Here is a 115,343-nt window from a genome sequence, read left to right as displayed (position 1 = left end):
AAAAAAGGTACATCTAATTGTTGAGCAAAAAACTCTAGTAACTGTCGCTCACTAATATGACCTAATTCAATTAAGGTATCACCGAGCTTTCTTCCTGTTGTTTTTTGGCTATTTAAAGCCTGCATTAGATGTTCATTGGTAATAATGTGTTCATGAACAAGTAAATCGCCCAAACGCATTTTTAATTTAGGTGCCGCCATATTATTCTCCTAACTCTATCAAGCGCTGTTGAGCAAATTGCATTGCACTCGTTGATAAATTATTCTGTGTTATAGATTGTTTATAAGCATCTATTGCAGGTACAAACTCCCCTAAGCTATCTAAAGATACGGCTAAACCTAACCACCAACGACCTACTTCTGGCTCTTGTGTTATCAACTTACGATACGAAAATATAGCACTTTCATGTTCGTTTAGCTCGGCTGACACATTGGCTAATAACGTTTGTATTTCGACACTATTACTTAGCTTAATCGGCTTCAATATATTGTAAGCTTGTCTTGTTCGTTCCTGCTCATAATAGATCCTAGCACTCATCAAACGCATTTCTTCTGCCTTTGGGGCTATGGCAATACCTTGCGATAATAAGTTAATGGCATCTTGATAATATTTTTTTCCATACCATAATGCAGCGAGCTGTTTACGTGCTGTTTCGTGTGCAGGAGTCAACATCAGTATCTCTTCAAATAATGACTCGGCGCTTGCAAGATCGTTACGTTCCATTGCTTTTTCAGCTTGAGTTATTTTATTTGCAGCTAAAGCTTTTGGAGACAATTGAGAACGCGAAATTGTTAGGCTTGGTTTAACTTCACTGGCTATGGGTTCAGGTTTTTCAGCTACTGCAACCTCTACAACAGGCTTAATCGGCGCAACAATAACCACAGTGTCATTTTTTTCTCCCACCGAAACAGTTAACTTGTCTACCCTAGCGATACTTTCTACTTCACTAGGCTCTGCTACAATATCTTGCTCCGTCTGAGTAACCGACGGCGCAGAATTAGCAGTCGCTTTTAAAGTATTAACATCTTCTCGGTCGATCACAACGACTTTAGTTTCTTGAGTAGGTTTATATTCAGATGCAGGTTTAGTGTTTACATCTGTGTTATTACTTGATGATTCAATTGACGGATAAGTCATCAGGTTAACGGGACTTTTTTCCTGCTGCGCTTGAAGTTTTAATTGTTGATTCTCACTGTATAATTCCCAGCCAAACCAACCAATAATATTAAAAATAACGATAACGGCGACAATAATAAGCATAATTTTTGTCGATGATCTTTTTTCGGTTAAAGGCATAGCAACATTAGCGCTACCTTGCTGATCGCTCTGCCGCTTGTCTAAGTCTTTTAACATTTGGTTTATTACACTCATGCTAGCAACCCAAAAATATCCCGTGAAATGTACAAACCAATACAAGTAACAGCTAGTAATATACTGATTATGTAAAATTTTCTTGATGACTGAACCTGCAAGCCTTCGGTGTCTTGTATTGCAGAGTTTAAATGTTTTTTAGTCAATTTATAGCTGCCTTGTCCATAGCCTAGCATTAACATTTTATGACAAATAATATTTACAAGCCTAGGTATACCACCACTCACTTTGGCAACTTGGCTCGCCAATGAATGACTAAATAAATTTTCCCCTTTATGACCCGCTATTTGTAACCTGTGTTGAATATAATAATCAACTTCACGCGCATTCATTGCACGTAACTTGTAAGAAAAGGTAATGCGTTGTTTTAACTGTCTAAACGCTTTTTCTGCTAACCTTTCATCTAACTCGGGCTGAGCAAACAACACAACCTGTAATAACTTGCGTGTTTCTGTTTCAAGGTTGGTAAAGAGCCTCAAGGCTTCTAAGCTTTCAGAAGGTAAAGCTTGTGCTTCATCGAGAATTAATACCACAGAATGCCCTCGAATATGCAGCTCCAATAACCTTTGCTGAATACGCTGAGTTAACAGCTGTAACGACATACTTTGAGCTTGCTTTACACCAAGTTCAACCGCTACTGCTCGTCGTAATTCATCCGGTTTTAAGTACGGGTTTGGAATATAGGCAGTAACGAAGTGGTCTGGAATTTCGTTCAATAACTTTCTGCACATTAAGGTTTTACCGGTGCCGACTTCACCGACAACTTTGATAAAACCCTCGCCAGTTTTTAGCGCTGTAAGTAATACCGCCAGCGCTTCATTATGTGACTCTAAGCCCAAATAAAAACTGGTATTTGGGGTCAGGGTAAAAGGTAACTCCCTTAGACCAAAATGGTACAAGTACATAAGTTATAACTTAATTGTTATTAGTGTTTGCGTCTGGATCTTCTGGAAACCATTGCTTTAACAAAGCACGTGCGTCTTGAAGTTGGTTTTTCCAAGTATCATGACCAATTACAACCGGCTTAAGTAAAATAACTAACTCTTTCTTTTGTACTGATTCGCTTTTACTTTTAAATAATGAGCCCATCACCGGAATGTCACCAAAGAAAGGTGTTTTAGACTCAATATCAACTTTACGTGTTTCTATTAAGCCACCTATAACCACTATTTCCCCAGATCTTGCACGAATAATAGTATCTGACTCTCTTACACTACTTTGCGCAAGTGGTAAGATTATGTCTTGGTCGCTTAACTTAATTGTTTTAGTTTGCTCATCAGTAATAGTTACTGATGGGTGAATATGTAAAATAACTTCACCATTGGCATCAATTTGTGGCGTTACATCAAGCGCTATACCTGAGAAAAAAGGTGTTAAATCAATTTCTGGTGTAGTCGTGGTTGAAGTACCTGTAGTGGTTGTGCTCGAAACATCCGTGACGAAATATTCATCTTCACCAACTTTAATAATCGCTTTTTGGTTATTTGTTGCAGTAATTCTAGGGCTTGAAAGTACTTGTACATTACCTTGAGTTGATAATAAATCAATCACGCCGCTGAAGTCTTTATTCAAGAAACTTAAGCTAGTTACACCACCTACTGCCGAAGAAATTGTATTGCCAACAATATTCCCCGTAGTAGAAAAACCGATATCGGTACTTTCAATGTGTCCTAATACTTGGTCCCATTTAACACCTTGTTGGTAATCATCATTTAAGGTGACTTCCATAATCTTCGCTTCAATAATAACTTGGCGACGCAAATGCTCCTCGGTACTTTCTATGAAGCGTTTAACAGCCGCTATTTCTGCGGGTAGTGCCTTAATGGTGACTAAACCGGCTTGCGGAGATACAATAACAGATCGATTTTCTTCATCACCCACTAAAGCTGTTAATGTCTCTTTTAACTCCAACCAAAAATCAGATTCATTTTCGGTATAAATATTTACACCGCTATTACTGTTTTGATTACTATTGCCGCTTTGTCCGTTATTGCTTCCACCATTATTGTTATTATTGTTATTGCTGTTATTACCGTTCGAGTTACTACTATCAGGATCGTTTTCAGAAACACCGCCAGAATTAATACTGGTACTAGAAATACCACGGCGTTTAACATATAAGTAATCTAAAGGGATAGTTTCAGTACGAATGCCTGCAGGATAAACTTGAATAACCCGCCCTTCTCGGCGAATATCATAACCATATAGTGATTCAACGACGTCTAACGTTTCATCAAGCGTTACGTTTTTCAAATTCAGTGTAATATTGCCACTAACGTCTGGATGAACAGCAATGCTGTAAGATGAGTCATCTACTATCGCAGCAAAAAATTGATCAGCGGCAACACCACTCGCAGCAATTTCTAAGCGTTTTTCAGCCAATAGTCCATGGCGAGCTTGCTGAATTTCTTGCTGCATAAGTTCTTGTCGAACAGAATTTGGTAAAGCTTGTAGTGGTTTAGGAGCTTTAGGCTGTTTTGATTGATCAATCGCTTTATCTAACGCTTGAGTAATATCAGTTGGTGGTTTTGGCGCTGATTGACAACCCACAAGTACGATAAACGCCGAGCAGCATAATAATTTCATTTGGTGTTTTTTATTCATAATTATTTTATTCATTTTGAGTTCGCTATTACACCGGAAAATAATGATAATTCCATTCTACCCTGTGGTGAATCTAACACCACCCCATTTTTACTAATTGCAATCAAGTTAAACCCATTGTATTTGTCACCAACACTAAGCGCTTGACCGTTAATAATTGCCTTTCTTTTATTATTGCTTTCGATAATTGATTGCAAGACTAAAGTAGCACCTTTCTCACTGCTATTCGAAGTCGCTATTTCGCCAAAAGGTCTCGTTGGATCTATTTGCTGACTTTTTACATAGCTAGATATAAACAAGAAGCATAAAACAAGTATGATTTTATACACCAATAAACTCCTGTGACGTGCTTAAGCTGTAAATTTCAATTTCGAGTTCGCTCACTGGATAGGCTTTTAGTTGGTAATCAAACTCTTGCCAGAAAAACTTCCAAGATAAACTTTCCAATTGAGTTAAGTAATCTTTTAATTCGAAATATTGACCTTGCAGTTTAATTTTTATGCCATGCCTATATAAACGTAATTGTGCTGGTTGCGACTGAACATCACTCGTTTTAACTGTTGAAGTATTATTTTTTTCAATAGTTTGTTCGGTTTCATTTTCAGCTAAGACCTTATCCTCCGTTACTGGGCTTGCTGGTAACACTTCAAATGAGAGTAATTTCACGCCTTTTTGTAGCTTAAGTAATTTAATTAAGGCAAAGCGCATTTGAATGGGGTCGATTAAGTCAGAAGTTAATTCAAGGAGTTTTTTATCAACATCTCCGAGCTTAGCCTGATATTGAGAAAGCTCTCTTTTCAACGCAACATTGGGGTCTTCATCTAATGCTTGCTTTAACACTTGAATTGAATCTTTTTTACTTTCAATATCTTGTTGAGCTTTAATTATTTGCTCTTTGTAACTGCCAATATTTTGAATAGGCTCATCTAAAAATAAACTATACAAAACAAAAATCACAGCGACTAAGCCCGAGGCGATAATTAAATACTGCTCTCGAGGTGTCGTATCATTAAATTTTTCACTATAAGTTAACCACTGCGACATAGCACTACTCTCCTTTAGATGGTGCAGAGCTAACAACGAACTCAGTTAATTTTTGTTCATTTTCAGTTAAAGAAAAATTAATAAATCGTTTACCTGAAAGAAATGTTGATGATTCAAAACCAGACAGCCAATTAGGCACGGCATCAGGTGTTCGAGCTAACCCCGCAAAAGTCATATTTCCATGACCAATATTAACTCTTTGTAGACTAATATTTTTATCATGCAGCGCAGATAACTCAACCATAGCACTAGAAAAACCGGCGCTATAAGTTTTCGATGGGTCGGTTAATTGTTGGTGTAAGTGTTCTTTATTAGCAATAACAAGTTTAATTGTATTTAACTGAGTAAGTAACTTAGTATCTTGGCGGTTTTTACTAATAGCTAATTCTAAGCTTTTTAGTTCTGTCGTTTGAGCCGTATTAATTGCATTGACGGTATCAAATTCAGCCTTAACACTATTAACTTGCCATTGAGTAATGAATATTAAACCGAGCATTATTACTAAGGCTATTCCCCATAGTGTAACAACACGAGTCAGTGTCCATAGCGCTTTTATAGGTAATAGATCAGCTTGCAATAAGTTGATTGAATGTTTAGCCATTTTAATTTGGCTCCATAAAATTTAACTGCGTTGCTCCAATAGCAACCGCACTGCTTCTATAGTTTTCTAATGAACTTGCCATAGCAAATAGTTTTACTTCTACATTGGTATTTTCAGCCAATTTACGTGCTAGAAAAGCTTCTTGCTCTAAGGGCAGTAAAATTTCAATAGCTTTGATAGGCGCTTGCTTTAACTGTCGTTCAAAATAGTCAGTGGAACGTTGAATTTCTAAACTTAACGTATCGATCACCCCCATACTTAATTCATCTTCAGTTTTATTAGCAATTTTTGCAAAGCCACGTAAACGTCTACTAAAGAAGAGCTGGCCATTTTTAATAATTAACAGGTTAATTTCTTCATTCGGCTGTTGGCAAACTAATAAAATGGCATCTTGTTGTATGGGTAACAAGCTTGCAAAGGCAAATTCTTCAGTAGTAATACTACTAATATTTAAATCGTCATCAGTAAAGGTTGCAACCAACTCAATTAAGTCACTTTTAGGAACACACACAACATTAATTTTTTCATGGCCGCCGGCAAGAGTTGGACCATCAAAATAATCTAGAACCATATTTTCAGGTGAAATACTGACCAAGTCTTTGATTTGCCATTTCAAGGCTGCATTCATTTCAGTATCAGGTACTTTAGGTTTGTCTACCTGCACTATTTGAGAGTGGGCATGCGCTAATACCAATTGGCACTGGCCTGAAAACTTATGACGGTTAACTAAGTCTTTTAAAGCGACGGCAACCGAATTACCTTTATTTTCAACAACTTCACCTTTGTCTTTATTACCGTTTTTAGAAAAATAGCTAATCGATTGCTGTCGCAATGCGACACCAACTATCTCAGTTGATTTTGCTGTTGAGAAAATATTTTTGATCCGTGTAATAATTGACATTAAGCGATATTATTATTCTAGTTTTATTTGACCATAAAGCCATTATCGCTGATTCTGTTTTCGGTGCAAGTGTTTTAATTACTTCATTATTTTGAGTTACAAACTTATGTCCAATTTCTCAGCTTTACATGCAATAACGCATCCGCTATTTATCCAACATAAATTAACTGTTCACGTTAAACGTGACGATCATATTCATCATATTATTTCAGGTAACAAGTGGCGTAAACTTAAATACAATTTAGAGCATGCAAAATCTACAGGTGCTAAAGGTATTATTACTTTTGGTGGTTGCTTTTCTAATCATATTCATGCCTGTGCCTTTGCTTGTTTGCAACATAAACTGCCAGTTATTGGCATTATTCGTGGCGAAGAAAATAATCAAAATAATTATACGTTAGCCTGGGCAAAACATTGGAATATGCAATTAACATTTGTTGATCGTAAAACCTATCGTATGCGAGATAACGAAGATTATTTAAAGCAATTACAGCAAGAATACCCTGATCACTTTATTATTCCGGAAGGTGGAAGTAATTCATTAGCGCTTCAAGGCGTTGGTGAGGTTATTGATGAACTTAACCAGCAATGTGAGTTTGATACGCTGATGACACCGGTTGGCAGTGGTGGTACGCTTGCTGGCTTAGTTTTAGCCAACAATGCTAAACATAACTTATTAGGTATCGCAGTACTAAAACAGCAAAATTATTTAGAGCAGGAAGTGCAGTCCTTATTAGGAGAGCAAAATAAGACCAGGAAAAATTGGCGTATTGCCCATGAATTTCACCGAGGAGGGTATGCAAAATTCAGCCTCAACGATGCTGACAATATACGTAGCTTTAGTAATATAGTGGGTATCGATTTTGAGCCTGTTTATTCAGGTAAAATGGTTTTAGCACTGCTTGATCTTATAGAGTCAGGTTACTTTCCAGAGCATCATCGGATTGTATTGCTGCACACGGGCGGCTTACAAGGTTTAGCCGGCATGTTTGAGCGTGGTATACTTAATCAAGATGAATGGCCTTTGCTACCTGTGCCACCGGTTCAGTAAAAAAGTGCCCTTGACCACCTTTCACATCAAGCTGTAAAAGTGTTCGCCACTCCGCTTTTCTTTCAACACCCAACGCATATACAGCAATACTTTTAGCAGCAGCTAACGTTTTCAAACTCTGAATAAACACTTGATTTTCAGTTTTTTTATCTATATCGAGTACAATGCTTCGGTGTAATTTCATCGCATAAATGGGGTAAATATTTATATAGTTAGCACTTACTACGTATTGACCAACTTTATCAGCAATAATTTTCATGCCGGCGTTATTTAACTGCTCTAACGCTGGTGCTAATTCTATTATATTACTGACAAGTTGATACTCACTGATTTCAATCAGTAATTTTCCTTTTACTGCAGGAAATCGCTGCGATATGGCAATAAATTTATCTGTAAATCCAACCGATAAAAGCGAGTCTAATGAAATATTAATACTACAACTATATTGCTGGTCAGGTTCATGAGATAAAACACGGCAAACTTGTTCGAGAATAAGCAAGTCTATTTGCATCGTTAAACCACATTTCTTTGCCATAGGAATGAAAACGCGTGCATTAATCAAGGCGCCATTTTTATCTCTTACCTTAGACAATACCTCATGGTGTAATATTTCTGCACTGTCACTGGCAATAACAGGCTGAAAGAAAATAACAAAACCATTTCTCTTGATCGCTGCACTAAGAAAAGTTCGCCATTTAAGTGAACCCTTTGCTTTTACTACTTCTAACTCACCCGCTTCGAACATAAACCATTGCGAAGGCCCTTGTAGTTGAGCAGAACGAAGTGCCATATCGGCTTCAGACATTATTTGATACGGCAGTTGAGCATTATTAAAATAGCTAATACCTATATGCACAAATTCTTCTTGGTTAATCCCTATTGGCTTAACAACCGCTTGAAAATTTTTCAGTAATCTATCAGCAAGTTGCTCAACTTCTTGCACGAAAAAATTAGGCAGTAATAGAGATAATTCATAGTCACTATGGCGCGCAAGAAAGTAACTGGGTTGACCTTGTAACCTTTGTTTTGTAACTTGAATTAACGTTAATAGAAGCGATAAAGCTTGCTGATATCCATGAAGGTTATGAACTAACTCCATTTCTTTAAATTGAATTAAAAGTACTGCTCCTTGTACATCTTCTTCTTTCAAGAATGCTTGCAATCTATTGTCAAAATACGCTCGGTTTCCAATGCGAGTGTCTTGATCTAATAAAGCGCTTGAACGAATGTTTTGATCCCATTCCGTTTCGCTAGTTATGCTGTCATTTATTTGTTGTTGCAACTGATGAATGGCAGAAGTAATTGCATAAGTTTCCTTTAATGAATGATCAATATCAATACGATTAGAAAAGCCTTGAATAATCGATAAATTAGCCCAGTTTTCTAATTTTTTGATTGGTCGAATACTAATGGCTATTTGCTGTTTAAACCTGTTATATAAAATTAAACCACTTATTAACGTTACTAAAGTAAACAACCAGAATAACGGTGAATAAAATACGATGGTAAAAGGTGATGAGAAGCTTAAGTACCAACGGCTATTCGTTATAGGTAATAAGCGGGAGTTTACTTGTTTCTTCATAACTAACTTCCCTATAATGCTGCTATACATCACAGGGGCACTTGCAAGATTATGCAATTGCTGATCATTTAACTTTAAGGCTTCAAGGGTATTATGTTGGTTATTTTGTGTTTGATAAACAGCGATAAGAGAAAACAAACATACGAAGATGTATAAGGTTATTATTGACAAAAATAACGCTTTAAGTGTAATTTTTTCTTGTTGATTAGTTTTTGATAACATTAACACTCCATAGCCTAGTCTTTGTTTTAACTCTTCTTAACGTCCATCATGTTAAGTGACTTTCTTTATCTCTATATTTACTCAAGTGTAGTATAAATACTTGAAGATGTTCATCTAATAAATTTTTAATTAAAATACCATTAGAGTGCTACAAGGAACTTTCATTAAAAGCCAAATTTTCAGAGTACTATATAAGTCACTTCATAAGTAACTTCCTGGTTTGTGGCTGAGTTTATTTTTCGCATAAAAAAACCTGAATTCATGACGAATTCAGGTTTTTATCAGACGATTACTTTTGGCTATTAAGCCTGAGCAATAACAACAACTTTAATTGTTGTGTCTACATCGTTATGCACGTGAATTACGATATCGAATTCACCTGTTTCACGAATGCTACCTAAAGGTAAACGAACTTCAGCTTTAACAACTTCAACGCCAGCTTCAGTAATTGCATCAGCAATATCACGAGTACCAATTGAACCGAATAATTTACCTTCATCACCTGCTTTAGAAGCGATAGTGATTTCAGCTAATTCAGCTAATTTAGCAGCACGTGCTTGAGCAGCAGTTAGTTGCTCAGCAAGTTTTTTCTCTAAATCAGCGCGACGAGCTTCAAAGTGCTCAACGTTTGCTTTAGAGGCAAAAACAGCTTTGCCTTTTGGTAATAAAAAGTTACGAGCGTAACCAGATTTAACTGTTACCTTGTCGCCAAGGCCGCCTAATTTGGCGATTTTATCAAGAAGTATTACTTCCATTTTCAAAACCCCTTATTAGGTTACTTATGTAAATCAGTATATGGTAATAATGCTAAGTAACGAGCACGCTTGATCGCACGACCAAGTTGACGTTGATATTTAGCGCTTGTACCAGTGATACGGCTAGGAACAATTTTACCACTTTCAGTGATGTAGTTTTTTAGTACAGCTGTATCTTTATAATCGATTGCAGCAGCACCTTCCGCTGAAAAGCGGCAGAACTTGCGACGTCTAAAAAAACGAGACATGGATTTCTCCTAAAATGGCTTACTTTTTAAAATGAAAATCACTTTAATCAGTGAGAGCCTAAATTAAATCATTTCAATTTGTTGGGCATGTAAGACTAAAAGCGGATTACCGTTTCTAGATTCATGACGGTTAATAAAACCTGTCACTCTAATATTACAGCCTTCAATTAAATCACGAGTTAAGTGTTGTGACACTTTGCCGGTTGCAACAACTTGTATTCGAACAAACGCTTGTCTGTTCATGCCTGCTTCATTTTGTATAGACTTATGGTCCATTGAAAACTGGCAGTGCTGAATACCCGCTGGGCTAGTTGACGTTTTAGGTGGTTTTACCACATATCCGGTCAATACTAGGCTATTCTCAACGCTATTATTCATAGACTGAGAAACGGTCACAGGTTACTTATTCTTCGCTCGCAGCTTCTTCTGCTTTTGGTGCTTCGGCAGCTGTTGCTTCAGTAGCTGGTGCTTCAGTAACCTCTTTCTTCACTTCGCGACGCTCATCACGACGGTCTTCTTTAGCAACAGCCATAGCTGAAGCTTCAGTAACCGCGTCTTTAGTGCGCATAATCATGTTACGAATAACAACATCGTTATAACGGAAAGAAGTTTCTAATTCATCAATAGCTGCTTGTGGCGCTTCAATGTTCATTAGAACATAGTGTGCTTTGTGCAATTTATTGATTGGGTAAGCTAATTGGCGACGACCCCAGTCTTCTAGACGGTGGATTTTGCCTTCAACATTAGTGACGATGTCACTGTAACGCTGAATCATAGCTGGTACTTGTTCACTCTGATCAGGGTGAACCATAAATACGATTTCGTAATGACGCATTACGAGCTCCTTACGGTTGTAGCCTCATTATCTGGCTCAGCCAACACCAGTTGAGGCAAGGAACAAAAGTTCAGGCTGAATTAAGGACGCGTATTGTAGGGAAAATGAGCAACAAAGGCAAGCACTAGTTTGTATTTCACCATTAATCGCATCATAAAAAAAGAGCCACCTAAGTGACTCTTTTTTAACTAATTAAAATAATGAAATTTTACATCGTGATAACGTTGCCATTAATCGTTAATTGCCCTTGCATAAATTGAGCAGCAAACGAAAGTTGATCAGCTTCTTTTATAATGAAGCCTTGTTCAACATACATATCAATCATGCCCGCTAAGCCAAGCTTTTGAAAAAATGGCAATGGCGCAACACCTTTAGCATCTGCATTTATTGCGGCAATAATGCTCATCGGGTTTGCTTGGTCATATAAAGTATGATCAATAACCAATTTTAGTTCAGACTTGATAACACCATCGGCCGTAACAACACTCAAATCATTAATATTAATTTCAGGGTCTTTCGCTAATAGCTTTGTCGCTGCCATAGTTAATTGCTGACTAAACTGCTCGATTTTTGCAGGATCTTGCTGCATTTTCACGCCCAATTCATTCAGTTCAATCAATACTTGTGGATCTAACTTGTTCAGTGCAAGATCAAAGTTCAATTTCTCAAGTTCTTGGCCTGCGCCTTTTATACTATCTGCAGCATATTTGAGATGTAAATTCATTAAGTCTTGTTCAATTGCAGTTTCTACAAAAAAGGTTAAGTGCTCAATGTTCAGTAATTCATTACCATTATTATCTTTGGCGATGATGTTGCTCAATTGCATTGAGAGATCGCCTGCTGCGATTGCATTACCAGCATAATAATCACCGCTAATAACTTCTTGAGTAAATGTTGTTGTAAGTGGAGACACTTGCACATTCATATCAGGCCCTTTGAAGTCAAGACCTGCCCAGTTTATATAGCCTTCAAGGTATTTCTCGTCGCTAAGTGTAAACTCGCTCTCTAGTACACCGATATTAACTTGACTACCGTCTTGTTCAAATTCAATAGCATCTAGGACTATATGTGTGGTGTAATTAAAACGATAATTTATCACTGAAGTTATTGAGAGTTTTTCATTTAATTGCTGAATAAGTGCTGCAATTTCTTTTTTATCGGTTTCATCTATGTTGGTAACTTCAACGTCAATATCTGCAACTGATTTAGCTAGTGCAAGGGTAAACTCATTATCAGCAAAAATAAATGGACCAAAGTTCAGTTGTTCGGTAACAATAATATCGACATCATCTAATTCAACATCTTTGAATTTCATTGTGCTAACCGCTTGACCCGAAAACCAATCGCGAGTGAAATTATGTTCAGTTATTACAATTGACGGATTTTCGTTAAGACGGTTAGTAATATCTTGGTACTTTTCTTCAACAATACCACCAACCAGTTTAGGTCCAATTAAACCAATACAAACAAGTACAACAAGTGCAAATACAGCTTTTTTCATTTTATTTCCTTATATCCTTTTGAATATGACATCCATTAAAATCTAAAAATTTTATTATTAACGTTTGAGCTAACTAAATTTAGCTCTGAAGACGCTGACGTACTATTTCAAACAAGCAAATACCTGTTGCCACAGATACATTTAAGCTTGAAACACTACCAGCCATCGGTAATTTCACCAATTGATCACAATTTTCACGAGTTAAACGACGCATGCCTTTACCTTCTGCGCCCATAACTAATGCCATTGGGCCAGCTAGCTTTATGTCGTAAAGACAAGTATCGGTTTCTCCCGCAGTTCCGATGATCCAAACGCCCATTTGTTGTAAGGCTTTCATGGTTCTAGACAAGTTAGTTACTTGCACTAATGGCACACTTTCCGCAGCACCAACAGCTACTTTTCGAACGGTTGCTGTTATACGAGCAGCATTATCTTTTGGTACGATAATCGCTTGCACACCAGCAGCATCAGCATTACGCAAGCAAGCACCTAAGTTATGTGGATCTGTAACGCCATCGAGTATCAACAAAAATGGCGCTTGATCTTTGCGCTCCGCCTCAGCAAGAATATCTTCTATATCAGCTTCGGTAAATACTTTACCAGGTTTCACTCGAGCCACTACGCCTTGATGTTGTTCGCCTTCACTTTTATCATCAAGCACTTTACGATTAGCCATTTGTGCTGAGATACCGTATTGTTGCGCTAGATTAATAATCGGCATTAAACGGTCATCTTCACGACCTTTGAGTAACCATAATTCGATAAACCTTTCTGGTGCATGTTCCATTAAGGCTTTTACGGCATGAATGCCAAATACTAATTCTTCTTGCTTCGCCATAAACTTAATTCTTTCTCTATTAATTACTTTATTCTCGTTTGACTCAATCGTGAGCTAAACGGGTAAGATATTTCGCTGTAGCTAAACGCATGACAATATAAACAAGTTTAACGGCTAAGCTTATAACAGAATTACCGTTCTAGCCGTTATCATTCATTACTACAATTTATTCAGCAGCTTTACGTGCATTTTTACCTGGACGTTTTTTTCTTGCCTTGCGCTTTTTAGCTTTCGCTGTAGTTTTGTCGCCTGTTTTAGCTGATTTTTTAGCTGGCTTGGCTTTTTCATTAAAATTAGCTTTCGCTTCTTTTGACGCTGATTTATCTGCCGAACGTTTACCGCGCTTATGCTTATCCGAGCTTTTGCTTTTCGCTGCTGGCTTAGCACGCTTAATAACAGCGTTAGCACCAGCTAGCGCTAAATCAATTTTTTTCTCATCTAGGTTAACCGCAGCAACTTGCACTTCTACTGTATCGCCAATACGATACTTAGCGCCGCTATTTTCACCTGTTAAGCACATACGCACATCATCAAAATGATAATAGTCATGACCTAGTGAGGTAATATGGACTAAACCTTCAATATGTAAATCGGCTAATCGCACAAATAAGCCAAAGTTAGTCACGGTAGATATTACGCCGGTAAAGGTATCGCCAACGTGATCTTGCATATATTCACATTTAAGCCAATCTGAAACATCGCGAGTAGCATCATCTGCTCGGCGTTCAGTCATCGAACAATGTTCACCCAACTCGATTACAGCTTCTGGCGTATAATTATGTGCGCCAGCATTTGCTTCATCTTTAGCTTGTTCATCTAAAATAGCTTTAATGACACGATGCACAACTAAATCAGGGTAGCGACGTATTGGTGAAGTAAAATGACTATATGATGGCAATGCTAAACCAAAATGACCAATATTATCGCTTTGATAAACCGCTTGGCGCATGGAACGCAATAGCATAGTTTGAATAAGCTCTTGATCAGGACGGTCGGCTATTTTTTCTAAGATATGGCAATAATCTTTTGGCTCAGGTTGCTCTTTTCGTTCACCCATAGATGACAGGTCAAGCCCAAGCTCGTTAACGTAACTTAAAAAGTTATTATATTTATCTTCACTCGGCTTATCGTGAACTCGAAATAAGCCTGGTTTTTTATGTTTTTCAATAAACTCTGCTGTAGCAACGTTAGCTAAAATCATACATTCTTCGATGATTTTGTGAGCGTCATTACGCACCATTGCCACAATAGATGCTATTTTTCGGTCACTATTAAAGAGGAACTGAGACTCTGTGGTTTCAAAAGCAATAGCACCACGCTTTGTTCTTGCTTTACTTAGCACATGATACATAGCATTTAAGTTATCTAAATCAGGGATCAATGCTTGGTATTGGCTGCGTAACTCGGCGCGATAATCTTCGTCTTTTTGCTCAGGGTTCACACCTAAAATTGTCGCGACTTTACTGTAAGTAAAACGCGCTTTAGATCGCATAACCGCAGGGTAGAATTTTGAACTGGATAAATCACCCGCCGCACTAATACTCATTTCACAAACCATACACAAACGATCTACGTCTGGGTTGAGTGAACACAGGCCGTTAGAAAGTTTTTCCGGCAACATAGGAATAACTTGGCTAGGAAAATAAACCGAATTACCACGAGAAATAGCTTCTTCGTCTAATGCGGTTTTATCTCGAACATAATAACTAACATCTGCAATTGCAACCCATAAAGTCCAACCACCATTAGGGTTAGGTTTACAATATACAGCGTCATCAAAATCTCGCGCATCTTCGCCATCTATGGTGACTAAGGGTAAGTCACGTAGATCTACTCTCGGTGCTTTTGCTGACTCCTCAACTTCATCAGCAATACCACTCACTTCAGCTATAACTTCAGGCGAAAATTGATTTGGTAAGTCGTGCTCACGCAAGGCAATTTCAATTTCCATCCCCGGAGCCATATGCTCACCGAGGACTTCAATCACTTCACCCACGGCATTCGAACGTTTTGTCGGTCTTTGAGTAACATTAACCACAACAACTTCACCGTGACGTGCACCCATTTTTTTATCTGGTTGGATCAAAATATCTTGTTGAATACGTGCATCGTCGGGCACAACACAAGCAATATGATGGTCAACATAAAATCGCCCAACTACGCCGGCAGTTCGAGGTTTAATAACATCGAGTATTTTAACTTCTTTGCGACCTTTTCGATCGGTGCGATCGATTAATATTGCTTCAACAATATCACCGTGAATAACACGCTTCATTTCATAAGAAGAAATGTAGAAATCTTTGTCACCATTATCAGGTGTAAAAAAACCAAAACCATCACGATGACCAATAACCTTGCCTGTTAGCACATCGCTGCGTTTGGCTATGGTGTATTGTTTAAATTTATTAAAAACAATTTGACCACTATTTTCCATGGCCCGTAAGCGATGCTTTACCCCAACTTGCATATCTTCATCGGTATACTTTAATTGCTTAATAATGGCTTTAAAGGTAGGGGGAATATTTGATTTTTCGATCAGCGACAATAACAATTCGCGACTTGCTACAGGCTTATCATATTTGTCAGCTTCACGCTGTTTGTGTGGGTCTTTTTCGGTCACATTTATTCGATAATGGTTTTTTTTGTAGTATATCGTAGATTAACGCTATACCCAAGCAAGATAAATGTTTGAGACCATAACAAGTCAGTGCATTATTTTGCCGACCCAAGCGGTTAATACTTTCCGTTACTGGCCGCGTTAACGACTCGTTCAGGCATTTTTTTCGCTAATTTAGCCAAATGCTGTGCGATAGCTTTGTGCTGTTTTTTATCGTCAGTGACTGATTGATGCAATTGGCTATATAGCTGTGGAAAATCTAACGGGCTGCCATGCCCTGCTAGATACAAGTCAGCTAACCTAAGCTGAGCCTTTAAATTATTTAATGCTGCAGACTCCTTTAAAAAAGTAACAGCCTGATTAATATCGATCTGTACAAACTTACCAATATGATAATAACGGCCTAATTGTTCTAAGGCTTCAGCTAACCCTTGATCAGCCGATACTTGCATATAGTGCAAGCCCAGCGGTACATCTTTTTTTACACAAACGCCATAAGCTAGCATATCACCCCAAAGAAATTGGTACGACGGCATTTGAGACTTTACCGCACGTGCTTCAATATCTTGTACTAATTGACAATCATCAATAACAACTTGGCTTAGGTGTTTGTTTTCTTTGATTAAATCAAGTAGTACATTATCACTATATATCTGCACAGCCGTTAACTCAGCAGCCGAAACACTTAGAAACTGTGTAAAAGATAGTAAAGTTGCTATCAGTAGTTTTTGTGTCGCTCGCATATTACCTCTTTGTACTATGGTGTTTTTTATCTCTTTCATTATGTATCGACCAGTTACCTAATTAACTTAAAAAATAATTATTAAGTTCATTCAGCGGTATCGCTTTTAATAAAAAGTTTAACAACAAACAGAAAAACTCGCTGATCGCATGAGTCAAAATTTAGCTTAACTAATGAGTCTAACAAGCAAATATAATACCATTAAATACTGTCAAATTTTGTACACGACCGCTTTGCTGTTGAATGTTTGTTGCTAAAACGCTCTCCTACAACTTGGAATATACTTGCACTCTTAAAGATAAAATATAACAATGGTGAAGATCTGAGCAATCTGGGCGCGTTTAATGTCGCAAATTCATCAACTAATTGAAAATTCGAAAGTCAACGAAAGTATTGCCCGTAAGCTATTCGAAATAGAAACAGAAGTACTTGCTTGTCAATCTAGCGAGGAGCTTTTAGAACGTTTACTTGGTTTAATTCAAACTAAATTTCAATTGTCTGGTATTTCATTGCTGCTTGCAGATCCTACGCCTATTAGTTATCTGATCAATGGTAATTTGCAATCTAATTGGCATCAAAAAAACACTTCTCAAATATCTGCCAAAAAATTAACTTTACTGCACATAGACAAGAAGCCAATGTTGACTAATCAACTAGCGCAATTAGACGCCATAGTGCCAAAATCATTGTTAGTTGGTGCAAAATCGGCAGCGTTAACACCATTATCTTTAGAAGGTAAATTATTCGGCAGTTTATTATTTACTGATAAGTCATCTGAACGGTTTCATCAAGATTTAGGGACTTTTCATCTAGAGCAACTCGCGGTCAAAGTCAGTCTTTGTTTGTCGAATGTATTAATTCGAGAGCAGCTTCAATATATGGCGCATTATGACCGGTTAACAGGTGTCGCTAACCGCCGTTTAATGGAAGTTTGTATCGCTGAAGAAGTGATTCGACAACGTCGATATGGCGTGCCTTTTTCATTGTTATTTATTGATTGTAATAAATTTAAAATAATAAATGATACTTACGGCCATGATTGTGGAGACAAAGTTTTGACTTATGTGGCAACACAATTACAGGAACTCGTGCGTGAAAATGATAAATGCTTTCGCTATGCCGGTGATGAATTTGTTGTTGTGCTTGCGAGTCAAACACTTTTAGAAGCCGAACAAGCTAGTGATCGTTTATGTCAGTTTTTTGATAATAACCCTATGCCTTACCAAAATGGCCGACTGCCGGTGAGTATTAGTTGTGGTGCTGCTGCAAGCAGTGGTGCTGAAACCATGGACGAACTATTAAAAACCGCTGATAAGAACCTCTACATCAATAAAAAAGCCAACAATGGCATGGTGTTTAAGTTATAAATTAAACTTTTCTGCAAAAATGAATTTCCTTTTATTAACCAAGGACTATTATTAAGGTATCTGTTCTAAATAATTGTATTATGATAATAAAAGTTAGTATCAATGATTTAAAAAAAGGCCACTTTGTTGTCGATATTGTTGAACAGCAAGGTACATATAACCTAGCCCGCGCAGGACATATTAAAAGCAATGATATTATTCTGGGTTTACAAGCTAAGGGGGTTAACTCGGTATTAATTGATACGACAAAAACCATAGATGAAGCTCTCAAGACAAACCTTCCAGAACAATTAGAAAAGTCAGGTCCTTTAATCCTCGAAGTTGCCAAAGCTAAAAATATTTTTAAACAATCGAAACAAATTCAGCAACAAATATTGCTTGATGCTCAACAAAACCGACCGATTGATCTTGCACCTATTATTGAGGTGACAAATCACATTATTACCGCAATATTTAAAAACCCTGATGCTTTAGTTTGCGTAATAAACATCCGCGACAAGAGCCAGTATTTATTAGAACACTCTGTCTCAGTTTCTGTACTTATGACAGTTTTTGCACGTTTTTTAAAAATAGATCGTGATGTTACTCAACAGCTTGCTATTGGCGCATTTCTGCATGACGTAGGAAAAATTAAAGTCCCAGATAAATTGCTCAATAAAGTAGATAAATTAACCGAACTAGAATTTGAAGTGATTAAAGAACATGTCAACCATTCCATTGATATTATTAAAGCTATTCCGGATATTTCTGAGCTAAGCTTAGAGGTTGCGGCACTCCACCATGAACGCCTAGACGGTTCAGGTTATCCACAAAAATTACATCAAGATAATATCTCAAACTACGGTGCCATGATCGCCATATGTGACATTTTTGACGCACTAACAGCAGAGAGCTGCTATAAAAAAAATTATAGTCCAATTAAAGCATTCGGTATTTTAAGAGGCTTAGCGCTTGACGGTAAGCTGATGCCAAGACTCGTTGATTTATTTATTAAGTGCTTGGGCGTATACCCTGTTGGCAGTATTGTAGAGCTTAATTCCCAACGCCTAGCCATCGTTGAAGGGAGAAATCAAGACGACCCTATTAACCCTAAAGTGCGTTGCTTCTATAATATAAAATATCACCGATACATTATGGCTAAGAATATTGATTTAGCGAAAGAAGCCGACTTTATTATTCGAGGCGTAAACCCTGTAGATTATGATATCGATCACAATCGTATAATCGAATTTTTATTACAAGAAGGGTAATCACTGTAATAGATTTATAACAGTGTAATGGTAAGCTTTAATCACTAAAGCTTACCTTGAAAAGGGCTAGTATTAGATATATTAACCCTTAAAACTAACGGTTTATTTTCTAAAGTCCACCATTGCTTGAGCAGCAAAGTATGCATACATAGTATAAATAGCGGTATTAACTTTTAACGCTGCTGGATCAACTTTGTCTAAAGTATCATTTTCAGTATGGTGGTAGTCAAAATAGTTAGAACCATCGGGAGCGAAATCAATGCTTGGCATGCCCGCATCACTTAATGCGCTCATATCAGATTGTCCTTTTGCGTTGTTCTCAGGCGATAACGCAACACCTAAAGGTGCTAAATACTGTGCTAATTCTCGTATCGCATTAAGTGACTGTGCACCAACACCTGGGGTCATTTTATAGATACGGCCTATACCAAAATCCCATTCAGCACCAATAACATGTGAGTTCATATTATTTTTATGCACTTTGACATATTCTTTTGCACCCAATAAGCCTACTTCTTCAGCGGCAAATAAGATAACGCGGATAGTGCGTTTAGGGCGTTCAGGTAATTGGCCAATATGATGTGCTGCTGCCATAACCATACCTATGCCTAAGCCATCATCTAACGCGCCTGTGCCTACATCCCAGCTATCTAAATGCGCACCTAAAGAAACAATTTCTTCTGGAAACTCACTACCGGTAAACTCACCAATAACATTTGCAGATGTTGCAACAACTTCTGCATCAGTTTTAGCGGTCATATGCAGATATAAACTTACTGCTTTACCACGTTTAAGTTGGTTGACTAATAAGTCAGCATCAGGGTTAGATAATGCCGCTGCCGGAATTTTTTTCACTTGATCTTTGTAACGCATAACGCCGGTATGAGCCGTACGATTATTGTCAGTTCCAACTGAGCGCATAACAAGTGCTGACGCACCTTTTTGTGCCGCCACTACAGCACCGCTAACGCGTGTACCAACTGCCGGGCCATATCCTTCGCCGTCAATATCGCGATCCATTTGATAAGAAACAAACGCAATTTTACCATTAAGGCTATTATCTGGCGCGGCTTTTAAATCAGCAAACGTTTCAAAATGGGCAACATCAGCGGTCAAACCTTCTTTTTTCGTAGCAATACTGCCACCAAGTGCTAAAACCACTAAGTCGTGTGGATAAGGAGCTACTATGCGCGCTTTTGCTTCACCACGTAACCAGTAGCTACCCGTAACGTCTTCAGACCAAACCTTATCAAACCCTAAGGTTTTCATTTTATTTATTGCCCAAACAATTGATTTTTTGTCACCTTCAGAGCCCATTAATCGATGCCCCACTTCTGTGGTTAGAGATTCGATTAATTGGTAGGATAAATCAGACTGCAGTGCCGTTTCTTTAAGCGAATTCATTTGCGCTTGTTGTTCAGTACTTAATTGTTGCGCTGATGCAAATAAGCTAGTCGCGCTTATTAACAAAGCTAAATAGGTACTGGTAATTAATTTTATTTTTGAGCTCATGTTTTTCCTTAAATCAATTGTTTTTTCAGTTTGCCATTAATGGTAAGTATCTATAAAAGCCGATGAACTTACAATGAATTCACTTGAATCAGCTGATAATACTGAATAAAAATATGCAGTAATTGTAAAGATTTACTGCCCTTAAATACATAAATAATGACCTTTGTAGATTTTATTTATAAGTCTGTAGTTTGTTTGATGACTAACTCGAATGTCAGCTTATTTAAAGATCAAAAAAGCCGACATCGTGTCGGCTTTTGCAAAAAATTATTGTTCATTAAATAGAGAATGAAGAACCACAACCACATGTGGTTGTTGCGTTGGGGTTGTTTACTAAGAAACGACTACCTTCTAAGCCTTCAATATAATCAACTTCGCCGTCAACTAAATACTGTAAACTCATTGGATCGATCACCATAGTAACACCTTGTTTTTCTATGGTCATATCACCATCATTTACTTTTTCATCAAAAGTAAAACCATAAGAAAAACCAGAACAACCGCCACCTGTAACGTAAACACGTAATTTCAAGTTTGGGTTTTCTTCTTCGGTGATCAACGTCAATACTTTAGTCGCCGCAGCGTCGGAAAATTTAATCGGTAATTCAGGATTTGACATAAAACTCAACTTAATACAGGTTAACTAGGGCAATTATCTTAAACTTGACTGTTTTAGTCAAGTATTATGGCTGACTCTGGGTAATATTATCTAGACTTTTGGACCATGGATAACTTTGATCGATACGGTTGTATTGCTGCCATTTACTTTTAGTTAATATCGCAGCAACATGAATAGTCTCAGGTACAAAATTTTCTGGCAAAGTAAGCTCCCCAGAGATAATTTGAAAGTACTGGAAGCTAAATGATAAGTCTTTTTTCTCTAATGTAGACAACTGAGATAAAGCAATACTGCTTGGCTTATTATCTAAACTACCAGTAATTGACAGTTCAATGTGACCTTTAGCATAACGTTTACGCAATAGTTGCTGTACAAGCACCACTTGAAAACGATAATGATTTGGGCTCTCTGATTTTGTCAAACTTACACCATCAATAACTAAACCATTAGCTTGTTTTTCCGGCGCCATAACTTTTTCATAAAAAGCCAGCTCCTTTTTTACTTGGTAATGCGCTTGCTCAATTGACTTTAACGTTTCCTGGCTGCGACTGTTCGCCATACGTTCAACTTCTAGCTCAACTTCTAAAGTATTAATACGCTGAGTTTTCTCCACTAATTGTTGATAAATAAAATCTAACCTAGTTTGTTGTTGTGCCAATGTTTGCGTTTGATAACCATGATAAAAATTACCAAGGCGATATCCACAAAATAGTAATATAGAGACTATAACTAAAAGTAAAATCGCTGATCTAAATGCTCCTAAGCGTTTTACTATCGTGTTGAAATTTATTTTTGCTAACCAATTCATTTGAAAAGTATTATGATATCCAGAATGTCTGTAAATATGCCCAATAAAAATAATACAATATGAAGACAATCATTCAGCTTAAAAAGCGTCTTGCTCTCCCCCAAACATCTTGGCAGCTATGCTTACTAGCGGCTATTGGTGGTTTTGCATCGGCAATGCTGGTGGTGCTTTTCATATTCGCCATTGAAGGCGTTCAATCACTTTTTATGAACGAAAAAGATGACTATAACAGTTTAACTGCTTTAAGTCGTTTCCTATTACCCATAATTGGTGCAGCCGTTATTCTCTTCTTTGCTTGGCTTACGGGTTATAAATATATTCGAAGTGGTATTCCCTTTGTGTTGCATCGCTTAAAAATTGCAAATGGTGTTATTCCTTTTCGTAACACCATTAATCAATTCATTGGCAGTGCTGTCGCACTTATTTCAGGTTTTTCGGTTGGTCGAGAAGGCCCTGCTGTGCATTTAGGAGCAGCATGTAGCAGCTATATCGGCAATAAATTAAATTTACCTTATAACGCAATTCGAAGTTTAAGTGCTTGTGGTATTGCAGCGGGCATTGCTGCTTGTTTCAATACGCCTGTGGCGGCTGTTTTGTTTGTTATGGAGGTTATTTTAAGGGAATATAAAGTACATATTTTTATTCCTGTTATGATTGCTGCAATTGTTGGATCTTTGACAACCAGTAGTATCTTTGGTCCCTCACATGAGTTTGGCCACTTTATTGCTATAACGTTAACTACTGACCATTATTTTTCTTTAGCTGTACTAGGCATGGTATTGGGTGTTATTGCATTTGTATTTAATCGCCACTTAATTCTAATCATAAAGCATAGCGCGCGTTTTCATATTGTTCCTCGTATATTGACCGCAGCCTTAATTACTGGAGCACTGGGATATACTGTACCTCATGCAATGGGCACTGACTTAAGTGCTATTAATTTTTCTTTGCAAAATAATTTTGAGCTACAGTTATTACTAGGCTTATTAGTAGCTAAAGTGCTCATGACGGTTTTTGCTTTGGGTTTAGGTATACCAGGTGGCATTATTGGTCCTATCTTAGGTATTGGTGCAATTGCTGGTATTTGTGGTTCTGTTATCGCCACGTATTTTGTGACCAGTGATATTTCCGCCAGCGACTTTGCCTTAATGGGCATGGCTGGTTTTATGGCCGCGACACTTAATGCCCCTTTAGCAGCTTTACTGTGTGTAGTAGAAATGTCGAACCAAATTGAAATTATTGTTCCTGCTATGGTTGTAATCACCAGTGCTTGTGTGTTCTCAGGACAATTTTTTGGAAATCGCTCGATTTTTATTATGCAACTAGAAGTACAAGGTCTTCCTTATCGAAGACCTCCGCTTGAAAAGTCATTACAGCGTATTGGGGTGATCGGGGTTATGGATGAAAACTTTACCTTGTTAAATGACCCAAATGAGAAAGCCATTACCTTAGCATTAGAGCATCAAGCAGATGCACAAAAAGATCAGCTTATTTGTAAAGTCACTGGTAAAGGTGAAAAAAATGGTTTTATTTTTTATCAGCAAACTACCAATAATATTGATGATACACCCACAATAGAAAAACATTGGCTTATACCTCTTTCTAGTCAATCAACATTGGCAGAAGCTTACTTATTATTAGTAAAGCAAAGAAAAGGGGGAGTTTATATATATCAAGATAATCCTGAGCAAATTATGGGTATAATTACCTTTGACTATATTCGTTCTTATCTCTTAAAAGGAAAAACCAATAAATGACAACCATTCTTTGGCTCAAAGCTTTTCATGTTTTTTTTATGGTTGCTTGGTTTGCAGGTATATTCTACTTGCCGCGTATTTTTGTAAATCATGCAGAATCAAACGAACCATTAGTGCAGCAACATTTTAAAGGTATGGAGCGTCGCTTACTTTATTTCATCACACCTTTCGCTATTTTCACCGTATTACTTGGTATCGCAATTATTATTCAATATGGCTATGCTTGGTTTGTTGCCGCTAAATGGTTACACATTAAAATTAGTTTAGTTGTGCTATTACTGATCTACCATGGCTATTGTTTTAAACTAGTTAACACTTTTGCGGCAGACAAAAACACACGTTCTGGAAAGTTTTATCGATTTTTTAATGAAATCCCTGTGATTTTAATGCTCGCCATCATTATTTTAGTTTATATAAAACCTTTTTGAGTATTGGCTAAATAGCAAACAGAAACATAGGACAAATTAGATAATACATATTTTGCTTTTGACTTTTGTGCTATATTTCGCAGCGAATTTTCGCTGTCGTTTAAAAACAACAGCCCACTATTTAATATGAATAAAACCACATCCCAATTTAGCGAATATTCGCATTGGTAGTTCTGTTTATAATTTAGGTATTATCTATGATGAAATTTGAAGGAAACCATATCTTATCTGTATCACAGTTCGATAGAGAAAGCATTTCCCGTATTCTAGAGATTTCAACGCTCATGGCACCATATGCCATGCGAAAAAAACGCTGTCATGTGCTTGATGGTGCCATTTTAAGTAATTTATTCTTTGAACCCAGTACTCGAACACGCGTTAGTTTCGGCACTGCATTTAATTTATTAGGCGGCTTTGTTAGAGAAACCGTAGGCCAGGAAAACTCGTCCTTATCCAAAGGTGAATCTTTATTTGATACTGCACGTGTGATAAGTGGTTATTCTGACGTAATAGCCATGCGCCACCCTGCAATGCACTCGGTCGCAGAATTTGCTAAAGGGAGCAGTGTACCAGTTATTAATGGGGGCGATGGTGCAAACGAGCATCCGACTCAAGCTTTATTAGATTTATTTACCATTCAGTCAGAAATGGCACGCTACGATATGGGGCTTGATGGCCTGAATATTGTACTAATGGGTGACCTTAAGCACGGTAGAACTGTACATTCATTATCTAAATTAATCAGCTTATACAATAATATTAAAGTCACCATGATTGCACCCAAAGCATTACAAATGCCAGATAGTGTTGTAGATGCACTCATTAATGCTGGCCATGAAGTTGTGATGACGGATAAAATTGAAGGTAACTTAGCGTGTGATGTTATCTATCAAACTCGCATTCAGCAAGAACGGTTTGCTAGTAAAGATGAAGCTGATTTGTACCGCGGTCATTTCAGTTTAAACCGACAAATTTATCAACAATACTGCCATCAACACACGGTTATAATGCACCCGTTACCACGCGACTCTCGTGCTGAAGCAAACGAACTCGATATCGATTTAAATGATCTTGATAATTTAGCTATATTTCGCCAAGCGCAAAATGGGGTATTAGTACGTATGGCTTTATTTGCCTTGAGCTTAGGTGTTGAAAACAGACTTAGCCATTATGAAAAGCCGGTTACCTGGCACACAAATAAATACTAATTTTAGCCTCGCTGTAGGTTACATTAACAATGAGTAGAACATTATGACAAAAAATTCTCAGCAATTATTTACTGAAGCCCAAGGCGTAATTCCTGGTGGCGTAAACTCTCCCGTTCGAGCATTTAATAGCGTTGGTGGTATTCCGTTATTTATTAAAAAGGCCCAAGGTGCATATATTTTCGATGCTGAAGATAAGAAGTATGTCGATTATGTAGGTTCTTGGGGCCCAATGATATTAGGCCATAACCATCCTACTATTTTAGAAGCTGTCATTGAAACAGCACAAAGTGGTCTGAGCTTCGGCGCACCTACCGAGTTAGAAATAACGATGGCTGAAAAAGTACGTGAAATTGTTCCTTCAATGGAGAAATTACGTATGGTAAGTTCTGGTACTGAAGCCACCATGAGTGCCATTCGGTTAGCACGTGGCTTTACCGGCCGTGATAAAATATTAAAATTTGAAGGCTGCTATCATGGTCATGCTGACTCTCTATTAGTTAAAGCGGGCTCGGGCATGCTAACGATGGGTGTACCTAGCTCCCCAGGCATACCTGAAGATGTAGCAAAACACACATTAACAGTTAGCTATAACAACATTGAAGAAGTTAAAGAGATTTTTCAAAAATTTGGTGATGAAATTGCCTGTATTATTGTCGAGCCTGTCGCAGGTAATATGAACTGTATACCACCAGTTGCTGGTTTTTTAGAAGGCTTACGTACTATTTGTGATCAATACAGCAGCGTTTTAATTTTCGATGAAGTGATGACTGGCTTTCGTGTTGCTTTAGGTGGTGCCCAAGCCCATTACAATATAGTGCCAGATTTAACTACACTTGGAAAAGTTATCGGTGGTGGCATGCCTGTTGGCGCATTTGGTGGCAAAAAAGAAATCATGGACTATATTGCGCCTGTTGGGCCTGTATATCAAGCAGGTACACTATCAGGTAACCCTATCGCTATGGCTGCAGGTTTAGCATCGCTAAACGAACTCTGTAAGGGTAATAAGCATCAATTACTTAGTGATACAACCGAAAAGCTAGCAATGGGCTTGAAGGCTGCCGCAGAAAGAAACGGGGTATCTTTAGCCATTAACTATGTCGGTGCAATGTTTGGCTTCTTTTTTACCACTGAAACAGACATCACATGTTTTGCGCAAGCCACGGCTTGTGACGGTGAGAAGTTTAATCGATTCTTTCATTTGATGTTAGAGGAAGGCGTGTATTTAGCACCATCTTCATTTGAAGCAGGTTTTGTTTCAACAGCCCACGGTGAGGCTGAAATTGAATTTACTTTGGCAGCCGCTGATCGTTGTTTCGCTAAGCTATAGCTTGAATTAAATAGCTTAATTACAAATTTTGTAGTTGCTAGAAAACAAAAAAGGTAAGCATTATGCTTACCTTTTTTAACTTCTAATGCTTGAATAACTGTACTAGTTAATCTGGCTTTCTCGATTTAATAGCTCGTTAAATTAGACACTTAAAGTATCAAATCGCAACCGAACTAATCTTGCTTGTTTTTTACAACTGACAAGCTTGGCTTTTTCGCTTTAGAGTTTTGACCCGTACTATCTGTACCTGATGTTTTGGCATCGACTTTGCTGTCTACCGCTTTCACCGAAGATATTTTTGCTTCTGGCTTTGCAGGTGCTTCAACTATATCGTCTTCAACAGGGTGCTCAATTTCTAGCGAAGTACCGGCACCATTTTCTTTGGCATAAATGGCAGCTATCGCGCCATAAGGCACGCTCATATGTTCTAGTTTGCCACCAAAGCGAGCACTAAGTTCTATAGTATCTCCAACCATAGAAATACTACCAACTGCAGAAAGAGATACATTCAACACAATTTGACCGTCATTAACATAAGACATTGGCACCATAACGCCATAAACATTAACGTCTACTACGATGTAAGGTGTTAAGCCATTATCTGAGATCCAGTCATAAAAAGCCCTAACAATATAAGGCTTAGTTGATGTCATCGTGTTTGTCATGCTTTCGTACTTAAACCGGTGCGCCAAAGCGTAATTCACGCTCAGACTCAGTTAAAGATGCTTGAAATGACTCACGTTCAAATACTTTCAACATATAAGATTTTAGTTCTTTAGAACCTTCACCTTCAAGCTCAATACCCATTACTGGTAAACGCCATAATAACGGTGCCAAGTAACAATCTACTAAGCTAAACTCTTCACTCATAAAGTAAGGAGCTTCGTTTAAAATAGGTGCAACACTTAATAAGCTTTCTTTAAGTTCTTGACGAGCTTTAGCCGCTGCATCGGCAGGACCATTGTAGATTGTTTTAGCAAGGCTATACCAATCTTGCTCAATGCGATGCATCATTAAACGACTACGACCACGTGATACTGGATATACCGGCATTAATGGTGGATGAGGAAAACGCTCATCTAAGTATTCAATAATAATTGATGCTTCGTAAAGTGCTAATTCGCGGTCAATTAACGTCGGCACAGTTCCGTAAGGGTTTAAATCAAGTAAATCCTCAGGTAAATCGGCTAAGTCAACCAAATGGATGTCAACACCGACACCCTTCTCTGCCAACACAATGCGGGTTTGATGACTGTACATATCATCTGCATGCGAATATAAAGTCATAACAGAGCGTTTGTTTGCAGCTATGGCCATAATGCCTCCAAAAATCTTTAATTAAAAAAACTAACAAAGGGGGCCAAAGCCCCCAATAATATCTAACCTTTACACTATATTAAAAATATTAATAATTAGTGTACATCTCTCCAGTATTCTTTCTTCAATAAGTAAGCAAAGAATAACAAGATAAATAAGAAACCAATAACCCAATAACCCATGCTTTCGCGTTCAAGTTTATTTGGCTCACCGGTGTATTCTAAGAAGTTGGTCAAGTCACGAGCAAATTGATCATATTCTTCTGCTGTCATTGAGCCGCCGGTTGCCTCAGAAAGGTTACCGTGTTCATCTATAGTTTGAACACCTTGAAGGTTTTGTAATACATGTGGCATACCCACATCTTTAAATACCTTGTTGTTCACACCAAATGGACGACTCTCATCAACATAGAAAGAACGTAGATAAGTGTAAATCCAATCAGGACTTCTAAAGCGTGCTTCAAGCGTTAAGTCAGGTGGTGTGCTACCAAACCATTTAGCCGCCTCTTTACCAGGCATAGTATTAGTAATATGGTCGCCGACTTTTTCACCGGTATACATATAATTAGCCATGCCATCAGCATCAGAAATACCTAGATCAGCAAACGTACGATTATAACGTTGATATTTTAATTCGTGACATGCTAAACAATTGTTAATGTAAGCTTCAAAGCCACGTTTTAAAGATTCTTTATCACGTAAATCATTATTAGCTTTATCTAAATCCATACTAGGTCCAGCGGCTATCGCTAGCATAGGTAGCACAGCTAAAACTGCTAAAATAAATTTTTTCATTATCCTGTCACCCTCTCTGGAACTGGCTTAGTTTTTTCATTTTTACTGTAGATCCAAATAGCAACGAAAAATCCAAAGTAACCGAAACTAGCAATTGCACCAATCAAGTTGTTTAACGGGTTTGCAGGTAATGTACCTAAAACGCCTAAAACGATAAAACAGATAGCAAATTGAATAAGGTTTACAGTGTGAGCAGTACAACGGTAACGTAAAGACTTAACTGTACCACGGTCAAACCAAGGTAACATAAATAAAGCGATAATCGCGCCGAACATACCTATAGCTCCTAATAACTTATCAGGAATAACACGTAAAATAGTATAAAACGGACCGAAGTACCAAACTGGAGCGATATGCTCAGGTGTTTTCAAGCCATTTGCAGGTTCAAAGTTTGGCGCCTCAATGAAGTAGCCACCACCTTCTGGTGCAAAAAACATGACCCAACAAAAAACAATGAGGAAAATAACAACTGCAACTAAATCTTTCACTGTGTAATAAGGATGGAAAGGGATAGCGTCGACAATATCGTATTTTTTCGTATATTGTTCATGGAAAGTAAATTTACTTTGCTCTTCAGGAGGTACACTGCCTTTTGGTTTTTTAATGTTTGTGCCATCAGGGTTGTTTGAACCAACTTCATGTAAAGCTAAAATATGAAGGAACACTAACACAACTAATACTAATGGTAGTGCAATAACATGCAAAGCAAAGAAGCGGTTTAACGTTGCACCTGAGATAACATAATCACCACGGATCCATAACGTTAGATCGTCACCAATTACAGGTATCGCGCCAAAGATAGAAATAATTACCTGTGCGCCCCAGTATGACATATTACCCCAAGGTAATAAGTAACCCATAAAGGCTTCAGCCATTAATACTAAAAATATTAACATACCGAACAACCACAGTAATTCACGCGGTTTTTGATACGAACCGTACATCATGCCACGGAACATATGCATGTATACAACAACGAAAAACGCAGAAGCACCTGTTGAGTGCATATAACGCAACAACCAACCGTAATCTACATCACGCATAATATATTCAACTGACGCGAATGCACCGTCACCTGAAGGTTCATAGTTCATTGTCAACCAAACACCTGTTAGTAATTGGTTAACTAAAACAACACTCGCTAAAATACCAAATACATACCAAAAGTTAAAATTCTTTGGTGCAGGATATTGAGCGGCATGTTTGTTCATTGCATCCATTAGAGGCAGACGCTGTTCGATCCAAGCCATTAAATTAGCAAACATTATGCTTCTCCTTCAGATACGCCGATTAGCAAAGTACTATCGTTAGGAAATGAGTGTTCAGGAACCATTAAGTTAGTTGGTGCTGGAACACTTTGGAATACACGACCTGCCATATCAAATTTTGAACCATGACAAGGGCAGAAGAAACCGTCTTTAACGCCTGCAACTTCTTGTTCGAAGTCGCCTTTGCGATATGTCGGAGCACAACCTAAGTGAGTACAAACACCTAAGGCTACTAGAAATTCCGGCTTAATTGAACGGAATGCATTGGTAGCATAAACAGGCTGTTGAGGCACTTCTGACTGAGGATCTTTTAATTGACCATCATGTGCACTAAGACTCGATAGAATTTCTTCTGTTCTACGAACTACATAGACAGGTTTACCGCGCCATTCAGCACGTATTAATTGACCTGGCTCTATCTTACTAACATTGACCTCAACCGGCGCACCTGCGGCTTTCGCACGCGCGCTAGGGTTCCAAGACCCAATGAAAGGCACAGCCACACCGACAACACCAACACCACCAACTACCGAAGTAGCAGCAGTTAGAAAGCGTCGACGGCCGTTGTTAACAGGCGCATTGCTCATTCAAACTCTCCAATAATTATCTAGCTAATACAACAACACAAGACGAAGTAAACTACTTAGTTACTGTGAAGATTGTTGTTCGACTAAATCAACGAAAAAAAAATTGTTCTGATAATAAAGAAAACCCTTGTTTTTTACAAGGTAATTAACCGTTTCCATGCAGGTTTATGGCAGTAAAAGTTAATTCTTAATGGTCACCCGCGCTAAATAAAAACTATTCGCATTAGTAGGTTTTCTTATCTATCAATTATCAATATATCTTGGTAAAAACTTTAAAGCGAGTAACTCGTTATTAATTTTCTAACAACCTTATAAAATATTCAAATAATTTCATAATATTAATGCACAAATGGCTGTACAAATATTTTAATATCAATTGAAAGCAACCACCTACCTATTAAATTAATAGAGCAGACAGTTGAAAGCTGCATATTAGATTATTAGATGGATTAATTTTCTGTAAAATAGCGATGATTAAGTTGTCACAATTAACAGAAGACATTTTTCATACACTGCGTATACAATAGAAAAAAGGAGCCATTTGGGTTTTAGATTACGGTAAAATTGTATCTAAAAATTATACCAACATGTTCATTAAATTAGTTTGATCATTATTATAAAGAATGAGTTCACTAGTATAAAATGTGTTAAATAGTTAGAATTCAGTTAAATCTCAACTTTAGGTTAATCTTAATGAAAGCTACGGTAAAATGGATAGGTGATGAATTATTCATCGGTACTTCTGAAAGTGGTCATACAATAGTATTAGATGCAAACGCTGGCGCTATAGCCCCAAGTCCTTTAGAGAGTGTTTTGATCTCCTTGGGTGGCTGTTCATCAGTTGATGTTGTTAGCATTTTAGAAAAAGCACGTCAGAAGATTACTGGCTGCAGTGTTGAAATATCTGCCACACGTGTTGATAGCGTTCCTAAGTTATTTTCAGATATTCATTTAACATTCCTTATTGAAGGAAGTGATGTAAATGAAAAACATGTAGAACGTGCTGTAAATTTGTCTGCAGATAAATACTGCTCAGTTGCATTAATGCTTAATAAATCAGTTAATATTACCCACGAATATCAAATAAACAATGTAACATAAGTTTATATTTTGGTTGTTAGCAAGCATTAAAAGTTTTTGCTAACAGCTAAGGCTTATAAATCACTCATCCAATCTAGTTGTTTGTTAGCTTCAGTTTTCTTCAACATTAAGTCTTTGATTAATGGCGTAAGTAATAATTCCATTGCTAAGCCCATTTTACCGCCCGGAACAACCAAAGTATTCATACGAGACATAAATGAGCCATCGATCATACTCAAATAATAAGGAAAGTCGAGCTGACTGGCATCTCGACAACGAATAACAACAAAACTTTCGTCTAAGGTAGGAATTGCTTTAGCGCTAAATGGATTCGAAGTATCAACCGTTGGAACTCGTTGAAAGTTAATATGTGTTCTTGAAAACTGTGGGGTTATGAAAGAAATATAATCTTCCATACTCCTAACAATACTTTGAGTTACCGCTTCTCGACTATGACCACGTTTATTTGTATCTCGAATTATTTTTTGGATCCACTCTAGATTTACAATCGGTACCATACCAATAAGTAAATCTACATGCTTTGCTACATCGTTTTTCTCTGTAACAACGCCTCCGTGCAGTCCTTCATAAAATAATAAGTCAGTACCTTCACCCAACTCTTCCCAAGGTGTAAATGTACCAGGCATTTGGTTATATGGCACAGCTTCGTCAAAAGTATGTAAATAACGTCTCATTTTACCTTTACCGGTTTCAGAGTAGTCTTTAAATAACTTTTCTAGGGCATCAAAATCATTCGCTGCATCACCAAAATAACTAATTTTAAGTTGTTGTTCTTTGGCCTTGCGTTTTTCCATGTCCATTTCTTGGCGTGAATATCGATGGAAGCTATCTCCTTCGACTGTCGCAGATGTAATGCCTAAAGATCTGAAAATATGTTCAAACGATTCAGTTGTCGTAGAAGTACCAGCTCCAGATGAACCGGTAACTGCAATAATAGGATTACGTGACGACATAGTAGTTCAACCTTAAAATATATGGACAATTGTTATACGAGGTATTTATAGAAGGGTCAAGCTTTAACCTGATGTTATAGTTTTAACAATTTTATTACAGTAACAAAAAAGCGGAGCCTAAGCTCCGCTTTTAATTCTTTCAGAAAAAACTTAGTACGAATACTAAATTATGCTTCTGCGCTAACTTCTTCAACTACTTCAGCGGCTTCTTCAGCTGCTGGGCGGTCAACTAACTCAACGTAAGCCATAGGCGCTTTATCACCAGTACGGAAACCGCATTTTAAAATGCGAGTGTATCCACCTGGGCGTTCTTGGTAACGAGCACCAAGTTCGTTAAATAAAATACCTACTACTTCTTTATCTTGTGTACGAGCAAATGCTAAACGGCGATTTGCAACGCTGTCGGTTTTAGCCAATGTGATCAGTGGCTCGACAACCATACGTAGTTCTTTAGCTTTAGCAACAGTAGTTTTGATCAAACCGTGCTTTACTAAAGAGCTTGCCATATTGCGGAACATCGCTTTACGATGACTGCTATTACGGTTTAACTGGCGACCGCTTTTACGATGGCGCATAAGTTAATCCTTCTCTCAACTATTAAAAAAACGATGATCGACTTAGTCGTTATCAGCTATGCTTTCAGGTGGCCAGTTTTCTAGGCGCATACCTAGAGACAAACCACGAGACGCCAAAACGTCTTTGATTTCAGTTAAAGACTTCTTACCTAAATTAGGTGTTTTAAGAAGCTCAACTTCAGCACGCTGTACTAAATCGCCAATATATTGAATTGCTTCTGCTTTTAGGCAGTTTGCTGAACGAACAGTAAGTTCAAGGTCATCAACAGGACGAAGCAAAATAGGATCAAACAGTGGTTTTTCCTCTTTTGGTTCAACTTCAGTTACATCTCGAAGTTCTACAAACGCATCTAACTGTTCAGCTAAAATTGTTGAAGCACGACGAATTGCTTCTTCAGGATCTAACGTACCGTTAGTTTCCATGTCTAAAACCAGTTTGTCCAAATCTGTACGCTGTTCAACACGTGCAGAATCAACATCATAGGCAATTCTTACAACGGGACTGAATGAAGCATCAACTAACAAACGTCCTATTGCACGATCTTCTTCCTCGGCATCACGTCTGGCAGAAGCAGGAACATAACCACGTCCCATTTCAACCTTTATACGCATACTGATAGAGCCATCACCTGTCAAATGACAAATTACATGAGCTGGATTTGCAATTTCTACATCACCATCATGTTGGATATCGGCAGCCGTTACAGGGCCTTCACCGGACTTAGTTAAGGTAAGAACAGCTTCATTTTTGCCTTCTAAACTTATCGCTAGTCCCTTAAGGTTTAACAGTATTTCGATGATGTCTTCTTGCACACCTTCTTTACTGCTGTACTCATGAAGTACACCGTCAATTTCAACTTCAGTTACAGCACAACCCGGCATTGAAGATAAAAGAATGCGGCGTAACGCATTACCTAAAGTGTGACCAAAACCACGCTCTAATGGCTCTAAAGTTACTTTAGCACGAGTAGCACTAACAGTTTCGATATCAACCAATCGTGGTCTAAGGAATTCGGTTACAGAACCCTGCATTATGTCCTCTCTTAAAGTGCAACTTTACTTAGAGTAAAGTTCAACAATCAACTGTTCATTAATTTCGGCAGACAAGTCAGAACGATCAGGAACGCGTTTAAATACGCCTTCAAGTTTCTTGTTATCTACTTCAACCCAAACTGGCTTCTCACGTTGCTCAGCTAATTCTAAAGCAGCGATAATACGCGCTTGAGTTTTAGACTTCTCACGTACAGAAACTACATCTTCGGCTTTAACAGTGAAAGATGGAATATTAACAACAACACCGTTAACTACGATAGCTTTGTGGCTAACTAGTTGACGAGCTTCAGCACGAGTGCTTGCATAGCCCATACGGTATACTACGTTATCAAGACGTTTCTCTAAAAGTTGCAACAAGTTTTCACCTGTATTGCCTTTTAGACGAGCCGCTTCTTTATAGTAGTTGCGGAATTGTTTTTCTAGTACGCCATATATACGACGAACTTTTTGTTTTTCACGAAGTTGAATACCGTAGTCAGACAAACGACCGCGACGGGCGCCATGTTGACCTGGTATTGTTTCGATTTTACATTTAGTGTCAATTGCTCTAACACCGCTTTTAAGGAACAAATCTGTACCTTCGCGGCGACTAAGCTTTAACTTAGGACCTAAATATCTAGCCATTTTCTTTCTCCAACTATCCTAAAAAAAGTACGATTAAACGCGACGTTTCTTAGGAGGACGACAACCATTATGAGGAATAGGTGTAACGTCAGTAATGTTGGTGATTTTAAAACCAGCAGCATTTAAAGCACGGATAGCAGATTCACGACCTGGACCCGGACCTTTAACGAACACTTCAATATTCTTCAAGCCAAACTCTTGTGCAGCTTTACCAGCACGATCTGCAGCTACTTGCGCAGCAAATGGAGTAGATTTACGTGAACCACGGAAACCTGAACCACCAGCAGTCGCCCATGATAAGGCGTTACCTTGACGATCTGTAAGAGTTACGATTGTGTTGTTGAAAGATGCATGGATATGAGCCATGCCGTCAGCAACTTGTTTTTTTACGCGTTTACGCGTACGTACAGGTGTTTTAGCCATTGTCTAGTTCCTCTTACTTCTTAATTGGCTTACGAGGACCTTTACGGGTGCGCGCATTAGTTTTAGTGCGTTGACCACGTAGAGGAAGACTGCGACGGTGGCGAATGCCACGGAAACAACCTAAATCCATAAGACGTTTAATGTTCATTGAAACTTCACGGCGTAAATCACCTTCTACGGTGTATTTATCCACTTCTGCACGAAGCAAATCAATTTGAGCTTCGTCCAATTCACTGATCTTAGTTGACTCTGCAATACCAGTTGCAACACAAATTGCTTTCGCACGTGTTGCTCCGATACCGAAGATCGCAGTAATGGCGATTACTGCATGCTTACGATCAGGGATGTTAATGCCAGCGATACGGGCCACTAAACACATCTCCTATTTTTAATTTAAAATTTACCAGTTGAAAAGCCCGTTAGGATACTCAACCAGCCGCATTTCTTTGCAAATCGAAGCGGCATTATACAGACTTATCTGCATAATGCTACTGCTTAAAGATTTAGCCTTGACGTTGCTTGTGCTTTGGCTCTTCGCAAATTACACGAATTACACCAGCGCGCTTAACAACTTTACAATTACGACAAATCTTTTTTACGGATGCACGTACTTTCATTTTATATACTCCGTTACCTAAGGGCCCAGTCTAACGACCGTAGCCTTTAAGGTTTGCTTTTTTAAGTACATTATCATATTGATGAGACATCAAATGAGTCTGTACTTGTGCCATAAAGTCCATTATTACAACTACTATAATTAATAGTGATGTTCCGCCAAAGTAAAAATTAACGTCCCATGCCATAATAATAAACTGAGGTACCAAACAGATAAAGGTAATATACATCGCACCAGCTAAGGTTAAACGAGTCATCACTTTATCTATATATTTTGACGTTTGCTCACCAGGACGAATCCCAGGAATAAACGCACCGGATTTTTTCAGGTTATCTGCTGTTTCACGCGGGTTGAATACAAGAGCCGTGTAAAAGAAACAGAAAAATATTATCGCTGCTGCAAGTAACATTACATATAGCGGCTGTCCTGGAGAAATAGCAATTGATACTTCTTGTAGGAAATCAGCAACCATACCTTCACCTTGACCAAACCAGCTCGCAAGCGTGCCTGGAAACAAGATAATACTTGATGCAAAGATTGGTGGAATAACACCTGCCATATTAACTTTTAACGGTAAATGTGTGCTTTGAGCAGCGAAAACCTTACGGCCTTGCTGACGCTTAGCATAGTTAACAACAATACGTCGTTGACCACGTTCCACAAATACAACAAAGAAAGTTGTAGCAAATATAATTACGCCAATTAGCAATAATACTAATAAGTGCAATTCACCTTGACGCGCCGCTTCTGCTGTTTGACCAACAGCTGACGGCATACCAGCTACTATACCTGCAAAGATCAAGATTGAAATACCGTTACCAATACCACGCTCAGTAATTTGCTCACCTAACCACATTAAAAACATGGTACCAGTAACCAAACTTACTACCGCAGCAAAGTAGAATCCGAAACCTGCGTCCATTACTAGACCTGGCATCATTCCCGGTAAACTTCTTGCTATTGCAATTGATTGTACAGTCGCTAGAACTAAAGTGCCGTAGCGGGTGTATTGGCTGATCTTACGTCGTCCAGCTTCACCTTCTTTTTTCAACTCTGCCATTGCCGGGTGCATAACCGTAAGCAATTGCATAATGATTGAAGCTGAGATGTACGGCATAATACCAAGTGCCAATACAGAGGCTCGCTCAAGTGCACCACCAGAGAACATGTTAAACATTTCTACAATGGTGCCCTTTTGTTGTTCAAACAACTGAGCTAATACAGCGGCGTCAATACCAGGGATTGGCACAAATGTTCCCAAACGAAGCACAATAAGTGCACCGAATACAAACCACAATCTTTGTTTAAGCTCAGACAATCCGCCTTTTGCTTTATTATCAATTCCTGGTGTAGCCATAACCTGTACTATTCCTCGATTTTTCCGCCTGCAGCTTCAATAGCTGCGCGAGCGCCTTTAGTAACACCTAAACCACGTACAGTAATTGGACGAGTGATTTCACCAGAAAGCATGATTTTCACTGACACAATATTACGTGTGATTAAGTTAGCATCTTTCAGGGCAAAGATATCGACAACATCACCTGTGATGTTGTTTAGTTCATGTAAACGTACTTCAGCGCGAACTAAAGATTTACGTGACGTGAAACCAAACTTAGGTAAACGTTGTTTCAATGGCATTTGACCACCTTCGAAGCCAGGACGAACACTACCGCCAGAACGAGATTTCTGACCTTTGTGACCACGACCACCTGTTTTACCTATGCCAGAACCAATACCACGACCACAGCGTTTCTTGGCTTTCTTAGCACCTGGTGCAGGAGATAAAGTATTTAAATGCATTATTAATCCTCCACCTTAATCATATAAGATACTTGATTAATCATACCGCGTACAGATGGAGTATCTTCTAACTCTACTGTTTGACGAATACGACGTAAACCAAGACCCTTTAATGTAGCTCTATGCTTCGGTAAACGACCGATAGAACTTTTTAACTGAGTTATTCTAACTGTTTTAGCCATGCTCAATTACCCCAGAATATCTGAAACGCTTTTACCACGCTTTGCTGCAACAGCTTCAGGCGAATGCATATTCGCAAGAGCAGCAACAGTAGCGCGAACTACGTTTATTGGGTTAGTAGAACCGTATGCCTTAGACAATACGTTCTGAACGCCTGCAACTTCAAGTACTGCACGCATCGCGCCACCGGCGATAATACCTGTACCTTCAGAAGCTGGTTGCATGTAAACTTTTGAACCAGAGTGCTTGCCGATAACGACATGCTGAAGAGTAGTACCCTTCAAATCTACGGTTACTAAGTTACGACGTGCTTTTTCCATTGCTTTTTGGATTGCAGCAGGCACTTCACGTGCTTTACCGTAACCAAAACCAACGCGACCAGCGCCATCACCAACTACGGTTAGTGCTGTGAAACTGAAAATACGACCACCTTTAACCACTTTTGATACACGGTTAACTGCGATTAGCTTTTCAGCCATATCACTTTGTTGTGAGTTTTCTTGATTATGATTAGCCATTATCAACCCCTAAAACTGAAGACCAGCTTCGCGAGCTGCATCTGCTAACGCTTTCACGCGACCATGGTAACGGAAACCTGAACGGTCAAAAGCAACACTAGTGATGCCTTTAGCTACTGCACGTTCTGCAATTGCTTTACCTACAGCCGTAGCTGCTTCAACGTTACCTGTTTTTTCTAACTGAGCACTAACTTCTTTGTCTAAAGTAGACGCTGACGCGATTACTTCAGAACCTGTTGGTGCAATCAATTGCGCGTAAATATGACGAGGAGTACGGAATACAACTAAACGATTCGCACCCAACTCGCTGATTTTTGCACGAGCGCGTTTAGCGCGGCGCAAACGAGATGTTTTCTTATCCATAGTATTACCCTACTTCTTCTTAGCTTCTTTACGACGTACATTCTCATCGCTATAACGAATACCTTTACCTTTATAAGGCTCAGGTTTACGGTATGCACGAATGTTCGCTGCAGTTTGACCGACCAACTGTTTATCAGCACCTTTCAGTATGATTTCAGTTTGGCTAGGAGTTTCAACAGTAATTCCTTCAGGAATTGCGTGGTCAACCGGATGTGAAAAGCCTAAAGATAAGTTTAAAGACTTACCTGCAGCTTTAGCACGGTAACCAACACCGTTTAACAATAATTTCTTTTCAAAACCTTTACTTACACCTTCAACCATATTATTGATTAAAGAGCGTACAGTACCGGCTTGAGCCCAAGCGCCTTTAACATCAGCAACGATATTAGTGATAAGGTTGTCTTCTTCTTGAGAAACAACAACATCGCTATGGATCGTGTGAGATAATTCACCCATTGGACCTTTAATTTTAATGTCTTGACCTGATAACGTAATAGTAACGCCTGCAGGGATTGCGACATGTGCTTTTGCGACACGAGACATATTCTGCTCCTTTACTCTACGAAACCAAGAACTTCACCGCCAAGACCCGCATTGCGAGCGGCGCGATCAGTCATTAGACCTTTAGAAGTAGAAATAATAGCGATACCCATACCTGCTAATACTTTAGGAAGCTCTTGAGCACCTTTGTATACGCGAAGACCTGGACGTGAAACACGTTTGATCACTTCAATTACTTCTTTACCTTCAAAATATTTCAATTCAACAGTTAGTTCAGGTTTTACATCACCTGAAACTGAAAAATCTGAAATGTAACCTTCTTCTTTAAGCAAGTTGGCAAGTGCAACTTTTACCTTAGAAGATGGCATTGTAACTGCAGACTTTGCTGCAGATTGACCGTTGCGGATGCGTGTAAACATGTCCGCGATAGGATCAGTCATCATAACCATTTACTCCCGTGAATTACCAACTAGCTTTCTTAAGACCTGGAACTTCACCGCGCATCATAGTTTCACGTAATTTAATACGGCTTAAGCCGAATTTACGTAAGTAACCATGTGGACGGCCAGTAATGTTACAACGGTTACGTTGACGACTACTGCTCGAATCACGAGGTAATGCTTGAAGTTTCAGTACTGCATCCCAGCGTTCTTCTTCAGAAGAATTAACACCAGAGATGATAGCTTTTAGTGCACTACGCTTTTCAGCATATTGAGCAACTAACTTGGTTCTTTTTGCTTCACGAGCTTTCATTGACGATTTAGCCATAACTCTACACCTTCTTCTTAAATGGGAAGTTGAAGGCAGTCAATAAAGCATGACCTTCTTCGTTATTCTTCGCACTTGTAGTGATAGTGATATCCATTCCGCGAATCTTATCGATTTTATCGTATTCGATTTCAGGGAAAATGATTTGCTCACGTACGCCCATGCTGTAGTTACCACGACCATCGAATGACTTTGGATTTAAGCCACGGAAATCACGGATACGAGGAATAGAAATAGAGATTAAACGCTCTAAGAATTCCCACATACGTTCGCCACGTAGAGTTACTTTTGTGCCAATAGGGTAGCCTTCACGAATTTTAAAGCCCGCAACTGATTTGCGTGCTACTGTCGTGACAGGTTTTTGACCTGAGATTGCAGTAAGATCATTTGTGGCGTGCTCTAATACTTTTTTATCAGCAATTGCTTCACCAACACCCATGTTTAGGGTGATCTTTTCAATCCGAGGGACTTGCATGACACTTTTGTATTCAAACTTCTTTTGAAGTTCGCTTACAATTGTATCTTTGTAAAAATCATGCAGTTTCGCCATCGTTTACTCCAATTAAATTAATTCGTTATTAGATTTGAAGAAACGAACTTTTTTGCCGTCTTCATCTCTAAAACCAACACGATCTGCTTTGCCAGTAGCTGGGTTAACAATCGCAACGTTGGATACATTTAAAGGTGCTTCTTTTTCAACAATTCCACCAGGCTGCTGTAACTGAGGTACAGGCTTAGTGTGCTTCTTGATTAAGTTGATACCTTCAACAAATACTTTGCTTTCTTCAACAAGAACTTTGGTCACTTTACCAGTTTTGCCCTTGTCTTTGCCTGCAAGTACGATTACTTCATCATCACGACGAATCTTAGATGCCATTATCGTGACTCCTTATAGTACTTCTGGTGCAAGTGAAACAATTTTCATGAACTTTTCATTACGAAGTTCACGAGTCACAGGACCGAAAATACGAGTACCAATTGGTTGTAAGTTAGCATTTAACATTACAGCCGCATTTTCGTCAAAACGGATGGTAGAACCATCTGAACGACGAACACCTTTCTTAGTGCGCACCACTACTGCAGTAAGAACATCACCTTTTTTAACCTTGCCGCGAGGATTTGATTCCTTCACTGCAATTTTAATGATGTCACCAATGCGTGCGTAGCGACGGTGCGAACCACCAAGAACCTTTATACATTGTACACGTCGAGCGCCGCTGTTATCAGCTACGTTCAATTGTGATTGCATTTGGATCATTTAATATGTCTCCGCTAAATTATCTTATAAAAGATTAAATTCAAGGCCAGAAATTTGACCCGTCACTGCCTTCTAAATCCCACTCACAACGAGCGGGCGCGAGATTATAACACCGGTTATTAAAAAGTGATACTTTATTTAGCTAAAAAATAACCACTTTTATTATCAACCTTGATGTACACAAGATAAACACTGACGTTGTGAGCTTAATTTAATCTCATCAATTGCTATTTATTTAAAAAACTAAATAAGAATACTGGTTATTTGAGTTCTTTATATAACTTTACATTTTGACCAATAAAAAAGGCCCTGCCGAAGCAGAGCCTTTTTGAAAGTTCTTATTGTGAATTAGATAAAGCGATTAAGCTTTTTCTAAAACGCTTACCAATGTCCAAGATTTAGACTTAGAAATTGGAGCACATTCACGAATAGATACTAAATCACCTACTACACATTGGTTAGTTTCATCATGCGCTTTCAACTTAGTTGAACGGGTCATGAACTTACCGTATATAGGGTGCTTAACACGACGTTCGATCAGGACAGTGATAGACTTTTCCATTTTGTCACTGACGACACGACCTTGTATTGTACGAATTTTTGCTTCGCTCATTACTTAGCTGCCTTTTCAGTTATGATAGTCTTAACACGCGCGATATTACGGCGTACAGTTCTTAGCAAATGAGTTTGTGCTAATTGGCCAGTGCTTGCTTGCATGCGATAGTTAAACTGTTCGCGTAGCAATTCAAGCAATTCAGCGTTTAGCTCTTCAATGCTTTTTTCTTTCAATTCGCTTGCTTTCATTACATCACCGTTCTAGTTACGAAAGTTGTTTTGAAAGGAAGTTTAGCTGCGGCTAAAGCAAATGCTTCACGCGCTAACTCTTCCGACACACCTTCCATTTCATAAAGAACACGACCAGGTAGAATTTGGCATACCCAATATTCTACTGAACCTTTACCCTTACCCATACGAACCTCAAGAGGTTTTTTAGTAATTGGCTTATCAGGGAATACACGGATCCAGATTTTACCTTGACGCTTCACGTGACGAGTCATTGCTCGACGAGCCGCTTCAATTTGACGCGCAGTCATACGACCACGTTCCATTGATTTTAACCCGAAAGTACCGAAGCTAACTGAGCTACCAGTGTGTGCAAGACCACGGTTACGCAGTTTAAATTGCTTACGGAATTTAGTACGTTTTGGTTGTAACATTACTTATTCCTCTACTTACTGGTCTTACGGTTAGGTTTTCTTTTAGGCTTAGCTGCTGGTTGCTCAGCTTGTAATGGCATGTTGCCAATTACTTCACCTTTAAAGATCCAAACTTTGATACCGATAACACCATAAGTGGTATCAGCGCGGGCAATTGAGTAATCAATGTCAGCACGTAAAGTGTGTAATGGAACACGACCTTCACGATACCACTCAGCACGTGCAATATCTGCACCACCTAAACGACCACTTACTTGTACTTTAATACCTTTAGCGCCTAAACGCATAGCATTTTGTACAGCACGTTTCATCGCACGACGGAACATTACGCGACGTTCTAATTGACTAGCAATACTGTCTGCAACTAGCTGCGAATCCATTTCTGGCTTACGTACTTCAGCTATGTTGATTTGAGCAGGAACACCAGCAATTTTAGAAACTGCTAATCGTAATTTCTCAACATCTTCGCCTTTCTTACCGATTACAACACCCGGACGAGCCGTGTGAATTGTAACGCGGATAGATTTAGCAGGACGTTCAATTACAATTTTTGATAATGAAGCACGCTTAAGCTTTTCAGTTAAATATTCACGAACCAAATGGTCACCGTGTAAATTACCTGCGAAATCTTTGTTACTTGCAAACCAAGTAGACGCGAAAGGTTTCGTGATACCTAAGCGAATACCATTTGGATGGACTTTTTGACCCATTCTAATATCTCCTAGTTATCAGATACAATCACAGTGATGTGACTTGTACGCTTAAGGATTCTATCCGCGCGACCTTTCGCACGAGGCTTAATACGTTTCATTGTTGGGCCATCGTCAACCATAATAGTTTTAACGATAAGCTCATCAATGTCTGCACCTTCATTGTGTTCTGCGTTAGCAATTGCTGAATCAAGTACTTTTTTAACCAAAACAGCAGCAGATTTGTTGCTAAATGTTAAGATTTCAAGTGCTTTTTCAACGTGCAAGCCGCGGATTTGATCCACAACTAAACGTGCTTTTTGCGCTGAACCACGGGCAAATTTATGTGTAGCAATAGCTTCCATCTTATTTCCCCTATCTCTTCGCTTTCTTATCCGCGACATGGCCACGGTAAGTACGAGTTGGTGCAAATTCACCTAATTTGTGTCCGATCATTTCATCAGTTACAAATACAGGTACGTGTTGACGGCCATTATGGACGGCAATGGTCAATCCGATCATCGTAGGGATGATCATTGAACGACGGGACCAAGTTTTAATTGGCTTTTTATTCCCGCTTTCCACCGCTGTCTCTACCTTCGTCAACAAGTGTAGGTCTATAAATGGACCTTTCTTGAGAGAACGTGGCATGGTGATTCCTCTTTAATTATAAGTACTATTATTTAGTACGACGACGTACGATAAATTTATCGGTACGCTTGTTAGAACGAGTCTTGTAACCCTTAGTTGGTACACCCCAAGGTGATACCGGATGACGACCGCCTGATGTTTTACCTTCACCACCACCGTGTGGGTGATCAACTGGGTTCATGGCAACACCACGAACAGTTGGGCGAACACCGCGCCAGCGTGAAGCACCAGCTTTACCCAAAGAGCGAAGCATGTGTTCAGCGTTGCCGATTTCACCTAAAGTAGCACGACAATCTGACTCAATTTTACGCATTTCGCCAGAACGAAGACGTAAAGTGACATAAGCACCGTCTTTCGCTACTAACTGAGCATAAGTACCAGCAGCACGTGCAATTTGTGCACCTTTACCTGGTTTAAGTTCGATTGCGTGTACAACACTACCTAATGGTGTGTTGCGTAGTGGTAAAGTGTTACCCGCTTTAATAGGAGCATCTACACCAGACTGGATTGCATCACCAGCTTTTAAGCCTTTAGGGGCTAGGATGTAACGACGCTCGCCATCTGCGTAAAGTACTAGTGCAATGTTTGCACTACGGTTTGGATCATATTCCAAACGTTCTACTTTTGCAGGGATACCATCTTTATTACGCTTAAAGTCGACAATACGGTAATGTTGCTTATGCCCACCACCAATGTGACGAACAGTAATACGACCATTATTGTTACGACCACCAGATTTAGACTTAGTGTCTAATAATGGTGCGTAAGGCTTACCTTTATGCAACTCCGTGTTAACCACTTTAACAACGTGGCGACGACCCGGAGAAGTAGGTTTACATTTAACTATAGCCATTTTCGTAAACTCCTATGATTCCGCGCCGACGAAGTCGATGTCGCTGCCTTCAGCAAGTGTAACGTATGCTTTTTTCCAATCGCTTCTGCGACCAGTACGAGCACCAGTACGTTTTGTCTTACCTTTAACATTTAATGTGCGAACACCATCAACTGAAACTTCGAAAAGTTTCTCAACAGCAGCTTTGATTTCAGCTTTAGTAGCAGTAGTAACAACTTTGAAAACAACCGTGTTGTTTGCTTCAGCGGCCATCGTGCTTTTCTCAGAAATGTTTGGTGCTAAAAGCACTTTCAGTAAACGTTCTTCGTTTATCATCCTAACATCTCCTCAAGTTGCTTAACTGCAGATGCAGTCATCAAAACTTTTTCGAAACCAACTAAACTAACTGGGTCAATACCGTCTACATCGCGTACGTCAACTTTATATAAGTTACGTGCAGATAAGAACAAGTTCTCATCAACTTCTGGAGTAACGATTAATACGTCTTTTAACTCCAAACCGTTTAGTTTAGCTACTAATTCTTTAGTTTTTGGTGTTTCAACTGCAAAATTTTCTACCACGACTAAGCGTTCTTGACGAACTAACTCAGAAAGGATGCTTTTAATCGCACCACGGTACATTTTACGGTTAACTTTTTGGCTGTGATCCTGTGGCTTAGCAGCGAATGTTACGCCACCTGTACGCCAGATTGGACCACGACTAGTACCAGCACGTGCACGGCCAGTACCTTTTTGACGCCATGGTTTTGCGCCACCGCCACTAACTTCTGAACGAGTCTTTTGAGCACGAGTACCAGCACGAGCACCAGCTGCATATGCAACTACTACTTGGTGTACAAGAGCTTCATTAAACTCAAGTCCAAAAGTTGTTTCAGAAACTTCAAGAGCGCCTGAAGCGTCTTTTAATGCTAATTCCATCACAAATCTCCTGGACTAGGCTTTAACAGCTGGTTTGATGATTACGCTACCGTTGATTGCACCCGGAACCGCACCTTTAATAAGGAGCAAGTTACGTTCAGCATCAACACGAACCAATTCAAGGTTTTGCGTAGTTACTTTCGCAGCACCCATGTGACCAGACATTTTTTTGCCTTTGAAAACACGACCTGGTGTTTGACACATACCTATCGAACCGTTTGAACGGTGAGATAGTGAGTTACCATGCGTAGCATCTTGCATTGAGAAATTCCAACGCTTAATACCACCTTGGAAACCTTTACCTTTAGAGGTGCCAGTAACATCTACTAATTTCGTGTCATTGAATAACTCAACAGTGATTTCACTGCCAGTTACCAAATCTTCGCCTTCATTTGCATTTAAGCGGAATTCCCACAGGCCGCGACCTGCTTCGATACCAGCTTTTGCAAAGTGACCGGCTGTTGGCTTGTTAACACGGTTAGCTTTTTTGCTTCCCGTAGTAACTTGAAGCGCTGAATAACCATCGTTGTCAACAGTTTTAACCTGAGCAACACGGTTCGCTTCAACTTCTAGGACGGTTACAGGAGTAGATACGCCATCTTCAGAGAAGATGCGAGTCATACCCACTTTACGTCCAACTAGACCTATAGTCATGTTAAAACTCCTATTAACCCAAGCTGATTTGAACGTCAACACCAGCTGCAAGATCTAAACGCATTAAAGCATCTACAGTCTTTTCAGTTGGTTCTACGATATCAATCATGCGTTTGTGAGTACGAATTTCGTACTGATCACGAGCATCTTTGTTAACGTGTGGTGAAGTCAAGATAGTGAAACGTTCTTTGCGTGTAGGAAGTGGAATTGGACCACGAACCTGTGCGCCAGTACGTTTAGCAGTATCAACGATTTCAGCTGTTGATTGATCAATCAAACGATGATCGAACGCTTTCAAACGAATGCGAATTCTTTGATTTGACATTAAGACAAATCCCCATTTTAAAGAACAACAAAATACTGCCCATCACCTTTTTATATAAAAGGGGGGAGTATCGCTATATTTACCATTCAACTCCCTATCGGAGTTGCTGTATGTTAATTATTTACCTAAAAATAAACTTTAGAAGAAAATACATTAACTAAAAAACACACTGAGACGAGCTCAACGTGGAGGCGAATTATACAGGGCTTGATGATAATTTCAACTTTTATTTAACAGTTTTTAGTAGCGTTATTTAATATTATTTATTCATAGGATATAAAGCTATCTTTACCCAATTTCTCAATACAGTGTTCATCATTGGGATAAGCTATGGTGTAAGGGGCTATTTTATATTTAACTACTGGAGCCAATAAATTAATCACTCCTTTTATTGGTAAATATATGTGCTAAGCATGCACAATATATTTTTCATTGCTTTTTATTAAAGGCCTCAGCTTTTACTGTCAACGTAGTTTATGTCATAAAGACTGCATTAACGGTCTCTTAACTACACTTGGTTAATTACAATTCACCGTTATATTTTAGCTTTAAGTTTTCCCTATACTTTTACGTATGTTTTTACCTCTATTTTTACCTATATATAAGCAGAACTATTTAACCTTAACTTTTGTTTTTAAAAAGTAGCTATAAATAGGTATAAAACTGGTGTTTTTATATGGTCTTAGTGAAAATTATTAAACTTCAAAAATTTTTTATGTCGATTTTAGTTAAGTAATGTTATACTCGCGCGCAAATTTTCAACAATTCATTTTCATAAATAGAGTAACGTAATGGCAGATTTATCTAAATACAGAAACATTGGTATCTTCGCTCACGTTGATGCGGGTAAAACCACAACAACTGAACGTATCCTTAAATTAACCGGTATGATCCATAAAACAGGTGAAGTTCATGACGGTGAGTCAACCACTGACTTCATGGAACAAGAAGCTGAGCGCGGTATTACTATACAGTCTGCTGCAGTTAGTTGTTTTTGGAAAGATCACCGTTTCAACGTTATCGATACTCCTGGTCACGTTGATTTCACGGTTGAAGTTTATCGCTCATTAAAAGTACTTGATGGCGGTGTTGGCGTGTTCTGTGGTTCTGGCGGTGTTGAACCACAATCAGAAACTAACTGGCGTTATGCGAACGACTCGAAAGTATCTCGTTTAATCTTCGTAAACAAATTAGACCGTTTAGGTGCTAACTTTTACCGTGTAACAGATCAAGTTAAAAACGTATTAGGTGCTCACCCACTTATTATGACTTTACCAATTGGTGAAGAAGATGACTTCGTTGGTGTTGTAGACGTTTTAACTCAAAAAGCATACATCTGGGATGACACAGGTCTTCCTGAAAACTACACTATTGAAGATATTCCAGCTGATATGGTTGATGATGCAGCTATGTATCGTGAGCAATTAATCGAAACTGCATTAGAAGCAGATGAAGATTTATTAATGGAATACTTAGAAGGTGAACTTACACCGACTGAAGAACAAATTAAAGCGTGTATCCGTAAAGGTACTCGTGAAATCATGTTCTTCCCTACATACTGTGGTTCTGCATTCAAAAACAAAGGTATGCAGTTATTGCTTGATGCCGTTGTTGATTACTTACCATCTCCTACAGATGTTGATCCTCAACCTCTTACTGATGAAGAAGGTAACCCAACTGGTGAGCATGCGATCGTTTCTGCAGATGAAACATTCAAAGCGTTAGCATTCAAAATCACTGATGACCGTTTTGGTACCTTAACTTTCGTACGTATCTACTCAGGTACATTGAAGAAAGGTGACACCATACTTAATGCTGCAACAGGTAAAACTGAACGTGTTGGTCGTATGTGTGAAATGCAAGCCGATGACCGTAACGAACTAACGTCTGCTCAAGCTGGTGATATCATCGCGATTGTAGGTATGAAGAGTAACGTTCAAACAGGTCATACATTATGTGATCCAAAACACCCAATCATTCTTGAAGCGATGGTATTCCCTAAGCCAGTAATCTCTATCTCTGTAACACCTAAAGATAAAGGTTCAACGGAAAAAATGGGTATTGCTATCGGTAAAATGGTTGCAGAAGATCCAACATTCCAAGTTGAAACTGACTTAGATTCAGGTGAAACGATTTTATCTGGTATGGGTGAACTTCACTTAGATATCAAAGTAGATATTTTAAAACGTACTTACGGTGTTGATCTAGTTGTTGGTAAACCTCAAGTTGCTTACCGTGAAACAATCACTCAAGAAATTGATGATTCATACACGCATAAGAAACAATCTGGTGGTTCTGGTCAATTTGGTAAAATTGATTACATCATCCGTCCAGGTGAGCCAAACTCAGGCTTTACATTCTCATCTAAAGTTGTTGGTGGTAATGTACCAAAAGAATTTTTCCCAGCTATTGAGAAAGGTTTCAAAGGCATGATGGATACTGGTGTTCTTGCTGGCTTCCCTGTACTTGACGTTGAAGTTGAATTATACGATGGTGGCTTCCATGCTGTCGATTCATCTGCTGTAGCATTTGAGCTTGCTGCTCGTGGTGCTTTCCGTCAGTCAATTCCAAAAGCTGGTGCTCAGTTAATTGAACCTATCATGAAAGTTGATGTGTTTACGCCTGATGATCACGTTGGTGACGTTATTGGTGACTTAAACCGTCGTCGCGGCATGATTGGTGGTCAAGACGCTGGTGTTTCTGGTGTTCGTATTAAAGCTGACGTACCACTTTCAGAAATGTTTGGTTACATCGGATCTTTACGTACAATGACATCAGGTCGTGGTCAATTCTCTATGGAATTCTCTCACTACTCACCTTGTCCGAATAACGTATCTGAAGCAGTAATTGCTGAAGTTAAAGAGCGTGAAGCGGCAGCTAAAAAGAAATAGTTATTTATAACCAATCTATTAAAGGATGCTTCGGCATCCTTTTTTTTATTTCAAATTTACTCAACAGCACTTTGCAACATATAGCCATAAAGTAAAACACATGATATTGTTTTCTTTAAGTGCTTATGTTTTCTGAAATCTTACCGATAACGTATAAGAATCAGTAAAGTACTGAACGATTTACACCCTTAATAATAAAAATAAACTCATTAGGTATTACTTAGTATGTTCAACTTTCTTAGTCGCTCAATTATGCGTCAATTAGTGATTACTATATCAGGCGCAGTTACTGTATTACTTGTCGTTACTTCATTTTTTTTGTTATCAAACGTAAGCGATAATACAAGAAAACAACTCATTTCTGATATTGAAAATATTGTAAGTCTACAGTCTACAAAAGTGAAAGAATTCTTTATTGCTAAAGGACAAATCAACCATAGCATATTTGCTAATCCGCTCGTTATCGATTGGTTTACAACATACGACACACGACTTTCCAATATTGATGATAATAAACAGTACCAAGATGTTACACGTTACTTTAAGTACTTTTCAGAACAAGACAGCGCAATAAAAAGTGTTTTCTTTGGTAGTGAAAATACCCATGAATATTTCGATCTTAATGGTCGTTACGACGATGCTGAGTACTTTACAAATCGCCGACCTTGGTGGCAAGACGGACTAACAAAAGCAAAAATGCATGTTACTGACCCGGCAGTAGACAACAACGATGGCTCAGTTTCAGCAACAATAACTTCTCCCTACTATTTACCTAATGGCAAACTTTTAGGTATTGGTGGTATGGACATCTTAATTACCACCATAGGTCAAAACCTACTCGCCCCTATTAAATATAAAAACCAAGGTGAAGCTTTTCTCATCACAGATACAGGCAAATTAGTGTTTTTCCCAGGCTTTAATGATGAGTTTAAAGCTGGTGATTCCATGTCAGTAATTGATAGTCACTTTACCAATAGCGCAGGCTTTGCAACGTTACAATCTACATTGGCTAATAATGCCAACGGTTTAGCACAAGTAACATGGCGCGGAGTCGATTATGAAGTTATTTTTAATCAAGTAAAAAGCGAATACCCAGCCATGAATTGGAAGCTTGGGTTTTTAGTCCCTGAGCAATTAATAACTCAACCTGTAGAAGATGCGTTTTGGTCATCTTTCGGTATTGTTGTAGCCATAATTATGATGATTGCCATCGTAGTATGGTTAACTGTTTTACCTTTTGTTAAACGCATAACTCGGCTTAAAAATGCCATGAAAGATATTGCAGAAGGTGATGGTGATTTAACACAAAGAATTCCTCCTTTAAAACAAGACGAGATAGGACAATTAGTTGATGAATTTAATATCTTTGTTGATTCTATTCAGCAGTTAGTTAGACAAACCATTACTATTACGAATGATGTAACTTCATCAAGTGAATCTGCCGAAAAAATAGGTAAAGATACCATTGGTATTGTCGAGGGACAAAAACGTGAAATTGACCTGGTTGCGACTGCTGCTACCGAATTAGCTCAAACGAGTATTAATATTGCCGAAAATACTAATTATTCAAAAAATTTAGTTATTGGTGCCGAGGAAAAAGTAGCATTAGGCTCCGATGTTGTTAATCAAGCAACTGTTGGTATGCAAAAGCTATCTAACAACGTCGATAATGCTTCACAAGTAGTACAACAACTTAAGTCGGGTACCCAAACGATTGGCGACTTTGTTACCGTTATCCGCAGTATTGCTGAACAAACTAATTTATTAGCCCTCAATGCGGCAATAGAAGCGGCAAGAGCAGGAGAACAAGGACGAGGTTTTGCTGTTGTTGCTGATGAAGTTAGAACATTAGCTTCCAGAACACAAGACTCTACCACCAACATTGAACGCATTATTGATGAACTTCAGGCAACAGCGGTTAATGCTGTTAGTGTTATGGAGTCTAGCTGTTTAGAGGCAGAGAGTAGCGTTCAGCTTACTCATCAAGTACAGCAAGTATTAGCTGATATTGCTGAAGTTATTGGTCAATTCCAAAGCCAAACTTTTGAAATAGCCCAAGCCGTTGAACAGCAAGCTAATGTCGCTGAAGAAGTATCTAAAAACATTGAAAACGTTAGAGGACTAACTGATGAGACTGTGGATGTATCTGCCACAATGCAAACAAGTTTAGTTAATCTATCAGAAAAATCTAACTCACTATCAAAAGTAGTTAATCAATTTAAAGTCTAAAAAATTAGTCCTTCCCTGCCCAATTAGCAAGTTATACCTCACTAATTGGGCATAAATAATATCCCATTCAGGTAGGCCTAACTTTATAAGCTAATTGAGGCTTATAATAAATTTGTAATTAATTGAACGAGACAAAAGATGGCTTTATAGATTTAACAATCAAAAATTTGTTGTAAAAACTAAATCTAACTTCAACGCTATACAACTTCCCCCCCCTCAGCCTATAAACAGCTAGCCCTCTCTTAAACTATGATGTATGAATAATTGCATATTCTTTGGTGTAAAGAATCATTTCAATCTGATTAAGATTGGGGTTTAGATTTTAATCTAAAAGGTGGATTTAAGCTCAGACCGCGGAATTGATCTATAGCAATATTTTTTGATACAGCACAGCAAGGCAATTTACATGGTTAATTATTCAGAAGTGAGCAATAAGTATGTTCGCTCGTTAATGACTGGCATAAAACATAATAGTTAAAAATACAGGTGGTATAAAGTTAGCTATTTATTAAAATTTGAACATAAAAAAACCGGCAAAAGCCGGTTTTTGAAATACATAACGTAAATATTAACGTTTTGAAAATTGTGGCTTTTTACGAGCCTTGTGTAAACCAACTTTCTTACGTTCAACTTTACGAGCATCACGAGTAACGAAACCAGCATTACGTAAACCGCTACGTAAAGTTTCATCGAACTCCATTAATGCACGAGTAATGCCGTGACGAATTGCGCCAGCTTGACCAGAAATACCACCACCAGTTACAGTGATGTTAAAGTCAAACTTTTCTAACATTTCAACTAATTCTAATGGTTGACGAACAACCATACGAGCCGTTTCACGACCAAAGTATACAGAAATGTCACGCTTGTTAATTGTGATTGCACCGTTACCAGCTTTCATGAACACACGAGCCGTTGAGCTCTTGCGACGACCAGTACCGTAATATTGATTATCAGCCATTGCTTAAAGCTCCAAAAGTTGTGGTTGTTGTGCTGTATGTTTATGTTCAGTACCCGCGTAAACTTTAAGCTTACGGAACATTTCACGACCTAAAGGACCTTTAGGTAACATACCCTTAACTGCGAATTCAATAACGCGCTCTGGAGCTTTTTCGATTAGCTTTTCAAAACTAATTTGCTTAAGACCACCAACAAATTCTGTATGCGAGTAGTAAATTTTACCTTTCGCTTTGTTACCTGTTACTTTTACTTTCTCAGCATTGATAACAACGATGTAATCGCCAGTATCTACATGAGGAGTATATTCTGCTTTATGCTTACCACGTAAACGGCTTGCAATTTCAGTAGCGATACGACCTAAAGTTTTATCTTCGGCGTCCACTAAGAACCATTCGCGTTGTACGCTTTCTGGTTTAGCTACAAAAGTTTTCATTAAAAAACCCAATTATATAAATGTTACTTAAATAATAACTTAAGAAAACCTCAAGTTATCCGTTAAAAGACTACGCTATTGCCCCTTCGAGCATCGAGTCCGTTGCCAGTCCTCTGGAAAAAGAACAAGCTTTGTAACGTAGGGAGGCAGGATTATACAGAACAACGTTGAAAAGATCACGCCTATTTTTTAATCTTTTCACTCTTATTTGTAAAAATATGAATAATTAGTTAATGATTATTGAATGCTGCGTTTAACCGGTTTTTATCTTGCGCTAATGCACTTAGCTGTAATTTAATATAATCGGTCATATGAGCCTCAATTTTGGGGAATATTTCAGGGTAAAGCTCTTTAATTTGCATGAGGGCAGAAAACGTTCCAAGTCTATAAGCTTGAGTGGCGACCATACTTGCCGTTTGAGCATATATTGGCTGATAATTTTTATCCGTTAAGTTTTTACCCGTTCTTTTTTGATAAGCTTTATTGATATTATTCATTAATAAAGCGGAGTATTGGTGACTATAACTAATGTCAGATAGTGCTAATGTTGCTTTTTTATCTTCTGTAATTATGGCGTATAACTCAGCATCAATAATTTCAGCAAATGATTTTTGTCGGTCATAAAAAGCCTTAATAAAATGCTTGTAAACTACACGCATTGAAAATAAATCGGCTCGCCAAGTATTTTTTTCTGCCTTTTCCGTTGATTGCCAAGGTAATATTGGTTGATCATCAGTAGGATATTTTTCAGCTAATGTCAGTGCGTGTAGACATAGTTCCTCACTGATATCTGGGTAATATTGTTTAATTATTTGTAAACGCTTTTTATATGCCGAAGTATAAATTTGACTAAAGAGTAGATAATATAATTTATTACTATCTTGTAATATTAGCTGTTCATCATCGTTTGCGAGTTCTTTGTTCATTATTGCTTGATCAATAATATATTGATTGAATAATCCAAAGCTAGCGTTAATGACACTGGACACGCCTAACGCTTGTTCATTACAGGCAGAGTTAAACAACTGTGCCCGCCAAACTAAATGTTCGCTCTGCCACATAGATTTAAGTGCTTTTGGCAAATACTTTTGTGTGATCTCAAGTGAGTGTCTAAACGGGTTATCATTAACCTGCGCCGAGACGCTTATCGCAACACTAGCAACTAATGCGGTGCCAAGTTGAATCAATTTATTCTTAATCATTTTTTTGAATTCCATTTCATTCTAGATTGATTTTTATATGTTACTGAATTAACGAGTGAAAGCTAATGAGTATTATTCTTGAAAATTAAACTATTAAGGTAAGTGCTCACTTGCTAAATAGCTGTATGATTGCATTTCTTGTAAACGGCTTAAACATCGTTTGAACTCAAAAGTTAAACGACCATCTACATACAATTCCTCTAACGCAACTTCTGCCGATATAATTAATTTAACATGGCGCTCATAAAACTCATCAACTAAAGCAATAAACCGGCGTGTACTGTCATCATTGTCTACACCCATTTGTGTTACATTAGCTAATAATACCGTGTGGTATAAGCGACTTAGTTCCATATAATCACCTTGACTACGTGCTGACTCACACAAAGTCGAAAATTCAAAATGAACAACTCCGTCTGACTCTTGTACCGTAGCCAAAGACCGGTTATTAATGGTAATAACTTTACCCATTTGACCAGTCTCTGTAGCTAGTTGCTGGAAGTAATGGTTTAAGTTTTCATCCGCTTTTTTATCTAATGGGAAATGAAATAATTCAGCTTGCTCTAACGTACGAAGTCGGTAGTCAACGCCGCTATCAACGTTAATCACATCACAACATTCATTTATCAACTTTATTGCAGGCAGGAAACGTTCGCGCTGCAAACCATTACGATACAATTCATCAGGGATAATATTCGACGTGGCAACTAACGTAACGTTATGAGCAAACAATTCTTCAAATAACGTTCCTAATATCATCGCGTCGGTAATGTCTGATACAAAAAACTCATCAAAACATATAATGCATGTTTCATCAGCAAAACGTTTAGCAATAACTTTTAATGGATCCGACTGCCCATGTAATGTTTTTAACTCTTCATGAACTCGGTGCATAAAACGATGAAAATGTACCCTCATTTTATTATTAAAAGGTAGGCAATCATAAAATGTATCAACGAGATAAGTTTTTCCACGACCAACCCCACCCCAAAAATAAATACCTTTTACAATTTTAATTTCCGGCTTTGCTACTACACGCTTCCAACTATTCAAAACTTTTTTAAAGCCCGTAACCGGTAAAGGCTGACTGATTAAATCGTCATAAAGGCGTTGCAAGTTTTTAACTGCATTTTCTTGAGCCGCGTCAAAATGAAAGTCATCGCGCGTCAAATCTTGAGTATATTTTGCAATAGGAGATAATTTAATCATTTAACTGCCATCTAATAAGGTCTAACTTTATTTTTATAATCTTTGGACAAACTACTCTTGAAAAATATTTGTTAGTAAATATATTCATTAGGAAAGTAGCGTGAAGCACGTTATATTACATTGGATTAAAGGTTATTTTCTCTAATTTTTTCCATGAATACAATGAAGGTATAAAAATATGAATGTTCTTTTAGGTCTTGGACTATTTATCGTTGGCGCACTTGTCGGTTTTTTTGTTAACAGAACGCTTTTTTCATCAGCACAGGAAACACAAAAACTTGCTGCAAAAGCCAGTCAAAGTGAATCAGAATTAGCACAATATAAATTAGATGTTGCAGAGCATCTTGAAAATTCAACAAGTTTACTTGAGCAAATGAATAGCACTTGCCAAGTCGCTATGGCTCAAATGGCACAAAGTACGCAGTTGTTGCAACAAGCTACCCCTGAAAACATTGAAAACATGCCTTTTTTCTCTAAAGAAACACAAGAGCAATTAGCGCAAACGGTTAATTTACGCCATGACAAAAATTCGCGTAAAAATGACGAAACTGCCTCTGAAGCCCCACTAGATTATTCTGGTGCACCAAGCGGTTTATTCGATGACAAGAAACAAAGTGTTACAAATAGCTAGGAACCATTTTTTTTATTTTATGTCTTCTATTGGGTGAAAGTAACAGGATTAGTGTTAACGCTGTAAGCCTTAATCCTGTTACTTATATATTATTTAATTAGGAGTTTTCTGTTATATGAAAAATTTATCAGTTTTAATTAATACTGTTTTACTTTCCACTACTATCGCCATGGCAAGCTTACCCGTTCAAGCTGCAATGCCACAATCTTTAAATGGTCAAACAATGCCAAGCCTCGCTCCTATGTTGGAACAGGTAACACCTGGCGTTGTGCTGATATCTGTTCGTGGTACTCATGAAGTAGAGCAACGCGTGCCTGATGCCTTCAAATTTTTCTTCGGCAACCCGCGACAAAACCAAGGTCAGCAAAAAGAGCGACAATTTCGAGGCTTAGGCTCAGGTGTTATTCTTGATGCTGATAAAGGCTATATTGTTACTAATAGTCATGTAATAAACGATGCTGACGAGATTCAAATAACACTGAAAGATGGCCGTCAACTTGAAGCTAAGAAAATAGGTGGCGATGAAGCGAGTGACATTGCTTTACTTCAAATAGATGCTGATGACTTAATTGCCGTTAAAGTAGCTGACTCTGATCGTATACGAGTAGGTGATTTCGCGGTTGCTATCGGTAGCCCATTTGGCCTAGGACAAACGGTAACTTCAGGTATTGTTAGTGCATTAGGTCGCAGTGGTCTAAATATAGAGAATTACGAAGACTTCATTCAAACCGATGCAGCAATTAACAGCGGAAACTCTGGTGGAGCCTTAATCAATTTACGCGGCGAGCTTATCGGTATTAATACGGCCATTCTAGGACCTAATGGTGGCAATGTAGGTATTGGCTTTGCTATTCCCAGCAATATGGTACAAAACCTAGTTAATCAAATAATTGAGTTTGGTGAAGTTCGACGTGGTGTTTTAGGTGTTGCAGGTCGAAGCGTTAATAGTGAAATTGCAAAAGCAATGGAGCTTGAAGTCAATCAAGGTGCGTTTGTTGAACAAGTAACAAAAGATTCAGCTGCTGATGATGCTGGTATTCGTGCCGGTGATGTTATTACTAAAATCAACGGTAAAATGATTAAAACCTTTAACGAACTTAGAGGAAAAATTGGTTCGATAGGGGCAGGAAAAACAATAAAAATTACCGTGATTAGAAAAGATGGTAAAGAGAAAACCTATAATGTAACCTTGAAAAAATCTGAAATGGCTAAAATTGAAGCAGTCAGCTTACATCGTATGTTAGATGGCGCAGAACTAGAAAACAATGATCAGGGTAATGGCATTGTGGTTGCTGAGATTGCAGACAATAGCCCTGCTGCTGCTATAGGCTTGCGCAAAGGTGACATTATTAACGGTATTAACCGCCAACGTATCAACAATATTGGTGAGCTACGTAGTTATTTAAATGACCACAAAGGTGTTTTTGCTTTAAATATTCAACGTAATAACTCATCTTTATTTTTAATGATACGTTAATACAATGAGCTAAAATGATGAGTGTTAATTGTCACTAGTTTTTAGATGAAGCCTGCTATTTTGCAGGCTTCTTTATATAAAGGGTTAAATCTTAGTAAAAACACTAACAAGCCTGAAAAAATTCTACTTCACAGTACAGGGCTATAAACCTTATTAAGCTGAACTCTGGATAATGCGTGCTTGATACTGCAGTGAATTAAAAGCTTTGGTGGTAAAGTAAATGCTATAGCAAGGTGAACATCACGAATAGGCACCATCAATGCTTCATTTTATGCCATTTTCAAGGAAAAACGTTGATGCATAGCGCGCTATTTATCGACGTTTTAACGCAGATAATGGGTTAAATGAGAGCATTGAGCAAGTGCTGCTTATCTTGAGTTCAGGTTTACTAGCTAGGGTAAAGCCCTCCTTAATTAAAATACCTTAATTAAAATACCTTAATTAAAATACCTTAATTAGACCATTATTTATTCCAATTCACTTTCAAGCTGCAACTTAATTAACGTGAATAAACGCTTAATGCATAGCTCAATACAAGTATGTGCTATCATCAGAAATCTTATAATTTATCGCCTAATAGCAGGTGCTATATGAAATTAACCGCTTTCCAATTCAAACTTTTATGCATACTTATATCAATTTTACTCATCTCAGCAGGTGTGTATTTTTATACGGCAAAAGATACCTCACTGCCTCAAATGACAGTACAAGAAAAAAAGGCACGCTTTAAAGCACTTATAATACCTGCTGTTGACGAGGTCTATGATGATCTTATGTCGCAGTATAACAATGTAGCAACATCGCTTAAGTCAGGTAACAACACTGATAAAATAGCCAAGTTAAAAGTGGAATATAAAGCAAAAAGCGATACCGAATTATTAAGAAAACTTAAACCGCATCCCAAAAGCATTGCTATTGCTCAAGCAGCAATGGAAAGCTCTTGGGCTACATCACGTTTTTTTAGAGAGGCATATAACATATTTGGTGTTTGGTCTTTTGATGAAGACGAACCTCGAATAGCCGCTTTAAAAAAACGAGGGGATAAAACCATTTGGGTCAAAGAATATTCCTCAGTGAAAGAGTCGGTTAGTGATTACTATCGAACAATTGCTAGAAATGATGCCTATAAAGAATTTAGAATTTTGAAAATGAAAACCGATGATCCTTTCGCATTGGTTAAAAAGTTAGATCGCTACTCTGAAAAAGGTGCTGAGTATGGCCATGAGTTAGCCGCTATTATTAAGTTTAATAAATTCCATCAACTTAAGTAGATAACATATTGTAATTAAATACTTTACTTACAAATTCGTCGCTTAATTATATTTAAATACTTAAGCGACAGTTAACCAACTTATTTGGCTTTCTTAGATACTCCGTTGTTAAGCTATGCTCTATAGATCCTAATTTATTTAAACTTCCGCTGCCCGGTTTTATTTTCCAAGTAAGATAAAATATCTGTTTCTACATTCTTGACAGAAAACTTTATAACAACAAAGGGTTTATGTTAATCTACAAAAAATAGGCCAATAAAAATAATTCCGTTGAAAATAATCAATGCCCTTAAGTTTATATTTCGCTCAGCCAGTTATGGTGTAATGTTTGCTGTAGTTTTACTGTTATTAGTGCCTGAACTACGTGAACAAAACATTGTGCCTTGGAAAGTATTTTCTTCCACAGAAACTAGCCAACAACCTTTATCTTATGCCAAAGCTGTTCGTTTAGCTGGCCCTGCTGTTGTTAATATATACACTGAAGATATTCAAGTTAACCCTACTTACGGCCGACAACCGCGTAAAGTTACTCGCTTAGGTAGTGGCGTTATTATGCATGAACAAGGGTACATTTTAACTAATTACCATGTTGTTCAAAGTGCTGATCTAATTGTAGTTGTATTACAGCGTGGTCAAGAGCTTCATGCTGAACTTATTGGTTATGATACGTTAACTGATCTCGCCGTTTTAAAAGTACAAGACAGCAACTTACCGGTAATCCCCCAAATTAGTACGCTCACATCACAAGTGGGTGACGTTGTCCTAGCAATAGGTAACCCTTTAAACCTTGGTCAAACGGTTACTCAAGGTATTGTTAGTGCGACCGGACAAAGCGGGCTCAGCTCAAGTTATTTACAATTCCTTCAAATGGATGCTGCAATTAACGAAGGTAACTCAGGTGGTGCGCTTATTAACTCTAATGGTGAGTTAGTGGGTATTAATTCAAGAAAATTTACCCAGGCTAACCCTAACCTCAATATCCAAGGAATATTTTTTGCTGTTCCATACCAACTAGCTCGTACAATTATGTTGAAAATTATAGAGCATGGCCGTGTAGTTCGTGGTTGGCTTGGAGTAGATGCGAACGATTCAGTCACCAACCTTAAAGGTTTTATTATCGGCGCAATCACGCCTCGAAGCCCTGCACAGTTAGCTGGATTGCAATCTGGAGACGTGGTTTATCAAATTGATGATGTGCGCTTACAAAATGCAAAACAGGGCTTAGATGTCGTAGCTGAAGCGGCTCCTGGCAGTATTTTAACTTTTATGGTATCTCGTGATAATCAATTGTTGACGTTACCCGTCACCATTGCAGAAGTGCCGAAACAATAATATCTCATTGCCAAAGCCATTATATTTCTAATTACTCACAATAAAGACTCTATAAACAAAAATCCCAACAATGAGCTGGGATTTTTTCATGTATATTTTTAAGGTTCCTACAAACTAACTGGCTTTAATACGTGTAATATTTGCACCTAATGCTTGCAGTTTATCTTCAATTTTTTGATAGCCGCGATCAATATGATAAATGCGATCGACTTGGGTTTCTGTCGTGGCAATTAAACCGGCAATAACTAAGCTTGCTGAGGCTCGAAGATCCGTTGCCATAACCTGAGCTCCATTTAATTGCTCAACGCCCGTGCTAATAGCCGTATTGCCTTCAAGACTAATGTTAGCTCCCATTCGCTGTAGCTCAGGCACATGCATAAAACGATTTTCGAAAATAGTTTCTGTTGTAGTTGCAGTACCTTCAGCAATAACATTCAATGCAACAAACTGTGCCTGCATATCAGTTGGAAATGCTGGGTGAGGCGCAGTGCGAATGTTAACCGCTTTTGGTCTAGAGGTCATTTCAAGTTCGATCCAGTCATCACCTGTGGTAATCGACGCACCCGCTTCTTGTAACTTACTCAGTACAGCATCTAAAGCTTTAGGATCAGTATTTAAACACCTTACTTTGCCTTGTGTTACAGCAGCCGCAACTAAAAACGTACCTGTTTCTATGCGATCAGGCATCACTGAATAGCTTTCACCTTGTAATTTCTCTACACCTGTAATGGTTAAAGTATCGGTACCGGCACCTAAAACGATGGCTCCCATACTATTTAAGCAATTAGCTAAGTCAACAATTTCAGGTTCACGCGCTGCATTTTCGATAATAGTAACGCCATCTGCTAACGCTGCTGCCATCATTAAATTTTCTGTGCCAGTAACACTAACGGTATCCATAAAAATGGTTGCACCTTTAAGTCGGCCGGCATTGCGAGCAACGATATAACCATTTTCAACGTCTATATCTGCGCCCATTAACTTTAAACCATGAATATGAAGGTTTACAGGTCGAGCCCCAATAGCACAGCCACCAGGTAGAGACACTTCTGCGTGACCAAAACGAGCAAGCAAAGGCCCTAGTACTAAGATAGAAGCTCGCATTGTTTTCACTAGCTCGTATGACGCACGACAATGATCAATATTGCTGGCGTCTATCATCAAACTACTTTCACTTACCCAATGGCATTTTGCGCCAAATTGAGACAAAAGTTTAACGGTTGTTTCTATATCATTAAGTTTTGGTACATTGGAAAAAGTAACTGGCGTTTCGGATAATAGTGCCGACATTAGAATAGGCAATGCCGCATTTTTTGCGCCAGAAATAGTTACTTCACCGTGTAGTGGTTGCCCACCAATAATTTTAAATGCGTCCAAGAGAATATTCTTTTTTGTTTAGGTGTATTAAAGAGGTAAGTTAAACATTTTTTCACGTTGCCAAACCGACGTTGTGAACGTTTTAATAGAAACCGCGTGTATTAGACCGTCATTAATAACTTGTGTTAAAGGTGCATAAATTGTTTGCTGTTTTTTCACACGACTTAAGTCACCCAAAAAGTCAGCAACGGCAATAATTTTGCACTGTGAACCATCAAATGCTACATGAATTTCGTCTAACTCAACCGCATCGGTAATGAGTTTTTCTATATCTTTTACTTCCACTTTTTGCTCCAAATAGCGTCTAGATTAATTTTTTTCTATCGGTAATAACGTATCAACTGCGCTTAATTTGGCTAACTTTATCAAGTCATCAGGCAAATTAATCAAAGTAATTTCACAAGCTTTAGCTGCGGCTAATTCTATTAATAATAAGATCCATGCTAAGCCAGCAGTATCAATTTGATTTACTTTTGCCAAATCAAGAGTTATAGATTTTCCATTGACCAATGGACGGTACTTTTTATCAAATGTACGGGTTATTGTAGCACGCGTTAAGGCACCACTAAAAATTGCTTTTTGATCCGTTTGTTGAACATTTATCATTTTAATCTATTAACAGCCTTTAATACGTTATTTTATTTATGCTACAAAATAACTCATTCAAATTATTGTTTGAACTCAATGTTTCTTTTACTTTTTTCTTTAAGCATTTCAGTTACATGCGGCAAGCCTTTTTGACGAATCAAACTGCTGAGCTCTGCCTGTTTACTATCAAGCAAACTAATACCTTCAGCCACCATATCGTAAGCTTTCCATTCGCCTGTTTTTTTATGCTTGCGAACCCGAAAAGAAATATCAATAGGTTCACGACCAGGTTCTATAACACTGGTTTTTACAGAAACTACACGTTCTTCAGAAAAATCTTCTGCAGGGGCAAACTCAACTTTTTGGTTATTGTATAGAGTAAAAACCTGTGCATAAGAAGTAATAAGATATTCTCGAAATGCAGGAACAAACTGAGCTCGTTCTGCTTTATTTGTTTTTTTAAAGTTACTGCCAATAACTTTATACGCTGCATATTGATAATTTATATAAGGCATTAGCTCTTCACGAACAATGTTTTTTAATAAATTAGGCTCTACTTTTATTGCCGCTTGTTCATTCGCAAAGCGCTTAAAAGTAATATCTGCAACTTTTTGGATCATTTGATAAGGGTCTTTCTTATTAACTTGCTCTGCACTTGTACCTGTTGCACTAGCTAATAAGGTAACACCTAGAATCAAAGTTTTGATCAAATTTTTCATCATTAATCACCGCTGCCCTGACCGAATAAAAACTGCCCGATTAACTCTTCAAGTATTAACGCTGGCTTAGTATCTTCAATATAATCGCCGGGCTGTAGAGTCTCAACAGATACATCGATGAAACCAGGCAATAAGCCAACATATTGCTCACCGAGTAAACCTGCGGTTAAGATAGACACTGATGTTGCTTCTGAAAAATTATTATATTCAGAAAATATATCTAAGGTAACAACCGGTGTGTAATCGTCTCTATCGAGCGAAATATTACTAACTCGACCAACAACAACACCACCTACCTTTATTGGTGAACGTACTTTCAAACCACCAATATTATCAAATTTAGCATACAGTTGATAAGTGCTACCGCTGCCTGATATACCACTATCGGCTACTTTTAACGCTAGCATCAATAATGCAGCAATTCCAATAGCTGCAAATAACCCGACCAATAACTCTATTTTTTTCGACGCCATGTCTTCCACCAAATTAAAATATTATTTAACTAAATAACCACGTTGCTTATTCTAATTTGCAAACATTAACGCGGTTAATACAAAATCTAAGCCTAAAACTAATAGTGATGATTGTACCACAGTTGAAGTTGTTGCTCTGCTGATACCTTCAGAGGTTGGCTCACAAGAATACCCTTTATAAACAGCGATCCAAGTCACAACAAAAGCAAATACCAAACTTTTAATAATGCCATTTAAAATGTCTTTTTCAAATGACACTTGCGACTGCATTACCGACCAAAATGTGCCGCTATCAACACCTAACCAGTCAACACCTACAAGGTGTGCACCTAGAATACCAATGGCTGAGAATATAGCCGCTAATAAAGGTAAACTTATAAAACCAGCCCAAAACCTAGGAGCAATAACTCGACGAAGAGGATCAACCGCCATCATTTCAAGACTAGAGAGCTGCTCGGTCGCTTTCATTAAACCAATTTCAGCCGTTAATGCAGATCCTGCCCGGCCAGCAAATAATAAGGCAGCCACTACAGGACCAAGCTCACGTAATAATGACAAAGCAACCATTGGCCCTAAACTAGCTTCAGCGCCATATCCCACTAAAATAGTATAGCCCTGTAATGCCAAAACCATCCCAATAAATAAGCCTGACACGACAACAATAACTAAAGATAAAACACCTACTGAATATAGTTGTTTCATTAATAAGGGAAAACCTTTGCGCGGATTAGGCACGTGCATCAATGCAGACGCTAGCATTAACAACGCTCGACCTAAACCTGATATTTGCTCGATGATCGTACGACCAAAAAGTTGTAGTTGGTTCACTTTTCAACTCCTTGGCCAATTAATTCTTCTCGGTAGGAAGCAGCAGGATAATGAAATGGTACAGGGCCGTCAGCTTCACCTTTAACAAACTGCTGAACTAATGGTGAGGTTTGAGCGTAAATTTCTTCTGGCGTACCTTGACCAATAATTTTTTGTTCCGCGATAATATAGATATAGTCGGCAATACTCATTACTTCAGGTACGTCATGTGAGACCACAACCGACGTTAGCCCTAAAGCTTGGCCTAATTCACGAATCAAGCGCACTATAACGCCCATCGAAATAGGATCTTGCCCGGCAAAAGGCTCATCATAAAGAATCAGCTCAGGATCCAGGGCAATCGAACGTGCAAGTGCTGCACGACGAGCCATACCACCAGAGAGTTCACTCGGGCGTAAATCTCTTGCGCCACGTAAGCCAACAGCCTCTAATTTCATTAGCACCATTTTCTCAATCACATCTTCAGCTAATTCAGTATGCTCTCGAATAGGAAAAGCGATATTGTCATACACGCTCATATCTGAAAATAAGGCGCCACTTTGAAAAAGCATACTCATGCGTTTACGTACTTCGTATAAAGCATTGCGTGAGAGTTTAGGAATATCGTGACCGTCAAATAAAATTTGTCCGGATTCTGGTTTTATTTGTCCGCCAATAAGTCGCAACAAGGTTGTTTTGCCAATACCGCTAGGCCCCATTATTGCTGTCACTTTACCTTTAGGAATAGACAAACTGATGCCATCATAAATAACACGTTCGTTCCGCTTAAAAGTCATGTTTTTAATATCAACTAAAGTTTCAGACATATTGTTTGAGATATCACCGGGTTAATTAATGCTTATATTCTAGAATTCTAACGCAGCGCAACACGCCAGTCATTACAAATTAATAAATATTTAGTAGGAAAAGAGTAAGTAAAAGTATGCAAATGTAATCATGTGTAACCCGCTCTATGTAAATGCTGCAAATACACAGCGCTATAGAAACAAAGATGAGTGCAATGCTAACTGCGAGGTAAATTTAAGTTCTAGCTAAATATTTCACAAATATTATGTTGAATCTGTGTGCCAATAATATCAGAAAAAGTTTATACTGCCCGCTGCACAATATAATGTCATTAAAGGTGTATTAATTCGCTGTTATCGGTCAACATCATTGGTTTATAATCCCATTTTTAATAACAAATAAATTATTATGTAAGTAAGTTAAATGTAGGTAAGCACTCAAGAACAATATTAGTTGTTCGCGCTTATACAAAAATACCCACATATAATTCGGAAATTTTTTAACTGTTTATAGGTATATTAGCTAATTAGGCAATGCCAGTGCACAAATAAAGAGCTTAACCATAGCAGCGAAATGAACAACTATTTTATTTATCCCAACAGGAGTTTTGAATGTTAATTCAAATTTTGATCTTATTACTTTCACTAATTATTTTAGTGTGGAGTGCAGACAAATTTGTATTTGGTGCTTCAGCATTAGCGCGTAACCTTGGTATTTCTCCAATGATTATTGGTTTAACCATCGTTGCTATGGGTTCTTCTGCGCCTGAAATGATGATTGCAGCTACCGCTTCATTGCAAGGGAACCCTGATACCGCTATTGGTAACGCTATTGGCTCTAATATTACCAATATTGCCTTAGTCTTAGGTTTAACCGCACTATTTAATCCTTTAACAGTGTCGTCATCTACAATTAAACGCGAAATTCCGCTAATTCTTGTTATTACAGCCATCGCAACCTACATGTTAGCTAATAGTAATTTTAGCTTTAATGAAGGTCTTATTTTGATTGTTGGTTTTGTTGTTTACATTGCCACCTTACTATTTGTAACGTTAAAACGCGCAAAAGAAAATCCAATTGACGATAAAATGGTTCTCGAAGCCGAGCAAGAAGTTCCTGATGGTGTGAGCACTAAACTCTCAGTGATATGGCTTATTGTTGGCATGATTTTACTGCCTCTAAGTGCAAGCTTTCTTGTAGATTCTTCTATTTTTATTGCTAAAGCATTTGGTATTAGTGATTTGGTTATTGGCTTAACCGTAATTGCTATCGGTACAAGTTTGCCTGAGCTAGCTGCCAGTATTATGAGTATCATCAAAAAAGAAGACGACTTAGCACTTGGTAATATTATTGGTTCAAATATATTTAATATATTAGCGGTATTATCGCTGGCGGGCTTAATTGCTCCGGGTGATATTGATAACGCTGCAGCAAGTCGCGACGCCCCTTTTATGCTTGCAACAACATTCTTATTGTTTATTCTTTGTTTCAGCCGCGGCGGAAAGTTTCGCATCACGCGCGCGAAAGGGTTATTATTATTAGCCGTATTCATTGGTTATCAAGTGCTGCTTTTTAGCCAAATTAACGCCTAAGAAATTGGTTTTATGTAATGAAAAACTTTAAACAATTAGCACTCAATGTCATTAACATTGAGCAACAAGCTATTGCTGAGCTTACACAATATATCAACGACGATTTTGCAAAAGCCTGTGAGCTAATGTTTAACTGTCGAGGTCGAGTAATCGTTATTGGCATGGGAAAATCTGGGCATATTGGCGGTAAAATTGCGGCTACTTTAGCGAGTACAGGCACACCGTCATTTTTTGTTCATCCTGGGGAAGCAAGCCATGGCGACCTTGGCATGGTAACCATAGACGATGTTATCTTAACCATTTCTAACTCTGGTGAAACAGGTGAAGTTTTAGCTATTATTCCTGTGCTTAAACGCATAGGTGCGAAAATAATTGCCATGACAGGTAAACCTGACTCTACGCTGGCTAAACTCGCCGATACACATGTTTGCGTAAAAGTATCTCAAGAAGCTTGCCCGTTGGGATTAGCACCAACATCAAGCACTACTGCTACCTTAGTTATGGGCGATGCTTTAGCTGTGGCCTTACTTAATGCACGCGGCTTTACCGCTGACGATTTTGCCTTATCCCATCCCGGTGGTAGTCTGGGTAAAAGGTTATTATTACGCTTAGCTGACATAATGCACAAAGATGAACGTCTGCCAACAGTAGTAGAAAGTGCTAAAATAAAAGATGCTTTAGTTGAAATGTCATTGAAAGGTTTAGGAATGACAGCAGTGGTTAATGCTCAGAATAAGTTAGTGGGTTTATTTACTGATGGCGACTTGCGCCGTATTCTAGACGCTGAAATTAACATTCATCAAGATAGTATTACCAGTGTCATGACTAAGCAGCCATTGGTTGCCAAACAAGATATGCTTGCTGCTGAAGCATTAAAAATAATGGAAGATAAAAAAATCAATGGTTTAATTATCGTCGATGAAAATAATCACCCTATTGGCGCAATGAATATGCATGACTTATTAAAATCTGGAGTGTTGTAATTTTGAATAGCTTATACGGTAAAGTTGCATCAAGTACCTGGCAAAAAGCAGAAAAAATAAAACTCTTTGTTTGTGATATTGACGGTGTTTTTTCTGATGGCCGCATTTATTTAGGTAATAATGGCGAAGAGCTAAAAGCTTTTCATACCAAAGATGGCTACGGCATAAAAGCCCTAGGAGCGAGTGGTGTTGATGTTGCAGTGATCACAGGCAGACAATCCAACATTGTACAAACTCGTATGAGCGCCTTAAACGTTAAACACATAGTACAAGGTGAAGAAAACAAACTACCAGCATTGAAAAAAATGCTCGCCTCATTAAAGTTAATGCCCGAACAAGTGGCTTACATTGGCGACGACATGCCGGATTTTGACTGCCTTAATTATGTGGGATTTAGCATAGCAGTTAGCGATGCCCACCCAGCTATAATAAATCTTTGTGATTACATCACTTATACCCGAGGTGGCTTTGGTGCTGTGCGTGAAACCTGTGATCTTATCATGCAAAGTCAAGGTACATTAGCCAATGCAACAGGTGCAAGTATATGAATCGCATAACCATTGCGACAATTTCACTTTTTCTCTTGGCGTTAACAACCTACGCCATACTTGAATGGTTTGGGGCTAAGAAAGAAACCAGTAGTATTCTAGAAGTTGCTAATAACCCAGAATTTATTGCTGAAAACCTCAACAGCGACATTTACAAGTCAACTGGCGCATTATCTTATAATGTTGAAGCCCAACGTATGGAACATTATGCGCAGCTAGAAGTAACCCATTTTGAATATCCTCGTTATACCTTATACCCAAAAAATAACAAACCAACATGGCAGATATCTGCTAATGAAGGCACACTGTATAACAACAATCGTGTAAAATTAAAAAATCGCGTACGTTTAATCGCGACTGATGAAGAAAGTTTAATACAGGAAGTACACGGAAAAAATTTAGAAATGGATCTTAAAACGAATATTATCAGCTCAGAGCAAACTATCTTAATATTAGGTAAAGGATTTACTATGTATGGCTCAGGATTAATTGTAGACTTAAACACAACACAGATGACATTGACTGAACATGTACAAACCATTTATAAAAAAATTAAAAAATAGCCTTATTGGCATAACTGCATGCGCAATATTAATGCCGGTAGTAAATGCAGAAAAATTCAACGTAGACCAAGAAATTAAAATTTCTTCGTCGCGACAAGCTGCGGATCTAAAAAATAAAATATTCAGTTATATTGATAACGTTATAATTTCCCAGGGCTCACTTACCATTAATGCCGAACTCGTTCAGGTGATCACTCAAAACGAAAGCGATAATAAAGTTTATATTGCTAAGGGTTCTCCAGCGACTTTTGAACAAACATTAGAAGACGGTAGCCCAATCAATTTGCAAGCAAGTGAAATTAGATATGAGCCACACAAAAATACCGTTGTAATTTCGGGTAATGCTTTGCTGCGCCAAGAAGGCAGTGAAGTGAGTGGTAGTAAAATTACTTATAACTTTGAGACTGAGTATGTGAATGCCGAAAGCTTAGAAAATGACAAAGTTGAAACTGTGCTACAGCCTAAAAATAAAACTGAATTGCCGAAAAAAACTAAGGAAAAGCAAGAGTAAATGTCTATTTCAACCTTATCAGCCACCGGGCTTGCAAAAGCTTATAAAGGCAGAAAAGTCGTTAAAAATGTCAGTATGAAAGTTTCTGCTGGGCAAATTGTTGGTTTATTAGGACCCAATGGCGCAGGTAAAACTACTTCATTTTATATGATTGTTGGATTAGTTAATAACGACAGCGGTTCCATAGTATTGAATGATGAAGATCTGACTTTGCTACCTATGCATGAACGTGCTCGCAAGGGTATTGGCTATTTACCTCAAGAAGCTTCAATTTTTCGTAAACTTACGGTTTATGACAACATTATGGCTATTTTACAAACGCGTAAAGCATTAAATGATGTTGAGCGAGAAGAAAAGCTTGAACATTTACTCGAAGAATTTAACATCAGTCACATCAAAGACAACTTAGGTATGAGCTTATCTGGCGGTGAACGCAGACGAGTTGAAATAGCAAGAGCGTTAGCTGCAGATCCAAAGTTTATTCTGCTTGATGAACCTTTTGCGGGTGTTGACCCTATTTCGGTAGGTGATATAAAAAAAATTATCCTACACTTAAAAGAACGCGGCATCGGCATCTTGATTACCGATCATAACGTTAGAGAAACCCTTGATGTTTGTGAGCATGCTTATATTGTTAGTCATGGTGAGCTTATCGCAGAGGGAAATTCTAATGAAATACTTGCAAATCAACACGTAAGAGATGTATACCTAGGTGAACAATTCACGTTATAGTGAGTAACATAATCACGCGGTAATACTACATGTACTTGAACAGGGAAAAGAAAACGTAAATGCGTCCTACTCTGCAACTCCGTATCGGACAACAATTAACGATGACCCCGCAATTGCAGCAGGCTATCAAGCTGTTGCAATTATCAACTTTGGATTTACAACAAGAAATTCAAGAAGCCCTTGAAAGTAATCCACTACTTGAAGTTGACGAATCACCAGATAACAATTCAGAAAGTACCCCTGATCACCTCGAAGAAGGTTACTCTGCAGGTGTTAATGAGAGTGCTGAAATATCATCAGATGGCAGTGAAGATTCTGCACCAACAATTGATGAAATAAGCTCTTCAGAAGGTTTAGCAAAAACTGACATTCCTGAAGAATTAAATGGTGATACAACCTGGGATGATAATTTCAGCGCAAGTGCGAGTAGTGGCGGTGTGGGCGTTGCGTCAGAAGACTATACCTATCAGGGTGAAACTAAAGATTCATTACAAGACCACCTAATTTGGCAGATGGAGCTCACTCCTTTTAGCGATACCGATAGAGCCATTGCTGTTGCTATTATTGAGGCAATAGACGAAGCGGGATACTTAACCGTTAGCGCAGAAGAAATACTAGAAAGTGTCGGTATTGATGATGTAGAGCTCGACGAAATCGAAGCAGTACTGAAACGAATCAATGTTTTTGATCCCGTTGGTGTAGCTGCCCGCTCAATTCCTGAATGTTTGCTTATTCAACTTAACCAGTTTTCAAAAGATACGCCGTGGCTCGCTGAAAGCAAACTAGCCGTTACCGAATATATCGACTTACTTGGTAATCGCGATTATCGCCAGCTCATGCGTAAATTACGCATTAAAGAAGATCAATTACGCGAAGTTATCCGTTTGATCCAATCTTTAGATCCTCGTCCGGGCGATAGCGTTATTAAAAGTGAAGAACAGTATGTTATTCCTGACGTATCTGTTGAAAAGAAAAATGGCCGCTGGACAGTTGAGCTGAACCCAGACACGGCACCTAAGCTATCAGTTAATCAGCAATACGCTGCTATGTCTCGCTCGATGAAGTCATCTGCAGATAGCCAATTTATTCGTTCAAATTTACAAGAAGCTAAATGGTTTATCAAAAGCCTAGAGAGCAGAAACGACACCTTATTAAAAGTGTCTAATTGTATTGTGCAGCGTCAGCAAGGCTTCTTTGAACATGGCCCTGAAGCTATGCGCCCTATGGTTCTTAATGATATTGCCGAAGCGGTAGATATGCATGAATCAACTATTTCTCGTGTTACTACGCAGAAGTATATGCATACCCCCAGAGGGATTTTCGAGCTTAAATACTTTTTCTCAAGCCATGTAAGTACTGAGAATGGTGGTGAATGTTCATCAACTGCTATTCGTGAATTGATTAAAAAACTTGTCGCCGCAGAAATACCTGCAAAGCCATTAAGTGATAGTAAAATTGCTGATGTATTAGCAGAGCAAGGTATAAAGGTGGCAAGGCGTACTATTGCCAAGTATCGAGAGTCACTTTCCATACCGCCATCAAATCAACGTAAAAGCTTACTGTAGGCGGTTGTATTCACCAAAAAGAGGAATTAAGCATATGCAAATTAATCTTAGTGGACACCATGTCGATGTTACCGACTCATTACGTGATTATGTTAATGAAAAGTTCGAAAAACTCGAACGCCATTTTGAACATATTAATAATGTTCATGTGGTTTTAACCGTAGAAAAGTTAAATCAAATTGCTGAGTCAACGGTGCATTTAAGTGGCTCAGAAGTACATGCGAAAGCGGAGCATAATGATATGTATGTTTCAATTGATGCATTAATTGATAAATTAGATCGCCAAATATTGAAATACAAAGGCAAAATCAACAAACATTAGCGCCATGTCGCTTTAGGTTTTATAAGTTTATGAAGTTGCAAGACATCTTAACTCCGGACTGCACTATTTGTGCGGCTCCGGGTTCCAGTAAAAAACGTATTCTAGAATACTTAAGTAGTCTAGCTGCCGAAAAATTGCCTGAACATAATACATTTCAGCTTTTAGAGAGCCTTGTAAAGCGCGAGAGAATGGGCACAACCGGTATAGGAAATGGCATAGCAATTCCACATGGACGCATAGATAATACCTGCCAACCGATTGCGGTTGTTATTACAACTGAAGAACCCATTGACTTTGACGCTATAGATAATCGTCCTGTAGATATTTTTATCGCGCTATTCGTGCCAGAAAACGAATGTCAGAATCACCTATGTACTCTGCAAAGCATTGCTAAAATATTTCGTGAAAAGCAATTTTGTAAAAAAGTGCGTAAATGTCAAAATAATCAAGAACTGTTTCAGTTAATTCAACAGGCGAGTTAAACCTCAATGAAGTTAATTATTGTCAGTGGCCGTTCAGGCTCAGGTAAAAGTGTTGCGCTGCGTGTATTAGAAGATTTGGGCTACTATTGTGTTGATAACATACCGGTCAATTTATTGCCGGCTTTAATTCATACCGTTATTAATGATTATGAAACTGTTGCCGTAAGCTTAGATGTTCGAAACCTACCCGCTGATCCAAACGATGTTCCAGAAATTATTGAGTATTTGCCAAACGCCGTTGAATTAAGCCTTCTTTATCTCGATGCTGATGATAGCGACCTTATTCGACGTTTCAGTGAAACTCGTCGTTTGCATCCACTTATTAGACAAAATATAGCCCTAGATCAAGCAATGGCGTTAGAGAAAAAGCTGCTTGAACCTATTGCAAGTCGTGCACATTTATATATCAATACCAGCCAATTAACGCCACACCAGCTAGCTGACTTAGTGAGAGAGCGGGTTCTAGGTAAAAAATCGGGTTCTATGGTGGTGGTTTTCGAATCTTTTGGCTTTAAGCATGGTGTACCACAAGATGCAGATTATGTCTTTGATGCACGGTTTTTACCAAACCCATTTTGGGATAAAGAACTCAAAGGCTACACCGGCTTAGACAAACCAGTACAAGACTTCCTCGCTAGCCAACCCATAGTCACTAAGTTTGTTTGGCAAATTAATAGCTTTATGATGACTTGGTTGCCGCACTTAGAAAGAAATAACCGTAGTTATATTACCATTGCTATTGGTTGTACCGGCGGTATGCATCGTTCCGTATATATTACTGAACTGCTTGCAAATAATCTGCGTAAAGAACGTAAAGACGTACAGTCTCGTCATCGTGACTTACCTGTTGCCAGTAGCTAACGCTGATGAATATACAAGCCAGTCGCAATGTACTGATCATTAACAAGCTTGGCCTGCATGCTAGAGCGGCAACTAAACTGGCACAGATGAGCCAAAAATTCACCGCTAAAGTCACTATTGAATTAGATGAAAATCATGCAGATGCAAATAGTATTATGGGGTTGATGTTGCTTGCCGGCGCGCAAGGAAAAACCGTTAAAGTAGTGGCCACCGGTGAAGATGCAGAATCTGCTCTCGATGAAATTTGCCAACTGTTTAGTAATAAATTTGATGAAGCTGAATAACAGTACTTCGATTAATTCAATACTTTGTTAAGTCAATAAAAAAGCTGCGAAATATCAAAAATTACGGTAAACTCAACCCGTTAAATATTAACATTCGATAACCTATAAAATAATGAATTAGCTAACTTATCGTTAAAGTTGGTAATTTAGCACAATCGAATTACCTCAAGCATATTCATAATAGGCGCTGCCTGAAAAATCGAAATACTTTACATTTTGATTTAATCGAATTTTTACCCAATAGGCATCATTTAATAGAACGTTAATAATAGGCTTTTACAATAAAGGCTGTTTGGGTCAACGTAAGCTTTAATTAGCACAGCCGTAAATAGCACCCGATAACAAATTTATCTTTAATAGTTTTCATTTTTGTAGCGGCAAAAGGTAAAAATATGCCGGAAGTTTCCGAACAAGAATACAGTCATCAACGCCTACAACAGGTAAATACTGCCCTCGATAGCGGTATGTTTGTCTATGTCCGAAAATTACTGCAAGACATGCCAGCATACGATCTTGCCCTACTTTTAGAGTCGTCTCCTAGCAAAAGCCGAATGGCACTTTGGCAATTAATTGATGCTGATCATCATGGTGACGTACTCGAAGAACTAAACGAAGAAGTTCGAAAAAGTATTCTTAAAAACATTAACCCTGAAAAGCTTGCTGCCGTCGCAGAAGGTATGGACGTTGATGATTTAGCAGAAGTGTTCAGAACATTACCTGACAGTGTTTATCAAGAAGTGCTAAATGCCATGGACTGGCAAGATCGCAGCCGTGTAGAAACAGCGCTCTCATTCGAAGAAGACACCGCCGGCGGTATCATGAATACCGATACCATTTCTATTCGGCCCGATGTTACGGTAGATGTGGTGTTACGCTATTTACGTTTACGCGGCAAGTTGCCAGAAGCAACCGACTCTTTCTATGTTGTTGACCGCGAAGATCATTTCATCGGGGCAGTTTCTTTATCATCCATAGTAACCGCCAAAGCCGAAACTATTATTTCGCACCTAATTGATAAAGATATTCAAGCGATTACCGCAGATCTAAACGAAAAAGATGTCGCGCAGTTATTCGAACGTTACGACTGGTTCTCTGCACCAGTAATTGATCACGAAGGTCGCCTGCTTGGCCGTATTACAGTCGATGATGTCGTTGATATTATTCGTGAAGAAGCCGAGCATTCCATGATGAGTATGGCGGGTTTAGATGACGAAGCCGATACCTTTGCACCGGTAATAAAAAGTACCCAACGTCGTTCTATTTGGTTGGGTGTAAACCTAATCACAGCGTTAATGGCCGTTGCTGTCTCTAGTATGTTTGAAGGTATATTAAATCAACTAGCCATTTTAGCAGTGCTAAACTCGCTTGTCCCTAGTATGGGGGGTGTTGCTGGTAATCAAACGTTGACGCTAGTTATTCGCGGTATGGCGCTTGGCCATGTTGGTGAAAGTAATTCACGAATACTATTATATAAAGAGTTAGCCATCGGCTTTTTTAATGGTTTAATTTGGGCAGTTTTAATTGCTTCAGTGGTGGCCATTTGGCAGCAAGATCTTATGCTAGGTGCCATTATCGCTTTTGCCATGCTAATGAACATGACCGCTGCCGGTATTGCTGGTGTTACCGTGCCTCTTATGCTGAAAAAAATGAACATTGACCCTGCATTAGCCGGCAGTGTGATTTTAACAACCGTAACCGATGTAGTAGGTATATTCGCCTTTTTAGGCACAGCAACGTTAATGTTAGGGTAACAAAAAAGCTGTCAGTTTTAAGCTGTCAGCTAATAACTTCAAACTTGTTTGTTAACTTCCTGCTATTTGCATTTCATTAATAATAATTGAACCGGTACGAATGCTGCCACGCATATCGGTATCGTTACCTATTGCGACAATACCTGAAAACATATCCTGTAGTTTACCGGCGATGGTAATTTCATCAACTGGATAAGCGATTTCACCATTTTCAACCCAAAAACCTGCCGCACCTCTTGAATAATCGCCCGTAACTACATTAACACCTTGGCCCATCAGTTCAGTGACTAATAAGCCCGTGCCTAAAGTTTTTAACATAGCATCAAAATCACCGCCTTTGCCATCACCTTGCATACCAAGCTGCCAGTTATGAATTCCGCCGGCATGACCCGTTGTTTGAAGGCCCATTTTACGTGCTGAATAACTGGTTAAAAGGTAAGTAGCTAAACGACCATCGGTAATAATTTCACGATCAATAGTCGCAACACCTTCAGCATCAAATGCGCCACTAGCTAAGGCTTTTTTCAAATGAGGACGTTCGCTAATACTTAAAAATTCAGGGAAAACTTGTTTGCCTATTGAATCCATTAAAAATGACGATTTACGATATAAGTTGCCGCCACTAATCGCAGCGATAAAATGCCCAAAAAGTGTATTAGCAATATCAGCACGAAACATAACAGGTACTTTAGTGGTTGCTAATTTACGCGCACCTAATCTTGATAATGCTTCGATAGAAGCTTGCTGGCCTATTTTAGCGGCACTTTCCATGGCATTAAATTCGCGACTAACGGTATAAGCATAATCGCGCTGCATGTCATCACCTTCATTGGCGATCATCACACAACTTAAGCTGTGACGGGTACTTGGATAGCCAACGATTTGCCCATGGCTATTACCGTAAACTTTAAAACCTTCAAAACTTGCTAAGGTTGCACCATCTGAATTAGTAATGCGTTTGTCATAAGCTAAAGCGGTATCTTCACATTCTTTCGCTAAGCTAATCGCTTGCTCTGTGGTTAACTCTTGCGGGTGATATAAATCCAAATCTGGCGGATTCATGGCTAAGAGTTCTTTATCAGCCATGCCTGAGCATTCGTCAACTGAAGTATATTTTGCGATATTAACCGCCGCTTCAATCGCTTGCTTTAAGGCTTTCTCAGATAAATCCGCTGTTGAAGCACTACCTTTACGACCACCTTTATAAACAGTAATCCCTAAACCACCATCATTAGTGAATTCAACATTTTCAACTTCACCTAGGCGTGTACTCACACTCAAGCCTTGTTGACGACTCATTGCTACTTCAGCACCATCGGCTCCCAGTGATTTAGCCATAGACATGGCGTCATTTACACGCTTTTTAACGTGTTCTATTTGCATTTGGATACTATCAGAATCGCTCATAGGTAAATTATTTCTCATATTTTATCGATACAAACTACAGGAATGTTTTTGCTGCTCCTGCTTTGTTGTATACTATAGGTAATTATCACTTTAATACTTAACATTATGCCCCACTCTGCTAACGATATCGATGAATTAGAAGAAGAATTACTAAGTAAGTCGGAAATAAAACGCGAAATGCATCGACTGCAAGATTTTGGTCTTGTCCTCGTCAAAATGTCGAAACATCAACGCAGCAAGTTACCTTTATCTGATGATTTGAAAGCCGCAATGTTATTAGCGGACAAAATTACCAATAAGCATGAGGCTTTACGTCGCCATGTTCGCCACATTGCCAAAATATTAGCTGAAACAGATCTTGAGCCAATAAAACAAGCAATGGATGTTATGGCAAATAAACATCAGCAAGAGTCTGTTAAGTTTGAAAAACTTGAAAACATGCGTGATGAGCTTATCGCACAAGGCAACGAACCTATTGAAGCATTACTCGCTGAATTTACTAGCATGGAAAGACAAAAGCTTAGGCAGCTAGTGCGCCAGGCGAAAAAAGAGCACAAAGCAGAAAAAGTGGGTAAGCATTACCGTGATTTATTTGCTTATTTGAAAGAACACGTAGTTTTTTAAAACAATATAAATGCCAAAACAATGTAAAAAACGCCTTGATATCATCAAATATCAAGGCGTTTTTGTTTTTAAATCTTGGTCATTATAAAATACTGTACTTACTAAATACTTTATAAAGCTCTGTACCTTGATTTACACTCGCCGAGGCAAAGTGCAAAATAGGAATAACACTGTGATCTAAGTTGATATAGTGCAAAGGGTCGCCGTCACCGTAATTGTCCATGCGAAGAATCCGCGCTAAAGGTTCACCCGCAGGTAAAGGCTTTCCAAATTCAGCGAGATAATCCACCATACCGCCCATTGGCGAATACAGCGCTTTGTAGTCCTCTAATAAACAACTATATCTTGTCATGGCTTTGGGCTGATATTGCTCAGTATTAATGACACCTTGGTATTGTAAATAACTTAAAATACCTAACGCATCTTCATGGGCAACATCTAAATCAATTTGCTCTTGTGAACCAAGCTCTACCGTAAAGCTCTCTTTAATAATCGCGTTTACTCCCTGATTAGAATCCGTTTTCGTGATCGGAAAATCTCGACCTAACTCAGCAAGTTTTGACTGTAAATACCACCAAGGACAAAAGGTGGCTTCATCCAGTGCGCCATCAAAGCCATTTGGTATAAATAGCACATGGGGAATATCAAAATACTCAGCACTTGCTCTGGCGTAATCAGGGCAATACAAGTGCTTACTTGATATTGGCCCGGTATGTAGATCTAAGACAAGATCGGCTTGATGCGCTAACAACTGCAGTTGATATGCAATACGTTGACCTGTCGTAATTCCGTATACCGTGTGATTGAGTTTTTGTGATACTTGTTCAACCATTAACGCTTGAAAAGCTTGCGCTATTTCGACATTTGACTGAGTTAAATGCGCTTGAGCAAACGGCTCAATAATACTTTCGTCAAAATGGTACATACGATTCCAGTTTACCCCGGTAATGGGGTCAAACCGTCCTAGCGTATACTCTCCATTTTTATGATTGCACCCGACAGGATTTGCATAAGGCACAAGTGTAATACTGCCTTTTAATTCAATGTTTTTTAACAACTCTAACAGCTGAAAAATAACCGCATTACCTTGTACTTCTGCACCATGCATATTGGCTTGAATATACACGTTAGGCCCTTGGTCGCTACCTTTAATGCGATAAACGGGTACCGTAAGTGCTGCCCCACTGGCCATTTCACCGACATGCATGACCTCTTTGCTAATTAAATTCATAGTTAACCTTAAGTTAGGTGTTGACCATACTAACGTAAATACCAAGTAGCCGGTTGAGCTACACGTATTTGCTCAATTTTACCTTGTTCAATAACATATTCAGCCGCTATTGGATGACAAAGGAAAAATGGCATACTTTCAGTAAACCCATAAGCGCCGGCTAAACCAAAAATTAATTGGTCATCAATGCCCACATCATTAGCTATTGCCAAAGTTCCTAGTTTATCTAAACTGGTACAAAGCGGCCCGTGTAAATCAAAAGCACTAGGGCTTGCTGTTGATTCTCGAACCATAGCCACAGGAAACGGTTGTTCAGTAATAGCAGGGCGAATTAAATGGTTAATACCACCAGCAAGTACTAATTGCTGTTGCTCGAAATTTTGTTTTCGATCAACCACTGAAGTAACGTAATAACCCATTTCTGCAACCGCAAAACGCCCTAACTCTAACCAAAGTTCGCTTACACCAGCACGTTTTTTTATTTTTGCTAAATCAGCAACTATTTGCTCCCAACTTAAGTTTTGCCCAGTTTGCAAATAATCTACGCCTAAGCCACCACCTAAATCTAGCACTTCAAGCGTCATTTCTAATTGCTCTGCCAGCGATAATAAAGGAGTAACCATTTGCGACCACAGTTCGAACATGCGCTCGTTACTCAACATATTTCCCCATTGGAAAATATGCAAGCCATTGATATTTAATGCCGGAAAGTCGGTCACTTTGATGGTTTGCCACTCTTGACAAGATAAACCAAAGGCGGTGACTTCATTACCACCTAATGGATTTTTCTCACCTTCAGCCCACTGTAATTGAACTCTAAGTAACACTTGGGGTTGGCAAGATAGTTCGCTGGCCGCTTCGTTCAGCCATTGCAATTGGTTCAAGCTTTCAACAACAAAAGTATTAACCCCTTGCGTTAAGAATGCTTTCATTTGTTGCTTTGACTTTGCCGGTCCCGTATTAAGTATTCTGTCAGCCGAAACCTTTTGTGCCAATACTTGACTAAGCTCGCCTTGACTTGCAACGTCAAAATTAAAACCTTGTTGTGCTAAGGTCGAAATTACACGAGACAGTGGATTAGCTTTTACCGCAAACCAAAGTTTAATCACATCTTGTTGCATCAACCCTGACAAGTGCTGCGCTAGATAATCTAAATCGTAGAGAAAAAAACCAACTTCATCTTCAATGAGCTCAGCACCGCTTTGCTGAGTTTGCTGATACGCGATAAGTGATTTAATGACAGACTTTCTCAGCCAATTTGGCCGAGTTGCTGTGTTTAACATTGCAGACATTTTTAGTTCCTAGCGCAATACAGATTCAAGCTCTAAAGCTGCATTACTTTTTTCATCACGATACTTAATAATTAACGCACAAGCCATGTTAAGCCCTTGTTGCTCAGCCCAACCCCCTTTAACAGGTCGCGTACCTGGCACAACTACCGCATTTTCAGGAATATCAGCACCTTTCTCTAACATCAGATTGTTTACACAATCATACACTGGCACTGAAGCTGATAAAGATACGCCTGGTGCTAACACCGCACCTTTTTTCACTACGATACCTTCAACAATAATTACGCCAGCACTTAAAAAGGCATTATCTTCAATGATTACTGGACTAGCACCAATAGGTTCAAGTACTCCACCAATTTGTACCGCCGCAGAAACATGCACATTTTTACCTATTTGCGCACATGAACCGATTAATGCATGGCTATCAACCATGGTGCCAGTATCTACAAATGCTCCAACGTTAATATAAGCTGGCGGCATAATAATTACGCCAGGCGCAACATAAGCACCACGACGAACTGACGAACCACCCGGCACCATTCTTACTTGGTCGGCGACGGTAAATTCACGCGCAGGTAAATTATGTTTATCAACAAAGCCTTTGTATGCTCCGTCAAACTCGATATTTTCTCCTGCTTTAAATGCCGCTAAAATTGCTTCTTTTACGTCGGTATTTACTTGCCAAGAGCCATCGTTATTTTGTTGTGCTGATCTAGTTTTACCTGTTTCTAAGTCTGCTAATGTTTGTTGCCAGTTCATGAATTTACTTCTCGTAAGTTAGTGGGGGTTGAATAATGTAGTTCGGTTACACTGCAAATGCTTTCGATTGAGTGTACATGGGCTAAAGGATGATTAGCGTTGGCCTCAAGCCATTGTTGAATTGTTTGATGTACTTCAAGCAAGGCACTTTTCTCAGCAATTTCTTTATGAGATAAAGGTAAGCGTAATTGCGCACTGCTGATTGATTTAAGTTCAGCCATTAACACCTTTACAGGAATAGGGCTTGCCACCTGAAATAGTGCGGCGATTGCTTTATGCCAAAGCGGGAAAAGTCCCTCATTTTGATGTGCTAATGCCATCGCTACATATTGTCGAGTTGCCATTGGCCAAACGTTCGCACATACAGACACTAAACCCTTAACCTTAGCGCCGGCAAGATAAGGCATCATGGCATCTTCGCCACTATATAATGCTAGCTCAGGACAATGTTCTTTATAGGCGAGTAACTTATGAAGGTCACCACTGGCTTCTTTTAATGCCCAGCAATTTTTATGACTTTGTAATGCTTGCAGTGTCGAAATTGAAATTTCCACACCACTACGCGAAGGCACGTTATAAAGCATACAAGGAAAGTTAGCCGCATCAAGTAGGCTGTTAAACCATAACCTTTGTCCGACAGGACCTGGTTTTGCATAAATAGGGCTACCAAGCAAATAAGCATCTATTGGCAAGGAATTACACTTGGCAATCCAAGCAAGTTGCTCCTTTAGGTTATAACCCCCAACGGCAACCATGATCGGCACTTGTAACGCCATAGCGCAAACGTATTCAACAATACTTAAATGCTCTGTCGCGGTTAATGCCAGCCCTTCACCTGTGCTGCCAAGTAATAAAATGCCATTTTGGGCAGAGTTTTGCTGTAAAACTAGTTTGTGTAAACTGTCGTAGTCAATTTCGTCATTATCAAATAATGGCGTTATGAGTGCAGTCCAAACCAAAGGTTGATCTGATGTTTGTGGGTTTTCTTTCGAATTGTTTTGATTCATTTCTCTCGAACTCTTGTCGCTCGGAGAACTTATAGGCGCTTGTAGAGGCAAAATTTCAAGGACGAAATTTGGCCTTAACAAAGGCCAGAAGCTCTCCACCTATTAGGTGACAGTTGCAAGGATTCAACCTAGTATTCAACGAACTCAATTTGTTCGGAAAATAAAAAACTTAATCATGAATAAAAACAATTAAGCCTTAACAACCGATAATTACATCATCAAAAATATAATTACCTCGGCGTTATACCCCCTCATTATTGCTCATTAGAGTTTGATCTCTTCACAATAATTACCTGGCTAACGCTCCTCTTCTGGCCCTATATTAGTGATAATTAACCTTTGATGATTAATCTCACTGGAATAAGGGACTGCAATATTAAAACATTTAAATATAAGTACAGTCAATAGAGCTCTACGTCTATATTAACAATTAAATTTAACTAACCTGAACTCTGGATAATGAGTGCTTGATACACAAGTGAATCAAAAGCTTAGCTAGTAAAGTAAATACTATAGCAAGGTGAACATCACGAATAGCCACCATCAATGCTTCATTTTTGCCTTGGAAATCGGTTAAAAGGGAGCATTGAGCAAGTGCTGCTTATCCAAGTTCAGGTTAATTATCTCGGAGGTAATTTATTTCCTTCTCCAAGGCTGGAATTCTATCTTGTCCCCAATAACTAACATTCCCATAACTAAAACTAGGCACGCCCCATAGGTTAAGATTGGTTAAATCAATTTGGTTTAAGTCTGCCCACTGCTGCCAGTCATGCTGCGCTTGAAAAGCATAGGCATCTTCGATATTTAGCGATAATTCTTTAAAAATATCTTCAAGGTTTTCATGATTTGCTAAGTCGATACCTTTAACATAAATCGCTTTAAAACAAGCCAACATATACTCTACAGCTTTACCTTGTTGCTGCGCCCAAGCAAATAAACGATAAGCATTTATAACACCAACCCCCAAGGGGTCTGTAAACCCAGTAAACTCAATGCCTAGCTTTTTGGCTTCACGAAAAGCATCAAGGTAGATATATTTTTGCTTAACAACCGGCATAGGCGCTCCGCGCATTAATAGCGGTAAAATAGGCTTAATAACGAGTTCAACCTGACATTGCTCAGCTAGCGCAATGGCTTTAACAAAGCCTAAATAGGAGTAAGGACTTCGCAAAGACAAATATATCACTATCGGTGCAACCGATTCAGTTACAGCTTTACTCGCATGCATATCCACTATTTTATCTGGGAAGGATGGTGGTTTAACAGCGTAACTTAGGGGTTGTGTTGTCATGAACACTTCACTTAATTCATCTATTAATAGCAGTTCTTTTAACACGCGCTCAAAGTGATATAAACGCTCAACCCCTACATACCAAGTGCCTGCAAAAAAAATGCTTGCTGGGGCGTAATGCCCTTTTGCTTTTAAGCGAAGTTGGTTTTTAACTTGATGATTAATAGTCGGGGTTGAGGTTTGAAAGTGCTCTTCGAACTTATTACCCCAAGTATTTATAAAGATTTGCTCTGCATTGGCGATATTATTAACTTGTAATTGCCAAGCCTGTTGACCTGTGGTTAAAGAAGCCGATGTAGGCTCGTCTTTAATTTCAATTAAGTTAAATTGTGCTGCGGTTAAATTAGCATCTTTAATTGCCCATTGACGATATAGTTTTGGACAAATAGTAATGCCGGGTAAAGTTCCCCAAATAAAAAGCACTTTAAACTTAAGATGATAATTCGTTTCTAAACGAGATAGCATCTGCACTAGCATAAAGCTATGTGGATCATTTAATGAAAGATAAACTTCCGCTTTTGATTTTCGACCTAAAAAACGTCCAATTAAAAAATAACGAAAAATCAATATTTTTGTTCGGTAAAGGCTTTGTAACCATTTTATTTTTAGTCGCAATAACATTTTATTAAAAATAGTTAATTCCCTATGGACTAATGATGGCGAGATAATTTTATTCGCGTAGAATGCGCCGCATTATGACATATTAATTTTAGCGAGATAAATGAATTATACTTAAATCAGTATGATTCATTTCGATATGTTTCATTTAACTTAGTTTTATTAGCTTAGCTTTAATGACTGAGCTTCATTGAGATAATTTTGTTTACACAGCCAGGCCTTGCTTTAAAAGGCTAAGCTCAAACAATAACAATACTTTCACCAAAATGGGTAATTTAATGGCTACGAGTAACATTAATCAATTATTAATGCGCAATATTGACGGTTTATCAGCAACAAGACCTCTTTTGGTTAATATTGAAGACCACGGTTTTATTACCCAATACCTTAACCACTACAGCAAGGCAAGTATTGATAGTTACCACACAAACTATGCCCAATATAAAGCTTATCAGCAATTAAATAATGCCAAGATTAGTGCGCACTTTTGTGTTGAATATATCGCCAAGCACAAACACGACATGGCGATAATTCATTTCCCTAAAAGTAAGGCTGAGTTTGCTTTTACCCTAGCAATGCTAGCGAATTCAATGACTGAAGATGCCACTATCGTTATTGTTGGTGAAAATAAAGGCGGTGTTAAATCTGCTGATAAACTAGGCACAGATTATCTTGATTATTGCAATAAAGCCGATGCTGCCCGACATTGTTTAATGTATATTGCTAAGTTTAAAGCGTCACTACCAAGTTTCGATCTGCAAAGCTTTTATAAATACTATTCAATTCAGGTACAAGATAAAACCTTAAAAATAGCCGCATTACCAGGTGTGTTTAGTCAAAATTCTCTAGATATTGGTACCGAAGTTTTACTGGAAAATTTACCTGAAGTAATCAACGGCAAAGTATTGGATTTTGGTTGTGGCGCAGGGGTAATTGCAGCCTATATCGGTACCGTGCATCCAACAACACAACTCACCTTAGTTGATGTTAGTGCCTTGGCATTACACTCGGCACAAACAACCTTAAGTTTGAACCAATTAAGTGGTGAATATATTGCTTCAAATAGCTTATCTGATGTTAAAAATAGCTATGACTTTGTGATTTCAAACCCTCCTTTTCACCAAGGGGTAAAAACACATTATGCTGCAACAGAGCAGTTTTTATCTGAGATCAAGCAAAACCTATCCAGCAAAGGCAGTATTACTGTTGTCGCAAATAGTTTTCTAAAGTATTTACCCATTATGGAGAAAGCAATAGGCGACACAAAAACCTTAATTATTAAAAAAGGTTTTGCTGTTTATCAATGCTATTTAAACACTAAAAAATAAAATAACTCTGACAAAATGATTGTTGAAAGCAATAAGGTTTTCTACAATCAATTTATTACCATCATAATTGAGTAAAGTACTGCATGCCAATAACCCAACCTGTTTGGTCTATTCGTCGAATCTGCCTGATATTTATCATAGGTGCTATCTCACTATTGTCTATTTTAAGCATTACCATAGTAAGCATAAAGTATAACAATAGTTTTAAAGCCAACTCAGTTTCACAGATCAAACATTGGGCAGATGTTCTCGGTAATGAAAGTATTACCTATATTATTAATGCTAAGCGTCAGGCTTTACTTGATAACTTCACTCTACCTGCTCATGTGCCCAATTTAAATTATCTTCATATTTACAAATTAGGTAACCAGGATGAAAAGCCGACGCTTTTTTATAGTTATAAGCGTAATCAACAACGCACGGCCATTGCAGAAAAATCTAGCAGTATTATCAATTTACAAACGCCAAAATATACGGATACATACTTAGAGTATATGCAACCGATTAAAGTAGAAAACACAAAAATTGGTTATATATACCTACAAAGCAATAATGAAAGTATGACTCAGATCAGAGATCAGTTAATCATTATTAGCTTTATTGTTGTGTGTATCGTTGCTTTAATCGCCGTTTTTATAGCGCTTCGGCTTGAGCGTTATCTAAGCGCTCCCTTTTATTCGTTAGCTAGCACAGTACAACAAGCTTCACGACAAAGAAATTTCTTACAAGCTTGTAAAGCTATGCCTTATCGCGAAGCTGATATTCTATCGCGCAATATCAATATTCTTTTTTCACGTATGGAAAAAAGAATATTGCAGCTAGATACCGCCGAGCAACAAAGTTTAGAGCACTCACAAGAACTTGAAAACAAGATAAATAAACGTACTCAAGCGTTAAAAGAATCGAATCAAGAATTGCTTTCTACTCTTGAAAAGCTACACCAGTTTCAAAGTCAGCTCGTTGAAAGTGAAAAAATGGCTTCTCTTGGCGATATGGTTGCTGGCGTTGCCCATGAAGTAAACACCCCCATTGGCCTTGGTGTAACTGCTTCTACCCTCTTAGCGGATAGATTAGATGAAATTAAAACCGCTTTTGACAACAAAACATTAAAATCTAGCCAACTTAAGAAGTTTTTGAATGACGGTTCTGAGAATATTGCCATTATCTATCGCAACCTTAATCGCGCTGCCGATCTTATTTCCAGCTTTAAAAAAGTAGCGGTTGACCAATCAAGTGAAGACACGCGAACGTTTAACGTAAAAGAGTTATTAAATGAAGTACTGCTAACTTTGAGGCCACAATTACATAGCTTGCCTTATATCATTGATATTGATTGCCCTGACAGTTTAAATATTACGAGTAAACCTGGACCTATTAATCAAATATTAATTAATTTGATTATGAACTCTGTTATACATGGTTTTGAAGGCAAAGATCAGGGACGTATTTCGATCACTGTTATGTCTTTAAGTAATCAGCTCAACATTCTTTTTAAAGATGATGGTGTCGGTGTAAATGAATCTATCAAACATAAAGTGTTCGAACCATTTACGACAACTAAGCGTGGTGAAGGTGGAAGTGGATTAGGCATGCACTTGGTTTATAACTTAGTTACTCAAGCACTTGGCGGCTCAATATTACTGAACAGTGAATTAAATCAAGGTGTGAGTATTGAAATAAATTTTCCGTTTAATTAATGCTTAATAGTTTTAAATGAATGGTAATTGGTATTTACAATAATATTACATTTAGCGCGCACCTTTACTAAATTTAACCAGAACCAGGCCAAAAATAAGCCTAAGCTAAATCTATATTAATGTTACCTACTCAACGCATACTTGGCGATAAAAACCTCCTTATTGTTATGCTATTGATTGTTTTTTAACACTAGCTTCTATACCATTAGCGTCTATAACATTAGTCGATATTTTATTGCTTTTTGGTGGTTGATGAGTACAAGCTTGGAATATAAAACCCCTTAAAATCAATCAGAATACGAGTTTATTCTGACAGAACTGGACAAAGAACATGCAAAAACCTCATATCTTAATCGTAGAAGACGAAGACGTAACACGCTTTAACCTGCGAAATCTATTTGAAGCTGAAGGTTATACAGTGTCAGAAGCAGTAGACGGTGATAGCATGGAGCGCGCCCTAAAAAGTAATATCATTAATTTAGTCATTTTAGATATTAATTTGCCAGGAAAAAATGGCCTTTTACTCGCGCGTGAATTAACCCGCAATAATAACTTAGGTTTAATTTTCCTAACCGGTCGCGATAGTGATATAGACAAAGTTTTAGGCTTAGAAATAGGCGCCGATGATTACCTAACTAAACCTTTTAACCCTCGAGAATTAACTATTCGAGCACGAAATATATTAAATCGAATGTCATCAAGCCAAAGTGAAGGTAATAACGCCATTGTAAGTTTTAATCAATGGTCGCTTGACGGTAACTCACGAAAAATTACTACGCCAGATAATACGGTAATCTCGATTCCTCGTGGCGAATATAGAGCTCTTCGTTTACTTATAGCGAATGCGGGAAAAATTGTTACTCGACAGCAATTAATTAAAGAAATGACAGGTAGAGATTTACGTGAAAATGACCGAACGGTTGATGTTACTATTCGACGCCTTCGTAAGCACTTTGAATCAGTTGAAAACGCTCAGGAATTAATCAACACAATTCATGGCGAAGGTTACCGTTTTATTGGACAAATAGATTAAGCGGCTTTGAGCAGGGTATTAAGTACCCTGCTAGTACAAACTTAAATTTAAGTCTCAGGAAAACCACTACAACAAGGTAAACTTATTGAGTTATTTGCCAAGTAACCATTGTTGGAATGCATTAATAGCTTCGCCATTAAGTGCTAAAAGCGCTTTAACCTGCTGTTGCTTATAATCTCTATTTTCACCCGTTTTCTCTAAATAAACTAATTTCTGGTGTACTAGTTTTAAACCTGCGCTCGCCGCTGAACCTTTCATTTTATGGCAATGCTCTTGCCATGCTTTACTATCATCACTATTGACCGCATGTTGAATATCCTCCATATATAATGAAGACTGTTCAACATATAAATCTAACATTTGCTTGATAACACTAATATCTAACGCTTCTAAATAACCATCTATTAACGTTAAATCTAGGTGCTTAGTTGCGCCCATGAAGCCTCCTATACGACAAAAAAATTTAACTATGTCGTTTTATTATTTGATGATTTTTTTCGACTAACTGAAAAAACATTATTACCATCATATTTTCCTATTTAGCAACAATTTATAACAGATATTAATTGCAACTACCATATACTAGAACAATCTCAAGCTAGCTATTACAAACATTGCTTTTAGCAGATATTTCGTTCAAAATAGCCGCCTTTTTCAGGGTCACTGCATTATATTTCACTACTTTTCAAAATATTTGTGAAAACTATCGCAATTCTTACGATACTAATGCCGATTATAATTTTACTAAGTACTGAAGTTACCATAGATAGCCCTTTACTTAGTGCACAGCGAATAGCGGAGTCAAAATGCCAACATTAATGCCTGATATAGCAAATCACACCACAGCACAAACTGAGGGGACTTTGGATTGGGTCGGCATGAGTAATATAGAAATGCCTATCATGGTTGCCTCAAAAGGCCAATCTGAACGTATGGTTTCAGCCCATATCGATGCCTTTGTAAACCTTAAAGAGCCGAAAGCTAAAGGCATTCATATGTCGCGCTTGTATTTACAAATTGACGAACTTTCAACTTCGGATGTTTTAACTCATCAAAGTTTAGTGACTTTGTTAGACGGTTTTATCAGCAGCCATGAAGATCTTAGCGATAACGCAAAAGTTAAATTTAGTTTTGATTATCATCTACGTCGCAAGTCTTTGATTAGTGGTAAACAAGGTTGGAAAGCTTACCCTGTTACTATTACCGGCCGCTTAAATAAAGGTGTACTTGATATAGAGCTCACGGTTGATGTTCCTTACTCGTCAACTTGTCCATGCTCTGCAGCTTTAGCTCGTCAATTAATTCAACAAGCCTTTAAAGAAAGGTTTATTGACCAAGCTGATGCCGACTTAGCTTCTGTACATGAGTGGCTTGGTACGACTGAAGGGATTGTGGCAACCCCACATAGCCAACGTTCGGTTGCTGAAGTAAAAGTTAAACTAAACAACACCACAACAGAATTCCCGATTACCGATATTGTTGATTTAATTGAAAACTCACTTAAAACGCCAGTACAAGCAGCGGTAAAACGCGAAGATGAGCAAGAGTTCGCTCGTTTGAATGGTCAAAACTTAATGTTTTGTGAAGATGCTGCTCGCCGTTTGCAGTACACCATGAATGCTACTGAGCAGTTTGATGACTTTTGGTTACGTATTAACCATTTAGAGTCATTACATGCTCATGATGCTGTCAGTGTAACAACCAAAGGCTTAGTGGACGGTTACCAACCTTAAATAAATAACCTGAACACTGGATAAGCAGTACTTGCTCAATCCTCCCTTTTAAGCCATTACCTGCGTTAAAACGTCGATAAATAGCCCGCTATTCATAAACGTTTTGCCTTGGAAATGGCATAAAATGAAGCATTGATGGTGTAAATTCGTGATGTTTACCTTGCTATAGCATTTACTTTACCACCTAAGCTTTTGATTCACTTGAGTATCAAGCACTCATTATCCAGAGTTCAGGTTAAATAACTAAATAACTCACTAAATCTTATAAATCCCCTACTATCTCGATAGTAGGGGATTTTTTTATCATCAAAACTCAGCTCAAAAAAGATCCGCGGGGCATTACATCAATAATCAAGTCAATCGTTGCTAATGAGCAAAAAATAGAAAAATTACGCAAATATGTTACTAAAGCACAATTGTTATTGTACAAAATTCATGCTTTCATCTTTAGTTGGTGAGCAGACTTACATTATGTCGTGCTTTTAAGGTTGTCTTATTCGAAGAGGAACAACTATTTAATCAACATAATAGCCCAAAATCATACATTATCGGCTTATAACAGTGAATAAATAGTGAATACAAAATATTCTAAGTATTTTTCATTTTACACCACAATAATGTAATAAAATTACATAAAGTTAAGCGTTAAACTTTTAAATCGCTATAAAACACCAATAACCTTGGCTTTTTTTAATGATATGATCACACTAACACCTTATTATCCTTATATTGCGAGTTAAAATGTAAAATAATTACGAGCATTTACTCTATTCGGATTGACGTTGGTGTATTAAATGTTTAATGTAAGGGGTTCCTCGCTACGAATTCGGGACTATTTATGCACTTTAAGTATAATTTTATTCCATTCTCATTAAACCATACTGCCGAGGCCTTTTAGGAGAAGATAAAGATAATGCAACTTTACGATCATACATATCAAAAAGACAATTGTGGCTTTGGTCTTATTGCCCATCAACACGGCGAAACAAGTCATAAACTCGTAAAGACGGCCATTCAAGCCTTAGACCGTATGCAACATCGTGGCGGTATCGCTGCCGATGGCAAAACGGGTGATGGCTGTGGTTTGTTAATGCAAAAGCCTGACAGTTTTTTTCGCGCTGTCGCAGAAGAAAATAATTGGCAATTAGGTAAAAAATACGCTGTAGGTATGGTTTTTCTTAACCCTGATCCAGTTTTAGCGAGTGCCAGTAAAAAAATTCTAGAAGAAGAGTTAGCCAATGAAACTCTTTCATTAGTGGGTTGGAGAGAAGTTCCAACTGACACCACTACTTTAGGGGAAATTGCTAAAGGCAATTTACCCGCTATCGAACAAATTTTTGTTAATGCGCCGTCAGGTTGGCGTAATCGCGATCTTGAGCGTCGACTATATATGGCAAGACGACGTGCCGAGAAACGCATCAATGATGAACGTTTTTACGTAGCAAGTTTATCGTGCTTGGTTACTATATATAAAGGTTTAATGATGCCGGTAGATTTACCGAATTTTTATTTAGACCTTGCTGATATTCGCATGCAAACTGCCATCTGCCTATTTCATCAGCGCTTTTCAACCAATACATCACCACAATGGCATTTAGCACAACCGTTCCGTTATTTAGCACATAATGGTGAAATAAATACCATTAAAGGTAATCGCCAGTGGAGTCGAGCAAGAACACATGGCTTTAAGTCACCGTTATTACCGGATCTACAAGATGCTGCACCATTTGTTAATGAGAGCGGTTCAGATTCTTCATCATTAGATAACATGCTTGAGCTATTTATGGCCGGCGGTATGGACCTCTTCCGTGGCATGCGTTTATTAATGCCTCCTGCGTGGCAAAGTAACCCATTAATGGATGACGATTTAAAAGCCTTTTATGAATTTAACTCTATGCACATGGAGCCATGGGATGGGCCTGCTGGTGTTGTGGTAACTAACGGCCGTCATGTTGCTTGTAACCTAGATAGAAATGGCCTGCGACCAGCGCGTTACGTAATTACCCGCGATGGTTTTATCACGTTAGCTTCTGAAGTGGGTATTTGGGATTACGGTGAAGATGAAGTTGTCGAAAAAGGCCGTGTTGGCCCAGGTGAAATGCTTGCCATTGATACTTACACGGGCAAAATTTTCAACTCTAACGCGATCGATAATGAACTTAAAGTTCGCCACCCTTATCGAGAATGGTTAGATAATAATATTCGTCGTTTAGTGCCTTTCGATAAACTCGATGCCCGCTTAATTGGACAACGAATCTTTAGCGATCAAGAAATCGCTCAATACCATAAAATGTTCAACTACAGTTATGAAGAAATTCATCAAGTAGTAAAAACATTAGCGGAAAATGGCCAAGAAGCTACAGGCTCAATGGGTGATGATACACCAATGGCAGTATTATCAAGCCAGCCACGTTCACTTTTTGACTATTTCCGCCAGCAATTTGCGCAAGTAACCAATCCACCGATTGACCCGTTACGCGAACGCTACGTTATGTCGCTAGGCACTTGTATAGGCCGTGAGCATAATGTTTTTAATGAAACAACGGGCCATGCTGATCGTATTTTATTCGCTACTCCAGTATTAATGTACACCGGTTTAAAGCAATTACGTGAACTTGACCCAGAACACTACCGTTCTGATACCTTAGCTTTAAATTATGACCAAGCAGAAGGCTTAGAAGCCGCGGTTATTCGTTTATGTGACGAAGCAGAAGTATTAGTGAGAGACAAAAATACGGTTATCTTAATATTATCAGACCGTAATATAGAAAAAGGCATGTTACCTATGCCTGCTGCTATGGCTGTTGGCGCTGTTCAAAAACGCTTAGTTGACAAGCAATTACGCTGTGACTCTAACATTATTGTAGAAACAGCTTCGGTTCGTGACTCGCATCAGTTTGCCGTGCTATTTGGTTTAGGTGCTACGGCAATTTATCCATACTTAGCTTTTGAAACGATCGAGCAACTAGTTGAAGACAAACAAATCGACCTAACGGCTCGTGAAGCTGTGGTTAATTACCGTGAAGGCATCAATAAAGGCCTGTTGAAAATATTATCTAAAATGGGTATTTCCACCATAGCCAGTTACCGTTGTGCGGGCCTATTTGAAATTATCGGTTTAAACAGTAATATCATGGAACTTTGTTTCCCTGATTTACCAAGCCGTATTCAAGGTGCTGACTTTGCAGATATAGAGCAAGACACTATTAATCTTGCGCGAAAAGCCTTTTTACCGCATCAAAAAATGAACCACGGTGGCCTACTTAAATATGTTCACGGAGGTGAGTATCATGCTTACAACCCAGATGTTGTAAGTACACTTCAGGCTGCTGTTCGCAGTGGTGATTATAGTGATTACAGAGTTTTTGCTGATCACGTCAATAATCGTCCTGCGGCGGCCTTACGAGATTTGTTAGCCCTGAAAGACGACCAAACACCGATTGATATTTCAGCCGTTGAAGCAGATACCGAGTTATTTAAACGCTTTGACAGTGCCGCTATGTCAATTGGGGCATTGAGTCCAGAAGCACATGAAGCACTTGCTATTGCGATGAACCGTCTTGGTGGTTTTTCAAATTCTGGTGAAGGTGGAGAAGACGAGCGTCGGTTTGGCACGGTTAAAAACTCTCGCATTAAACAAATAGCTTCTGGCCGATTTGGTGTTACTCCACATTACTTAGTTAATGCCGACGTTTTACAGATTAAAGTTGCCCAAGGTGCAAAACCTGGTGAAGGTGGTCAGTTACCGGGTGACAAAGTAACCCCTTTAATTGCAAAGCTACGTTTTTCAGTTCCTGGTGTTACTTTAATATCACCACCGCCACATCACGATATCTATTCAATTGAAGATTTAGCTCAGCTAATCTTTGATTTAAAGCAAGTTAATCCAAAAGCGGTTATTTCAGTCAAACTCGTTTCTGGCCCTGGTGTTGGTACTATTGCTTCAGGTGTAGCAAAAGCTTACGCTGACTTTATCACTATTTCAGGTTACGACGGTGGTACAGGTGCAAGCCCATTAACTTCAGTTAAATATGCTGGTTGTCCATGGGAGCTTGGCTTAGCTGAAGCACACCAATCATTAGTCACTAATGGTTTACGCCATAAAGTTCGATTGCAAGTTGATGGCGGTTTAAAAACCGGCATCGATATCGTTAAAGCCGCTATTTTAGGTGCTGAAAGTTTCGGTTTTGGTACCGCCCCTATGGTAACGTTAGGGTGTAAATTCCTACGTATTTGTCACTTAAATAACTGTGCTACAGGTGTTGCAACACAAGACGAAGTATTGCGTGAACAATTCTTTAAAGGTTTACCAGATCAAGTAATGAATTATTTTAAATTTATTGCTCAAGATGTACGTGAAATTTTAGCCCGTTTAGGTGTTGAAAGCTTAACCGCTATTATTGGCCGTACAGACTTACTTGTGCCGTTAGCAGGCATTACGGCTAAGCAACAAAAACTAGATTTACGTCCTATTATCGCACCGGTTATTGCTGGTGAAGATACAGCATTACATCAAACAGATAGTAATGAACCGTTTGATAAAGGTGAATTAAACCAACGTTTACTTGCACTGACTTCTGATGCAATTGCACACAGTAATGGCGGTGAATATCGAGTAACGATTCAAAATACTGATCGATCTGTCGGTGCTTCGCTTTCTGGTGAAATAGCTCGTCAACATGGCGACCAAGGTATGGCAGCAAACCCAATTAAGGTATTTTTAAATGGTACTGCGGGTCAAAGCTTTGGTGTATGGAATGCCGGTGGCTTAGAAATGACACTAACAGGTGATGCTAACGACTACGTTGGTAAAGGTATGGCGGGTGGTAAGTTAACTATCAAACCACCAAGAGGTGTTGAGTATTTAAGCCACAAAACGATGATTATGGGCAATACCTGCTTATATGGTGCAACGGGCGGTAAACTATTCGGTTGCGGCCGTGCAGGTGAGCGTTTTGCAGTAAGAAATTCAGGTTGTCATGCAGTTATTGAAGGCACTGGTGATCATGCTTGTGAATACATGACCGGCGGTATAGTAGCTATTTTAGGTCAAGTTGGGGTTAACTTTGGTGCTGGTATGACTGGCGGATTCGCTTATGTGCTCGATGAACAAAACGATTTAGCAACACGCCTTAATAACGAATCAATTGAAATGTTAGAGATTGATGAACTCAATATTCATCAAGAACATTTACGTGGCATTATTAACCAACACTTAGATGAAACAGGTAGCTTAAGAGCAGAAGAAATTTTAGCTAATTTCGACTCGTATGCACCACAATTTAAGTTGATTAAGCCAAAGGCCGTTGATGTTAAAACCCTATTGGGTCATCGTAGCCGTTCATCTGCAGAACTTCGTGTTCAAGCACAATAATAAGAACACGATTGGAGAAGCTTTTTAATGAGTAAAAATATTTATCAATTTATCGACGTTAAACGCATCGACCCGCCTAAAAAAGCGATAGAACAGCGTAAAATTAATTTTGTCGAAATTTACCAACCATTGAGTGAAGATCAAAGCGCAGGTCAAGCCGACCGCTGTTTAGATTGTGGTAACCCATATTGTGAATGGAAATGTCCAGTACATAACTATATTCCGCAGTGGCTAGAACTAGTAACTGACGGAAAGATAATGGAAGCAGCGGATCTGTGCCATGAAACCAACAGTTTACCTGAAATGTGTGGCCGTGTTTGCCCACAAGACAGGCTTTGTGAGTCAGCTTGTACTCTAAATGATGACTTTGGTGCAGTGACTATTGGCAATATCGAAAAATACATTACTGACACTGCCATAGCTCAAGGCTGGAAGCCTGATTTATCTCAAGTTATTGCTACAGGTAAACGTGTTGCAATTATAGGCGCAGGGCCTGCAGGAATAGCCTGTGCTGACGTATTAACAAGAAACGGTGTAGAAGCCGTGGTATATGACAAACACGCTCAAATTGGTGGTTTGCTTACCTTCGGTATTCCGTCTTTTAAATTAGAAAAAGACGTTATTCAAACCCGTAGAGAAATACTTGAAGGCATGGGCATTGAGTTTCGTTTGAATACCAATGTAGGTGTTGATATCAGTTTTGAAGATATCAGTAATGAATTTGACGCAGTATTTCTTGCGCTAGGTACATATACAGATATGACAGGCGGATTTGAAAATGAGTCAGCGCCGGGTGTTTATAATGCATTAGACTTCTTAATTGCTAATACCCAAAAGTTGATGAAGCTGTCACAAGAAGATGGCAATACCAATGCTAAGCCTTATGTAAACTTCTCGGGTAAAAAAGTTGTGGTATTGGGTGGTGGCGACACGGCAATGGATTGTGTTCGCAGCTCGATTCGCCAAGGCGCAACAGAAGTAACTTGTGCTTATCGTCGTGACGAAGCCAACATGCCAGGTTCACCGCGTGAAGTACAAAACGCGAAAGAGGAAGGTGTTGATTTTCAATTTAATATTCAACCCATTGACATTGCCGTTGACGATAATGGTGCTGCCTGTGGCGTTAAGTTTATTAAAACGCAACTGGGAGCTCCAGACACTAAAGGTCGACGTAACCCAGAAGCGATTGAAGGCTCTGAGTTCATCATGCCTGCTGACGCTGTGGTTATTGCTTTTGGTTTTATGCCAAGCCCACCACAATGGATGAAAGATGCTGGCGTAGAAGTAGATGCTAGAGGTCGTGTAATTGCGGCCGACAACACTAACTTTGCTTTACAAACCAGTAAAGAAAATATCTTTGCTGGTGGTGATATGGTACTCGGTTCAGATTTAGTGGTTACTGCGATTGATCAAGGTCGTAAAGCGGCCATTGGTATTCTCGATTTTGTGATGACAGCACAAGAGAAAGAAGCATAAGTTTCCACAAACCATTTCATTAGACATTTCATTAATCACTTTAAAATGTAGTTTATACTGCATTTTAAAGTGGCTTAAGTCATTAGCTTACTTCCCAACACTCATTTTAAATCCACGACAATCCCTCTCTGCAGTGGAACAATAATTCCTAGATGCCAGGCTTGTTATAATTTATACCAAATGTAATAAGTTATTGACCAATGTTAAGAGAGGATAAATTGTTCATTAATACATGTTTATTGTTCCAGACTAAACATAAGTACCTGCATCCCTGCAGGCAAGGTGTTTGGTTGATTCTTACATGGATGTAAGTCATTAGCGCAATGACAGGAGTATATTGTCGAGTAATAGCGGGCGTGTGTGATTGAAAACAACGCCGTTATTGACGATGTAAACCGCCTTAAAATGATCGATTGTTTATTTCAATTGGTATTAAATATGGCTAACGCTTTAATATGAAAATAATAAGAAAAACACTTAGCTTAATCGCTATTTAATTTAAGCTGGCATCAGTTAAGTTATTATTAGATAACTGATTTCGGCCTCGGCTTTTAGCATGGTACAGCTGTTCATCGGCGAGCCTAACCCAGTCGTCAATATTCGCAGAAAACTTAGCTTTAGCCGTTATTGTGCCAATTGAGATAGTAATATTGACAAAGTTATGGCTATCATGAGGAAAACTATGCTGTTCGATTTCTTCTCGAAACTCCTCAAGCATCTGTAACACGCCGTTATTGTCATTAGATTGCGCAACAATTATAAATTCTTCACCACCAAAGCGAGCAACAATATCGCTGCGACGATCAAACTTACGTTTCATTACATCGCTTATATAGGTTAAGCAATTATCTCCAATCAAATGACCGTATTCATCATTAAGCTGTTTAAAATGATCTAAATCTAGCATAGCTACAACCATATCGGCATTATTACGTGACAATATTGCTTGTAGCTCACTAAACTTATTTTCCAAATAACGTCGATTATACAAGCCTGTTAAGCTGTCTTTATTGGCTAGCTCTTTTAACGCTATATTAGCTTTATTTAGTTCTTGGGTACGCTTGTTAACTTTGTCTTCTAGAATGAATTGTTGTCGCAGTAACTTAGTTTTTGACTGTTGTAGTTCATCATATAAAGTTAAAAATTCACTCGGCGCATCATAAGGTATCGCTTTAAAACCTGTCTTACCATCACCGTGGGCAAGCTCTTTTAAAGCAAAAGCTAACGGTTTATTTAAAGTATTGGCAATTTGATTTGCTAATAAAACCACTAAAATAAAAATTAAAAATAACGAGACAAATATAGTTAAATATTGTTGTTCTATTAGCATTAACACTTGCTTATGCTCTATAAGTACCAATATTTTCCAACCATTATTGAGTATAATTTTACGGTATAAGTAACGTTTGCTTTTTGAGTTAGTAGATCCAATAACGATTAAGTTGTGTTTAATATCCGTATCGTCAAGCGTAAAGTTTAATTTCGCCAGTTTAGTAGTCGCGATATTCGATTCAGCATAAATAACATTGTCATTTTCATCGGTTAACACTACATCCAATTCACGATCATTTAACGAATATCTATTAATTTTAGTAAATAAGTTAAGGTTTAATGAACCTTCAACAATGCCTATGGGCTGTTCTTCATTTTTGCTGTAAATAGGAGCGCTGATCGCAACAATTGGATCAGAGCCAAAAGCTCTGCCAAGAAATGCGGGTGAGATAAAAACTGATTGTTCATAGAATGCTTCAACAAAGTAACTGCGATCTGAAACATTCGCCCCACCTTTAGGTAAATTTTTCATTAAAGATAAAGGCGAGGTTGCCACTATGTTCGCTTCTTTGTTAGCCACTAGCATAGTGATAAAACCTGGATATAATTCATGAACCTTAGCTAAATTTTCCTGATAGAGGCTTGGCTCAATACTTGATAACTCACGGGAAACTTGAGCAATCGCGTTTTTATGATCTTCAACATAATTCTCTACAATTTGACCTAAATATTGGCTACTAATCTCAAGCTTGTCTTCAATTTGCTGCTGCTGTATGTCATTTATGTTTCGACTTAAATAAAGACAAACACCTACGACAAAAAATGCTGACATTATCCATAAAATATAATGTAAATATTGCTTAAGATTCTTCTGTAACTTAGGCTGTTGAGACGTTATCCAGACATTGAGTTTATCACTAAAGACAAAAATCATGATAACGGCTAATGCAGTATAAAAAACGGCATTAATACCTTGTTTAAAAACAGTAAAAAGCAAATACTCTTGCGACTCAGAAGCATTAATCCATAATAATATTGCCGTTATCGGCATCCCAATAATTAGCCAATATAAGAAATCGGCCGTTGGTAAATACCAACCTCTTCCACGTAAATAAGACACAAATAGCGCTTCACAGCCAAAAGTTATAAAGCCAAAAGGATGTCCCCACATAATTAAAAGCGGAGCAACACAGATTAATGCACATAATAATGTTAATACTGGTCGAAGATAAGCAGCAGCAATAATAAAAGCCAGATTACCAATAACTAAAGCAATACCATGAGCAAGCTCGATAGGGAAAAAGTTAAGTAAAGCACCGAGTAAACCTAAGCTCAAAGCCAATAAAAATGAACGAAAGGGTGTGGTTTTATCTACTTCAACTTCTTCTTCAAGCTTTAGAGCAACCTTAATTGGCGCTATGGTCATATATATTTACCGCTACTATCGCCATTAAATAACGAAAGTATAAACAAGTCATTCAGAAAAGTGTGCCAAACAGTAAACCTCTAAAAAGCGATTATCTTGGGTTACTTTCAGCCTGGGAATTTTTTTATCGTGAGGTTTTATAGTGCATTAAATACAAAAGCCCTGTCAATACTATTGCAGGGCTTTGTAGAAAACTAACTTAGCTATTTTAGCAGTTAAGTCATGTCAGCGAATGGGTTTATTGTCGGTAAGACGATTTTATTGGTAAATCCGCTTACGCTTATATCTTCATGAGTAATGTTGAGATCATCATCGATCAAAGTACCATCACCAAAACGGTAAATAATTTGAAAATCACCATTGTCAGCTTGCGCTTGATATTTAATTCTCGCTTGCTCTACAACGTCAGCTTTAGCATGATAACTTACTATCGCTTCACTGCCATGGCGTTTTTCCATCATAGCTAGGGTTACAGCAGGTGACAGTAGAGTTGCTGTGGCGTTATTACCACCAAAACCTTTAGAGTTGATAAAGGCAATGTCCATATTGTCACAATACCAATGCTCGGTGGCAATATTTAAACGCTCGTTATAAACGTCATCCGCCACTTTATTAATCGTAGTAATACCCGGCATAATATTATGAGCAAATACACCTAATGCCATAGCCACTTGATCGCCACTTGCTGGGCCAATAGTATGACCAACAAAAGCTTTTGGCGCTGCTACTGGCCAATTATGTATATCAAAACTTTTCGCTACTCGGTCATAAATTAATGACTCAGTAACACGGTTTTGCGGTGTGCTTGAACCATGCGCAAGAATGAAGCTTCGTTGTTGAACGGCTTCTTCGCCAACAATAGACTTAGCTAAAGCAACAGATTTCGCCATAGTAATGTAATTACCTGGTCCTGGCGCTGTTATCGATTTTTTAATGCCATCAGCATTCGTAAAAACATCAGCCACTGATCCTAAAACATTAGCGCCTAATTCCAGTGCCAATTCATCATCGACTAACACAATAAACTGAGCAGCTTCACCGATAGTAAAACCACAGTTATCGCCAAATGGACGGCTAGTACGGCGATGGTCAGCAACACCATTACCATCAATTTTTTTCAAGCCTTCTTCATTCGCTAATGCGCTCATATTACCAAAGCCTTCAACAACTTCAGGTGTTACTGCACAGTCATTACTACCAACAATAGCTAAACGAATACGACCCGCTTGAATATCTTGTACCGCGGCTTTTAAATTATAAAGAAAAGTTGCACATGCCCCGGTAGATGTGAATGTTGTACCAACACTGCCGGTAACATAAGCATTAATAAAGTCTGTCGACATGGTATTTAAACCAAGCGCTAAATTTTTTGTTGATACGCGCTCACCTTGTTGTCGGCTCTGCATCATACCGCCAAAACCTTCGGCTTGAGTTTGTCCAAATACAGAGGCCGAGTAAGTACCAATTTCATCTGGGCTAATTCTATCAACAATTTCATTCCAACTGTAACCTGTAGAATGAATAGCATCTGCTGCGCCGAAAATAGTAGCTTGCAAACCACGAGGCTGATAGCGACTGTTATACAAACTTGCCGGTTTGAAACCGGTAGGAAATTGTCCCGCGGCTTTTATTGGGTTATCACGGGTTGAGTCATGTTTAACTTCAATTTCACCAGCGATTTCAACACGAACACGTTTATCTTCAAGTTCTGTAACTTTCCATGAACGCGGTAATGGACTTGGTAAATCACGCGCACGGGTTTCAAATACAATACCGTTATCGCCAACGTCCATAGTCAGCTTTTGCTGCCAAGGTGTTGCATCAGGATCAAAATGTTCTTTTTCAATCTTACGGATCAAAGTACCTGCTAAAATTTCTTCACCGAAACGCTGCTCAACGTTCGCTTTATCAACCGCACTACCTTCAGCATCAATTAACTTTCCATCTTGGCTAGTTAACAAATTCATTAGCGTTGCTAAGCCAACAAAAGTCTCTTGGCGAGCTTCAGCATTTAATTTATCAATCACGATACGGCGAAAGCCTTGATGAAATGATGTTCTACCAGCGGCATTAATGCCACCCATGCCAATTATAATCGGTAACGCAGTCATGAAAAAATCTCTTTAAAATTAACACTTAATATTTATATCGCCAGTGTAAGAGTTAATGTATAAAATTAATATGCACATATAGCCATAAAACATGTCAAAATGGCCAAACTATAAAAGAGTTACGTAAAAATAATGAAAGCAAAACTTAAACGTAATAAAGCCAATGCGATTAACATTGCGCTGCTAGTCTATGATCATATGTTAACCACGAGTGTTAGCTTACCCGTAGAAATGCTCCGTGCAGGTGAGGCAGTAGCCTTACAAGAAAATCGTAATGCGCCTCGGTTGTCAATTCAAATGGTTGCTGAAACCATAAAGCCGATCTCTACCCGTGCTTTAATTAAGTTATTGCCCGATACTGACATTGAACATGCACAACGACCCGATTTTGCTTTTATTCCTAGCTTATGGCGCAACCCTCGACCAACCATAGCTAAGCAACCCAGAATGCTTAACTGGTTGAGTCATATTTGGGCACAAGGCTCTACATTAATAGGTGGCGGAACAGGAGTGTGCCTAATGGCTGAAGCCGGAATTCTAGATTACCACCCCGCTACCACCCATTGGCATTATGTTGAACAATTTAAACGTGATTACCCAAAAGTTGATCTTAAGCCTGACTTCTTTATCACCCAGTCTGAACGAACCTACTGCGCTGCCAGTGTTAATGCCTTAGCTGATATTGTAGTGCATATTATATTTCAAATTTATGGGCAAAATGCCGCGCAGCAAGTAGAACGTAATTTTTCTCATGAAATAAGAAAACCTTATGAAGAACAACGCTATTTGGAAGGAGCGGTTGATCGCCATCCTGATGAATTAATCAGTCAAATTCAATTCTGGATGAAAACCAACCTAAACTCTGAATTAACCTTAAATGATATTGCTCAACAATTTGATATAAGTCAGCGTTCGTTTACTCGCAGATTTAAACGAGCAACAGGTATTAATGCCACACAATATTGGCAAAAATTAAAGATACAAACGGCAAAAGAGCTATTAGCTGCGAGTAATTTATCGATTCAAGAAATTGCATTTCAAGTGGGCTACCAAGACCAAGCAAATTTCACTCGGCTTTTTAAAAAAACCTTAAGTATTACGCCAAAAGCATACCGCGCTATGGTGAGGAAGAAACTATTTAGTCATGATTAAACTTTTAATCAGTTAATTATAATTGCTTACAAAATTCACTGTGTAAAAAGCTGATCAATTTCACCACCGAAGGATTAGCAATACTGTAAAATATAGTCTGTGATTCACGTCGTGTTTTCACTAAATTATCTTGGCGTAGCCTTGCTAAATGCTGAGATAAGCTTGATTGACTTAAATCTACAAAGTTATTTAGCTCATTTACTGACATTTCTTTTTCACCCAAATGGCATAAAATTAACAGCCTATTTTGATTACTCATCGCTTTTAATACATCAGCCGCCTGTCCTGCATTAGCTCGCATTTCCGCTATATCAATCGCTGCTAACTCTGTCATACACCACTCACTGTTATTGTTTATAAAAGCTAACTTTAGCTGTAAAAAACACTTAAATTTAATTCTTGTTGGATATTACATTAGATACTGCTAATATAAAAGTATATTACATTTATCTAATATAACTTACCGTGTATATTTTGTTCAACGTTCGAGGTTAGTAAAAGTTTTGAATTACAAACGTATATTGAATTTTGCCATCACAAAACCCTTGGTAATTTATTGCATAGTATTACTGATAACTTTGTTAAGTTTAGCGATGTTGCCAAAAATTGTTATTGATACCGACCCCGAAAATATGCTGAGCCAAGAAGCGCCTGCCCGCATTTTTCATAACCAAATAAAAACTGATTTTTTAATGCGCGATATGATCGTCGTGGGTTTAGTCAGCAATAATACAATGTTCAACCCAAATACATTACAAATAGTTGAACAGCTAACTGACGATATTTTAAAAATAGAGGGCGTTATCGCCTCTGATTTATTGTCATTAACCGTTGTTGATAATATTCGTCAATTAACAAACGAGCAGGGAATTAGTCAAGGTATTCAATTTGAATACCTTATGAAACAAGCACCCACCACAATAAAAGCAAGCGAAAAAATTCAACAAGCCGTAAAACGCTTACCCATGTTAAATAACACCTTAGTTTCTGGCGACGATAAAGCTATCGCTATTTATGTGCCGATTATTGCTAAAGATCAAAGTTATGTTATTGCAGAAAGAATTCGCGCTCTTGCGACTAACACTTCAGCCGATACACAAAACGACTTAACTTTTCATATAACAGGTTTACCCGTTGCTGAAGATCAATTTGGCTACGAAATGTTTGTACAAATGGGCGTAGCTGCACCACTTGCCGGTTTAGCTATTTTCTTATTACTTTGGTTTTTCTTTCGTAATATTGCATTAATTATTGCCCCTATGATCGTTGCCATGGCAACAGTGTTAATTATTATGGGCAGTTTAATTGGCTTTGGTTTTACCGTGCATATTATGTCGTCAATGATCGCGATATTTTTAATGCCGATTGCGGTGGTTGATTCAGTCCATATTTTATCGGAGTTTGCTGACCGCTTTAAAGCCGGCGATGATGCTTCAAAAACCATCAAAAAAGTCATGGGCCATTTATACAAGCCAATGTTATTTACCTCAATTACCTCAGCTGTTGGCTTTTATTCACTCATGCTAACACCTATTCCACCAGTGAAAGTATTTGGCGCTTTCATCGGCAGCGGCATTTTATTGGCTTTTGTATTAACCATTACTTTTATACCCGCGTACATCGCTCGTATGAAACCCGAAACATTAGCTAAATTACAACGCGCCGTTCAGCTGATGGAGAAAAAAGGTCGATTAGCAAGCAGTTTAGAAAAGTTGGGCGCCTTTTCAGTTAAACGCACCAAACTTATTTTAATCACTTTTATTGCCTTTTTTGTGCTCAGCTTGGTGGGTGTGAACCGTATTATTATCAACGACAACCCAGTAAATTGGTTCAAAGCTGATCATGAAATACGTATTGCCGATAAAGTACTTAATGAACACTTTGCCGGCACCTATGACGCATGGCTGGTCTTTAGCAATAACAACTTGCAACAACAAAGTGCCCTAGAAAATTTTAATAGCATACTTGATACGGCTAATAACGGCGCAACCAAAACAGCCATTTTACAAGCCCATCAACAATGGTTAAAGCGTGAAAAAAATCAAAAAAACAGCTTCTTCACACCAGACTTATTAATGCTACTTGATGACTTTAGTTTTACAGCTAACGTTGAGGAACAAGCTTGGCTCGAACAACTGTATAACATTAGCGAACAGGCGAATAATTCACAAAAAATATTTACTGACTCGGCAATGTTAAATTGGTTGGCTGATTTGCAAAGCGCTCTAGTTAATAACGGTGATGTAGGCAAGGTAAACAGCTTGACCGATATTATTAGCACCGTAAATCGAGAACTTAATTCTGGCGAAGATAAAGATTTCGAGATCCCAAGCAGCAGTAATGGTGTCGCGCAAACCTTGCTACAGTTTCAATCTTCACATCGCCCGCAAGATTTATGGCACTTTGTCAGCCCTGATTTTCAACGCACACTGCTATGGCTGCAAATGACCAGCGGCGACAATCAGCACATGGCGAAGGTCGTTAACTGGGTAGATACCTATATTAGCGAGAATCCGCCGCCACTAAATGTTCAACATCAATGGGCAGGAAAGTCATATCTTAATGTTGTTTGGCAAGATGCTATGGTGAGCGGCATGATAGATAGCCTACTTTCATCTTTTGTAATTGTATTTATCATGATGATGTTGCTCTTTAGATCAGTAAAGTACGGTATTTTAGCCATGTTACCGTTGACCTTTACTATCACCATGATTTACGGATTAGTCGGCTGGTTTGGTAAAGCTTATGACATGCCCATTGCGGTTTTATCCGCATTAACTTTAGGTTTATCAATTGATTTCGCGATACATTTTATTCAACGCGTGCGCGAGCTTGAAGCTGAAAAGCAAAGTCTACGTGTCGCCTTAAGCGCTATGTTTCAAGAGCCAAGTCGTGCTATTGCTCGCAATGCCATTGTAATCGCGATTGGCTTTACGCCTTTGCTATTATCACCGCTTATGCCTTATATCACCGTAGGCTTTTTCTTAGCGAGTATTATGATTTTATCTGCCTTAGTGACCTTAGTATTGCTGCCAGCTTTACTAACGTTAACCACTATGCGCCAAGCCAGTTAAGCATGAACGAATTTATAAGGACAATATTATGAGCATTAAATTAAGTTATAAAATGATAAAAGCAATAAAGCATAGCCATTCTCTTTGGCTAACTTTGAGTTTATTTCTGGCCTGCCAAAGTCACTTACATGCTGAAGAAAGTACAATTTCAGCAATAAAAACTACGCCAATAAATATAACGAATAAAACCGAAAATTTAGCCGTTAAAAATATAATAGACCGCGCGAATCTCGCTTCTTATTATGCTGGCGAAGATGGCAGTGCTGAAGCGCGTATGATTATTGTTGATGAAAACGGTAATCGCCAAATGCGACAATTCACCATTTTACGCAAAGATGTGCAAGACCTTGGCGATCAAACGATGTTGGTGTTTTTTTCAAAGCCAAGTAACGTTAAAGACACAGTATTTAGAGTAGAAAAACAGCTTCAAAGCGATGACAATCGTTGGTTGTTTTTACCCGCACTTGACTTAGTAAAACGTATTTCGGCTGGCGATAAACGTACGTCTTTTGTTGGCTCTCACTTTTACTATGAAGATGTTTCAGGTCGTAATCCTAATGAAGATAATTTTTCATTAGACAGTGAAGATGGCAGCACCTATACCATTACAGCTTCCCCAAAAGATCCACAAAGTGTTGAGTTTAATCACTATGTTGTCACAATTGATAAGCAGAATTCCCTCCCAATAGAAACTACTTATTATGATCACAACGATCGTGCTATTCGCAAAATGACAGTACTACAAGTGCAAGAAATTGACGGCATTGCTACTGTAGTAAAGTCGCGTATTACTAACCTGAACAATAACAGCTACACCGAAATGCAATTTCGTAATGTAAAATATAACCTTGGCTTACCTGACAGTATTTTCAGTGAACGCAGTATGCGCACACCGCCAAAAGCGTGGTTAGACTAGTCACTTGCGCAATATTTTAGAAGGTGAACGATTATTAGTAATTTAGCGAGAATTAAAGCGCTACTGCTTAATGTTTTTTTGATATTTGTTAGTCTAAACGTAAGTGCAAACAGTGAAAGTGCTAACAATGCCAATAACGATAACTGGGCAGACGAATGGGCAGATGAACCGCCAGCTTCACCTTGGCAAGTTACAGGATTTATTGAAGCAGCTCACGGGCAGTTTTTACAAGCTAATGTTAGCCAAAAGAGCACATCGCTTAGCGAAGTAAGAGCTAGAGTAAATATTGACTACAGCCATGAGTTATTCGATGCCACAGGCAAGCTCGACAGTTATTATGACCACGTGCTCGCAAAAACTATTTTTCAAACCCGAGAGCTTAGCCTGAGTGCCAGCCCGTTTAGTTTTGTCGACATAAAAGCAGGTCGGCAAGTATTAACCTGGGGTACGGGAGATTACTTATTCCTCAATGATTTATTTGCCAAAGATTGGCAGTCATTTTTTTCTGGCCGCGCTGATGAATACTTAAAAGCGCCATCGAACAGTGTCAGAACTAACTGGTTTTATAAGGCAGTGAGTTTTTCCTTAGTATGGACACCTGAATTTACCTCAGACAACTATATTAACGGCGAGCGCTTCTCATTTTATTCGCCACAAGTGCAGCAAATAATTGCCCCTGCTAATGGATTTTCAGTCGAAAAAAATCATAAATCACAATGGTCAGCTCGCTTAAAAACTCAGCTAAATAATGTTGAAGTTGCGTTATATGGCTATCAAGGTTATTGGCCAACACCACAAGGTACAAAGCCTTCAGGCCTTTCAAGCCAAGTTAGTTCGCAATACCAAAGTTATTTTCCAAAGCTTAATGTCTGGGGTGTTAGCGCAACAGCACCTTTCAAAGGCGGTATTTTCAATGCAGAGTACGCTAGCTATAACAGCACTGAAGATAATCAAGGTACGAATGATATGATCGCCAATGGTCAACATAGACTTTTAATAGGCTATGAACGAGAACTAGCAAAAAATTTAACGGCCAGTATGCAGTATTATCTTGAGCGAACTAAGCACTATCAAGCATTGAAAGCCAACAGCCAAACACCTGATCAACGTGTGGCTGAAAATCGTCATTTGTTAACTTTACGTCTGCACTATCGCGCCCTAAGACAAACACTCACCTATTCAATGTTTGCCTTTTATTCTCCTAGTGATAAAGACGGTTACCTTAAACCTTCAATTAATTATCAGTACAATGATCAGTGGTTATTTAGTACTGGCGCGAATGTGTTTTTTGGTAGAAATGACTTTTCTTTTTTCGGGCAACTCGAAAACAACACCAATGCATGGTTAAGCGCGCGTTATCAGTATTAATTTTTTAAGCTAAAACTCATCAAGCTAGATAAATAGCATTGCCGAGAAGAAAACCCCGTGAAGCTAAGCCTATGCAGCTAAGCTTATGTTACTAAGCCGAGGTTAATAAAATACTGGTTTCGCTATTGAGTACGCCTTCGATCATCCGGACTTGTGCTAATACATGGTCAAACTCAATCAAGTTACTGGTGTGAAGTTCAGCCACTAAATCCCATGAGCCATTAGTGGTATGTAACTTAGTCAATTGCGGTATGCCCTTTAGTACCTTAATAACTTGTGTGGTTGAACGGCCAACAACCTCTATCAGCATAATAGCTTTTACAGACCCCGCCTCTATCGCCTCATGTGCTCTAACCGTAAAGCCTAAAATAGCCCCCGACGATACTAAACGTTCAATGCGATTTTGCACTGTGCCGCGTGATACTTTTAATTGTTTAGACAAAGTTGACACTGATGCTCTGCCATCTTCACGTAATAATGAAATTAATTGTTGGTCTAATTGATCGTGCAGATAGGCTCTTACGGTTGAATTTGACATAATGATATTTAAACCTTACAAAATGATAAAAAATAACGCAAAAATACAGTAATAATGGCATTTTAACTAACAAAAATAAAAATTACACTACCGACTTACTTTCGTTTTAATTGAGAAAACTCCGTTGAGCATTATAAATCCACAAGCGCCTAGCAGTGTTATCATGATCAGGCCACATCACTTCCACTCAAACCCTGAAACCTTGGCAGATAATAGCTTTCAGACAACTGAGTTAACTCAATCGCCTGAACACATTGCCGAAATGGCCTATAAAGAGATCAGTCAAGCGCAAGTAATACTCGAAAGCCATGATATAAAAGTACATATGTTTGAAGATGAAAGTACGCAAACGCCTGACTCAGTATTTCCAAATAACTGGTTTTCAACCCACAGTGGTGGCCATATTGCTATTTATCCTATGTATGCACAAAACCGTCGTTTAGAGCGACGAAGCGACATTATTGAAATGCTAAAGCAAAGCTATCGAGTACAAGACATTGTCGATTATTCAGGATTAGAACAAGACCATATTTATCTCGAAGGAACAGGTGCCATGGTACTTGACCATTTTGATCGAGTTGCTTATGCCGTGCAGTCAAAACGCGCTAACTCGTTAGCACTTGAACGTTTTTGCACGCACTTTAATTATGAACCTATGTTGTTTGACGCCTTTAATAGTGCAGGCGAAAGTGTTTATCACACTAACGTTTTAATGTGTATTGCCACAGAGTTTGTTTTAATGGCGCCGAGTATGATCAAAAACACACCGCGCCGAGAAGAAATTATTCAACGCTTTCAAGCATCAGGTCGTGACGTTATTGAACTGAGCGAAGCGCAAATTGCTCATTTTTGCGGTAACGCTATTGAATTAAAATCTTCTAATGGCCGAATTTTGGCTTTATCAACAACGGCCTATAATGCTTTAACTGCTGAGCAACGCAAGTTAATAGAGAAAAGTGCAAAGCTTGTATCGATTGACGTTAGCACCATAGAACTCGCCGGTGGTTCTATTCGTTGCATGATAGCGGGTATTCATTTATCGCCGCGTTAAAAGTATTATTTAGGCGCAGCAATAGCAGCAATAAAAAACACGCGAAAAAGCATCTTTTGCCATTAAGATTTGTTACTAAGATTTGTAATTAAGATAATGGTGCAAAACTTAGCGAGTTAATCGAGAGCTAATTTGACAGTAAAAAATACCCCCAACTCGCTAATAACAATAGCCAAGGTAAAATACTCAGAAGTTTATTACCCATAGTTACGTCTTTTTGTTGGCTATCTAATGGTTTGGACTCTGTTACTTGAGCATTAGCTTTTGCTGCCACAGTCTTTTTACGCTGTTTATCACGTTCACGAGATTTTGCTTTTTGTTGTTTCTTATACTCGCTTATACCTTTTTCAATACCTTGAGCAATTAATTTGGTTTGCTCTTTGGTTTGTGACTTTTTTTGCGTTCCTTTAGCAATACGCATTGCTTCACTTTGTACTTCGTTAGAAACTTTACCTGTAACTTGTGTTGTCAAAACCGAACCTCAACATAAATTTTAATGAATATATGATGCCATTAATCGGACAAGACTTTAACCCCAATGCTTATTAGTTTATTCTTGCAACAGCCAAAATTGATCACCCACCTAATTGACTAGAATAGAGAAAACCATGAGCGATTTACTAAGCACAGCAAAAAACCAAATTACCCAAATGTTATCCATGCAAGATGCCATGAATTCACGCGTTAGCGAGACTTGGCGAGATAACAATTACGAATGGTATCGCGCCATTTGGGTTGAGTGTGCCGAAATGTTAGATCATCACGGTTGGAAATGGTGGAAACACCAAGAAATTGACGTTGCTCAGGTACAATTAGAGTTAGTCGATATTTTTCATTTTGGCTTAAGTTTACGGTTAATGTCTGGTGATTCAATAGAAAGCATTACCGAAACTTTAGCAACTGAATTAACCCAAAGCAGCGGCCAACAAGACTTTAAAATCGCCTTAGAAAGCCTTGCTTCTGCAGCCGTCACTGACAAAGCATTTAATGCTGTTGCACTTGCTGATTGTATGCGTTTAATGGCAATGGATTTAGATGAGCTTTTTCGTCAATATGTTGGAAAAAACACCTTAAACTTCTTCCGTCAAGACCATGGCTATAAAGAAGGCAGCTATATCAAAATATGGCACGGTGAAGAAGACAACGAAGTACTAGCTAACTTGGTTACTACACTCGACACGAGTGCTGACGACTTTCAGCAACAGCTTTATAGCGCATTAGCCGCGAAATACCCGAAGTAGCTTCCAGTAAGTTAGAAAACTAACTATTAAAAATCAGTGAGTTAATAAAAGTAATATCGATAATCACTATTATTAACTCACTAACGTGTTAGTGGCATCATCTCTGGCTCATTTTTTGCTTTATCAAGTTAACTAAGATAAACGTCAAGAAATTGAACTGCCGGAGATGTATATGGAACTTATTCTATTTGCCATGATCAGCCTAATTGTTATTGTTGGTATGCTTGCGAGCCGCTTGAACGATAATAGCTTTCCCTTTCCTTTCGATCGTAAAACTGCACTATTTACCCCCGCAGAAAAAAACTTTCAAAACCTTGTTGAGCAAGCAATGGGCTCAAGATACCGTATTATAAATCGTGTAAAGCTAGCTGATATTGTTAGCGTTCGTAATGGCGTATCAAAACGCGCAGGGCAAACAGCCTCAAATAATGCTCATAGCAAGTATTTAGACTTTGTAATTTGCGAACGCGACAGCATGAAGATGCTTGGTGTAATAGATTTAGTCGATACACAAGGCAAAGGTTATAAAGTTAAAAAAGATTGGTTTGTTAGTGGTGCACTTGAAGCTGCAGCCATTCCGCATATTCGCATTAAAGTAAAAGCCAATTACACCATAGATGAAATTCGTGCTTGTATTAACAGTCGAATATTAGGTAATAAAGCACCTTCACCGCAAGTAAAAGGCCGAATTATTCCTGCACCTTTAGTAAAAGCTCGCCCAAGACCTACTGGCGCATTATCACCGACCGCTGCGCATGCTATGTTAACAAAAGATACCCCTGCATTAGCTGGGCAACTTTCAGCAAATCAAGCCGCTGCACTGCCTCATTAAAAAAGTAGTTCATCGCATGTAAAGCAGACAGATAAGTCTGCTTTTTTTGTTGATATGCAAAAGTCGCGCTATAATCCGCCCATCAACTCTGGCGCATTGTAGTCGTCAAAATTTTTTACAGGATTAACATTAATGAAAGCAGGTATTATTGGCGCAATGGAGCCTGAAGTTGCCATTTTAAAAGCAAAATTAGACAATTGCGAAACATCAACACATGCAGGTTATACCTTTTATCAGGGACAATTAAATGGCTCTGAAGTCGTGATTGTACAGTCGGGTATTGGCAAAGTCGCGGCTGCATTAGCAACAGCAATACTTATTGATAAATTTCAGCCTGACTATGTTGTAAATACTGGCTCTGCAGGTGGTTTTGAACAGTCACTTAAAGTCGGCGATATTGTTATTAGCTCAGAAGTGCGTTATCACGATGTCGACGTAACCGCTTTTGGTTATGAAATTGGTCAACTACCCGCTAACCCGCCCGCATATATTCCTCATCCAGAATTGGTTGCAGCAGCAAAAATAGGCATAAGCTCGCTTGAAAACGTACAAACCTTGGTCGGGTTAATTACCACTGGCGACACATTTATGACGAAAGATGACGATATAGCGAAAGCTAGAGCCAACTTCCCTACAATGGCCGCTGTTGAAATGGAAGGCGCCGCTATTGCGCATACTTGTCATCAATTCAATACGCCATTTGTGGTGATTCGCTCAATGTCTGATATTGCAGGAAAAGAGTCTCCAACATCTTTTGAAGCATACTTAGAAACTGCCTCAGTTAACTCGTCGAAGTTAGTTATCAGCATGCTTGATGCGCTAAAAGAAAAGTCGTTAAACTAATGCAAACCCTGAGTAATATATTAACTAGCCCGTATTTGTATTCTGCGGTGATCACCTTATTATTAGTGATCGCTTTAAAAGCATTGGTTAGTCAGTTTATTACTCAGCAACACTTAGCTTTTTTCAATTTTTATTGTCAACGCCTGGCTGATAAAGTAAGTAAACCGAGTAACAGTGCGCGCCAACAAAATATTTCAGGCTTGATCGCCATACTCATTACTTTACTACCGATAGTCGCTATTTTGTGGTTATTTGAAGTATTCATTGAAATACAATGGCTTTGGCAAGCGTTTTTACTTTATTTCGCCTTAGGAAACTTTGGCTTAACAACAACAAATAAAGCCGTTGCTCGCGAACTAGTTGCCAATAATAGCTACCAAGCTAAACAGAAAATAGCCCCACTTTTATTGCGCGATACTGAACAAATGTCACCATTAGGGATAAGTAAAGCTTGTATTGAAATGCAAGTATTAAAGAGTTCGCAACTGTTAGTGTGTGTTGGTTTTTATTTTATTTTCTTTGGACCATTAGCAGCATTCGCGTTTCGACTTTTATTAGAAATGCATTACGCATGGAACATAAAAATTTATCGTTTTGTACATTTTGGTGCTACAATTAACCATATTGTAAATTTACTGCAATGGTTACCATCGCGAATATTTGCTTTGGTTATTTTACTCGGTACTGTAGGGCAAAATACTTTGCTCTATTGGCGTTTAATACGTGGTAAGTTTTTCCAAACAAATAACAGTATTTTGTTGCATATATTGTCTTTAGGTTTAGCAATAAAGCTCAGTGGTGTTGCCATGTATGGCGGTAGCAAGGTGCGCAAAGCTAGCTTTAATGACCACGCGCGACAACCGCAAGCCACTGATATTATTCATGCCAGTAAACGGGTAAATTATGCCCTTTATCTGTTACTTTTATTGGTATTACTTCTAGCTGTTACCTCTTATGCTATCTCTGGTGTTATTCAATAACATTAAAACGAAGTAGTTAGCTCATTCGCCTGTAATTAAAGATCTTTGTTATTACAGTAATTAAGGTAAACTGTCGGCATTAATCTAAACTTTTTTTACCTATACAAGGCGTTTATATGAAACTTACTCAATTAACTTTGGTTATTTTATTAAGCTTGTTTACTTTTCTCGCTTTTGCAGAGGAAACACCTCCTATTTCACAACAAGCCCTATTAACTTTAATGGCTACGCCTGCCAATAAACCCCTTGTTTTAGATGTACGCAGCGCTGATGAATTTGCTGAAGGTCATATTGCTGGTGCGATTAATATTAGCCATGATGAAATTAACGCAAACCTAAGTAAAATAATGGCTTATAAAGATCAAACCGTTGTGGTGCATTGTCGCTCAGGTCGCCGGGCTATCAGTGCAGAAAATGATTTACGCGCTGCTGGTTTTAGCGATCTTCGCCACCTTGATGGCGACATGAATGCTTGGCAAGCAGCTGACTTACCCATAGTAAAATAAGCGTCTGTTCACATGTTAGAATTACTTTATTGGCTCGATCTCTTTGGTGTGATTGTTTTTGCTTTTTCAGGGGCATTAATGGCAGGTCGTTATCAACTTGATCCTTTTGGTGTGGCTGTTTTGTCTGCGGTTACCGCTATTGGCGGCGGTACTATTCGCGATGTAATTCTTCAAACCCCCGTCTTTTGGGTCAAAAATCCAATATATCTATATGTTATTTTAGCTACAGCGGCGCTCACTATCATTTTTATACGATGCCCGAAGCGTATTCCTAAACGATTCTTGTTGGTTTCCGATGCTTTTGGGCTTGCTTTATTTGCAGTATTGGGCACAGAAAAAGCCTTAAGCTTAGGCGCGGCTGTACCCGTTGCCATTTTGTTAGGCATGGTAACAGGCGTTGCCGGTGGTATGATCCGTGACGTACTTTGTAACGTTATCCCGATGATATTACGACAAGAAATTTACGCCACCGCAGCTATTTTAGGCGGCGCATTATTTACCCTTTTTACTTATATCGAGCTACCACAACACTTTGCCATCGTAGGCGCAATACTAGGGGCTTTAGCTTTACGCTTAGCTGCCATTTATTGGCGTGTAACACTGCCAGCCTTTGAAATTATTGAGCCCGACGAGGGCACCAAAAAATAATCAATAAAGCAGATAATAATTACCGTGTTACCTAAAATTTAGACTTTAGGTAACCACATAGTTGCTGCCGCACCAAAAATACCTACAGCCATTAATAACGTTGCCAAAATAAGTATTATGCAAACGCCATACTTTACTTTTAAATCGGTTTTCTGCTGCGCCCAAAAATATAGCTCCAGTAAAGCTAGTGGTAAAAGGTACTGTGCAAATGCTAAAGCAATAATAAAAGGACCTTCAAAGGTTTCTGGGTCGAAGCCAACAGGCGCTTGATGAATTAAAAGCCAAGCCATTAAGCCCACACGAAAAAACCAGCCACTATTCACCACCATAAATAAACGCAAAGCCCATTGGCGATGCTGCACAATGTTACGCGCAATTGCATAGCGTAAAGTGAGAAAGGCAAAGGTAATGATAAGTAATACCATGATATTCATTGCAACAAACATAGCGTTGCCACCTGGCATTTTTTCATAACCCCAAACAAGGTATAAACCTAAAATGCTGCCGATAAAAATAGTGACGAGATAAATACGCCCATTTATTCGGTGAAATTTAGGAAATTTTTCTCGAATTTTTGGGATGAATTGCAAGGGGCCAAAACCCATAGTAACTACCGCAATTATTACATGAATAATCAATGCAATTAATCCTGACTGATGACCATTCGGTGATTCCAAAACATCAGTATTACCTGCAAGTAATTCACCGCCATAATGAGCAAT

122 protein-coding genes and 1 riboswitch (2 of these 123 cut by a window edge) are annotated in these 115,343 nt (G+C 38.5%); of the genes, 44 read left to right on the top strand and 78 right to left on the bottom strand.

Going from position 1 to position 115,343, the window contains the following annotated elements; genetic code table 11:
* The 8 genes in view from B6A32_RS02155 to B6A32_RS02120 are tightly spaced (at most 10 nt apart) and all read right to left on the bottom strand, a layout consistent with a single transcriptional unit that may run on beyond the window.
* Nucleotides 1-200, bottom strand: the start of a protein-coding gene (locus B6A32_RS02155; protein WP_085301099.1) for a GspE/PulE family protein. 1,516 nt of this gene lie to the left of the window's left edge; only the first 200 of its 1,716 coding nucleotides appear in the window; it begins with the start codon at nucleotides 198-200; the stop codon falls past the left edge of the window.
* Nucleotide 201: 1 nt separating this feature from the next.
* Entirely contained in the window at nucleotides 202-1,371 is a 1,170-nt protein-coding gene (locus tag B6A32_RS02150; protein ID WP_085301098.1) for a tetratricopeptide repeat protein, read from the bottom strand.
* Entirely contained in the window at nucleotides 1,368-2,276 is a 909-nt protein-coding gene (locus B6A32_RS02145) for an ExeA family protein (RefSeq protein ID WP_085301097.1), read from the bottom strand. The genes B6A32_RS02150 and B6A32_RS02145 overlap by 4 nt, the downstream gene beginning before the upstream one ends.
* Before the next feature lie 10 nt (nucleotides 2,277-2,286).
* Nucleotides 2,287-3,990: a pilus (MSHA type) biogenesis protein MshL gene (mshL, locus tag B6A32_RS02140; protein WP_101685874.1), complete on the bottom strand. Its 1,704-nt coding sequence runs from the start codon at nucleotides 3,988-3,990 to the stop codon at nucleotides 2,287-2,289.
* On the bottom strand, nucleotides 3,987-4,307 hold the full coding sequence (locus B6A32_RS02135) for an MSHA biogenesis protein MshK (RefSeq protein WP_143327856.1): 321 nt from the start codon (nucleotides 4,305-4,307) through the stop codon (nucleotides 3,987-3,989). The genes mshL and B6A32_RS02135 overlap by 4 nt, the downstream gene beginning before the upstream one ends.
* Nucleotides 4,297-5,019, bottom strand: coding sequence for a hypothetical protein (locus B6A32_RS02130; protein WP_085301095.1), 723 nt, complete (start codon nucleotides 5,017-5,019; stop codon nucleotides 4,297-4,299). The genes B6A32_RS02135 and B6A32_RS02130 overlap by 11 nt, the downstream gene beginning before the upstream one ends.
* 4 nt (nucleotides 5,020-5,023) lie before the next feature.
* Nucleotides 5,024-5,620, bottom strand: a complete 597-nt coding sequence (locus B6A32_RS02125) for a PilN domain-containing protein (protein ID WP_085301094.1) — start codon at nucleotides 5,618-5,620, stop codon at nucleotides 5,024-5,026.
* 1 nt (nucleotide 5,621) lies between these two features.
* Nucleotides 5,622-6,521 (bottom strand): hypothetical protein, encoded by a 900-nt coding sequence (locus tag B6A32_RS02120; RefSeq protein ID WP_085301093.1) that lies wholly within the window; start codon nucleotides 6,519-6,521, stop codon nucleotides 5,622-5,624.
* Between the two features lie 106 nt (nucleotides 6,522-6,627).
* Between B6A32_RS02120 and B6A32_RS02115 the strand changes: the two genes are divergently transcribed.
* Nucleotides 6,628-7,572: a 1-aminocyclopropane-1-carboxylate deaminase/D-cysteine desulfhydrase gene (locus B6A32_RS02115; protein WP_085301092.1), complete on the top strand. Its 945-nt coding sequence runs from the start codon at nucleotides 6,628-6,630 to the stop codon at nucleotides 7,570-7,572.
* Here B6A32_RS02115 and B6A32_RS02110 read toward each other — a convergent pair.
* From B6A32_RS02110 to B6A32_RS02070, 9 genes are all read right to left on the bottom strand, one after another.
* A complete protein-coding gene (locus B6A32_RS02110) occupies nucleotides 7,526-9,376 on the bottom strand; it encodes an EAL domain-containing protein (RefSeq protein WP_085301091.1) in 1,851 nt (616 codons plus the stop codon). The two genes, B6A32_RS02115 and B6A32_RS02110, sit on opposite strands and share 47 nt — an antisense overlap.
* Nucleotides 9,377-9,678: 302 nt before the next feature.
* Complete coding sequence (rplI, locus tag B6A32_RS02105; protein WP_085301090.1) at nucleotides 9,679-10,131, bottom strand: 50S ribosomal protein L9; 453 nt, start codon at nucleotides 10,129-10,131, stop codon at nucleotides 9,679-9,681.
* A gap of 20 nt (nucleotides 10,132-10,151) precedes the next feature.
* Nucleotides 10,152-10,379 (bottom strand): 30S ribosomal protein S18, encoded by a 228-nt coding sequence (rpsR, locus tag B6A32_RS02100; RefSeq protein ID WP_077283912.1) that lies wholly within the window; start codon nucleotides 10,377-10,379, stop codon nucleotides 10,152-10,154.
* Nucleotides 10,380-10,442: 63 nt separating this feature from the next.
* A complete protein-coding gene (priB, locus tag B6A32_RS02095; protein ID WP_408607651.1) occupies nucleotides 10,443-10,775 on the bottom strand; it encodes a primosomal replication protein N in 333 nt (110 codons plus the stop codon).
* Nucleotides 10,776-10,782: 7 nt separating this feature from the next.
* Nucleotides 10,783-11,214: a 30S ribosomal protein S6 gene (gene rpsF, locus B6A32_RS02090; RefSeq protein WP_085301088.1), complete on the bottom strand. Its 432-nt coding sequence runs from the start codon at nucleotides 11,212-11,214 to the stop codon at nucleotides 10,783-10,785.
* Nucleotides 11,215-11,422: 208 nt separating this feature from the next.
* A complete protein-coding gene (locus B6A32_RS02085; protein ID WP_085301087.1) occupies nucleotides 11,423-12,715 on the bottom strand; it encodes a YdgA family protein in 1,293 nt (430 codons plus the stop codon).
* A gap of 79 nt (nucleotides 12,716-12,794) precedes the next feature.
* Nucleotides 12,795-13,553, bottom strand: coding sequence for a 23S rRNA (guanosine(2251)-2'-O)-methyltransferase RlmB (rlmB, locus tag B6A32_RS02080; protein WP_085301086.1), 759 nt, complete (start codon nucleotides 13,551-13,553; stop codon nucleotides 12,795-12,797).
* 166 nt (nucleotides 13,554-13,719) lie between these two features.
* The gene (gene rnr, locus B6A32_RS02075) at nucleotides 13,720-16,173 is read right to left on the bottom strand and encodes a ribonuclease R (protein WP_085301085.1); all 2,454 of its coding nucleotides are present in this window, start codon (nucleotides 16,171-16,173) and stop codon (nucleotides 13,720-13,722) included.
* A 113-nt stretch (nucleotides 16,174-16,286) separates the two neighbouring features.
* Nucleotides 16,287-16,952 carry a tetratricopeptide repeat protein gene (locus tag B6A32_RS02070; RefSeq protein ID WP_233131296.1) on the bottom strand — a complete coding sequence of 222 codons (666 nt, stop codon included), beginning with the start codon at nucleotides 16,950-16,952 and terminating at the stop codon, nucleotides 16,287-16,289.
* 304 nt (nucleotides 16,953-17,256) lie between these two features.
* Here B6A32_RS02070 and B6A32_RS02065 point away from each other — a divergent pair, with 304 nt between their 5' ends.
* Both B6A32_RS02065 and B6A32_RS02060 read left to right on the top strand, forming a co-directional pair.
* A complete protein-coding gene (locus tag B6A32_RS02065) occupies nucleotides 17,257-18,279 on the top strand; it encodes a GGDEF domain-containing protein (protein WP_085301084.1) in 1,023 nt (340 codons plus the stop codon).
* An 80-nt stretch (nucleotides 18,280-18,359) separates the two neighbouring features.
* A complete protein-coding gene (locus B6A32_RS02060; RefSeq protein WP_085301083.1) occupies nucleotides 18,360-19,529 on the top strand; it encodes an HD domain-containing phosphohydrolase in 1,170 nt (389 codons plus the stop codon).
* Between the two features lie 102 nt (nucleotides 19,530-19,631).
* Here the strand turns inward: B6A32_RS02060 and B6A32_RS02055 are convergent, their stop codons facing one another.
* From B6A32_RS02055 to B6A32_RS02045, 3 genes are all read right to left on the bottom strand, one after another.
* Nucleotides 19,632-21,041 carry a M20/M25/M40 family metallo-hydrolase gene (locus tag B6A32_RS02055; protein WP_085301082.1) on the bottom strand — a complete coding sequence of 470 codons (1,410 nt, stop codon included), beginning with the start codon at nucleotides 21,039-21,041 and terminating at the stop codon, nucleotides 19,632-19,634.
* Nucleotides 21,042-21,318: 277 nt separating this feature from the next.
* On the bottom strand, nucleotides 21,319-21,660 hold the full coding sequence (gene erpA, locus B6A32_RS02050) for an iron-sulfur cluster insertion protein ErpA (protein ID WP_085301081.1): 342 nt from the start codon (nucleotides 21,658-21,660) through the stop codon (nucleotides 21,319-21,321).
* 64 nt (nucleotides 21,661-21,724) lie between these two features.
* Nucleotides 21,725-22,468, bottom strand: coding sequence for a DUF6776 family protein (locus tag B6A32_RS02045; RefSeq protein ID WP_085301080.1), 744 nt, complete (start codon nucleotides 22,466-22,468; stop codon nucleotides 21,725-21,727).
* A gap of 59 nt (nucleotides 22,469-22,527) precedes the next feature.
* Here B6A32_RS02045 and B6A32_RS02040 point away from each other — a divergent pair, with 59 nt between their 5' ends.
* The 4 genes from B6A32_RS02040 (at nucleotide 22,528) to hemL (ending at nucleotide 27,188) form a co-directional block, all read left to right on the top strand.
* Nucleotides 22,528-24,225, top strand: a complete 1,698-nt coding sequence (locus tag B6A32_RS02040) for a chloride channel protein (RefSeq protein WP_085301079.1) — start codon at nucleotides 22,528-22,530, stop codon at nucleotides 24,223-24,225.
* Nucleotides 24,222-24,653 carry a CopD family protein gene (locus tag B6A32_RS02035; RefSeq protein ID WP_085301078.1) on the top strand — a complete coding sequence of 144 codons (432 nt, stop codon included), beginning with the start codon at nucleotides 24,222-24,224 and terminating at the stop codon, nucleotides 24,651-24,653. Before B6A32_RS02040 ends, B6A32_RS02035 begins: the two co-directional genes overlap by 4 nt.
* 197 nt (nucleotides 24,654-24,850) lie before the next feature.
* Nucleotides 24,851-25,861 (top strand): aspartate carbamoyltransferase, encoded by a 1,011-nt coding sequence (locus tag B6A32_RS02030; RefSeq protein ID WP_233131295.1) that lies wholly within the window; start codon nucleotides 24,851-24,853, stop codon nucleotides 25,859-25,861.
* 43 nt (nucleotides 25,862-25,904) lie between these two features.
* Nucleotides 25,905-27,188: a glutamate-1-semialdehyde 2,1-aminomutase gene (hemL, locus tag B6A32_RS02025; protein ID WP_085301077.1), complete on the top strand. Its 1,284-nt coding sequence runs from the start codon at nucleotides 25,905-25,907 to the stop codon at nucleotides 27,186-27,188.
* A gap of 173 nt (nucleotides 27,189-27,361) precedes the next feature.
* Here hemL and B6A32_RS02020 read toward each other — a convergent pair whose 3' ends face one another.
* The 5 genes from B6A32_RS02020 to petA all read right to left on the bottom strand — a co-directional run bounded on the left by B6A32_RS02020 (nucleotide 27,362) and on the right by petA (nucleotide 31,154).
* Nucleotides 27,362-27,853, bottom strand: coding sequence for a ClpXP protease specificity-enhancing factor (locus tag B6A32_RS02020; RefSeq protein ID WP_085301076.1), 492 nt, complete (start codon nucleotides 27,851-27,853; stop codon nucleotides 27,362-27,364).
* Nucleotides 27,854-27,863: 10 nt separating this feature from the next.
* Nucleotides 27,864-28,505 (bottom strand): stringent starvation protein SspA, encoded by a 642-nt coding sequence (gene sspA, locus B6A32_RS02015; RefSeq protein ID WP_085301075.1) that lies wholly within the window; start codon nucleotides 28,503-28,505, stop codon nucleotides 27,864-27,866.
* Between the two features lie 95 nt (nucleotides 28,506-28,600).
* Nucleotides 28,601-29,299: a cytochrome c1 gene (locus tag B6A32_RS02010; protein ID WP_085301074.1), complete on the bottom strand. Its 699-nt coding sequence runs from the start codon at nucleotides 29,297-29,299 to the stop codon at nucleotides 28,601-28,603.
* Nucleotides 29,299-30,564 carry a cytochrome b gene (locus tag B6A32_RS02005; protein ID WP_085301073.1) on the bottom strand — a complete coding sequence of 422 codons (1,266 nt, stop codon included), beginning with the start codon at nucleotides 30,562-30,564 and terminating at the stop codon, nucleotides 29,299-29,301. Before B6A32_RS02005 ends, B6A32_RS02010 begins: the two co-directional genes overlap by 1 nt.
* Entirely contained in the window at nucleotides 30,564-31,154 is a 591-nt protein-coding gene (gene petA / locus B6A32_RS02000) for a ubiquinol-cytochrome c reductase iron-sulfur subunit (RefSeq protein WP_085301072.1), read from the bottom strand. Before petA ends, B6A32_RS02005 begins: the two co-directional genes overlap by 1 nt.
* A 693-nt stretch (nucleotides 31,155-31,847) precedes the next feature.
* Here petA and B6A32_RS01995 point away from each other — a divergent pair.
* Entirely contained in the window at nucleotides 31,848-32,255 is a 408-nt protein-coding gene (locus tag B6A32_RS01995; RefSeq protein ID WP_085301071.1) for an OsmC family protein, read from the top strand.
* A gap of 53 nt (nucleotides 32,256-32,308) precedes the next feature.
* Here the strand turns inward: B6A32_RS01995 and B6A32_RS01990 are convergent, their stop codons facing one another.
* The 29 genes from B6A32_RS01990 to rpsJ all read right to left on the bottom strand — a co-directional run bounded on the left by B6A32_RS01990 (nucleotide 32,309) and on the right by rpsJ (nucleotide 47,193).
* A complete protein-coding gene (locus B6A32_RS01990; RefSeq protein WP_085301070.1) occupies nucleotides 32,309-33,208 on the bottom strand; it encodes a phosphoribulokinase in 900 nt (299 codons plus the stop codon).
* Nucleotides 33,209-33,375: 167 nt separating this feature from the next.
* Complete coding sequence (gene rplQ / locus B6A32_RS01985; protein WP_085301069.1) at nucleotides 33,376-33,783, bottom strand: 50S ribosomal protein L17; 408 nt, start codon at nucleotides 33,781-33,783, stop codon at nucleotides 33,376-33,378.
* Nucleotides 33,784-33,825: 42 nt separating this feature from the next.
* Nucleotides 33,826-34,815, bottom strand: a complete 990-nt coding sequence (locus tag B6A32_RS01980; RefSeq protein WP_085301068.1) for a DNA-directed RNA polymerase subunit alpha — start codon at nucleotides 34,813-34,815, stop codon at nucleotides 33,826-33,828.
* Between the two features lie 24 nt (nucleotides 34,816-34,839).
* Nucleotides 34,840-35,460: a 30S ribosomal protein S4 gene (gene rpsD / locus B6A32_RS01975; protein WP_077287458.1), complete on the bottom strand. Its 621-nt coding sequence runs from the start codon at nucleotides 35,458-35,460 to the stop codon at nucleotides 34,840-34,842.
* A 33-nt stretch (nucleotides 35,461-35,493) separates the two neighbouring features.
* The gene (gene rpsK, locus B6A32_RS01970; RefSeq protein WP_076420861.1) at nucleotides 35,494-35,883 is read right to left on the bottom strand and encodes a 30S ribosomal protein S11; all 390 of its coding nucleotides are present in this window, start codon (nucleotides 35,881-35,883) and stop codon (nucleotides 35,494-35,496) included.
* Nucleotides 35,884-35,896: 13 nt separating this feature from the next.
* A complete protein-coding gene (gene rpsM, locus B6A32_RS01965; protein WP_077287460.1) occupies nucleotides 35,897-36,253 on the bottom strand; it encodes a 30S ribosomal protein S13 in 357 nt (118 codons plus the stop codon).
* A gap of 133 nt (nucleotides 36,254-36,386) precedes the next feature.
* On the bottom strand, nucleotides 36,387-36,500 hold the full coding sequence (gene rpmJ, locus B6A32_RS01960) for a 50S ribosomal protein L36 (protein WP_085301067.1): 114 nt from the start codon (nucleotides 36,498-36,500) through the stop codon (nucleotides 36,387-36,389).
* Between the two features lie 30 nt (nucleotides 36,501-36,530).
* A complete protein-coding gene (secY, locus tag B6A32_RS01955) occupies nucleotides 36,531-37,856 on the bottom strand; it encodes a preprotein translocase subunit SecY (protein ID WP_081179730.1) in 1,326 nt (441 codons plus the stop codon).
* An 8-nt stretch (nucleotides 37,857-37,864) separates the two neighbouring features.
* Complete coding sequence (gene rplO, locus B6A32_RS01950; protein WP_077287467.1) at nucleotides 37,865-38,299, bottom strand: 50S ribosomal protein L15; 435 nt, start codon at nucleotides 38,297-38,299, stop codon at nucleotides 37,865-37,867.
* Nucleotides 38,300-38,301: 2 nt separating this feature from the next.
* Complete coding sequence (rpmD, locus tag B6A32_RS01945) at nucleotides 38,302-38,481, bottom strand: 50S ribosomal protein L30 (protein ID WP_085301066.1); 180 nt, start codon at nucleotides 38,479-38,481, stop codon at nucleotides 38,302-38,304.
* A 6-nt stretch (nucleotides 38,482-38,487) separates the two neighbouring features.
* On the bottom strand, nucleotides 38,488-38,997 hold the full coding sequence (rpsE, locus tag B6A32_RS01940) for a 30S ribosomal protein S5 (protein ID WP_085301065.1): 510 nt from the start codon (nucleotides 38,995-38,997) through the stop codon (nucleotides 38,488-38,490).
* Between the two features lie 9 nt (nucleotides 38,998-39,006).
* Complete coding sequence (gene rplR / locus B6A32_RS01935; protein ID WP_085301064.1) at nucleotides 39,007-39,360, bottom strand: 50S ribosomal protein L18; 354 nt, start codon at nucleotides 39,358-39,360, stop codon at nucleotides 39,007-39,009.
* A gap of 9 nt (nucleotides 39,361-39,369) precedes the next feature.
* On the bottom strand, nucleotides 39,370-39,903 hold the full coding sequence (gene rplF / locus B6A32_RS01930) for a 50S ribosomal protein L6 (RefSeq protein ID WP_085301063.1): 534 nt from the start codon (nucleotides 39,901-39,903) through the stop codon (nucleotides 39,370-39,372).
* An 11-nt stretch (nucleotides 39,904-39,914) separates the two neighbouring features.
* Complete coding sequence (rpsH, locus tag B6A32_RS01925) at nucleotides 39,915-40,304, bottom strand: 30S ribosomal protein S8 (protein WP_101685897.1); 390 nt, start codon at nucleotides 40,302-40,304, stop codon at nucleotides 39,915-39,917.
* Nucleotides 40,305-40,323: 19 nt separating this feature from the next.
* Nucleotides 40,324-40,629, bottom strand: coding sequence for a 30S ribosomal protein S14 (rpsN, locus tag B6A32_RS01920; protein ID WP_085301062.1), 306 nt, complete (start codon nucleotides 40,627-40,629; stop codon nucleotides 40,324-40,326).
* 4 nt (nucleotides 40,630-40,633) lie between these two features.
* Nucleotides 40,634-41,179: a 50S ribosomal protein L5 gene (rplE, locus tag B6A32_RS01915; protein ID WP_085301061.1), complete on the bottom strand. Its 546-nt coding sequence runs from the start codon at nucleotides 41,177-41,179 to the stop codon at nucleotides 40,634-40,636.
* 12 nt (nucleotides 41,180-41,191) lie between these two features.
* Entirely contained in the window at nucleotides 41,192-41,506 is a 315-nt protein-coding gene (gene rplX / locus B6A32_RS01910) for a 50S ribosomal protein L24 (RefSeq protein ID WP_085301060.1), read from the bottom strand.
* A gap of 12 nt (nucleotides 41,507-41,518) precedes the next feature.
* On the bottom strand, nucleotides 41,519-41,887 hold the full coding sequence (gene rplN / locus B6A32_RS01905; RefSeq protein WP_070375069.1) for a 50S ribosomal protein L14: 369 nt from the start codon (nucleotides 41,885-41,887) through the stop codon (nucleotides 41,519-41,521).
* Between the two features lie 361 nt (nucleotides 41,888-42,248).
* Nucleotides 42,249-42,500 (bottom strand): 30S ribosomal protein S17, encoded by a 252-nt coding sequence (rpsQ, locus tag B6A32_RS01900; RefSeq protein WP_085301059.1) that lies wholly within the window; start codon nucleotides 42,498-42,500, stop codon nucleotides 42,249-42,251.
* Nucleotides 42,500-42,691, bottom strand: coding sequence for a 50S ribosomal protein L29 (gene rpmC / locus B6A32_RS01895; protein WP_085301058.1), 192 nt, complete (start codon nucleotides 42,689-42,691; stop codon nucleotides 42,500-42,502). The genes rpsQ and rpmC overlap by 1 nt, the downstream gene beginning before the upstream one ends.
* Nucleotides 42,691-43,104 (bottom strand): 50S ribosomal protein L16, encoded by a 414-nt coding sequence (rplP, locus tag B6A32_RS01890; RefSeq protein ID WP_085301057.1) that lies wholly within the window; start codon nucleotides 43,102-43,104, stop codon nucleotides 42,691-42,693. The genes rpmC and rplP overlap by 1 nt, the downstream gene beginning before the upstream one ends.
* An 11-nt stretch (nucleotides 43,105-43,115) precedes the next feature.
* Complete coding sequence (gene rpsC, locus B6A32_RS01885; RefSeq protein ID WP_085301056.1) at nucleotides 43,116-43,814, bottom strand: 30S ribosomal protein S3; 699 nt, start codon at nucleotides 43,812-43,814, stop codon at nucleotides 43,116-43,118.
* 11 nt (nucleotides 43,815-43,825) lie between these two features.
* Nucleotides 43,826-44,158 carry a 50S ribosomal protein L22 gene (gene rplV / locus B6A32_RS01880; RefSeq protein ID WP_081151045.1) on the bottom strand — a complete coding sequence of 111 codons (333 nt, stop codon included), beginning with the start codon at nucleotides 44,156-44,158 and terminating at the stop codon, nucleotides 43,826-43,828.
* Nucleotides 44,159-44,168: 10 nt separating this feature from the next.
* Nucleotides 44,169-44,444: a 30S ribosomal protein S19 gene (gene rpsS, locus B6A32_RS01875; RefSeq protein WP_081151044.1), complete on the bottom strand. Its 276-nt coding sequence runs from the start codon at nucleotides 44,442-44,444 to the stop codon at nucleotides 44,169-44,171.
* A 28-nt stretch (nucleotides 44,445-44,472) separates the two neighbouring features.
* Nucleotides 44,473-45,297: a 50S ribosomal protein L2 gene (gene rplB / locus B6A32_RS01870; RefSeq protein WP_085301055.1), complete on the bottom strand. Its 825-nt coding sequence runs from the start codon at nucleotides 45,295-45,297 to the stop codon at nucleotides 44,473-44,475.
* Between the two features lie 12 nt (nucleotides 45,298-45,309).
* Nucleotides 45,310-45,612, bottom strand: a complete 303-nt coding sequence (rplW, locus tag B6A32_RS01865; protein WP_085301054.1) for a 50S ribosomal protein L23 — start codon at nucleotides 45,610-45,612, stop codon at nucleotides 45,310-45,312.
* Nucleotides 45,609-46,214, bottom strand: coding sequence for a 50S ribosomal protein L4 (gene rplD, locus B6A32_RS01860; RefSeq protein ID WP_085301053.1), 606 nt, complete (start codon nucleotides 46,212-46,214; stop codon nucleotides 45,609-45,611). The genes rplW and rplD overlap by 4 nt, the downstream gene beginning before the upstream one ends.
* A gap of 15 nt (nucleotides 46,215-46,229) precedes the next feature.
* Nucleotides 46,230-46,868 (bottom strand): 50S ribosomal protein L3, encoded by a 639-nt coding sequence (gene rplC, locus B6A32_RS01855; RefSeq protein ID WP_085301052.1) that lies wholly within the window; start codon nucleotides 46,866-46,868, stop codon nucleotides 46,230-46,232.
* Between the two features lie 13 nt (nucleotides 46,869-46,881).
* A complete protein-coding gene (rpsJ, locus tag B6A32_RS01850; RefSeq protein WP_070375080.1) occupies nucleotides 46,882-47,193 on the bottom strand; it encodes a 30S ribosomal protein S10 in 312 nt (103 codons plus the stop codon).
* A 791-nt stretch (nucleotides 47,194-47,984) separates the two neighbouring features.
* On the opposite strand from rpsJ, the gene fusA reads away from it, so the two are divergent.
* Together fusA and B6A32_RS01840 are read left to right on the top strand one after the other, a co-directional pair.
* Nucleotides 47,985-50,084 (top strand): elongation factor G, encoded by a 2,100-nt coding sequence (gene fusA, locus B6A32_RS01845; protein WP_085301051.1) that lies wholly within the window; start codon nucleotides 47,985-47,987, stop codon nucleotides 50,082-50,084.
* Between the two features lie 225 nt (nucleotides 50,085-50,309).
* A complete protein-coding gene (locus B6A32_RS01840) occupies nucleotides 50,310-52,313 on the top strand; it encodes a methyl-accepting chemotaxis protein (protein ID WP_085301050.1) in 2,004 nt (667 codons plus the stop codon).
* A 568-nt stretch (nucleotides 52,314-52,881) separates the two neighbouring features.
* On the opposite strand, the gene rpsI is transcribed toward B6A32_RS01840, so the two are convergent.
* The 4 genes from rpsI to zapE all read right to left on the bottom strand — a co-directional run bounded on the left by rpsI (nucleotide 52,882) and on the right by zapE (nucleotide 56,117).
* Nucleotides 52,882-53,274, bottom strand: a complete 393-nt coding sequence (gene rpsI / locus B6A32_RS01835) for a 30S ribosomal protein S9 (RefSeq protein WP_085301049.1) — start codon at nucleotides 53,272-53,274, stop codon at nucleotides 52,882-52,884.
* Nucleotides 53,275-53,277: 3 nt separating this feature from the next.
* A complete protein-coding gene (gene rplM / locus B6A32_RS01830) occupies nucleotides 53,278-53,706 on the bottom strand; it encodes a 50S ribosomal protein L13 (protein ID WP_085301048.1) in 429 nt (142 codons plus the stop codon).
* Nucleotides 53,707-53,936: 230 nt separating this feature from the next.
* Nucleotides 53,937-54,908 carry a hypothetical protein gene (locus B6A32_RS01825; protein WP_085301047.1) on the bottom strand — a complete coding sequence of 324 codons (972 nt, stop codon included), beginning with the start codon at nucleotides 54,906-54,908 and terminating at the stop codon, nucleotides 53,937-53,939.
* Between the two features lie 93 nt (nucleotides 54,909-55,001).
* On the bottom strand, nucleotides 55,002-56,117 hold the full coding sequence (zapE, locus tag B6A32_RS01820) for a cell division protein ZapE (RefSeq protein WP_085301046.1): 1,116 nt from the start codon (nucleotides 56,115-56,117) through the stop codon (nucleotides 55,002-55,004).
* A gap of 178 nt (nucleotides 56,118-56,295) precedes the next feature.
* Here zapE and B6A32_RS01815 point away from each other — a divergent pair, with 178 nt between their 5' ends.
* The 4 genes from B6A32_RS01815 (at nucleotide 56,296) to B6A32_RS01800 (ending at nucleotide 60,828) form a co-directional block, all read left to right on the top strand.
* A complete protein-coding gene (locus B6A32_RS01815) occupies nucleotides 56,296-56,748 on the top strand; it encodes a YhcB family protein (RefSeq protein ID WP_085301045.1) in 453 nt (150 codons plus the stop codon).
* A 115-nt stretch (nucleotides 56,749-56,863) separates the two neighbouring features.
* Complete coding sequence (locus tag B6A32_RS01810) at nucleotides 56,864-58,225, top strand: Do family serine endopeptidase (protein ID WP_085301044.1); 1,362 nt, start codon at nucleotides 56,864-56,866, stop codon at nucleotides 58,223-58,225.
* Nucleotides 58,226-58,815: 590 nt separating this feature from the next.
* A complete protein-coding gene (locus B6A32_RS01805) occupies nucleotides 58,816-59,496 on the top strand; it encodes a glucosaminidase domain-containing protein (RefSeq protein ID WP_085301043.1) in 681 nt (226 codons plus the stop codon).
* A 270-nt stretch (nucleotides 59,497-59,766) separates the two neighbouring features.
* Nucleotides 59,767-60,828 carry a trypsin-like peptidase domain-containing protein gene (locus tag B6A32_RS01800; RefSeq protein ID WP_233131293.1) on the top strand — a complete coding sequence of 354 codons (1,062 nt, stop codon included), beginning with the start codon at nucleotides 59,767-59,769 and terminating at the stop codon, nucleotides 60,826-60,828.
* Nucleotides 60,829-60,942: 114 nt separating this feature from the next.
* Here the strand turns inward: B6A32_RS01800 and murA are convergent, their stop codons facing one another.
* The 7 genes from murA to mlaF all read right to left on the bottom strand — a co-directional run bounded on the left by murA (nucleotide 60,943) and on the right by mlaF (nucleotide 65,619).
* A complete protein-coding gene (gene murA / locus B6A32_RS01795; RefSeq protein WP_085301041.1) occupies nucleotides 60,943-62,205 on the bottom strand; it encodes a UDP-N-acetylglucosamine 1-carboxyvinyltransferase in 1,263 nt (420 codons plus the stop codon).
* 27 nt (nucleotides 62,206-62,232) lie between these two features.
* Complete coding sequence (locus B6A32_RS01790) at nucleotides 62,233-62,490, bottom strand: BolA family protein (RefSeq protein ID WP_085301040.1); 258 nt, start codon at nucleotides 62,488-62,490, stop codon at nucleotides 62,233-62,235.
* 24 nt (nucleotides 62,491-62,514) lie between these two features.
* Nucleotides 62,515-62,811, bottom strand: coding sequence for an STAS domain-containing protein (locus tag B6A32_RS01785; protein ID WP_085301039.1), 297 nt, complete (start codon nucleotides 62,809-62,811; stop codon nucleotides 62,515-62,517).
* Nucleotides 62,812-62,873: 62 nt separating this feature from the next.
* Nucleotides 62,874-63,515, bottom strand: coding sequence for an MlaC/ttg2D family ABC transporter substrate-binding protein (locus tag B6A32_RS01780; RefSeq protein ID WP_101685873.1), 642 nt, complete (start codon nucleotides 63,513-63,515; stop codon nucleotides 62,874-62,876).
* Nucleotides 63,515-63,985 carry an outer membrane lipid asymmetry maintenance protein MlaD gene (gene mlaD, locus B6A32_RS01775; protein WP_085301038.1) on the bottom strand — a complete coding sequence of 157 codons (471 nt, stop codon included), beginning with the start codon at nucleotides 63,983-63,985 and terminating at the stop codon, nucleotides 63,515-63,517. The genes B6A32_RS01780 and mlaD overlap by 1 nt, the downstream gene beginning before the upstream one ends.
* Nucleotides 63,986-64,036: 51 nt before the next feature.
* Nucleotides 64,037-64,813, bottom strand: a complete 777-nt coding sequence (mlaE, locus tag B6A32_RS01770) for a lipid asymmetry maintenance ABC transporter permease subunit MlaE (RefSeq protein ID WP_085301037.1) — start codon at nucleotides 64,811-64,813, stop codon at nucleotides 64,037-64,039.
* Complete coding sequence (gene mlaF, locus B6A32_RS01765) at nucleotides 64,810-65,619, bottom strand: phospholipid ABC transporter ATP-binding protein MlaF (RefSeq protein ID WP_085301036.1); 810 nt, start codon at nucleotides 65,617-65,619, stop codon at nucleotides 64,810-64,812. Before mlaF ends, mlaE begins: the two co-directional genes overlap by 4 nt.
* A gap of 591 nt (nucleotides 65,620-66,210) precedes the next feature.
* Here mlaF and B6A32_RS01760 point away from each other — a divergent pair.
* The 12 genes from B6A32_RS01760 to mgtE all read left to right on the top strand — a co-directional run bounded on the left by B6A32_RS01760 (nucleotide 66,211) and on the right by mgtE (nucleotide 75,793).
* A complete protein-coding gene (locus tag B6A32_RS01760; RefSeq protein WP_085301035.1) occupies nucleotides 66,211-67,191 on the top strand; it encodes a calcium/sodium antiporter in 981 nt (326 codons plus the stop codon).
* A 17-nt stretch (nucleotides 67,192-67,208) separates the two neighbouring features.
* Nucleotides 67,209-68,174: a KpsF/GutQ family sugar-phosphate isomerase gene (locus B6A32_RS01755; RefSeq protein ID WP_085301034.1), complete on the top strand. Its 966-nt coding sequence runs from the start codon at nucleotides 67,209-67,211 to the stop codon at nucleotides 68,172-68,174.
* On the top strand, nucleotides 68,174-68,722 hold the full coding sequence (kdsC, locus tag B6A32_RS01750; protein ID WP_085301033.1) for a 3-deoxy-manno-octulosonate-8-phosphatase KdsC: 549 nt from the start codon (nucleotides 68,174-68,176) through the stop codon (nucleotides 68,720-68,722). Before B6A32_RS01755 ends, kdsC begins: the two co-directional genes overlap by 1 nt.
* Complete coding sequence (gene lptC, locus B6A32_RS01745; protein WP_085301032.1) at nucleotides 68,719-69,285, top strand: LPS export ABC transporter periplasmic protein LptC; 567 nt, start codon at nucleotides 68,719-68,721, stop codon at nucleotides 69,283-69,285. Before kdsC ends, lptC begins: the two co-directional genes overlap by 4 nt.
* 31 nt (nucleotides 69,286-69,316) lie before the next feature.
* Nucleotides 69,317-69,796: a lipopolysaccharide transport periplasmic protein LptA gene (lptA, locus tag B6A32_RS01740; RefSeq protein WP_158088438.1), complete on the top strand. Its 480-nt coding sequence runs from the start codon at nucleotides 69,317-69,319 to the stop codon at nucleotides 69,794-69,796.
* Nucleotides 69,797-70,528: an LPS export ABC transporter ATP-binding protein gene (gene lptB, locus B6A32_RS01735; RefSeq protein WP_408607650.1), complete on the top strand. Its 732-nt coding sequence runs from the start codon at nucleotides 69,797-69,799 to the stop codon at nucleotides 70,526-70,528.
* A gap of 59 nt (nucleotides 70,529-70,587) precedes the next feature.
* Nucleotides 70,588-72,093: an RNA polymerase factor sigma-54 gene (locus tag B6A32_RS01730; protein ID WP_085301030.1), complete on the top strand. Its 1,506-nt coding sequence runs from the start codon at nucleotides 70,588-70,590 to the stop codon at nucleotides 72,091-72,093.
* 34 nt (nucleotides 72,094-72,127) lie between these two features.
* Nucleotides 72,128-72,415 (top strand): ribosome hibernation-promoting factor, HPF/YfiA family, encoded by a 288-nt coding sequence (gene hpf, locus B6A32_RS01725; protein ID WP_085301029.1) that lies wholly within the window; start codon nucleotides 72,128-72,130, stop codon nucleotides 72,413-72,415.
* A gap of 29 nt (nucleotides 72,416-72,444) precedes the next feature.
* Nucleotides 72,445-72,897, top strand: a complete 453-nt coding sequence (ptsN, locus tag B6A32_RS01720) for a PTS IIA-like nitrogen regulatory protein PtsN (RefSeq protein ID WP_085301028.1) — start codon at nucleotides 72,445-72,447, stop codon at nucleotides 72,895-72,897.
* 6 nt (nucleotides 72,898-72,903) lie between these two features.
* Nucleotides 72,904-73,758: an RNase adapter RapZ gene (gene rapZ / locus B6A32_RS01715; RefSeq protein WP_085301027.1), complete on the top strand. Its 855-nt coding sequence runs from the start codon at nucleotides 72,904-72,906 to the stop codon at nucleotides 73,756-73,758.
* Nucleotides 73,759-73,763: 5 nt separating this feature from the next.
* Complete coding sequence (locus B6A32_RS01710; protein ID WP_085301026.1) at nucleotides 73,764-74,042, top strand: HPr family phosphocarrier protein; 279 nt, start codon at nucleotides 73,764-73,766, stop codon at nucleotides 74,040-74,042.
* A 392-nt stretch (nucleotides 74,043-74,434) separates the two neighbouring features.
* Nucleotides 74,435-75,793: a magnesium transporter gene (mgtE, locus tag B6A32_RS01705; protein ID WP_085301025.1), complete on the top strand. Its 1,359-nt coding sequence runs from the start codon at nucleotides 74,435-74,437 to the stop codon at nucleotides 75,791-75,793.
* Nucleotides 75,794-75,844: 51 nt separating this feature from the next.
* Here the strand turns inward: mgtE and pmbA are convergent, their stop codons facing one another.
* Entirely contained in the window at nucleotides 75,845-77,200 is a 1,356-nt protein-coding gene (gene pmbA / locus B6A32_RS01700) for a metalloprotease PmbA (RefSeq protein ID WP_085301521.1), read from the bottom strand.
* Between the two features lie 105 nt (nucleotides 77,201-77,305).
* Between pmbA and yjgA the strand changes: the two genes are divergently transcribed.
* Nucleotides 77,306-77,824, top strand: coding sequence for a ribosome biogenesis factor YjgA (gene yjgA / locus B6A32_RS01695; RefSeq protein ID WP_085301024.1), 519 nt, complete (start codon nucleotides 77,306-77,308; stop codon nucleotides 77,822-77,824).
* An 82-nt stretch (nucleotides 77,825-77,906) separates the two neighbouring features.
* Here yjgA and B6A32_RS01690 read toward each other — a convergent pair whose 3' ends face one another.
* From B6A32_RS01690 to B6A32_RS01670, 5 genes are all read right to left on the bottom strand, one after another.
* A complete protein-coding gene (locus tag B6A32_RS01690; RefSeq protein WP_085301023.1) occupies nucleotides 77,907-79,055 on the bottom strand; it encodes a succinylglutamate desuccinylase/aspartoacylase family protein in 1,149 nt (382 codons plus the stop codon).
* 29 nt (nucleotides 79,056-79,084) lie between these two features.
* Nucleotides 79,085-80,347, bottom strand: coding sequence for a PLP-dependent decarboxylase (locus B6A32_RS01685; protein ID WP_233131292.1), 1,263 nt, complete (start codon nucleotides 80,345-80,347; stop codon nucleotides 79,085-79,087).
* Between the two features lie 9 nt (nucleotides 80,348-80,356).
* A complete protein-coding gene (locus B6A32_RS01680; protein WP_085301022.1) occupies nucleotides 80,357-81,106 on the bottom strand; it encodes a 2,3,4,5-tetrahydropyridine-2,6-dicarboxylate N-succinyltransferase in 750 nt (249 codons plus the stop codon).
* Nucleotides 81,103-82,113, bottom strand: a complete 1,011-nt coding sequence (dapA, locus tag B6A32_RS01675) for a 4-hydroxy-tetrahydrodipicolinate synthase (protein ID WP_085301021.1) — start codon at nucleotides 82,111-82,113, stop codon at nucleotides 81,103-81,105. Before dapA ends, B6A32_RS01680 begins: the two co-directional genes overlap by 4 nt.
* An 80-nt stretch (nucleotides 82,114-82,193) precedes the next feature.
* Nucleotides 82,194-82,432: riboswitch (Lysine riboswitch) on the bottom strand.
* 297 nt (nucleotides 82,433-82,729) lie between these two features.
* Nucleotides 82,730-83,971 (bottom strand): DsbA family protein, encoded by a 1,242-nt coding sequence (locus B6A32_RS01670; RefSeq protein WP_158088437.1) that lies wholly within the window; start codon nucleotides 83,969-83,971, stop codon nucleotides 82,730-82,732.
* Between the two features lie 329 nt (nucleotides 83,972-84,300).
* On the opposite strand from B6A32_RS01670, the gene B6A32_RS01665 reads away from it, so the two are divergent.
* From B6A32_RS01665 to arcA, 3 genes are all read left to right on the top strand, one after another.
* Complete coding sequence (locus B6A32_RS01665; RefSeq protein ID WP_233131291.1) at nucleotides 84,301-85,350, top strand: methyltransferase; 1,050 nt, start codon at nucleotides 84,301-84,303, stop codon at nucleotides 85,348-85,350.
* An 83-nt stretch (nucleotides 85,351-85,433) separates the two neighbouring features.
* Nucleotides 85,434-87,047, top strand: a complete 1,614-nt coding sequence (locus tag B6A32_RS01660) for a sensor histidine kinase (RefSeq protein ID WP_085301019.1) — start codon at nucleotides 85,434-85,436, stop codon at nucleotides 87,045-87,047.
* Between the two features lie 331 nt (nucleotides 87,048-87,378).
* Nucleotides 87,379-88,080, top strand: a complete 702-nt coding sequence (gene arcA / locus B6A32_RS01655; protein ID WP_085301018.1) for a two-component system response regulator ArcA — start codon at nucleotides 87,379-87,381, stop codon at nucleotides 88,078-88,080.
* Nucleotides 88,081-88,170: 90 nt separating this feature from the next.
* On the opposite strand, the gene B6A32_RS01650 is transcribed toward arcA, so the two are convergent.
* Nucleotides 88,171-88,518, bottom strand: a complete 348-nt coding sequence (locus B6A32_RS01650; RefSeq protein ID WP_085301017.1) for an Hpt domain-containing protein — start codon at nucleotides 88,516-88,518, stop codon at nucleotides 88,171-88,173.
* A gap of 368 nt (nucleotides 88,519-88,886) precedes the next feature.
* Here B6A32_RS01650 and folE2 point away from each other — a divergent pair, with 368 nt between their 5' ends.
* From folE2 to B6A32_RS01635, 3 genes are all read left to right on the top strand, one after another.
* A complete protein-coding gene (folE2, locus tag B6A32_RS01645; protein ID WP_085301016.1) occupies nucleotides 88,887-89,813 on the top strand; it encodes a GTP cyclohydrolase FolE2 in 927 nt (308 codons plus the stop codon).
* A 913-nt stretch (nucleotides 89,814-90,726) separates the two neighbouring features.
* Complete coding sequence (gltB, locus tag B6A32_RS01640; RefSeq protein ID WP_085301015.1) at nucleotides 90,727-95,187, top strand: glutamate synthase large subunit; 4,461 nt, start codon at nucleotides 90,727-90,729, stop codon at nucleotides 95,185-95,187.
* Between the two features lie 27 nt (nucleotides 95,188-95,214).
* Complete coding sequence (locus tag B6A32_RS01635; RefSeq protein ID WP_085301014.1) at nucleotides 95,215-96,663, top strand: FAD-dependent oxidoreductase; 1,449 nt, start codon at nucleotides 95,215-95,217, stop codon at nucleotides 96,661-96,663.
* A 493-nt stretch (nucleotides 96,664-97,156) separates the two neighbouring features.
* On the opposite strand, the gene B6A32_RS01630 is transcribed toward B6A32_RS01635, so the two are convergent.
* Both B6A32_RS01630 and B6A32_RS01625 read right to left on the bottom strand, forming a co-directional pair.
* Nucleotides 97,157-99,361: a sensor domain-containing diguanylate cyclase gene (locus tag B6A32_RS01630; protein WP_085301013.1), complete on the bottom strand. Its 2,205-nt coding sequence runs from the start codon at nucleotides 99,359-99,361 to the stop codon at nucleotides 97,157-97,159.
* 215 nt (nucleotides 99,362-99,576) lie between these two features.
* Nucleotides 99,577-101,472: a beta-ketoacyl synthase gene (locus B6A32_RS01625; RefSeq protein WP_085301012.1), complete on the bottom strand. Its 1,896-nt coding sequence runs from the start codon at nucleotides 101,470-101,472 to the stop codon at nucleotides 99,577-99,579.
* Between the two features lie 132 nt (nucleotides 101,473-101,604).
* Here B6A32_RS01625 and B6A32_RS01620 point away from each other — a divergent pair, with 132 nt between their 5' ends.
* On the top strand, nucleotides 101,605-102,624 hold the full coding sequence (locus tag B6A32_RS01620; RefSeq protein ID WP_085301011.1) for a GlxA family transcriptional regulator: 1,020 nt from the start codon (nucleotides 101,605-101,607) through the stop codon (nucleotides 102,622-102,624).
* 16 nt (nucleotides 102,625-102,640) lie between these two features.
* On the opposite strand, the gene B6A32_RS01615 is transcribed toward B6A32_RS01620, so the two are convergent.
* Nucleotides 102,641-102,958, bottom strand: a complete 318-nt coding sequence (locus tag B6A32_RS01615) for an ArsR/SmtB family transcription factor (RefSeq protein WP_198946858.1) — start codon at nucleotides 102,956-102,958, stop codon at nucleotides 102,641-102,643.
* Nucleotides 102,959-103,217: 259 nt separating this feature from the next.
* Here B6A32_RS01615 and B6A32_RS01610 point away from each other — a divergent pair, with 259 nt between their 5' ends.
* The 3 genes from B6A32_RS01610 (at nucleotide 103,218) to B6A32_RS01600 (ending at nucleotide 107,982) form a co-directional block, all read left to right on the top strand.
* Nucleotides 103,218-105,698 (top strand): efflux RND transporter permease subunit, encoded by a 2,481-nt coding sequence (locus B6A32_RS01610; protein ID WP_085301010.1) that lies wholly within the window; start codon nucleotides 103,218-103,220, stop codon nucleotides 105,696-105,698.
* Nucleotides 105,699-105,726: 28 nt separating this feature from the next.
* A complete protein-coding gene (locus B6A32_RS01605) occupies nucleotides 105,727-106,614 on the top strand; it encodes an outer membrane lipoprotein-sorting protein (RefSeq protein WP_233131290.1) in 888 nt (295 codons plus the stop codon).
* A gap of 78 nt (nucleotides 106,615-106,692) precedes the next feature.
* The gene (locus B6A32_RS01600; RefSeq protein ID WP_085301009.1) at nucleotides 106,693-107,982 is read left to right on the top strand and encodes a hypothetical protein; all 1,290 of its coding nucleotides are present in this window, start codon (nucleotides 106,693-106,695) and stop codon (nucleotides 107,980-107,982) included.
* Between the two features lie 91 nt (nucleotides 107,983-108,073).
* On the opposite strand, the gene B6A32_RS01595 is transcribed toward B6A32_RS01600, so the two are convergent.
* Entirely contained in the window at nucleotides 108,074-108,520 is a 447-nt protein-coding gene (locus B6A32_RS01595) for an Lrp/AsnC family transcriptional regulator (RefSeq protein ID WP_085301008.1), read from the bottom strand.
* 163 nt (nucleotides 108,521-108,683) lie between these two features.
* On the opposite strand from B6A32_RS01595, the gene ctlX reads away from it, so the two are divergent.
* The gene (gene ctlX / locus B6A32_RS01590) at nucleotides 108,684-109,571 is read left to right on the top strand and encodes a citrulline utilization hydrolase CtlX (protein ID WP_085301007.1); all 888 of its coding nucleotides are present in this window, start codon (nucleotides 108,684-108,686) and stop codon (nucleotides 109,569-109,571) included.
* A gap of 127 nt (nucleotides 109,572-109,698) precedes the next feature.
* On the opposite strand, the gene B6A32_RS01585 is transcribed toward ctlX, so the two are convergent.
* Nucleotides 109,699-109,992, bottom strand: a complete 294-nt coding sequence (locus B6A32_RS01585) for a DUF2956 family protein (protein ID WP_085301517.1) — start codon at nucleotides 109,990-109,992, stop codon at nucleotides 109,699-109,701.
* Between the two features lie 187 nt (nucleotides 109,993-110,179).
* On the opposite strand from B6A32_RS01585, the gene B6A32_RS01580 reads away from it, so the two are divergent.
* From B6A32_RS01580 to B6A32_RS01555, 6 genes are all read left to right on the top strand, one after another.
* Nucleotides 110,180-110,812: a dUTP diphosphatase gene (locus B6A32_RS01580; RefSeq protein ID WP_085301006.1), complete on the top strand. Its 633-nt coding sequence runs from the start codon at nucleotides 110,180-110,182 to the stop codon at nucleotides 110,810-110,812.
* 172 nt (nucleotides 110,813-110,984) lie between these two features.
* Nucleotides 110,985-111,644 carry a DUF2726 domain-containing protein gene (locus B6A32_RS01575; protein WP_085301005.1) on the top strand — a complete coding sequence of 220 codons (660 nt, stop codon included), beginning with the start codon at nucleotides 110,985-110,987 and terminating at the stop codon, nucleotides 111,642-111,644.
* Nucleotides 111,645-111,776: 132 nt separating this feature from the next.
* A complete protein-coding gene (gene mtnN / locus B6A32_RS01570) occupies nucleotides 111,777-112,487 on the top strand; it encodes a 5'-methylthioadenosine/S-adenosylhomocysteine nucleosidase (protein ID WP_085301004.1) in 711 nt (236 codons plus the stop codon).
* Nucleotides 112,487-113,467 carry a cobalamin biosynthesis protein CobD/CbiB gene (locus B6A32_RS01565; RefSeq protein WP_085301003.1) on the top strand — a complete coding sequence of 327 codons (981 nt, stop codon included), beginning with the start codon at nucleotides 112,487-112,489 and terminating at the stop codon, nucleotides 113,465-113,467. The genes mtnN and B6A32_RS01565 overlap by 1 nt, the downstream gene beginning before the upstream one ends.
* A gap of 116 nt (nucleotides 113,468-113,583) precedes the next feature.
* The gene (locus B6A32_RS01560; RefSeq protein ID WP_085301002.1) at nucleotides 113,584-113,973 is read left to right on the top strand and encodes a rhodanese-like domain-containing protein; all 390 of its coding nucleotides are present in this window, start codon (nucleotides 113,584-113,586) and stop codon (nucleotides 113,971-113,973) included.
* A 12-nt stretch (nucleotides 113,974-113,985) separates the two neighbouring features.
* Entirely contained in the window at nucleotides 113,986-114,621 is a 636-nt protein-coding gene (locus B6A32_RS01555; RefSeq protein ID WP_085301001.1) for a trimeric intracellular cation channel family protein, read from the top strand.
* A 38-nt stretch (nucleotides 114,622-114,659) separates the two neighbouring features.
* Here B6A32_RS01555 and B6A32_RS01550 read toward each other — a convergent pair whose 3' ends face one another.
* On the bottom strand, nucleotides 114,660-115,343 hold the 3' portion of the coding sequence (locus tag B6A32_RS01550; RefSeq protein WP_158088436.1) for a DUF2306 domain-containing protein. Its footprint extends 126 nt past the window's final position; only the last 684 of its 810 coding nucleotides appear in the window; its start codon lies off the right edge, out of view; its stop codon occupies nucleotides 114,660-114,662.

Origin of the sequence: Colwellia polaris, from assembly GCF_002104515.1 — a bacterium.
Classification (GTDB): domain Bacteria; phylum Pseudomonadota; class Gammaproteobacteria; order Enterobacterales; family Alteromonadaceae; genus Cognaticolwellia; species Cognaticolwellia polaris.
This window is presented reverse-complemented; position numbering and strand designations above follow the sequence as displayed.

Bases quoted from the DNA above. Each gene is read 5' to 3' on its own strand.
- rplP (WP_085301057.1), bottom strand. From the start codon at position 43,104: ATGTTACAACCAAAACGTACTAAATTCCGTAAGCAATTTAAACTGCGT.
- B6A32_RS01680 (WP_085301022.1), bottom strand. From the start codon at position 81,106: ATGAACTGGCAACAAACATTAGCAGACTTAGAAACAGGTAAAACTAGA.
- B6A32_RS01560 (WP_085301002.1), top strand. From the start codon at position 113,584: ATGAAACTTACTCAATTAACTTTGGTTATTTTATTAAGCTTGTTTACT.
- B6A32_RS01755 (WP_085301034.1), top strand. From the start codon at position 67,209: ATGAAAAACTTTAAACAATTAGCACTCAATGTCATTAACATTGAGCAA.
- B6A32_RS01785 (WP_085301039.1), bottom strand. From the start codon at position 62,811: ATGATAAATGTTCAACAAACGGATCAAAAAGCAATTTTTAGTGGTGCC.
- B6A32_RS02110 (WP_085301091.1), bottom strand. From the start codon at position 9,376: ATGTTATCAAAAACTAATCAACAAGAAAAAATTACACTTAAAGCGTTA.
- B6A32_RS01815 (WP_085301045.1), top strand. From the start codon at position 56,296: ATGAATGTTCTTTTAGGTCTTGGACTATTTATCGTTGGCGCACTTGTC.
- B6A32_RS01620 (WP_085301011.1), top strand. From the start codon at position 101,605: ATGAAAGCAAAACTTAAACGTAATAAAGCCAATGCGATTAACATTGCG.
- B6A32_RS02120 (WP_085301093.1), bottom strand. From the start codon at position 6,521: ATGTCAATTATTACACGGATCAAAAATATTTTCTCAACAGCAAAATCA.
- B6A32_RS01660 (WP_085301019.1), top strand. From the start codon at position 85,434: ATGCCAATAACCCAACCTGTTTGGTCTATTCGTCGAATCTGCCTGATA.
- B6A32_RS01630 (WP_085301013.1), bottom strand. From the start codon at position 99,361: ATGACCATAGCGCCAATTAAGGTTGCTCTAAAGCTTGAAGAAGAAGTT.
- rplI (WP_085301090.1), bottom strand. From the start codon at position 10,131: ATGGAAGTAATACTTCTTGATAAAATCGCCAAATTAGGCGGCCTTGGC.
- B6A32_RS02040 (WP_085301079.1), top strand. From the start codon at position 22,528: ATGAAGACAATCATTCAGCTTAAAAAGCGTCTTGCTCTCCCCCAAACA.
- folE2 (WP_085301016.1), top strand. From the start codon at position 88,887: ATGCCAACATTAATGCCTGATATAGCAAATCACACCACAGCACAAACT.
- rplX (WP_085301060.1), bottom strand. From the start codon at position 41,506: ATGGCATCTAAGATTCGTCGTGATGATGAAGTAATCGTACTTGCAGGC.
- petA (WP_085301072.1), bottom strand. From the start codon at position 31,154: ATGAGCAATGCGCCTGTTAACAACGGCCGTCGACGCTTTCTAACTGCT.
- B6A32_RS01690 (WP_085301023.1), bottom strand. From the start codon at position 79,055: ATGAATTTAATTAGCAAAGAGGTCATGCATGTCGGTGAAATGGCCAGT.
- rplW (WP_085301054.1), bottom strand. From the start codon at position 45,612: ATGATAAACGAAGAACGTTTACTGAAAGTGCTTTTAGCACCAAACATT.
- rplN (WP_070375069.1), bottom strand. From the start codon at position 41,887: ATGATCCAAATGCAATCACAATTGAACGTAGCTGATAACAGCGGCGCT.
- rpsF (WP_085301088.1), bottom strand. From the start codon at position 11,214: ATGCGTCATTACGAAATCGTATTTATGGTTCACCCTGATCAGAGTGAA.
- rplR (WP_085301064.1), bottom strand. From the start codon at position 39,360: ATGGATAAGAAAACATCTCGTTTGCGCCGCGCTAAACGCGCTCGTGCA.
- rplM (WP_085301048.1), bottom strand. From the start codon at position 53,706: ATGAAAACTTTTGTAGCTAAACCAGAAAGCGTACAACGCGAATGGTTC.
- rplD (WP_085301053.1), bottom strand. From the start codon at position 46,214: ATGGAATTAGCATTAAAAGACGCTTCAGGCGCTCTTGAAGTTTCTGAA.
- mlaD (WP_085301038.1), bottom strand. From the start codon at position 63,985: ATGGCGTCGAAAAAAATAGAGTTATTGGTCGGGTTATTTGCAGCTATT.
- B6A32_RS02020 (WP_085301076.1), bottom strand. From the start codon at position 27,853: ATGACAAACACGATGACATCAACTAAGCCTTATATTGTTAGGGCTTTT.
- sspA (WP_085301075.1), bottom strand. From the start codon at position 28,505: ATGGCCATAGCTGCAAACAAACGCTCTGTTATGACTTTATATTCGCAT.
- B6A32_RS02060 (WP_085301083.1), top strand. From the start codon at position 18,360: ATGATAATAAAAGTTAGTATCAATGATTTAAAAAAAGGCCACTTTGTT.
- rpsN (WP_085301062.1), bottom strand. From the start codon at position 40,629: ATGGCTAAATCGTCAATGAAAGCTCGTGAAGCAAAAAGAACCAAGTTA.
- hemL (WP_085301077.1), top strand. From the start codon at position 25,905: ATGACAAAAAATTCTCAGCAATTATTTACTGAAGCCCAAGGCGTAATT.
- lptA (WP_158088438.1), top strand. From the start codon at position 69,317: ATGCCGGTAGTAAATGCAGAAAAATTCAACGTAGACCAAGAAATTAAA.
- B6A32_RS01575 (WP_085301005.1), top strand. From the start codon at position 110,985: ATGGAACTTATTCTATTTGCCATGATCAGCCTAATTGTTATTGTTGGT.
- B6A32_RS01615 (WP_198946858.1), bottom strand. From the start codon at position 102,958: ATGACAGAGTTAGCAGCGATTGATATAGCGGAAATGCGAGCTAATGCA.
- B6A32_RS01605 (WP_233131290.1), top strand. From the start codon at position 105,727: ATGAGCATTAAATTAAGTTATAAAATGATAAAAGCAATAAAGCATAGC.
- rplV (WP_081151045.1), bottom strand. From the start codon at position 44,158: ATGGAAGCTATTGCTACACATAAATTTGCCCGTGGTTCAGCGCAAAAA.
- dapA (WP_085301021.1), bottom strand. From the start codon at position 82,113: ATGAATCAAAACAATTCGAAAGAAAACCCACAAACATCAGATCAACCT.
- B6A32_RS02115 (WP_085301092.1), top strand. From the start codon at position 6,628: ATGTCCAATTTCTCAGCTTTACATGCAATAACGCATCCGCTATTTATC.
- B6A32_RS02035 (WP_085301078.1), top strand. From the start codon at position 24,222: ATGACAACCATTCTTTGGCTCAAAGCTTTTCATGTTTTTTTTATGGTT.
- arcA (WP_085301018.1), top strand. From the start codon at position 87,379: ATGCAAAAACCTCATATCTTAATCGTAGAAGACGAAGACGTAACACGC.
- B6A32_RS01995 (WP_085301071.1), top strand. From the start codon at position 31,848: ATGAAAGCTACGGTAAAATGGATAGGTGATGAATTATTCATCGGTACT.
- hpf (WP_085301029.1), top strand. From the start codon at position 72,128: ATGCAAATTAATCTTAGTGGACACCATGTCGATGTTACCGACTCATTA.
- B6A32_RS01585 (WP_085301517.1), bottom strand. From the start codon at position 109,992: ATGCGTATTGCTAAAGGAACGCAAAAAAAGTCACAAACCAAAGAGCAA.
- mtnN (WP_085301004.1), top strand. From the start codon at position 111,777: ATGAAAGCAGGTATTATTGGCGCAATGGAGCCTGAAGTTGCCATTTTA.
- rlmB (WP_085301086.1), bottom strand. From the start codon at position 13,553: ATGGCGAAGCAAGAAGAATTAGTATTTGGCATTCATGCCGTAAAAGCC.
- B6A32_RS02045 (WP_085301080.1), bottom strand. From the start codon at position 22,468: ATGAATTGGTTAGCAAAAATAAATTTCAACACGATAGTAAAACGCTTA.
- B6A32_RS01710 (WP_085301026.1), top strand. From the start codon at position 73,764: ATGAATATACAAGCCAGTCGCAATGTACTGATCATTAACAAGCTTGGC.
- gltB (WP_085301015.1), top strand. From the start codon at position 90,727: ATGCAACTTTACGATCATACATATCAAAAAGACAATTGTGGCTTTGGT.
- secY (WP_081179730.1), bottom strand. From the start codon at position 37,856: ATGGCTACACCAGGAATTGATAATAAAGCAAAAGGCGGATTGTCTGAG.
- pmbA (WP_085301521.1), bottom strand. From the start codon at position 77,200: ATGAGCGATTCTGATAGTATCCAAATGCAAATAGAACACGTTAAAAAG.
- B6A32_RS01685 (WP_233131292.1), bottom strand. From the start codon at position 80,347: ATGTCTGCAATGTTAAACACAGCAACTCGGCCAAATTGGCTGAGAAAG.
- rpsK (WP_076420861.1), bottom strand. From the start codon at position 35,883: ATGGCTAAAACACCTGTACGTACGCGTAAACGCGTAAAAAAACAAGTT.
- zapE (WP_085301046.1), bottom strand. From the start codon at position 56,117: ATGATTAAATTATCTCCTATTGCAAAATATACTCAAGATTTGACGCGC.
- B6A32_RS01635 (WP_085301014.1), top strand. From the start codon at position 95,215: ATGAGTAAAAATATTTATCAATTTATCGACGTTAAACGCATCGACCCG.
- B6A32_RS02130 (WP_085301095.1), bottom strand. From the start codon at position 5,019: ATGTCGCAGTGGTTAACTTATAGTGAAAAATTTAATGATACGACACCT.
- B6A32_RS02085 (WP_085301087.1), bottom strand. From the start codon at position 12,715: ATGAAAAAAGCTGTATTTGCACTTGTTGTACTTGTTTGTATTGGTTTA.
- lptC (WP_085301032.1), top strand. From the start codon at position 68,719: ATGAATCGCATAACCATTGCGACAATTTCACTTTTTCTCTTGGCGTTA.
- erpA (WP_085301081.1), bottom strand. From the start codon at position 21,660: ATGTCAAATCCTGAATTACCGATTAAATTTTCCGACGCTGCGGCGACT.
- B6A32_RS01665 (WP_233131291.1), top strand. From the start codon at position 84,301: ATGGCTACGAGTAACATTAATCAATTATTAATGCGCAATATTGACGGT.
- yjgA (WP_085301024.1), top strand. From the start codon at position 77,306: ATGCCCCACTCTGCTAACGATATCGATGAATTAGAAGAAGAATTACTA.
- rplO (WP_077287467.1), bottom strand. From the start codon at position 38,299: ATGCATTTAAATACTTTATCTCCTGCACCAGGTGCTAAGAAAGCCAAG.
- B6A32_RS01810 (WP_085301044.1), top strand. From the start codon at position 56,864: ATGAAAAATTTATCAGTTTTAATTAATACTGTTTTACTTTCCACTACT.
- rplF (WP_085301063.1), bottom strand. From the start codon at position 39,903: ATGTCTCGTGTCGCAAAAGCACATGTCGCAATCCCTGCAGGCGTTACT.
- B6A32_RS01730 (WP_085301030.1), top strand. From the start codon at position 70,588: ATGCGTCCTACTCTGCAACTCCGTATCGGACAACAATTAACGATGACC.
- B6A32_RS01555 (WP_085301001.1), top strand. From the start codon at position 113,986: ATGTTAGAATTACTTTATTGGCTCGATCTCTTTGGTGTGATTGTTTTT.
- B6A32_RS01595 (WP_085301008.1), bottom strand. From the start codon at position 108,520: ATGTCAAATTCAACCGTAAGAGCCTATCTGCACGATCAATTAGACCAA.
- B6A32_RS01990 (WP_085301070.1), bottom strand. From the start codon at position 33,208: ATGTCGTCACGTAATCCTATTATTGCAGTTACCGGTTCATCTGGAGCT.
- rplB (WP_085301055.1), bottom strand. From the start codon at position 45,297: ATGGCTATAGTTAAATGTAAACCTACTTCTCCGGGTCGTCGCCACGTT.
- rpmD (WP_085301066.1), bottom strand. From the start codon at position 38,481: ATGGCTAAAACAGTTAGAATAACTCAGTTAAAAAGTTCTATCGGTCGT.
- mgtE (WP_085301025.1), top strand. From the start codon at position 74,435: ATGCCGGAAGTTTCCGAACAAGAATACAGTCATCAACGCCTACAACAG.
- B6A32_RS02065 (WP_085301084.1), top strand. From the start codon at position 17,257: ATGTCGCAAATTCATCAACTAATTGAAAATTCGAAAGTCAACGAAAGT.
- B6A32_RS02150 (WP_085301098.1), bottom strand. From the start codon at position 1,371: ATGAGTGTAATAAACCAAATGTTAAAAGACTTAGACAAGCGGCAGAGC.
- B6A32_RS01650 (WP_085301017.1), bottom strand. From the start codon at position 88,518: ATGGGCGCAACTAAGCACCTAGATTTAACGTTAATAGATGGTTATTTA.
- B6A32_RS01580 (WP_085301006.1), top strand. From the start codon at position 110,180: ATGAGCGATTTACTAAGCACAGCAAAAAACCAAATTACCCAAATGTTA.
- B6A32_RS02125 (WP_085301094.1), bottom strand. From the start codon at position 5,620: ATGGCTAAACATTCAATCAACTTATTGCAAGCTGATCTATTACCTATA.
- rpsD (WP_077287458.1), bottom strand. From the start codon at position 35,460: ATGGCTAGATATTTAGGTCCTAAGTTAAAGCTTAGTCGCCGCGAAGGT.
- rplE (WP_085301061.1), bottom strand. From the start codon at position 41,179: ATGGCGAAACTGCATGATTTTTACAAAGATACAATTGTAAGCGAACTT.
- rpsC (WP_085301056.1), bottom strand. From the start codon at position 43,814: ATGGGTCAAAAAGTCCATCCAAATGGTATTCGCTTAGGTATCACGAAA.
- B6A32_RS02030 (WP_233131295.1), top strand. From the start codon at position 24,851: ATGATGAAATTTGAAGGAAACCATATCTTATCTGTATCACAGTTCGAT.
- mshL (WP_101685874.1), bottom strand. From the start codon at position 3,990: ATGAATAAAATAATTATGAATAAAAAACACCAAATGAAATTATTATGC.
- B6A32_RS02055 (WP_085301082.1), bottom strand. From the start codon at position 21,041: ATGAGCTCAAAAATAAAATTAATTACCAGTACCTATTTAGCTTTGTTA.
- B6A32_RS01760 (WP_085301035.1), top strand. From the start codon at position 66,211: ATGTTAATTCAAATTTTGATCTTATTACTTTCACTAATTATTTTAGTG.
- B6A32_RS01805 (WP_085301043.1), top strand. From the start codon at position 58,816: ATGAAATTAACCGCTTTCCAATTCAAACTTTTATGCATACTTATATCA.
- rpsQ (WP_085301059.1), bottom strand. From the start codon at position 42,500: ATGAGCGAAGCAAAAATTCGTACAATACAAGGTCGTGTCGTCAGTGAC.
- B6A32_RS01610 (WP_085301010.1), top strand. From the start codon at position 103,218: ATGTTGCCAAAAATTGTTATTGATACCGACCCCGAAAATATGCTGAGC.
- rpsE (WP_085301065.1), bottom strand. From the start codon at position 38,997: ATGGCTAATCATAATCAAGAAAACTCACAACAAAGTGATATGGCTGAA.
- rpsJ (WP_070375080.1), bottom strand. From the start codon at position 47,193: ATGTCAAATCAAAGAATTCGCATTCGTTTGAAAGCGTTCGATCATCGT.
- rapZ (WP_085301027.1), top strand. From the start codon at position 72,904: ATGAAGTTAATTATTGTCAGTGGCCGTTCAGGCTCAGGTAAAAGTGTT.
- rpsR (WP_077283912.1), bottom strand. From the start codon at position 10,379: ATGTCTCGTTTTTTTAGACGTCGCAAGTTCTGCCGCTTTTCAGCGGAA.
- rpmJ (WP_085301067.1), bottom strand. From the start codon at position 36,500: ATGAAAGTACGTGCATCCGTAAAAAAGATTTGTCGTAATTGTAAAGTT.
- B6A32_RS01625 (WP_085301012.1), bottom strand. From the start codon at position 101,472: ATGACTGCGTTACCGATTATAATTGGCATGGGTGGCATTAATGCCGCT.
- mlaF (WP_085301036.1), bottom strand. From the start codon at position 65,619: ATGTCTGAAACTTTAGTTGATATTAAAAACATGACTTTTAAGCGGAAC.
- rplC (WP_085301052.1), bottom strand. From the start codon at position 46,868: ATGACTATAGGTCTAGTTGGACGTAAAGTGGGTATGACTCGCATCTTC.
- fusA (WP_085301051.1), top strand. From the start codon at position 47,985: ATGGCAGATTTATCTAAATACAGAAACATTGGTATCTTCGCTCACGTT.
- B6A32_RS02005 (WP_085301073.1), bottom strand. From the start codon at position 30,564: ATGTTTGCTAATTTAATGGCTTGGATCGAACAGCGTCTGCCTCTAATG.
- rpsI (WP_085301049.1), bottom strand. From the start codon at position 53,274: ATGGCTGATAATCAATATTACGGTACTGGTCGTCGCAAGAGCTCAACG.
- rpsS (WP_081151044.1), bottom strand. From the start codon at position 44,444: ATGCCACGTTCTCTCAAGAAAGGTCCATTTATAGACCTACACTTGTTG.
- B6A32_RS02010 (WP_085301074.1), bottom strand. From the start codon at position 29,299: ATGAAAAAATTTATTTTAGCAGTTTTAGCTGTGCTACCTATGCTAGCG.
- ptsN (WP_085301028.1), top strand. From the start codon at position 72,445: ATGAAGTTGCAAGACATCTTAACTCCGGACTGCACTATTTGTGCGGCT.
- B6A32_RS02145 (WP_085301097.1), bottom strand. From the start codon at position 2,276: ATGTACTTGTACCATTTTGGTCTAAGGGAGTTACCTTTTACCCTGACC.
- B6A32_RS01565 (WP_085301003.1), top strand. From the start codon at position 112,487: ATGCAAACCCTGAGTAATATATTAACTAGCCCGTATTTGTATTCTGCG.
- B6A32_RS01840 (WP_085301050.1), top strand. From the start codon at position 50,310: ATGTTCAACTTTCTTAGTCGCTCAATTATGCGTCAATTAGTGATTACT.
- B6A32_RS01980 (WP_085301068.1), bottom strand. From the start codon at position 34,815: ATGCAGGGTTCTGTAACCGAATTCCTTAGACCACGATTGGTTGATATC.
- B6A32_RS02070 (WP_233131296.1), bottom strand. From the start codon at position 16,952: ATGAAAGAGATAAAAAACACCATAGTACAAAGAGGTAATATGCGAGCG.
- ctlX (WP_085301007.1), top strand. From the start codon at position 108,684: ATGATCAGGCCACATCACTTCCACTCAAACCCTGAAACCTTGGCAGAT.
- rpmC (WP_085301058.1), bottom strand. From the start codon at position 42,691: ATGAAAGCAAGCGAATTGAAAGAAAAAAGCATTGAAGAGCTAAACGCT.
- B6A32_RS01825 (WP_085301047.1), bottom strand. From the start codon at position 54,908: ATGATTAAGAATAAATTGATTCAACTTGGCACCGCATTAGTTGCTAGT.
- rplQ (WP_085301069.1), bottom strand. From the start codon at position 33,783: ATGCGCCATCGTAAAAGCGGTCGCCAGTTAAACCGTAATAGCAGTCAT.
- rpsH (WP_101685897.1), bottom strand. From the start codon at position 40,304: ATGATGACTGATCCTATCGCGGACATGTTTACACGCATCCGCAACGGT.
- B6A32_RS01780 (WP_101685873.1), bottom strand. From the start codon at position 63,515: ATGATGAAAAATTTGATCAAAACTTTGATTCTAGGTGTTACCTTATTA.
- lptB (WP_408607650.1), top strand. From the start codon at position 69,797: ATGTCTATTTCAACCTTATCAGCCACCGGGCTTGCAAAAGCTTATAAA.